Raw genomic sequence first — 100,557 nt, 5'->3', positions numbered from 1 at the left:
CGAGGGTCGCGCTTCGCTTGCCCGGCGTGACGGTCGAGGGGATGCAAGGCCGTTCCTCCCTCTCAGGACGTCGTCCCGGCCGCGCGCAAGCGCAGAGCCGGGACCCATTGGCGACCTCAGCGGGCGCGAGGCGGGCCGACGGGGCCAGCCACCCTCTCCGCCCGTCAAACCCGGACGCTACGGTGACGGACGACTTTGCGCATACCTCTCCCGGCGTCATCCCGGGCAAGGCGCAGCGCAGAACCGGGAACCACTGGCGCCCTCAGCAGGCGCGAGGCGAGCCGACGGGGCAGCCTGGCTCATGCGCTCCAGCCTCTCCCCGCGTCTTCCCGGACGAGGCCGCAGGCCGAAGATCCGGGACCGGGGAGCCCCGGCGCTCAAGGGGCGTCCGGGGAGCGCACCTCACAGGCCCTCGGCTCTCCGATCCCGCATCTGGCTCACGCTTCGTGCGGGATGACGCGGGGAGGAGTTAAGGGGCTCCCGCAACCGCTCTGGCAACCAATAGACCCCGGGTCGCGCTTCGCTTGCCCGGCGTGACGGTCGAGGGGATGCAAGGCCGTTCCTCCCTCTCAGGACGTCGTCCCGGCCGCGCGCAAGCGCAGAGCCGGGACCCATTGGCAACCTCGGCAGGCATGAGAAGGAGGCGTTGCCGGTTCTCCCTTGCGCATACCTCTCCCGGCGTCTTCCCGGACGAGGCCGAAGGCCGAAGATCCGGGACCGGGGAGCCCCGGCGGTTGTGGTGTTGTTCGGGCGTGCTGCCGACAGGCCCTCGGCTCTCCGATCCCGCATCTCCGCTGCGCTGCGTGCGGGATGACGAAGGAGGGGCTTGCGGGAAGAGGGGACGGCCGCACGCTGGCGAGATTTGCGCGCGCCGTCCAGGAGGACGAAACGCGGACCCGTGCCCGCGCTCCCCGAAAAGCCCCCTACACGCTCTTTTCCGCCTTGGCGCGGGCGAAGCGTTCCTTGAGCTGCGCCCCGCGCCCCTCCTTCACCACCTGCCGGGCGCGGCCGAGCGACAGCGCGTCGGCCGGCACGTCCTCGGTGACGACGCCGCCGGCGGCCAGATACGCCCCGTCGCCGATGCTGAGCGGGGCGACCAGCGTCGAGTTCGACCCGACAAAGGCGCCCGCGCCGATATCCGTGTGGTGCTTGAGGAATCCGTCATAGTTGCAGGTGATGGTGCCGGCGCCGATATTGGCGCCCGCCCCGACCCGCGCATCGCCGATATAGGTGAGGTGGTTGACCTTCGCCCCGGTCTCGACCCGGGCGTTCTTGATCTCGACGAAATTGCCGATATGCGCGCCGGCGCCGATCTCCGCGCCGGGCCGCAGCCGCGCGTAAGGACCGAGCGTCGCCCCGTCCGCCACCCGCGCATCCTCCAGATGCGAGAAGGCGCGGATCGTCACCCGGTCGCCGATCTCGACGCCGGGGCCGAACACCACGTTCGGCTCCACCACCACGTCGCGGCCGAGCCGCGTGTCATGGGCGAAATGCACGGTCTCCGGCGCCGTCAGCGTCGCCCCGCCCTCCATCGCGGCAAGGCGCGCCCGGCGCTGGTAGTCGGCCTCGACGCGGGCGAGCTGCGCCCGCGTGTTGATGCCCTGCACCTCCCATTCCTCGGCCCGTTCGGTGACGACCGAAAGGCCGAGCCGGTGGGCGATCTCCGCCGCGTCGGTCAGATAGAACTCGCGATTGGCGTTGTCATTGCCGATCCGGTCCAGAATCGCGGCAAGGCGCGCGCCGCGAAAGCCCATGATGCCGGAATTGCAGAAGCGCACGGCCCGTTCCGCCGCGCTGGCGTCGCGCTCCTCGCGGATCGCCAGCAGCTTGCCGCCCTCCGTCAGCAGCCGGCCGTAGCCGGTCGGGTCCTGCGCCTCGAAGCCCAGCACCACCACGTCGGCGCCCGCCTCCAGCCTTGCGCAGACCCGCTCCAGCGTCTGCGGCAAGACCAGCGGCGTGTCGCCGAACAGCACCAGCACCTGGTCCGGCGCATCGCGCCAGGCCGGCTCGGCGGCGCGCGCCGCATGGGCGGTGCCGAGCCGCTCGCCCTGCACGTGGCACTGCGCCCCCGGCGCCCGGCGGGCGACCTCGGCGACCAGTTCCGGCATGTTCGGCCCCACCACGACGGACACCCGGCCGATGCCGGCCGCATCGACCGCCTTCAGCACATGGCCGACCAGCGACAGGCCGGCGACCTGATGCATCACCTTCGGCAGGTCCGACTTCATCCTGGTGCCGAGGCCTGCGGCGAGCACGATGGCAAGGCGGGATGTGGACGGCATGGCAAACCTCTCTTTCGGGCCGGGACGGCCGGCAACCGCTGTCATCGACAGCCGGCGCGCCGGCGTCAAGACGCGCCGGCGGCAACCCCGCAACTTTGTCGCAGGAAACACGAGAACGGAGCTTGGCGAAAGCCGCTGCGGACGGATATTCAGGGGGCCACGGGGTTCTCGGAGCGGAATCGGGGCGGACAATGAGCGCGGCAACAGCGGGTGCGACGACGGAGATGGCACACGAGCCGTGGCTGAAGCATTTTCCGATCACCTTCTTCGCCGTGGTGATGGGCCTTGCCGGCCTGTCGCTGGCGACCCGCCGCATCGAGGTCGCGCTGTCCGGCGCGCCCGGCACCGCCAGCTTCGCGCTGACGCTGGTCGCTGCTGCCGCCTTCTGCGCCATCGCCGCGATCTATCTCGCCAAGGCGCTGCGCCACCCCGGCGCGGTGAAGGCGGAGTGGAATCATCCCGTGCGCATCGCCTTCTTCCCGGCGATCACCATCGGCGTGCTGCTGCTGTGCTCCGGCGTGCTGCCGCGCGCGCACGGCCTTGTCGAGATCGTCTGGCTGGCGGCGACGGCCGCCCATCTGCTGCTGATCCTCGGCGTCGTCGCCGCCTGGATCAGCCACCGCACCTTCGAACAGGCGCATCTGACGCCGGCCTGGTTCATTCCCGCCGTCGGCAACGTCCTGGTGCCGGTCGCCGGCGTCGAGCTCGGCTATCTCGAGACCTCGTGGTTCTTCTTCTCGGTCGGCATGCTGTTCTGGCTGATCTTCCTGACGCTGGTGTTCAACCGGCTGATCTTCCACAACCCGATCGCCGAGCGCCTGCTGCCGACGCTGGTCATCCTGATCGCGCCGCCCTCGGTCGGTTTCGTCTCCTGGGAGCTGCTGAACGGCGGCACGGTCGATGCGGTCGGCCGCATCCTCTATTACAGCGCGCTGATGTTCGTGCTGGTGACGCTGACCCAGGTCGGCCGCCTCTTGCGCCTGCCCTTCTCGATGGCCTGGTGGGCCTATTCCTTCCCCGTAGCCGCCTTCACCATCGCCTCGGCGCTGTTCGCGGGGTCGACCGGCGCCGCCCTGCCCCGCGCCCTCTCCTTCCTCGCCTATGGCATGCTCTGGGCGGTGATCGTCCTGCTGGTCGTCAAGACGGCCGCCGCAATCCGCCGCAACGAGATCTTCCGCCCGGAATAACAGAGCGCGGGTGAGGCTCGCGCCTCACCACAGCGTCTTGCGCGCCCGCTCCGGCCAGTCGCGGTCATAGGCCTCGCCGCCGACCGTCGCCTCGCTCAAGGCCGAAAGGATCGCCCCCGGCGTCGGCACCCCGCGTGCCGCCTCCTGCGTCTCGGCGTCCCACAGCCGCGCGCGCACGATCGCCCGGGCGCATTGGAAATAGACCGTCTCCACCTCGATCAGGATGACGCTGCGCGGCGCCTTGCCGTCGACGGCGAAGTCCTCCAGCAGGTGCGGGTCTGCGCTGATCGCCGCCCTTCCGTTGAGGCGCAGCGTCGTGCCGCTGCCGGGAATGAGGAACAGCAGCGCCACGCGCGGATCGCGGACGATGTTGCGCAGCGAATCGATCCGGTCGTTGCCGCGCCGGTCGGGCAGCGCCACGCGCTTCGGCCCGAGAATGCGCACCACCTCGCCCCGGTCGCCGCGCGGCGAGCAGTCGAGCCCCTCCGGCCCGGCGGTCGCCAGCGCCACGAAGGGCGAGGCCTTGATCAGGGCGGCATAGTCGTCGCTGATCCAGTCGATCTCCTTGACCCTGGAAGCCGCCCCCGGCGTGCCGTAGAGCGCCTCCAACTGGTCCAGCGTGGTGATCGTCGTCATGCCGCCTCTCGCTCCTCTTGCGCACCGTCCCGGCGCCCGCCCTCTCCCCGCAGCCCGGCCGCTTCGGATCCGCGATCTGGCTCGAACTATAACCGAACTCCGGCGCACGGGGACAAGTCGGCGAGCCCCGGCCGCCGCCCGCCGGGGATAAGTGCCGCCGGCACGCGCTGTTGGGCGCGCCATCTGGGCTGCTTTCGGGCCGCGACCCGCGATTTTGGGAAATTGAGACGGCCAACATCAAAATTTTGCGATTTTGAGACGGAATTTTGCAAAATCCGTCTCAAAATTTTCAAAGCCGTTCGGCCGCCTCGCTCTTCGGCTTTATCACCGGCTCCATCGCGGTCAGTTCGGCCGGATCGAGATGGCACAGGATCCGGTGTCCCTCGCCGAAATCGCGCAGCGGCGGCAGCTCGGCGTCGCAGGTGCCCGGCATCATATAGGGGCAGCGGGTGGAGAACGGGCAGCCCTTCGGCGGGTTGGTCGGCGACGGGATTTCCCCTTTGAGCACGATATGCCGCTTCTCGATCCGCGTGTCGGCGATCGGCACCGCCGCCAGCAGTGCCTCCGTATAGGGGTGGTAGGGCGGCGCGAAGATATCCTCGGTCGTGCCCTGCTCCATGATCCGGCCGAGATACATCACCACCACCCGGTCGGCGAGATAGCGCACCACCGACAGGTCGTGGCTGATGAACAGCATCGTCGTGCGGTTCTGGCGCTGGATATCCATCAACAGCTCGGTCACCGCCGCCTGCACCGACACGTCCAGCGCCGACACCGGCTCGTCGGCGATCACCACCTTCGGATTGCCGGCAAAGGCCCGCGCGATGCCCACCCGCTGCTTCTGTCCGCCGGAGAGCTGGCGCGGCTTGCGCCTGGCGAAATCGCGCGGCAGCTTCACCGTGTCGAGCAGCCGGTGGACGATCGCCTCGACCTCCTCGTCCTTGCTGGCGACCCCGAACTTGCGGATCACCCTTGCGATCTGGCTGCCGACCGAATGCGACGGGTTCAACGTGTCGAACGGGTTCTGGAACACCATCTGCAGCTTCGAGATGGTCTCGGCGTTGCGCCGCTGCACCGGCAGGCCGCCGAGCTCGACATTGCCCAGCATCACCTTGCCGTCGGTCGCATCCTCCAGTCCCATCAACACCTTGGCGAAGGTCGACTTGCCGCAGCCGCTCTCGCCGACGATGGCGACCGTCTCGGCCTCGCGCGCGGTGAAGCTCAGCTTCTCGTTGGCCTTGACCACCCGCTCGCTGCCGCCGACGACGAAGAGCCCGCCCTCCTCGATCAGGTAGTGCTTGGTCATGTCCTCGACGGAGAGCACCACATCGCCCGGCTCGACCGGCGGTTTCGCCTCGCCCTTCGGCAGGTCGCGGTTCCAGTCGATCTCCTCGAACCGCTCGCAGCGCACCCGGTGGTCGGCATCGCCCGGCACCGCATGCATCGGCAGCGGCCCGGCATCGCACACGCCGGTGCGGAAGAAGGTGCAGCGCGGGCCGAAGTTGCACCCGCGAGGCCGCTCATGCGGCAGCGGCAACTGGCCCGGAATTGCCACCAGCGGATGGGCGTTCTTGTCCGCCCCCGGCAACGGGATCGAGCCGAACAGTCCCCGCGTGTAAGGGTGGCGCATCTCGTCGAAGACGTCGTGAATGTCCCCGACCTCCACCGCCTCGCCGGAATACATCACCGTCAGCCGGTCGCAGGTCTCCAGGATCAGCCCGAGATTGTGCGAGATGTAGATCATCGAGGTGCCGAACTCCTCGGCGATCTCGTTGATCAGCTCGACGATGCCCGCCTCCACCGTCACGTCGAGCGCCGTGGTCGGCTCGTCGAGCAGCAAGAGCTTGGGGTTCGACAGCAGCGCCATGGCGATCACCACGCGCTGCTGCTGGCCGCCGGAAATCTGGTGCGGATAGGAGGCGAGGATGCGCTTCGGGTCCGGCAGGCGGACCTTGGCCAGCATCTCCTCGGCCCGCGCCAGCGCCTCCCGCTCGCTGAGTCCGTCATGGTAGATCGGCACCTCGGCGAGCTGGTCGCCGATGGTCATCGACGGGTTCAGCGAGGCCATCGGCTCCTGATAGACCATGGCGATGCGCGAGCCGCGGATCTGGCGCAGCTCCTCCTCGCTCATCTGCCGCATGTCGCGGCCCTCGAACAGGATTTCCCCGCCGACGATGGCGCCGTTGCGGCCCATGTACTGCATGATCGCCAGCGCCACGGTCGACTTGCCGCAGCCGCTCTCGCCGACGATGCCATGCGCCTCGCCCGGCATCAGCTTGAGATTGAAATCCACCACCGCCGGGATCTCGCCGGCGCGCGTGTAATAGGAGATGCAAAGGTTCCGGCATTCCAGGACGGGAACCTGCTCGGCGGCCTCGGCGCTCATCTTGTCCCCCTCCTCAGTCACGCAGGCTCATTTCCCGCAGGCCGTCGGCCAGCAGGTTGAAGCCCAGGATCAGGCTCGACACCGCCAGCGCCGGCACCAAAAGCATGTAGGAGAATTTCCACAGCATCGCCGTCCGGGCGCTCTCCCGGATCATCAGCCCCCAGTCCGGGTCCGGCGGCTGCAGGCCGAGCCCCAGGAAGGTCAGCGTGGTGATCGCCACCGTCGTGTAGCCGAGCCGCAGGCAGGCATCGACGATGATCGGCCCGCGCACGTTCGGCAGCAGCTCGAAGATCATGATGTAGAGCGGATGTTCGCCGCGCGTCTGCGCCGCGTAGACATAGTCGCGCGTCTTGATGTCGAGCGCCAATCCCCGGACGATGCGCATGATCGCCGGCGCCGAGGCGAAGGTCACCGCCACCACGATGTTGAAGCCCGAGGGGCCGAGATAGTTCAGGATGACGATGAACAGCACCATCACCGGAAACGACAGCAACACATTGGCGACAAAGGAAATAATCTCGTCCCACCAGCCGGCGAGATAGCCGGAGATCAGCCCGAACATGGCGCCGACCACATAGGCGACCATGGTCGCCGTGACGCCCCAGACCAGCACCCGCTGGCAGCCCCATATCATCCGCGACAGCATGTCCCGGCCCTTGAAGTCGGTGCCGAGCCAGAAGAACAGATCTCCCCGCTCGGTGAACGGCGTCGTGAACGGCGCGATCGGCTTGTTCGGGTCCATCAAGGGCAGGTAGGGCGCGCTCACCGCCATCAGCAGCCAGAAGAACACCAGCGTCAATCCGATCACCGCGACCCGGCTCTCGCGGAAGGCGCGCACGCCCAGCACATAGAGCAGCACGGTCGCCGGGATCGCCGGCAGCAGCACGTTCTGCGCCCCCGATCCGAGCCGGTGCCCGAACATCACATAGGCGGTCAGCGGCAGCCAAAGCAGCAGCGCCAGCGCGATGACGGGCTTGGGCCGCGACAGGCGGTCGAGGAGCGACGGGCCGGACTGGATCTCGGTCACTGCCATGGCGGGCGTCTCCGGTCCTTACGCAAAACGGATGCGCGGGTTCAGGAAGGTGTAGCCGATGTCGGAGATGATCTGCGACAGAACGGCGACGGCGACGGCAACGAGGGTGCAGGCCTGCACCACCTCGACGTCGGGAAACAGCGCGGCTTCCAGCAAGAGCTTGCCGAAGCCGTTGTATTCAAAGAAGACTTCGACCACGACGACGCCCGACAGCAGCCAGTTGAGCTGCAGCACGATCAGCGTGAACGGCGCGATCAGGGCGTTGCGCAGCGCGTGCCGCATCACCACCCGGCGGTATGGCAGGCCCTTGAGAATGGCGGTCCGGATATATTGCGAGGTCATCACCTCGGCCATCGAGGCGCGGGTCATCCGCGCCACATAGCCGAAGTCGTAGATCACCAGCGTCAGCACCGGCAGGACCAGCTCGCGGAAGCTGAAGCCGCCGATCATCGCCGATTTGACCGGCAGCCAGCCGAGGCCGAGGGCGAAGATCACCGTCAGCAGGATGGCGCTGGCGATCTCCGGGATGCTGGTCGTGAACACCGAGATGAACGAGATGCTCCGGTCCTGCAGCGATCCCTCTTTCATCCCCGCCAGAATGCCCAGGATCAGCGATAGCGGGATCATCAAGGCGAAGACGAAAAACGCCAGGATGCCGGTATTGGCAAGCCGGTCCGCCAGCAGCGGTCCGACCGGCCGGTTCTTCTCGTAGGAGAAGCCGAAATCCCCGCTCAGGATATTGCCGACCCAGTTGAGATAGCGCTGGTGGAAGGGCACGTCGAGGCCGCGCCCGGCGAGCCAGCTCTTGTAGCTTTCCTCGGTCAGGGCCGAGACGGCGAAGCCGCCAAGCTCTTGAACCGCCAGCCGTTTCTTGAACTCGGGCGTGTCGAAGATCGCGAACAGCAACAGCGAGGAGACCGCCATGATCAGAACCATCTGAACCAGGCGTCTCAGGATCAGTTTCAGCATATGGCGCCCACCGTGTCGGCCCCTCGGACATGCCGGCAACACGGCATGCGGGCCCTCCCCCTGACCTCAGCAGCGAGACCGCCGCGCCGGAGAAATCCCCGGCGCGGCGCTGCATCGTTCGTGTCAGCTCATCCAGACCTTGTTGAACTGGTGATACTGGGTCGGATGGGCCGGATAGCCGTGCACCGACTTGGACGCCATCGTGTAGACCGGCCGCCAGATCGGCAGAACCATGACCGAGGCGTCCTGCAGGATCTTCGAGGCCTTGGCGAGCAGCCCCTTGCGGGTCTCCACGTCGAGCGTCGCCTCGGCCTCGTCGAGCGCGGCATCGAACTCCGCCGAGGCGAAGCCGGACTCGTTCCACGGCACGCCCGTGCGGTAGCCGAGCGACATCACCATCGTGCCGAGCGGCCGATGCGTCCAGGCGGTGGCGCCGAACGGCGTCTTGGTCCAGATCTCCCAGTATTTGGAGGCCGGTATCACATTGATATTGAGCGTGATTCCGGCATCCTTGAGCTGGTCGCGCATCGCCTCGGCGGCCGTCTGGTGCCACGGCCCGTCGGTGTTGCCGATGTCGATGGTGATCGTGATGCCGTTGGGGTGCCCGGCCTCGGCGAGCAGCGCCTTGGCGCCCTCCACGTCGCGGGTCAGCGGCGGCAGCGCCTCATAGTCCGGATGCACCGGCGCGACATGGTAGTTCTCGCCGACATCGCCGCCTTCCGGATAGACCAGCGGCTTGATCGCGGCATTGTCGATGGCCATGGTCACGGCCTTGCGCACGCGCTCGTCATTGAACGGAGCGGCATCGACCCGCATGCGGCAGCACAGGGTCTGCGCGGTGCGCGCGGCGATGATCTCCCCGTCGAGCGCCTTGGCCAGTTCCATCTGCTCGACGCCGAAGTCGTAGATGGCATCGACGCTCTCGCCGGCAAAGGCGGTGAGCTGGTTGTCCGCGTCGAAATTGTAGTAGTGGATCTCGTCGAGAAACACCGTGCCGCCCCAATATTCGAACGGCTGGCCGCCGGCCTCGGTCACCTTCTTGAGGATGCAGCGGTCGCCGACGACGTTCTCCGCGATCGTGTAGGCGCCCGTGCCGTTGATCACGTTGTCGAGCGGCGGCTTGAAGCCGCGATGCACGATGGCGGTCGGGTAGTTGTACATATCCTCGGGGAAGGACAGCACCGGCTTGGTCAGATTGAAGCGGATCGTGTGCTCGTCGATCACCTCGATCGCCCCGTCGATCAGCCGCTTCTTGCCGTCGACCTCCTCGACCATCGCCGAGACCGACGAGAGGCCGATATTGGACGAACCGAGGTCCGGGTCGGTCCAGCGCTCGAAGTTGAACTTCACGTCCTCGGCGGTGAAGTCGTCGCCATTGTGCCACTTCACGCCCTTGCGCAGGTGGAAGGTCCAGGTCTTCAAATCCTCGGAAGCTTCCCAACGCTCGGCCAGCATCGGCCGGGTGACGTTGTCCGGGCCGGTCATCGCCAGATATTCCAGCATGTGACGGGTCTGGTTGGAGGCCTGGGTCCAGGAGAAGGTCGCCGGATCGTCGATCTTCTGCACCTGCATCGCCACCTTCAGGATGCCGCCGGCCTTGGCGTTCGGATCGTCCGCCGGGAACGGCAGGTTGGCCGCGTCCTGGGCGATTGCCGGGCTCGGCAGGCCGGCCATCGCATAGGCCGCGCCGGCGCCCACGCCCAGCAGCGCTGCGTAGCGGACGAACTCGCGCCGGCTCAGCCGGCCGCTGTCCATCTGTTCCTGCGCTTCCCTGACTTTCGGATGCATCGTGTTTGTCGTCTTGTTGGTCGACATTGCCCTGTATCCCCTCGAGACTGTTGTTGCATTTTCCGTTTTGCCTGCGCGTCGCGGGTCTTGTGCCCGCTGCGCGGCTTGCTTTCCGGCCCCACCCTTGCTGCCCGCGCAACTCGTCGCCGCGGGTGACCTCAGGACCTGACCTTGCGATCCTCCCTCCGCCCGGCCACGCCTTCGACACGGCGAAGGTGCGAACCGATGTGGTGTTCTGGTGCCGTGCCGGCCGGCAACGCGGTCAGCACGGATCGAGCAGGATCAACCTAACATGCAATCATGGTAGCTTGGCAAAGCCTTCGAATCCTTTTTTTCAGGTCCGGCCGGCTGGTGTCGGTATCCGACAAAAGCTCGTCGCATAATCGATATCGCCTTTCCCTCGCTGACGGCGCTAGGCTTCTGTCACATCGCGCGTATTGAAACGCAGACGCTTCCGAAACAACAGGCAAACTGCTTGCCGTTTTCGGAGACGGGTGGATTTTACTGAGACGGATACGAAACTGGACGTTCGCGATCGCGACAGGGAGCCCGGTTCTCATGGCCCAGATGCACGGAACTGAGGACATCGCCGCCGGTGACGAGGAAGCCGCCGGCCGCCGCCGCGGACGCAGGGGCCGCCGGGAGGTTCAGGGGCATTCCGACGCGATCGAGCAGAAGCCGTTCCGTGCCCGCCGCAACCCTTTCGCGCCCGTCCAGGCGGTCTCCGACGATCAACTTGAGGCGATCCATTCCGCCTCGCTGGATGTGCTGGAAAATATCGGCATCGATTTTATCAACAGCGAGGCCAAGGCGCTGCTGAAGGCCGCCGGCGCCGATGTTTCGGCCTCTTCCGACCGAATCAGGCTGGATCGCGGCCTGGTTCTGGAGGCGCTCGCCAGCGCACCGGCGGAATTTATCCTCCATGCGCGCAACCCTGAGCGCAATCTAAAGGTAGGCGCCGACAGCGTCATCTGGAGCGGCGTCGCCAGCGCCCCCAACTGCGCCGATGCGCAGCGCGGCCGGCGCCCCGGCAGCCAGCAGGACTATCGCGACTTCGTCCGCCTCAGCCAGGTTTTCAACGTCATCGATCTCAATGGCGGCTATCCGGTCGAGCCGGTCGACATCCACCCGTCCGTGCGCCATCTCGACTGCGTCTCCGACTTCGTGACGCTGACCGACAAGGCCTTCCACATCTATTCGCTCGGCCGCGAGCGCAATCTGGACGGCATGGAGATCGCCCGGATCGCACTTGGCATGACGGATGAAGAATTTGACAGAACCCCTTGTGTTATCTCGATTATCAACTCGTCTTCGCCGCTGCGCCTCGACACCCCGATGCTCCAGGGCATCATCGAGATGTCGCGGCGCGGGCAGCCGATCGTGCTCACCCCCTTCACCCTTGCCGGGGCGATGGCGCCGGTCACGGTCGCCGGGGCCCTGGTGCAGCAGAATGCCGAGGCGCTGGCCGGGCTCGCCTTCGCCCAGATCGTGCGGCCCGGCGCCCCGGTCGTCTATGGCGGCTTCACCTCCAATGTCGACATGAAGTCGGGTGCCCCCGCCTTCGGCACGCCGGAATACATGCAGGCGGCCCTTGTCGGCGGCCAGCTCGCCCGCCGCTACAACCTGCCCTACCGCTCCTCGGCCGTCTGCGCGGCCAACTCGCCCGACGCCCAGGCAGCCTGGGAGACGGTGTTCTCGCTCTGGGGCGCCTTGATGGGCGGCGCCAACTACGTCAAGCACGCCGCCGGCTGGCTGGAAGGCGGGCTGACCGCCGGCTTCGAGAAATTCGTCATCGACATCGACCTCTTGCAGATGATGGACGCCTTCCTGCAACCGCTCGACACCTCGCCGGAGGCGCTCGCCGTCGAGGCGATCCGCGATGTCGGGCCCGGCGGCCACTTCTTCGGCACCGCCCACACGCAAGCCCGCTACAAGACCGCGTTCTATCCGCCTATCATCTCCGACTGGCGGAACTTCGAGACCTGGCGCGACGCGGGCTCGCCGACCGCCTACGACAAGGCGCAGGTGGTCTACAAGAAGGCGCTCGCCGAATACGAGGCCCCGCCCCTCGATCCGGCGATTGCCGAGGAACTGGCGGCATTCGTCGCCCGGCGCAAGGCCGAAGGCGGCGCGCCCACCGACTTCTGACGACGGCCGGCCGGCCGTCGGTGCTCCCATCCCTCCCTTCCAGACAACGGGGACCCAGACGAATGAAATCCCAGGCTCGCGTGGTGGTGATCGGCGGCGGCGTCGTCGGCTGCAGCGTCCTTTATCACCTGACCCGGAGGGGCTGGACCGACGTGTTGCTGATCGAGCGCTCGGAGCTCACCTCCGGCTCGACCTGGCACGCGGCCGGCGGCTTCCACACGCTGAACGGCGACCCGAACGTCGCCAAGCTGCAGGCCTACACCGTCTCGCTCTACAAGGAGATCGAGGAGATTTCCGGCCAGTCCTGCGGGTTGCACCTGACCGGCGGCCTGCAGCTCGCCGACACGCGCGAGCGGCTCGACTGGCTGAAGATGGCCCATGCCCGCGGCCGCTATCTCGGCATGGAAACGGAGATCATCTCGGCGAAAGAGGCCAAGGAAGTCCTGCCGCTGATCGACGAGCGGCATTTCGTCGGCGCCATGTGGGACCCGATCGAGGGCCATCTCGACCCCTCCGGCACCACCCATGCCTATGCCAAGGCGGCGCGCAAGGCCGGCGCCGAGATCTCCCTGCGCAACCGCGTGGTGGAGCTCGCCCAGAAGCCGGACGGCACCTGGCTGGTCGTCACCGAACAGGGCACGGTGGAGGCCGAACATGTGGTCAATGCCGGCGGCCTGTGGGCGCGCGAGGTCGGCCGCATGGTCGGGCTGGAACTCCCGGTCCTTGCCATGGAGCACCACTATCTGCTGACCGAAGACATGCCGGAGATCGCCGAGATCGTCGCCTCGACCGGCAAGGAGATGGTTCATGCCATCGACTTCTCCGGCGAGATCTATACCCGCCAGGAGCGCGCCGGCATGCTGCTCGGCACCTATGAGCGCGCGGCAACGCCCTGGAGCCCGCGCCAGACGCCCTGGGACTTCGGCCAGGAACTGCTGGCGCCGAACCTGGAGCGCATTGCCCCCTCGCTGGAGATCGGTTTCGAGCACTTCCCCGCGCTCAAGCACACCGGCATCAAGCAGTTCGTCAACGGCCCCTTCACCTTCTCCCCCGACGGCAATCCGCTGGTCGGCCCGGTGCGCGGCCTCACCAATTTCTGGTGCGCCTGCGCGGTGATGGCCGGCTTCAGCCAGGGTGGCGGCGTCGGCCTTGCTCTCTCCAACTGGATGGTCGACGGCGACCCCGGCTTCGACATCTGGGGCATGGACGTTGCCCGCTTCGGTCCCTGGGCGACCCTTGCCTATACCAATGCCAAGGTGCGCGAGAACTATTCCCGCCGCTTCCGCATCCGCTATCCCAACGAGGAACTGCCCGCCGCCCGTCCGCACCAGACAACGCCGCTCTACGACCGCATGCGCGCGCAAGGCGCGGTGATGGGCGACAGTTGGGCGCTGGAAACGCCGCTCTGGTTCGCGCCCGAAGGCACGGAGGCGCGCGACATCGTTTCCTTCCGCCGGTCCAACGACTTCGAGCACGTCAAGGCCGAGTGCCAGGCGGTGCGGAGCGGCGTCGGCATCACCGAGATCGCCAATTTCGCCAAGTACGAGATCGCAGGCAGCGGTGCCGAGGCCTTCCTCGACCGGATGATGACCAACCGCATGCCGGCACTCGGCCGCATGGTGCTGACGCCGATGCTGAACGAGACCGGCAAGCTGATCGGCGACTTCACCATCGCCCGCATCGCCGACGACCGCTTCCTGATGTGGGGCTCATCCCAAGCCGAGATCTACCACATGCGCTGGTTCGAGCGGCATCTGCCGCAGGATGGCTCGGTGCGGGTGACGCCGATCAATCTCGGCTGGGTCGGCCTGTCGATCGCCGGGCCCAAGGCGCGCGACCTGCTGGCGCGGGTCACCGGCGACGACGTGTCGAACGACGCCTTCCCCTTCATGGCCAGCCGGGCGATGGACGTCGCCTCGGCCCCCTGCCATGTCAGCCGCATCAGCTATACCGGCGACCTCGGCTACGAGATCTGGATGGCGCCGCATTACGAGCGCCGGGTCTATGACGCGCTGAAGGAAGCGGGTGCCGATCTCGGCCTGCGCGACTTCGGCATGCGCGCCCTGCTCTGCCTGCGGCTGGAAAAGAACTTCGGCACCTGGTTCCGCGAGTTCCGCCCGATCTACGGGCCCTATGAGGCCGATCTCGGCCGCTTCGTCGCGCTGAACAAGGGCGAGTTCATCGGCCGCGAGGCCGCCATTCGGGAGAAGGAGAGCGGCGGCACGCTGCGCCGGGTGAGCTTCGTCGTCGAGGCGGGCGATGCCGACGTGATCGGCGACGAACCGATCTGGCATGACGGAAAGGTCGTCGGCTGGATCACCTCCGGCGGCTACGGCCATTTCGTCGACGCCTCGCTGGCGCAAGGCTACCTGCCGAAGGACCTGGCGGCGCTCGGCCCGGACGGCGCCTTCGAGATCGAGATCATCGGCGAGCGGGTCAAGGCCCGCATCATCACGCAGCCGCTGTTCGACCCGCGCGCCGAGCGGATGCGCATGTAGCCGGCGCGGCGCTCAGCTTCCGGGATTCATCTCCCGGAAGCAGGCGATCACATGGCTGGCGAAGGCGTCGCTCGCCTTGCCGGCATTGCCCGCCTCCTTGAGGATCAGGTGGTAGTCGCCGATTTCCGGCAGGCCGTGGCGCGCGTCGAGCTTCTGCAGCGGCGGCGTGATGACGCTGGTCGGAAATGGGGCAATGGCGAGATCCGCCAGAAGAGCCGCCTCCTGGCCCGCACTGTGAAAGCTCTGATAGGCGATCCGGTAGGGGTGCTCGGCCTTGTCGAGGGCGATGCGCGCGGCCTTGCGCCAGGGGCAGCCGGACACCGACAGCGCCAGCGGCAGCGGGTTGCGGCTATAGGCAACGCCCCCTTCCAGCCCGGCCCAGGCGAGCGGCTCGGTGTAGACGATCTCCCCGCCGCGGGCGAGATCGCTGTCGGGCCGGGCCGTGTAGAGGATCAGGTCGAGTTGGCCCTCCTTCAGCTTTTGCAGCAGCGGCGGACTGCCGTCGAGATGCACGTCGACATTGACCGCCGGATGCGAGCGCGCGAAGCGCGTCAGGATATTGGGCAGGAATCGCGTGCCGAAATCGGAAGGCGCGCCGAAGCGCACCTCGCCCTCGATGGAGGGCGAGCGGAACATCGCCACCGCCTCCTCGTTGAGCAGCAGGATGCGCCGCGCATACCCGAGCAGCGCCTCGCCCTCCGCAGTCATGCGGACACTGCGTCCCTCCCTTGCGAAAACCGCAGTGCCGAGCAGCGTCTCCAGCTTCTTCACCTGCATGGAGACGGCCGACGGCGTGCGCCCGATCACCTCGGAAGCCTTTGAAAAGCTTCCGGTTTCGGCGATGACAAGGAAGGTCCGATAGAGGTCCGTCTCGATCAGCGGCGTGCCTTTTCCCGGCACCAGATCCATGGTGTGGCCTCCCTGTCGTTCAGATCAATGAAATTGATCATATACATGAGTCCTTTTGGTTTGCCTGATAGCGCGAATGCCACCATATCCCCGGTCAGAGCGGTATGACAGTTCGCCCGCGTGCGAACTGCCCGGCCGCCACGGCATCGCACCTTGAGCGCATGGAGAGCGCCATGTCCTATCTGACCAAGCTTCTCGGCACGGCCTTCGGCGCCACGACGCGCGTCCATGCGCTGTCGGTCGCCGATACCGACCCGCGCACCCTTGCCGATCTCGGCATGTCGGGCGACGCGGCGAAGCAGGCCCGTTTCCAGTCGTTCCGCGCCGGCGAGCCCGGTGCCTCGAACGCTGCCCGCCTCGGACTGAACGGTCGCTGAGCACGCCTCCCCGCCGGCTTTCGACCGCATCGTCACCTGAAACGACAAACCGCCGAAGCGCAAGCTTCGGCGGTTTTCGTTTGTGCAGAAGGCGTTGGAGCCAAGCTCAGAGGCGGCGGTTGACCAGGTTCTCCAGATATTCCTGGCGGCCCGAGACCGGGCGCGGATCGATCCCCTCGCGCTCGACGCGCGCGGCGATCTCCTCCAGCGTGCGCTCGCCCTTCAGCATGGCGGTCGCCTCCGGCGCCTGCCATCCGGCATAGCGCTTGGCCACCGCGTCCGACAGGTCGCCCTTTTCCATGAGCTCGGCGGCGGCGAGAAGCCCGCGGGCGCAGGTGTCCATGCCGCCGATATGGCCATGGATCAGGTCGGCCGCATCCAGCGACTGGCGGCGGAGCTTGGCATCGAAGTTGAGGCCGCCGGTGGTGAAGCCGCCCGCCTTGAGGATGTAGTAGAGCGCCAGCGCCACTTCCGGCACGTTCATCGGGAACTGGTCGGTGTCCCAGCCGGACTGGTAGTCGTTGCGGTTCATGTCGATGGACCCGAAGATCCCGAGTGCGGAGGCGAGCGCCACCTCATGCTCGAAGGAATGGCCGGCGAGCACCGCATGGCCGACCTCGATGTTCACCTTCACCTCGTTTTCGAGGCCATAGGCCTTGAGGAAGCCGTAGACGGTGGCGACGTCGAAATCGTACTGGTGCTTGGTCGGCTCCTGCGGCTTCGGCTCGATCAGGATCGCGCCTGGAAAGCCGATCTTGTGCTTGTAGTCGACGACCATCGACAGGAAGCGGCCCATCTGATCGAGTTCGTGCCTGAGATCCGTGTTGAGCAGCGTCTCGTAGCCCTCACGCCCGCCCCACAGCACGTAGTTCTGGCCGCCGAGCTGGTGCGTCACGTCCATGCAGGCCTTCACCTGGCCGGCTGCGTAAGCGAAGACGTCCGGGTCCGGATTGGTCGCCGCGCCCGCCATGTAGCGACGATGCGAGAAGAGGTTGGCCGTGCCCCACAGGAGGCGCGTCTTCGAGCTCTCCATCTTGCGGGCGAAGACCTCGGCGATCTCCTGCAGGTTGCGGTTGCTCTCGGCGAGCGTCGCGCCCTCCGGCACCGCGTCCCGGTCATGGAAGCAGAAGAACGGCACGCCAAGCAGGTCGAACATCTCGAAGGCGACGTCGGCCTTCAGGCGCGCCATCTCCATCGTCTCGCCGAACCACGGCCGTTCGAAGGTCTGGCCGCCGAACGGGTCGCCGCCCGGCCAGCAGAAGCTGTGCCAATAGGCGACGGCAAAACGCAGATGTTCCTCCATCCGCTTGCCGAGCACGAGCCTGTCGGCGTCGTACCAACGATAAGCAAAGGGATTTTCGCTCTCCGGCCCTTCGTAGCGGATGGCGGGAATGCCGTCGAAAAACGCAGTCATCGCAGAACCTCTCTCAGTGCCGGATAGAGGGCCCGGTAGCGGGCGAGCCCCTCTTCGTGGAAGGAACGCAAGGCCCCGTCTGGGCCGATGGAAAAGGCTGTCGGCGGCGGGGCGAAGCGATCCGCACCGCAAGCGCCGGTGGCCGCCGCCCGGCCGAGCCGCGCCGCGCCAAAGGCCGCGCCGAAATCGCCGTTGCCGGGCACGTCGATTTCGATGCCCAGCACACTCGCCAGGATCTCCAGCCAGTCGCGCGAACGGGCGCCGCCACCGATGGCGGTGGCCCGCTCGACGCAGGTCCCGGCCGCCGACAGCACGTCAAGACAGTCGCGAAAGGCATAGGCAACGCCTTCCAGCACGGCGAGCGCGAGATCGGCCCGGTCGTGCGCCTGCGACAGGCCGACGAAGCTGCCGCGCGCCGAGGCGTCGTTGTGCGGTGTGCGCTCGCCGGACAGATAGGGCAGGAACAGCACCGGCTGCCCGTCCCGAGGCTGTTGCCGGCGGGTGGCTGCCTCGCGCTCGAGCGTCGCGACATCGCGGCCCGAAATCCGTGCCAGCCAGTTGAGGCTGTCGGTCGCCGACAGGATCACCCCCATCTGGTGCCAGGTGTCCGGCAGCGCATGGCAGAAGGCATGAACCGCGCCGGCGGTGTTGGGCCGGAAGCGGTCGGTCGCAACGAACAGAACGCCGGACGTGCCGAGCGACAGAAAGGCCTCGCCCGGACGCACGGCGCCGATGCCGCAGGCACTGGCGGCATTGTCACCGGCCCCGCCCGCCACCACCGGTGGCCGGGCAAAACCCCAGCGCGCGGCCAGTTCCGACAGGATAGTGCCGGTCGCATCGGTGCCCTCGGCGAGGGTCGGCATGTTGGCGCGCGAAAGGCCGGTTGCGGCAAGCAACTCGTCCGACCAGTCCCGGCGGGCGACATCAAGCCAGAGGGTGCCGGCGGCGTCCGACATGTCGGAGACGGCCGCCCCGGTCAGGCGCAGCCGGACATAGTCCTTCGGCAGCAGCACCAAGGCGGTTTTCGCAAAGATGTCGGGTTCGTGGCGCGCGACCCATTCGAGCTTCGGCGCGGTGAAGCCGGGCATGACAAGATTGCCGCCGATGCCGCGAAAATCGGCCCGCGCGTCCAGCGCCCCGCACTCGGCTTCCGAGCGCCCGTCGTTCCACAGGATCGCCGGACGCAGCACCTGGTGCGCGGCATCCAGCAGGGTCGCGCCATGCATCTGACCGGACAGGCCGAGGCCGGTAACGGCCGCCATTTCGGACGGATGGCTGCGGGCGAGTTCGTCGAGCGCTGCGACCACCGCATCCCACCAGGCATGCGGGTCCTGCTCCGACCAGCCGGGATGTGGCCGCGAGACGGTCAGAGAGCTGGACGCGGAGGCAAGGATCGCGTCCGCCTCGTCCATGAGTACCGCCTTGACCCCGGACGTGCCGATGTCGATTCCCAGATACACGTTTCCTCCCGCGCCGCGTCGTGGCGGCTGTTCATATTATTTTCGATACCAAAATATACCATGGCGCGGGGAAATAAAGAGGCTCGATGAAAACTGGCGGCGCGATTGCTCGCGCCGCCACGATATCGGGTCCTGAAAGGCCAACGATCAGGCAAGGGCCGGCGCTGCGGCACGCGCCAGAGCCCGCTGCTCCGCGAAGGCCAGAACCGCCACCGCGACCGCCTGCACGCCGAGAAAGGCGTAGCCGAGCCCCGTCGGCGAGACGAGACCGAGGAGCGGCAGGGCGACGCTCGCCGCCACCCACAGCCAGTTGCCGGCGACGACCACGAAAACGCCCGCCGCCGGGGGAGACGACGGCGCCGCGACCGCCAGCATGAAGACCGCGACCGGCAGCAGCACCAGTCCGGCATAGAACAGCAAGCCCTCGGGAAGGCCGAGCGGCGCGGCGAGCAGGCTACCCGCGGCAAGCAGCAGGCCGCCCATGACGAAGCAGGTGACGGCGTCGAGACCGAGAAGGCCGCGCAGGGACAGGCGGTCGAAGATCTGCAACATGGGAACTCTCCTTGGCTGGCAGGCCGGCCTCATGCCGGGCTGGATGCCGAGAGAGAACCATCGCCAGGTCATCAAGGCGATTACCTCACAGGTCATTGAAGCCAGAAAAAATGCCGGGCACCATGCCGGCATGATGACCATCCGCTCGACCTTTCCCGATCTGCTGCGCCAATGGCGCAGTCGCCGCCGCCTCAGCCAGCTTGCGCTTGCCGCGGAGGCCGGCCTGTCGCAACGCCACCTCAGTTTCCTCGAATGCGGCAAGGCCCAGCCGAGCCGCGAGATGGCCCTGCGGCTGGCCGACCAACTCGCCCTGCCGCCGCGCGAACGCAACGCCCTGCTGGCAGCCGCGGGATTTTCGCCGCAGACGCAGGAGCGCGCGGCGGACCATCCGGACCTTGCCGCCGCGATGGAGGTGGTCGGGCGCATCCTCGATGGCCACGCCCCTCACCCGGCCCTTGCCGTCGACCGCAACTGGAACCTGGTGCGCGCCAATGCCCCGGCGCTGGCCTTGCTCGAAGGCGTCGCACCGCACCTGCTCGTGCCCCCGGTCAATGTCTTGAGGGTCAGCCTGCACCCGGACGGCCTTGCCCCGCGCATCCGCAACTACCGCGAATGGCGCGCCCATCTGCTGGAGCGACTGGGGCAACAGGCCGACATGTCCGGCGATGCCGAGATTGCCGCGCTGGTCGAGGAACTGGGGGCCTATCCGGTGCCGACGGGCGCGAAGGCACAGCCGGTGGCGGGCCGCGACCGGCATGCAGGCATTGCCGTGCCGCTGGAATTGCTCGCCGGCGAGACGGTCCTGTCCTTTCTCAGCACGACGACGGTGTTCGGCACCGCGCTCGATATTTTCCTGTCGGAACTGGTGATCGAGAGCTTCTTCCCCGCCGACGCGGCGACGGCAGCGGCGATGACGGCGCTCAGCGCCAGCCTTGCCGACGAGGCCCCGGCCGGGTGATCAGTCGTCGGGGCCCGAGCGCATCCGCTTGATCGCCGAGCGCTGCTTCTTGGCAGCGAGCCTCCGCTCCTTGGAGGCCTTTGTCGGCCGCGTCGCCTTGCGCGGCTTGGGTCGCTCCAGCGCCTTGCGCACCAGCGCGACGAGACGCTCCAGCGCATCCTGGCGGTTCCGCTCCTGGGTGCGGAACCGGTCGGCCTGGATGAGAATCTCGCCCGCCAGCGTCAGCCGGCTGCCGGCAAGGCGGCCGAGCCGCTCCTTGACGTCCTCGGCGAGCGTCCGGTTGCCCGAAAGGTCGAACCGGAGTTGCACGGCGGTCGCGACCTTGTTGACGTTCTGCCCGCCAGGTCCCGAAGCGCGAATGAAGCTCTCCGACAGGTCGCCGGCCGGGATGCTCACTCCCGGCGCCACCTCCAGATCCATGTCCGCCACCGACGCCATCGCCGTCCTGTTCCGTTGTTCACGCTTTCGGAGGGCCGCTTGGAACGCCTCCGGTGCAATGCTATGTCGGTCGCCACGACCAGATATGAGGGGCGCCACCGTGACACCGGACCGCGACATCAAGCGACTGATCGAGATCATGACCGCCCTGCGCACGCCCGGAACCGGCTGCCCCTGGGATCTGGAGCAGGACTTCGCCACGATCGCGCCTTACACGATCGAGGAAGCCTACGAGGTCGCCGACGCGATCCAGCGCGGCGACATGGTCGACCTGCGCGAGGAGCTTGGCGACCTGCTCCTGCAGGTGGTCTATCACGCCCGCCTTTCCGAGGAACAGGGGGCTTTCGCCTTTCCCGATGTCGTCGAGGCGATCACCACCAAGATGATCCGCCGACACCCGCATGTCTTCGGCGACGACAATGCCCGCTCCGCCGGCATCGCCAAGGGCATGTGGGAGAAGATCAAGCAGCAGGAAAAGCTGGAGCGGGCCAGCGCCCGCGCCGCCGCCGGGCTGGGCGAGGAGCGCCGACGCTTCCTCGACGACGTTCCGGCGATCTTCCCTGCCCTGACCGAGGCCGAGAAGCTGCAGCGGCGCGCGGCGCGCGTCGGCTTCGATTGGGGCAGCGCGGGACCCGTTCTCGACAAGATCCGCGAGGAGACCGAGGAACTGGCGAGCGAAATTACGGCCGATGGCGAAATGCCCGACCGCGAGCGCATCGCCGGCGAGATCGGCGACCTGATCTTCGCCGTGACGAACCTCGCCCGGCATCTCGACATCGATCCGGAAGAGGCCTTGAAGCGCACCAACCGCAAGTTCCGCCGCCGCTTTGCGGCCATCGAGGACGCCGCGGAAGCAGACGGCCGCACCTTGGCCGACATGAGCCTCGACGAGATGGAAGCGGTCTGGCAGGCGGCGAAGTCGCAAGATGCGTGACGCCCGTCTAAGCGCCCCTCAGTCCGCCCCGTCCTCGTCGATCTCGGTGAAGGCACCGCGATAGCGGGTGGTGAACTCGCCCTTGCGCCGCTCTCCGACACGTACGCGAAGCGCGATGCCGTTCTCGCCCTCGATCCGCCGCAGCACGTCGGTGTTGCGATAGAGCCAGGCGAGCCCCTCGCCGTCCTCCGGCGCCAGCCGCATGTCATAGACGAGACTGTCTTCGGCAAGCCGCAGTTCCACCCGCGCCAAAAGATCCTCGACCCCCTCGCCGGTCACGGCGGAGACGGCAACGGGCCCCTCGTCGATGCGGTTGGCGGCGAGCAAGGTCTGCCGATGCTCGTCGGACAGCTTGTCGACCTTGTTCCACACCTCGATCAACCGGCTGCCTTGCGCCTGTTCCAGCCCCAGCGCGTCGAGCGTCGTGGCAACGTCGGCGGCCTGCGCCTCGGTGTCCTCATGCGAGATGTCGCGCACGTGCAGGATCAGGTCCGCCTCGGTCACCTCCTCCAGCGTCGCGCGGAAGGCGGCGATGAGATGGGTCGGCAGGTCGGAGATGAAGCCCACCGTGTCGGACAAGATCACCTCGCGCCCATGCGGCAGCGTCACGCGCCGCAGCGTCGGATCGAGCGTCGCGAACAGGAGGTCCTTGGCGAAGACATCGGCCCGGGTCAGCCGGTTGAACAGCGTCGACTTGCCGGCATTGGTGTAGCCGACCAGCGCCACCACCGGCTGCGGCACCTTCTTGCGCTTGGCCCGGTGCAGCTCGCGGGTGCGAGTGACCTGTTCGAGATCCTTTTCCAGCCGGTTGATCCGCTCCTGGATCAGCCGCCGGTCCGCTTCGATCTGGGTTTCGCCGGGGCCGCCGACAAAGCCGAGGCCGCCGCGCTGGCGCTCCAGGTGGGTCCAGGAGCGCACCAGCCGGCTTTTCTGCCACTTGAGGTGGGCAAGCTCCACCTGCAGCGTGCCCTCCGCCGTGCTGGCGCGATCGCCGAAGATCTCGAGGATCAGGCCGGTGCGGTCGAGCACCTTGCAGTAGAGCGCCTTTTCCAGGTTGCGCTGCTGGATCGGCGTCAGCGGATGGTCGACGACGACGAGTTCGATCTCCTCCGCCTTGACGATGGCGGCGAGTTCCTCGACCTTGCCGCTGCCGAACAGCGTGCCGGGCTTGGGAGTGGCAACGGTGACGATGCCGCTGGAGACGATCTCAAGGTCGATGGCGGCGGCAAGGCCGATCGCCTCCTCCAGCCGCGCCTCCGGCGTGCGCCGCAGTTGCGGGGCGCTCTCCCCGCGCAGTCGCCCGGTCAGTACGGGGACGATGACGGCAGCACGCGCACCGGCTGCCCCGCGCGGGCCCTCGAACGGGTTGTCCGGTTCCTGCGCGGGCTTGTCCTTGCGATTCGAGCGGGCTTGGTTCTTCAATCAGCCCGCCGCCTTGTCGCCAGCCTCGTCGGCCGGTTCGAACAGTTGCACTGGAGCATTCGGCATTACGGTCGAGATCGCGTGCTTGTAAACAAGTTGCGAGTGTCCGTCGCGGCGCAGAAGAACGCAGAAGTTGTCGAACCAGGTCACGACACCTTGCAATTTAACGCCGTTGATCAGGAAGATCGTCAGCGGTGTCTTCTGCTTGCGTACATGGTTGAGGAAAGTGTCCTGAAGGTTTTGAGCGCGGTCAGCCATGTTTTATTTTTTCCTGCATTCGTCTTGTCGTTTATTGGTGCGCCCAGCCGAAACAAAAACTGCCGCCATGCAGCCATGCTGCCCGCAGCATTGCGCCCGGCAGCCCCGGCGTCAAGAGCCCGGAGGAAGGCCCTTGGGCGCACCCTGGCACTCTAACGTATCCTGAGTGCCATTTCTGCTCGTTTATATGTCACGGACTGCCTCAAGTCACACCGCACTCGTTTCGGCGGTTTCGTGGAACATCCGGCGCAGGTCGCGGGTGATCTCGCCCGGATGACCATTGCCGATCGACTGATCGTCGATCCGCACCACCGGCATGACCACCGTCGTTGCGGCCGTCATGAAGGCTTCCTTGGCGCCTTTCGCCTCTTCGAGGCTGAAGGCGCGTTCCTCGAAGGTGAGGCCGTTGCGCTCGATCATGTCGAGCACCACCTGCCGGGTGATCCCCTTGAGAATGCCGCTGGTGGCCGGCCGCGTCACCAGGCAGTTGTCCTTGGTGACGATCCAGGCATTGGTCGAACCGCCTTCGGTGACCATGCCGTCGCGGTCGACGAACCAGGCCTCGCGGGCGCCCGCCTCCTTCGCCTTCTGCTTGGCCAGCACGTTGGGCAGCAGGCCGACGGTCTTGATGTCGACGCGCTCCCAGCGGTTCTCCGGCACGGAGATCACCGAAACGCCCTTTTCCGCCAGGGCAGCGGCCGCCGCCGGCTGCGACGACCGCGCCGTCACCACCAGCGCGGGCGCGACGGACACCGGCGGGAAGACATGATCGCGTCGCGAGACACCGCGCGTCACCTGCATGTAGACGAGCCCGTCACGCACCTTGTTGCGACGGACCACCTCGTGCAGCACCTGCGACAGGGCGGCGCGGCCCATCGGCATGCGGATAGACAATTCGCCGAGGGACCGCTCCAGCCGATCGAGATGGCGCCGCTCGTCGACGAGATGGCCCTGCCAGATCTCGCAGACCTCATAGACGCCATCGGCGAACTGGTAACCCCGGTCCTCGATGTGAACGGCAGCCTCCGCGTGGCGAACGTAACGCCCGTTCACATATGCGATACGGCTCATGCTTCCTCCAGTCGATTGCGGAACGCGGCGGCCCTGCCGCGTGTCAGAAGAATTCCAGGCTGACGCGGAACATCTGCTCGACCTGCCGCACCCGCTCCGCGATGGCGAACAGCACACAGCGGTCATGGGCGCGGATGATGGTCGAGCCGTCCGGCGTGATGACGGTGCCGTCCCGGAAGATCGCGCCGACCCGAATGCCGTCGGGCAGTTCGACCTCCCGCAAGGGCTTGCCGACGAGCGGCGAGGTTTCCAGGGCCTCGGCCTCGATCACCTCGGCCGCCCCGTTCTGCAGGGCATGCACGCCGCGGATACGACCGCGCCGCACATGCTGCAGGATCTTGGAGATCGTCACTTGCCTCGGATTGACGAAGGCGTCAATGCCGAGCGCATGGGCAAAGGTCGGATAGCTCGGATTGTTGAGCAGCGACAGGTTGCGCTTGCAGCCGAGCTTCTTGGCCATGACGCAGGAGAGGATATTGACCTCGTCCTCGTTGGTCAGCGCGATCAAGGTGTCCGCGTCCTGGATGTCAGCTTCCTTGAGGATCGACTGGTCGAGCGCGCTGCCATGCAGGATCACCGCGCGCTTCAACGTATCAGCGATGCTGAGGGCACGCTCGCGCGAGTTCTCGATAATCTTGACCTTGGCCGCCGACTGGCGCTGCTCCAGCATGCGCGCCACGTAATGGCCGATATTGCCGCCGCCGGCGATGACGACGCGGCTTGCCTCGGGCTCCTCGTGGCCGAAGATCGCCAGCGTCCGGCGCACCTGGTCGCGGCGCGCGACCACATAGACGAGATCGTCAACCAGCAGGGAATCGGAGCTCTTCGGAACGAACAGATGGTTGCCGCGAAAGACGCCGCTGACCACCGCCCCGAGATCGGGAAAAAGCTCGGTGAGCTGCCGCAGCGGCGTGTTCACCACCGGACAGTCCTCCCGGCAGATCACGCCGACCACCACGACCTGATCGTCGGCGAAGCGTACGGTCTCCACGGCGCCGGGCAGCGCGAGGCGCCGCAACACCATCTCACCGACCTCGATTTCCGGCGAGATGATCACATCGATGGGCATGTTGTCGCGGGAGAACAGGTCGCTCCAATGCGGCTTCAGATAGCTCTGCGCGCGCACCCGCGCCACCTTGGTCGGCACCTTGAACAGGGAATGGGCGACCTGGCAGGCGACCATGTTGACTTCGTCATAAAGCGTGACGGCAATTAGCATGTCGGCCTGGTCGGCGCCAGCCTGCGCCAGCACGTCCGGATGCGCGCCATGGCCGACGAAGCCGCGCACGTCGAGCGTGTCGCGGATCGCGTTGATCAGGCGCGGCGAGGAATCGATGACCGAGACGTCGTTCTGCTCAGCCGCGAGCTTTTCGGCAATGCCGTAACCAACCTGGCCGGCCCCGCAAATCACCACTCTCATCGGATCCAGGTCCCTTCAAGGAAGTCTGGCCAGCCGGCGACCCGTCACGTCGTCGAACCCGGCAGTTCGCGTCTGGCATTTGAGCGCGCGTCCGGCCTGCCAGCGAGACTCACATGTCAAATCCGCTCCGCTAGGACAAGCCGAGCGACTTCAGTTTCCGATGCAGGGCGGACCTTTCCATGCCCACGAATTCGGCCGTCCGCGACACGTTGCCGCCGAACCGCTTGATCTGGGCCTGAAGATAGTCCCGCTCGAACATCTCGCGCGCATCCCGCAGCGGCAGGGCCATCAGGTGCTCGCCGCCGCCATTGGTCGGCAGGCTCGGCACATCCGCGCCGATCTCGCCGGGCAGCAGGTCGGCGGTGATCACCGCCTCCGGATCGCCGCGGGTGAGGATCATCAGCCGCTCGACATTGTTGCGCAACTGCCGCACGTTGCCGGGCCAGTCATGCGCCTGCAGCACCGCCATCGCATCCTCGCCGATCTTGCGGATCGGCAGGCCGGACGCCACCGAGATCTGCTCCATGAAGAAGCGGATCAGGTCGGGAATGTCGTCGCGCCTATCCGCCAGCGGCGGCACCTGAAGCGGCACCACGCCGAGCCGGTGAAACAGGTCCTCGCGGAACCGCGCCTCGGAGATCTCGCTCTCCAGGTTGCGCGCGCTCGAGGACAGGATGCGGATGTCGACGCTCACCTTGCCGACGCCGCCGACGCGGGTGAAGGTCTGGTCGACCAGCACCCGCAGGATCTTGCCCTGGGTCTCGTAGGGCATGTCGGCGACTTCGTCGATATAGAGCGTGCCGCCGTGGGCCTCCTCCATCGCGCCGACCTTGCGGATGCGACCGTCGGTATCTTCGATGCCGAACAGTTCCTCCTCCATCCGCTCAGGGGTGATTGTCGCCGCGTTGATCACCACGAAGGGATTGCGTGCCCGCTGCGACATGGCGTGGATGGTTCGCGCGGCCAGTTCCTTGCCCGCTCCTGACGGGCCGATGATCAGCACACGGCTGTTGGTCGGCGCAACGCGCTCGATCGTGTGGCGCAGGTTGTTCATGGCACTGCTGGCGCCGAGCAGGTCCGGCGCGTCGCCGCTGCGCTGGCGCAACTGCTTGATCTCGCGCTTCAGCGAGGAAGCCTCCAGCGCCCGCTCGGTGATCAGCACCAGCCGGTCGGCCTTGAACGGCTTCTCGATATAGTCGTAGGCGCCGCGCTTGATTGCCGACACCGCCGTCTCGATATTGCCATGACCGGAGATGATCACCACCGGCAGGTCCGGGTCCTGTGCCTTGATCGCGTCCAGCAGTTCCAGCCCGTCAAGGCGGCTGCCCTGGAGCCAGATGTCCAGCACGACCATGGAGGGCCGCCGCTCCTTGATCGCAGCAAGCGCACTGTCGCTGTCGCCGGCCGTGCGTGTCTTGTAGCCCTCGTCATCGAGGATGCCGGCGATGAGGTCGCGAATATCGGCCTCATCGTCGACGATCAGGATATCATACGCCATCTGTAGCAACCGTCTCCGGGGTCACGGACGCCTCGCCTGTGTCTGACGGAAGATCCGCCGTGTTTCGGGCCATCGTCAGGCGGACCATGGCCCCTCGCCCGCCTCCGATGGAATCCTCTCGCTCCGGCGCATCGAGAAGCTCGATGCCACCGCCATGCTCTTCCATGATCTTCTTGACGATCGCGAGGCCGAGACCAGTCCCCTTCTCGCGGGTCGTCATATAAGGCTCCAGCAGCCGCTGCCGGTTCTCCACCGGCAGGCCGATGCCGTTGTCCACCACCTCGACGGTGATGCGATCGTCGCTCTGGGTGATTGTCACGTCGATGCGGCCTTTGCCGGCGGTTCCGGCCGGCAAGGCCGTCACCGATTCCGTCGCATTCTTGATGACGTTGGTCAGCGCCTGGCCGACGAGCCGCTGGTCGAACCGCGCCTTCACCGCCACTTCCGGCAGGTTGGTCCGGATCGAAATGTCGGGATTCGCCACGCTCTGCAGGAATGCGGCCTCGCGCACGGTCGTGCGCAAATCGCTCGTGCTCATGGTCGGCTTCGGCATGCGCGCAAAGGACGAGAACTCGTCGACCATGCGGCCGATGTCCCCGACCTGGCGGATGATCGTGTCGATGCACTGGTCGAAGACCGTGCGGTCGTCATCGGTGATCGTCTTGCCGTAGCGCCGACGGATGCGCTCCGCCGAGAGCTGGATCGGCGTCAGCGGGTTCTTGATCTCGTGAGCGATGCGGCGGGCGACGTCGGCCCAGGCGGAGGTGCGCTGGGCCGTCACCAGATCGGTGATGTCGTCCAGCGTCACCACGAAGCCATGTTCGCGGCGCGTCGACTGCTCGCTGGTCGCGCGCACATTGACGGTGCGTTCGCGCCCGTGCCGGTGCAGCGACACCTGGGTCTCGGTCATCCGGTCGTCGGCACGGCCCAGCACATCCTCGACGATGGAGGCGAGTTCCGGGACGGCACGGCCGAGCGGTTCGTCGAGCAGCGCGCTCTCGCTGACATCCAGCAAGGACAGCGCCGAGCGGTTGACCAGCGTGATCCGGCCGGTGTCGTCGATGCCGATGACGCCGGCGGTAACGCCGGACAACACCGCCTCGGTGAACCGGCGGCGGCGGTCGATCTGGTCGTTCGCCGCCAGCAGCGCGTCGCGCTGGCCGCGAAGCTGCGCCGTCATGTTGTTGAAGGTGGCGCCGAGATTGGCAAGGTCGCCCGCCGACTTGTCGGTTTCCACCTGGACGTAGAGATTGCCCTTCGAGACCTGATCGGCGGCGCCGATGAGCCGGCGGATCGGTGCCACCAGCATGTTGGCGAAGCCGAAGCCGATCCAGATCGAGGACAGCAGCAGCACCAGGGTGACGCCGGTATAGACCAGCGCGAAGGCAACCTGGACGCCGAAGCGGCTCTGCTCCATGCGCGTGTACTGGCTGGCGCCGTCCTCGGCGAGCCGCATGTAGTCGACCACGCGCTTGTCCATCGGGCGGGTGACATAGAGATACATGTCCTCATAGGCGGAGAGCCTCATGACGCCGCCGACGAGATTGGAAACACCCGGCGCGATCAGAACCGGCTCGCCGCCCTTGGCCTGCTCGAACGCCTCCACCGGCGGCAGCAGCACCTCGACGTCCGGACTGATCACGACGCGGGTGATCACGGTACCGTCCGGCTTCATCAGGAAGGCGCCGCCAAGCGCGCGCAGCGTCGTCTGCGTCTGGAAGAAGCTGTCGAACCGCGTCGGCTCGAAGTCGTAGACCGCCTTGGCCCGGTCGATATCGCTGGCCATGGCGATGAGATCGCCGCGCAGCACCCGGGCATGCTCCTGCAGATAGGCCTGCGCCACCGTCAGGGCGTTGTCGATGATCAGCCGCGTGCGGTCCTCGAACCAGCGGTCGAGCCCGCGATCCAGCGTGATCGTCGCGAGAATCGCAACCAGAACCGCCGGAACCGCCGCAACGACGCTGAACAGGGTGACGATGCGCCCATGCAGGCGCGCGGCCGCCCGCCCTCGCCTGCGTGCCTGCAGCAGGGCCGCGAATTCCAGGCCGATCAACAGCAGCAGGACCGCAACCAGCACGCCGTTGATCACCATCGCCGCCTGGGCGACGGGACCGTCCGGCGCAATCGGCGTCACGCCCATCAGCACGAAGAAGGTCAGCGTGATGGAGATCAGCGAAACGATGACCAGCACGAGGCCGATCCGGCGCACGCGCAATCCGCTCCGGCTCTGGTCGGAGGGGGAACCTGCTCCGCTGGATCTCTCGGCAAGCACTCGTGGCAACCGTCGCTAGAATCGGCCCAGTCGGGACCGTTGCTGGGAATGCGGCACCCTTATCACACAATGTTGCTAAATTACGACAGAGATGACCCGCCGGACCCGCCCAGCGATCGCCCTGATCGCCCTGATCGCCTCAGCGGTTGGAGCGGATCACCTGCACGTCGAGGTCCCGGATCTTCTTGCGCAGGGTGTTGCGATTGACGCCGAGCAGTTCCGCCGCCTTGATCTGGTTGCCACGGGTCGCGGCCAGGGCGGCCCCGATCAGCGGATACTCCACCTCGCGCAGGATCCGGTGATAGAGGCCGGGAGGCGGCAGCGCGTCGCCGAAGGCCTGGAAATAGGTGTTGAGGTAGCGCTCGACCGACCCCGAAAGATCGACCTGGCTGTTCTCCTCCTCCTCGACGCTGGGCACGGGCTGGCTCAGTTCCTGGTCGATCAGCGCGGCGGAGATCACATCCTGCGGATAGAGCGCCGACAGGCGGCGAACGAGATTTTCGAGTTCGCGCACGTTGCCCGGCCAGCGATAGCGGCGCAGCCGGTCGATCGCCGCCGCCTCGATCTGCTTGGCCGGCAGCCCTTCCTTTTCCGCCAGCATGAAGAAATGCCGCACCAGGTCGGGAATGTCCTCGATGCGCTCGCGCAGCGGCGGCAGCCGGATCGGCACGACGTTCAGTCGATAGTACAGGTCCTCGCGGAAAAGCCCCTGGTTGATGAGCTGACGCAGATCCTTGTTGGTGGCCGCGACGATGCGCACGTCGGTGCGGATCGGCACGCGCCCGCCCACGGTGGTGTATTCGCCCTGCTGCAGCACCCGCAGCAGCCGCGTCTGCGCCTCCATCGGCATGTCGCCGATCTCGTCGAGGAACAGCGTGCCGCCGTCCGCCTGCTCGAAGCGACCGGCCGAGCGCTGCTGCGCCCCGGTGAACGCGCCCTTCTCATGGCCGAACAGTTCCGCCTCGATCAGGTCCCGCGGGATCGCCGCCATGTTGATCGCGACGAAAGGACCGTTGCGGCGCTTGCCATAGTCGTGCAGCGCGCGAGCGACCAGTTCCTTGCCCGTTCCGGACTCGCCGTTGATCATCACCGACAGGTCGGTCTGCATCAGCCGGGCAAGCACCCGGTAGATCTCCTGCATCGCCGGCGAGCGGCCGACCAGCGGGATGTTCTCGCCCGTCTCTTCCGGCTGCTCGATCTTGACCCGGCGCGGCTCCGACAGGGCGCGGCCGACGATGCTGGTCAGTTCCTTCAGGTCGAAGGGCTTCGGCAGATATTCGTAGGCGCCCTTTTCGGAGGCCCGGATCGCCGTCATGAACGTGTTCTGCGCGCTCATCACGATGACCGGCAGGTCGGGGCGCAGCTTCTTGATGCGCGGCAGAACGTCGAAGGCGTTCTCGTCCGGCATCATCACGTCGGTGACGACGAGATCGCCGTCGCCGGAACTGACCCAGCGCCACAGGGTCGTCGCATTGGAGGTCAGCCGCACGGTGTAGCCGGCCCTCGACAGCGCCTGGTTCAGCACCGTACGGATTGCGGCATCGTCGTCGGCAACAAGGATTGTCCCGGTCGGCATGGTCAGTGTCCCAGATATCAGGTCTCGTCCTGCGTCGCATAGGCGGGCATCAGGATGCGGAAAACGGTACGGCCGGGCTGGCTGTCACACTCGATGACACCGCCATGGTCGCCGATGATCTTGGCGACCAGGGCCAGCCCCAGGCCGGAGCCGTTGGCCTTGGTCGTCACGAACGGGTCGAAGAGATGCGGCAGCAGGTCCTCAGGCACCCCGGGACCATTGTCGCGCACGCAGAATTCGAGCGGCAGGCTCACCCGCTCCCGCGAGCCGGGCACCGACAGGCGGATACCGGGCCGGTAGGCGGTGGTCAGGGTGATCTCGCCCGCCGTTTCGCCCGCGAGCGCCTCGCTGGCATTCTTCACCAGGTTGAGGAACACCTGCACAAGCTGGTCGCGATTGGCCAGAACCAGCGGCAGCGACGGGTCGTATTCGACGTTGATCGGAATGTTGCGGGCAAAGCCCGAATTGGCGAGGCGCTGTACATGGTCGAGAACCACATGAATGTTGACCGGCTCGCGCTCGACCGGCCGCTCGTCGGAGAAGACCTCCATGCGGTCGACCAGCTTCACGATCCGGTCGGTCTCGTCCATGATCAGACGGGTCAGCGGCCGGTCGTCCTCGGCGGCGGAGGCTTCCAGCAGTTGCGCCGCGCCGCGAATGCCGGACAGCGGGTTCTTGATCTCGTGGGCCAGCATCGTGGCAAGGCCGGAGACGGTGCGCGCGGCCCCGCGCGAGGTAAGCTGGCGGTCGATCTTCTCCGCCATGCCGCGCTCCTGCAGCATCAGGACGACGGCGCCGGGGCGGTCGGCGACGGGAGCGGCGATGATGTCGACGATCTTTTCGGCCCCGATCCGGGGGGACCCGATGTCGACCTTGTATTCGTTGACCGGCGCGCCGCGCTCCCTCACCTGCGAGATCAGCATCAGCAGCGGGCTGCCGAACGGCACGAAGTGGGAGACCGGATGGCGGCGCAGCACCTGCGCGCTGGCGCGGAAGAAGCTCTCCGCCGCCATGTTCGCCTCGATGATGCGCCCTTGCGGATCGACCAGGATCAGCGGATGCGGCAGGGCATCGAGGATCTGACCGTTGGTGCCGGGGACGGGACCGGCGGCAGCGTCGCGTGCGCCTCTCATGCGGCGGCCTCCAGGCTCGAGCCGGTCTGCGGCACAGCCAGGAAGCAGGTTCTCAGGCTGGCGGTCACGAAGCCGGTATCCTCCGACGTCAGGATCTTCTGGCGCAGGGCACCCGGCACTTGCGGCGCTCCGGCATCCAGATACCAGGCGATATGCTTGCGGGCGAGCCGCAGCCCCTTCAGCGGGCCGTAAAGCTCGCGCATCATCTCGATATGCTCGCAGACCAGCTCGCCGAGTTCGGCACCGCTCGGCACCGCCGCCTGTGGCAGACCGTCGAGCTCGGCCGCGATCGATCCCGGCAGCCAGGGCCGGCCATAGGCGGCGCGTCCGACCATGACCGCGTCGGCGCCGGAACGACGCATCATCTCGCGCGCGTCCTGCGCCGAGGCGCAGTCGCCATTGGCGACCAAGGGCACGGTGACGCGCTCGCGCACCGCGCGGATCGCATCCCAATCCGCCTCGCCCTTGTAGAACTGGCAGCGGGTGCGGCCGTGCACGGTGATCATAGCGACGCCTGCGGCCTCGGCGCGGGCGGCAAGCTCCGGCGCGTTCATCGACTCGTGGTCCCAGCCAAGGCGCATCTTCAACGTCACCGGCACGCTGACGGCACCGACGGTCGCCTCGACCAGCGTCAACGCATGATCGAGATCGCGCATCAACGCCGAGCCGGAATAGCCGGAGGTGACCTTCTTGGCCGGGCACCCCATGTTGATATCGATGACATCGGCGCCGGCGGCCTCTGCGATACGCGCGCCCTCCGCCATCCAGCGGGCTTCCCGACCGGCCAGTTGCACCACATGCGACGCGCCGGCGATTCCCTCGCTGCGCAGACGGGTTTCGGGATGCCCTTCGGCAAGCTGCTCGCACGCCACCATCTCGGAGACGACGAGGCCTGCGCCGAAGCGATGCGCCAGGCGCCGGAAAGCCACATCGGTCACGCCGGACATGGGAGCCAGAAAAACGCGGTTCGCGCTGTCCACCGTCCCGATCCTGATGCCGCGGCGGCCAGTGCCGCCTTCGCTCATGCTCATATGATGTGCACTTTCTGTTTTGCCTACAGAATAGACATTGTCAGTTTCACCGCAAGTGCGAAATTCGCCCGCCCGACATAAGCCTTGTGGACACGCGGGGAAACGGTCAAAACCGCCGCATCTGCATTGACCACCTGACATGCCCCGGACATGACGATGACCCCGACCGCTCCTTCCTCGCCTTGTTCCGCCGGCCGGGCAGCGATGCTGATCGTCGCCGCCGGCCGCGGGATCCGGGCGGGCGGAGGCATCCCGAAGCAATACCGGCGGATCGGCGGCACGTCCGTGCTGCGCCGCACCATCGAGGCCGCCCTTGCTTGCGACCGCCTGTCCAATATCACCGTCGTGATCGGGGAGGGTGACGACGCCCTTTATGCCGACAGCCTCAAGGGCCTCGACGACCCCAGGCTGACTGCGCCGGCACGGGGGGGCGACACGCGGCAGGCGACGGTGCTGAACGGCCTGCGCGCCCTGGCAGATCTGGCGCCGGATATTGTTCTCGTCCATGACGGCGCCCGCCCCTTCGTCTCGCGCGGGGTTATCAGTGCTTCCATCGACGCGATCGCGACCGGCAACCGGGCGGCCGTCACCGCCATCCCGGTTTCCGACACGCTCAAGCGAGCGGACCCGGCAAGCGGCGCCATCCTCGATACCATCGACCGCAACGGACTTTTTGCCGCGCAGACGCCGCAGGCCTTCCGCTATAGCGACATCCTGGCGGCCCACGAACGCGCAGCGGCCGAGGGTCTTGCGTCCTTTACCGATGACGCGGCCGTCGCCGAATGGGCGGGCCTCGCCGTCGTCCTGACGCCGGGCGAGACCGGCAACATCAAGATCACGACGGCGGAGGATTTCCGCCGTCTCGACAGGGACCCGGCCATGGAGCAGCGCATGGAGATGGAAACACGGGTCGCCACTGCCTATGACGTGCATGCGTTCGAGGCAGGCAGCGGCGTCATCCTCGGCGGCATCACCCTCCCGCACGACCGCGCGCTCAAGGGCCATTCCGACGCCGACGTGGTCCTGCACGCCCTCACCGACGCGGTGCTGGCAACCATCTGCGACGGCGATATCGGCCATCACTTTCCGCCGAGCGATCCGCAGTGGCGCGGCGCGGCATCCGATCAGTTCCTGGCCTATGCGGTGGCGCGGTTGCGCCAGCGCGGCGGCCGGATCTCGCATCTCGACGTAACCATCGTCTGCGAACGGCCGAAGATCGGACCGCATCGCGAGGCGATGCGCGCGCGCATCGCCGGCATTTGCGGCACGCCGCTTCACCGGGTATCGGTGAAGGCCACGACCTCGGAACGGCTCGGCTTTACCGGCCGCGAGGAAGGCATTGCCGCCCTGGCGACCGCGACGGTCCTTCTGCCGGCCGTCGGCGATAACCTGGATGCGGAAGGAGGCTGCCCATGACCGATCTCGCCAGCCTCGAAGCTGCCGCGGCTCAGGTGATCCGCAAGGCGAGCGACGCCGGCCTGCTGCTGGCCACGGCGGAATCCTGCACCGGCGGTCTGATCGCCGGCGCCCTAACCGAGATCGCCGGTTCGTCGGCGGCGGTCGACCGGGGCTTCGTCACCTATTCCAACGAGGCGAAAACCGACATGCTGGGCGTGCCGGCAGAACTGATCACCCGCGTCGGCGCGGTCAGCCGCGACGTCGCCGTTGCCATGGCGGAAGGCGCCCTCGCCGCCTCGCGTGCCGACGTGGCCGTCGCGGTCACCGGCATTGCCGGTCCGGGCGGCGGCTCGGCGGACAAGCCCGTCGGTCTCGTGCACATGGCGCTGGCCGCCAGGGGACTGCCGACCCACCATGAGGAACTGCGCCTCGGCGAGGCCGGCCGCAGCCAGATCCGGCTCGCCACCGTCGAGCGGGCGCTGGCGGTCCTGGCCGAGACAATCGATAGAGTTTTATCGAAACGGGCAACCGGCCGATGACCAGTCGACCAGAGTCTTTCCCCGGTTAATTGTTTTTTCTAGGGAAAACGCCCAAAGTCCCGTGCAAACAGGGACATGGTACATGCGTAAGACCTGCCTCGCCGTCGCGATCCTCGTTGCCCTGCCATGCGGGGCGCTAGCCGGCGACTATCACATGATCTCGCGGCACCACGACGGCTCCTTCCGCGCCAGCCACAAGGTCTTCACCCGCACCGCCGAGAATCTCTATCCGATCTCGCTGTGCGGGCGTCCGTATTTTGCCCGCGCCGCCACGGTTGCCTGGATGAATTACGAGGCCGAGGAAGGTCGCGACGTTGGTCTGGAATTCAACCAGGGCAAGGGCTGGTATCGGATCTGCGAGAACCCGGACCAGCAGGTCAAGCTTGCCGACATCGGCGTGACCGGTTCGAATGTCGAGGTGATGCGTGCCAGTGAGGAAGCCGTGAACCGCCGCATGCGCTTCATCTTCATTCGCCAGATGTTCTCGGGCTACGGCAATTCCGGAACGCCGACCTCTTCCTATCACGCGCGCTGACGCGGGGCCTGGAAGCGCGCCTCGCTAGAGCGATTTCCGATCAGGTGGACTCACCTGATCGATAAGAAATCGCTCCAGATTCAATACCTGGAGCATATTCTCGTCGTTCAGATCGGTTCGATCTGAACGACGAGAATATGCTCTAGCCAGCGCCATAGACGACGTCGGCTCGCGCTTCGAAGGCATCGGAAAACTTGCGGAAGGCCCGGTCGAACATCGCCGACATCAGCGCGCTCAGCGTGCGGCTCTTGAACTCGTAGGTGATGAAGAACCCCACCTCGCACTGGCCCTCACTGAGCGGCTTGAAGGTCCACTCGTTCTCCAGATGCCGGAACGGGCCATCGAGATATTCGACCAGGATGCGCTGCTCGCCCGGATTGAGCGTCACACGGCTGGTGAAGGTCTCGCGAAACAGCTTGTAGGCGACCGTCATGTCGGCAACCAGCACCTCGCGGCCGTCACCGAGGTCCTTGCGCCCCCTCACCTTCAGCTTCTCGCAAAGCGGCACGAACTCGGGATATTTCTCCACGTCGGCGACCAGCGCGAACATGTCGCTGCTGCTGTGCCCCACCTTGTGGACGGTCTGAAATGACGGCATCTCGGGCTGTCCTGAACCTGGCGATCAGGCGGAAGCGATCTGGCCCAGCCTGGCGGCGCGGGCGCGCTTCAGGTCGGCGAAATCCTCGCCCGCATGATGCGACGAACGGGTCAGCGGGCTGGCGGAAACCTTCAGGAAGCCCTTGGCATAGGCGATCTTCTCGAAGGCCTTGAACTCGTCCGGCGTCACGAAACGGGCAACCGCATGATGCTTGGAACTCGGCTGCAGGTACTGGCCGATGGTCAGGAAGTCGACATCGGCGGTGCGCAGGTCGTCCATGAGCTGCAGGACCTCGTTCCGCTCCTCGCCGAGGCCGACCATGATGCCCGACTTGGTGAACATGCCGGGGTCGATCTCCTTGACCTGCTGCAGCAGACGGATGGAGTGGAAATAGCGGGCGCCGGGGCGCACGGTCAGATACTTCGACGGCACCGTCTCCAGATTGTGGTTGAAGACGTCGGGCCGCGCGCGAACCACCGTCTCCAGGGCGCCAGGCTTGCGCAGGAAATCCGGCGTCAGCACCTCGATGGTGGTGGCGGGTGCCCGCTCCCGGATCGCCTGGATCACCTCGGCGAAGTGACCGGCGCCGCCATCGGCAAGGTCGTCGCGGTCGACCGACGTGATGACGACATGCTCAAGGCCCATGGTCGCCACGGCCTCGGCAACGCCGGTCGGCTCGTTCGGGTCGACCGGCCCCGGCATGCCCGTGCGCACATTGCAGAAGGCACAGGCGCGGGTGCAGGTGTCGCCGAGGATCATGAAGCTGGCATGCTTCTTCGACCAGCATTCGCCGATGTTCGGGCAGCCTGCTTCCTCGCAGACGGTCACCAGATTGTTGGAGCGCACCACCTGCTGCGTCTCCCGGTAGACCGGGGACGTCGGCGCCTTCACCCGGATCCAGGCGGGCTTGCGCTGGATCGGATTGTCCGGCCGGTGGGCCTTTTCCGGGTGGCGGGGCCGCTCGGCCTGCGCATTGCCCTTGGTGACCGTGTCGAGGAGTGTAACCATGGCCCCTAAGTGTCGCTGTTGGTGTGAAAGGTCAAGCGGTTCCGCGCCGGTCTGCTATTCCGTCGCAGCAGGTCTGATATAGCTCTTCAGCCGCGCCACGGCATCCTCGCCAAGCGGCTGGGATCGCCGGGTCTGCTCGTTCATCTGCACGACGACGCTGCGCGCCCGCGCAAGCACCCGCCCGTCCTGACAGACCACCTGCTCCAGTGTGAAGGAACTGCGCCCGACCGTCTCGACCGCCGTTCCGATCTCGACCACGCCGGGCCACAGGCCCTCGGCAAGAAAATCGAGCTCGAGCCGGGCGATCACGAAGGCAGCTCCCGGCTCGGCAAGGCCGCCGGCGACGCTGCTCAGAAGCTCGACCCGGCCGGTCTCGAGAAACGTCGAATAGACGGCGTTGTTGACATGCCCCTGCCGGTCCGTATCGCCGTATCGCAGCTTGTCGGTCGCCCGCAGCGGGAACGCCGCGAGAGCAGGAAGGTCGCTCCCCCGCCGCTGTCCTTGCCCGCCGAGGTCGTCAGCCACGGATCTTCCGCCAGATGAAGAGCAGCAGGATCGCGCCGACCGTCGCAAGCAGGAGCTGGTCGATGAACCCGCCAGTCACGTTGAGCTTCAGGATTTCCGCGAGCTTGCCGCCGACCAGTGCCCCGATCAGGCCGACGACGAGACTGCCGAAGAAGCCGCCGCGGCTGTTGAGCACCCGGTGCGCGACCGCGCCCGCGATCAGACCGATAACGATCCAGAGGAAGATACCCATGATGTCTCCGCCGGCTGAGCGGCCGGGTCGCCCCGGCCGCCGGAACCGCTGTGAAGGATCAGGCGATTACCCGCGCGATCAGCACCACGACAATCGCGCCGATCGCCGCGACGATGACCTGATTCACGAAGGCGTTGCCGACATTGATGTTGATGCCGGCAAGATTGAACAGGAAGCCGCCGACAAAGGCGCCGACCAGGCCCGTGATGAGATAGCGGACAAGCCCGCCGCCGCCGATCACCAGGCTGGCGAGCCAGCCGGCGATGAGACCGATGGCGCACCAGATGAGGATGTTCTTGACGTCCATGCCGAAAGTCCCCGTTTGCGTAAAGGTGCCCGAGAGCCCCGTTCAAGGGTAGACGTTTCGCGGGACAACTCAAAGCCCCGCTCGTCGACCTGCCTCAGGCGTTCAGCACCCGGCCATAGGCGTCGAGCACGCTCTCCTTCATCATTTCCGACAGGGTCGGATGCGGGAAGATCGTGTGCATCAGCTCTTCCTCGGTGGTCTCCAGGTTCATGGCGACCACGAAGCCCTGGATCAGTTCGGTCACCTCCGCGCCGACCATATGCGCCCCGATCAACTCGCCGGTCTTCTTGTCGAAGATCGTCTTGATCAATCCCTGGTCCTCGCCGAGCGCGATCGCCTTGCCGTTGGCCGCGAAGCTGTAACGGCCGACGCGGATGTCGCGGCCCAGTTCCTTGGCCTTGGCTTCGGTGAGGCCGACAGAGGCGACCTGCGGGTTGCAATAGGTGCAGCCCGGAATGCGGCCCTTCTCCATCGGATGGACGCCCGGCACGCCGGCGATCTTCTCGATGCAGATGACGCCCTCATGCTCGGCCTTGTGGGCGAGCATGGGCGGGCCCGCGACGTCGCCGATGGCGTAGAGGCCCGGCACGTTGGTCCGGCCGTAGCCGTCGATGACGATGCAGCCGCGCTCGGTCTTCACACCGAGCGCCTCGAGGCCGAGTCCCTCGATATTGCCCTGGACGCCGACGGCAGAAATCAGCCGGTCGGCGGCGATCTTCTCCACCTTGCCGTCCTTGGTCTCCACATGCGCGGTGACGGAATTCGCCCCCTTCTCGACCTTCGCCACCTTGGCCTCGGTGAGGATCTTCAGCCCGCGCTTTTCAAGCTGCTTGCGGGCGAAGGCGGAGATCTCGGCGTCTTCCACCGGCATCACCTGCGGCATCACCTCGACGACGGTCACCTCGACGCCCATCGAGCGATAGAAGGACGCGAACTCGATGCCGATGGCGCCCGATCCCATCACCACCAGCGACTTGGGCATGACGTCCGGCTTCATCGCTTCGAAATAGGTCCAGATCAGCTTGCCGTCCGGCTCGATGCCCGGCAGGGCGCGGGGACGCGCGCCGGTCGCGACGATGATGTGCTTGGCCGTGTAGGTGCCCTCGCCCTTGACGCCCTTCGGCACCGGGTTCTGCGGCTCCACCACCGGCTTCGTCGACTTGCCGACGCTGATCTCGCCGGGCTTGGTCAGCTTCGCCTCGCCCCAGATCACGTCGATCTTGTTCTTCTTCATCAGGAAGGCGACGCCGCCGTTGAGACGGGCCGAGACGCCGCGCGAGCGGGCGACCACGTCCTTGACGTCTGCGGTCATCTTGCCCTCGAGCTTCAGGCCGTAGCTCTTGGCATGGTTGGCGTGATCGAGGATCTCCGCCGACCGGAGCAGCGCCTTGGTCGGGATGCAGCCCCAGTTGAGGCAGATGCCGCCAAGATGCTCGCGCTCGACGATCGCGGTCTTGAACCCGAGCTGCGCCGCACGGATGGCCGTGACATAGCCTCCCGGACCCGAACCGATGATGATGACGTCGTAGGACGTGCCGCTCATGAAATGTCCTCCAGATCGGACGGCGGGCGCGCCGCAAGGCTGCACCCGGCGGAAACGGAATTGATGGCGAGACGGCCGGCGCCGCAATGCGGCGCCGGCCGTCGGATCACACCAGCATGCTCATCGGGTTTTCGATGAACTGCCGGAACGCAGCCATCAGTTCCGCGCCGAGGGCGCCGTCGACCGCACGGTGGTCGGTCGACAGGGTCACCGACATGACGGTGGCGATCGCCAGCGCGCCGTTCTTGACCACCGCGCGCTGTTCGCCCGCGCCGACCGCGAGAATGGTCGCGTGCGGCGGGTTGATCACGGCAGCAAAGTCCTTGATCCCGAACATGCCGAGATTGGAGACAGAGGTGGTACCGCCCTGGTATTCCTGCGGCTGCAGCTTGCGGCTGCGGGCGCGGCCGGCCAGGTCCTTCATCTCGTTGGAGATCGCGGACAGGGTCTTCTCCTCGGCCCGCCGGATGATCGGCGTGATCAGGCCGCCCTCAATGGCCACCGCAACGCCGACATCGGCGTGCTTGTGGACCAGCATGCCGCCGTCGGTCCAGCTCGCATTGGCTGCCGGCACCGCCTTCAGCGCCAGCGCATGCGCCTTGATGACCATGTCGTTGACCGAGAGCTTGTAGGCCGGCTTGCCGTCCTTGTCCTTCGGCGCCGCATCGTTGAGCTGGGCGCGAAGGGCCAGCAGCGCGTCGAGTTCGCAATCCACCGTCAGGTAGAAATGCGGCACGGTCTGCTTGGACTCCGTCAGCCGCTTGGCGATGGTCTTGCGCATGTTGTCATGTGGCACGACCTCGTAGCTGCCCTCCTCGAAGAGCTTGAGCACCTGCGCGTCCGCCATGCCGGACGGCGCGGCGGCCTTCGGCGCCGGTGCAGGTGCTGCGGCCGGTGCCGCGGCCGCCTTCGGAGCTTCGGCGGCCTTGCGGCCGGTGCCGGACTTCAACGCCTCGTCCACATCGCGCTTGACGATGCGGCCATGCGGGCCGGAGCCGGAGATCGCAGCAAGGTCGAGACCATCCTGCGCAGCAAGCCGGCGCGCGAGCGGCGAGGCAAAGATGCGCTCGCCCTTGTCGCCGGCCGGCGCCGGCGGCGCCTTGGCGGGAGCCGCCGGCTCGGCAGCCGCCGGAGCGGAGGGCTCAGCTTTCGCCGAAGCTTCCGCCTTGGCCGGAGCAGCGTCGGTCTTCGCGGCGCCGTCGAGCGAGGAGGCATCCTCCCCTTCTTCCAGCAGCAGCGCGATGACCTCGTTGACCTTCACGCCTTCGGTGCCTTCCGCGACGAGGATCTTGCCGATCTTGCCCTCGTCGACCGCTTCGACTTCCATGGTCGCCTTGTCGGTCTCGATTTCCGCGATGACATCACCGGAGGAGACGGTGTCACCCTCCTTGACCAGCCACCTGGCGAGATTGCCCTCTTCCATCGTCGGCGAGAGGGCCGGCATCAAAATCTTGATTGGCATCGTCTCTTCCCCGCCTCAGGCCGTGTAGGTGACGGCTTTGACCGCGTCGATGACTTCCTTCACCGTCGGCAGCGCCAGCTTCTCGAGATTGGCCGCATAGGGCATCGGCACATCCTTGCCGGTGACCCGCAGGATCGGCGCGTCGAGCCAGTCGAACGCCTTCTCCTGAACCTGATAGCCGATCTCCGAGGAGACCGAGCACATCGGGTAGGCTTCCTCGACCGTGACCAGGCGCCCGGTCTTCTTGACCGAGGCAATGACCGTGTCGATGTCGAGCGGACGGATCGAGCGCAGGTTGACCACCTCGGCGGAGATGCCGGCAGCCGCCAGTTCCTCGACCGCCTTCATCACATAGGTCATGCCGATACCCCAGGAGACGATGGTGACATCGCTGCCCTTGCGCTCGACCTTGGCCTTGCCGATCGGCAGGACGAAGTCCTCGACATCCGGGATCTCGAAGGTCTGGCCGTAGAGGATCTCGTTCTCGAGGAAGACGACCGGGTTCGGGTCGCGGATCGCCGCCTTGAGCAGGCCCTTGGCATCGGCCGCCGACCACGGCTGCACCACCTTGAGGCCCGGAACATGCGCATACCAGGCCGCATAGTCCTGGCTGTGCTGCGCGGCGACGCGGGCCGCCGCACCATTGGCGCCGCGGAACACGATCGGCGCGCCCATCTGACCGCCGGACATGTAGAGCGTCTTGGCGGCGGAGTTGATGATCTGGTCGATCGCCTGCATGGCGAAGTTGAAGGTCATGAACTCGACGATCGGCTTGAGGCCGGCCATCGCCGCGCCGACGCCAAGGCCGGTGAAGCCGTGCTCGGTGATCGGCGTGTCGATGACGCGCCTGGCCCCGAACTCTTCGAGCAGACCTTGCGAGATCTTGTAGGCACCCTGATATTCGGCGACTTCCTCGCCCATCAGGAAGACGTCGCCGTCGCGGCGCATCTCTTCCGCCATCGCATCGCGCAGCGCTTCGCGGACGGTGGTCTTCACCATCGGCGTGCCTTCCGGCACATCCGGGTCGCTGACGTCGTCAGGCGCCGGAGCGACGGGCGCTGCGGCAACCGGCGCCGGCTTTTCGGCTGGCGCCTCGGACGCCTGCGGCGCAGGCGCAGCCGCTGCCTTCGGCGCGGCGTCGAGGGCCGACGCGTCCTCGCCCTCGCCGAGCAGCACGGCGATCGGCGTGTTGACCTTGACGTTCTCGGTGCCCTCGGCAACGAGGATCTTGCCGAGCACGCCCTCGTCGACCGCCTCGACCTCCATGGTCGCCTTGTCGGTCTCGATCTCGGCGATGACATCGCCGGCGGCGACGCTATCGCCTTCCTTCTTCACCCACTTGGCCAGGGTGCCCTCTTCCATCGTCGGGGAGAGGGCCGGCATCAGAATCTCAATCGGCATCGTACGCTCCCGCGCTCAAAGAAGAATGTCGGTGTAGAGCTCGGAAACGTCCGGCTCCGGATCCGTCTGCGCGAATTCGGCGGACTCCGCCACGATCTCGCGCACCTCCTTGTCGATGGCCTTGAGGTCGTCCTCGCTCGCCCATCCGTTGTCCAGCAGACGCTTGCGGACCTGCTCGATCGGATCGTGCTCGGTGCGCATCTTCTGGACCTCCTCCTTCGACCGGTACTTGGCCGGGTCGGACATGGAGTGGCCGCGATAGCGATAGGTGATCATTTCCAGAATGTACGGCCCCTTGCCGGAGCGACAGTGCTCCAGCGCCTTCTCGCTGGCCGCCATGACGGCGCGCACGTCCATGCCGTCGACCTGCTCGCCGGGAATGCCGAACGAAGCGCCGCGCTGCGAGAGATCCGTCGTCGCGGAGGCGCGTTCGACGCTGGTGCCCATGCCGTACTTGTTGTTCTCGATGACATAGACCACGGGCAGCTTCCAGAGCTGCGCCATGTTGAAACTCTCGTAGACCTGGCCCTGGTTGGAGGCACCGTCGCCGAAGAAGGTCATCGCGACCGCGCCGTTCTCGCGGTAGCGGTTGGCAAAGCCAAGGCCCGTGCCGAGCGAGACCTGGGCACCGACGATGCCGTGGCCGCCATAGAACTGCTTTTCCTTGGAGAACATGTGCATGGAGCCGCCCTTCCCCTTGGAATAGCCGCCCCGGCGCCCGGTCAGCTCGGCCATGACGCCCTTCGGGTCCATGTCCATGGCGAGCATATGGCCGTGGTCGCGATAGCCGGTGATCATCTGGTCGCCGTCCTTCGACGCCATGCGCATGCCGACGACGACCGCTTCCTGGCCGATATAGAGGTGACAGAAGCCGCCGATCAGACCCATGCCATAGAGCTGGCCGGCCTTTTCCTCGAAGCGGCGAATGAGCAGCATCTGCCGATAGGCGTGCAGCTCCTGCTCTTTCGTGAAGTCAACGATCGCGGGCGACGATTTGGCCGCCCCTCCCTTCGACCGGGCAGCGCTCTTCGAGCGTACACCGGCAGCCTTGCCAGACGTTCCAGCCATATCCCTCGTCTCGGTTTTGCGTCCCTTGTGGGACGGCGTTTCCCCTTCAACAATCTAGCGGAAGGTACCCGAGGGGAAAAGTCAATGAAAGCCGGAAGATGGAGACTATTGAATTGACTTAAATATCTGAAAATAAAAGGATTTAGATTATTTAACTGAATTTCGGATAAATTTCCGATATGAACCTGAAACAGGTTACTCTGCCGAGGCGCGGCTCGGTCGCAGGATCGCCAGCTCCTGCGGATGCACCAGGTTGAGGCTGGCACGCGCGCGCTCGTCGACCATGTCCGGATCGAGGCTTTCAGGCCGCAGCAGCATCACCCGCCGCAGCAGCTCCTCCCGCTCCGCGCGCACCACGGCGAGTTCCTTTTCGAGTTCGGCATAGCGGTGCTCGATCTTGGCCTTGCCGACGAGGCCGAGTTCGCCGTTCAGAGCATGAAAGGCAAAGTAGGCGACAAGCCCGACAGCGATCGCCGGCACGGTGAAGCGCTGGCGGAGCGTGCGGCGGCGATGGCGAGTGGAATTGAACGACACGGAAGCGACCCGACTCGATACCAACAGTTCGATGGGATCACTATCGGCCAACAGCCTTAATGGATGGTTGCCGCCTGACCACAGGATCAGGCGGCGGCGCTCTCCGCTTCAGCCAGCCGCACCAGCTTGAGCAGGACCGCGGCACAGCCCTTGAGCCGCTGCTCGGCGCTGTCCCAGTCGCGCGTCAGGACAACCTTCTGGTCGGGCCGGATCTTCGCCAGAACGCCCTGCTCGGCAATGTAGGAGACCAGGCCGGCCGGATTGGCGAAGGAGCTGTTGCGGAAGGCGATGACGACGCCCTTCGGGCCGGCATCGATCTTCTCCACATTGGCGCGGCGGCACAGCCCCTTGATGAAGACGATCTTCAACAGGTGCTCCACCTCCTCCGGCAAGGAGCCGAACCGGTCGATCAGCTCGGCGCCGAACGCGTCGATCTCCTCCGGCGTGGAGAGATCCGCCAGCCGGCGATAGAGCGACAGGCGCAGCGGCAGGTCGGCGACATAGTCCTCCGGAATCAGTACCGGCGTGCCGACCTGGATCTGCGGCGACCAGGTGTCCTCCGTCTCGGCCTCATCGCCGGTGCGCAACTGCGCCACCGCCTCCTCCAGCATCTGCTGGTAGAGCTCGAAGCCGACTTCCTTGATGTGGCCCGACTGCTCCTCGCCGAGCAGGTTACCGGCGCCGCGGATGTCGAGATCGTGGCTGGCGAGCTGGAACCCGGCGCCCAGGCTGTCGAGCGACTGCAGCACCTTGAGCCGCCGGTCGGCGGTCGTCGTCAGCGTCTTGTTGGCCGGCACCGTGAACAGCGCATAGGCCCGCGTCTTGGAACGGCCGACCCGGCCGCGCAACTGATAGAGCTGGGCGAGGCCGAACATGTCGGCGCGGTGAACGATCAGCGTGTTTGCGGTCGGGATGTCGAGGCCGGACTCGACGATGGTCGTCGACAGCAGCACGTCGTATTTGCCCTCGTAGAAGGCATTCATCACGTCCTCGAGTTCGCTCGGCGCCATCTGGCCATGCGCCACCGCGATCTTCACCTCCGGCACACTCTCCTCGAGGAAGGACTTCTGCTCGGCAAGGTCCGACACGCGCGGACAGACATAGAAGCTCTGTCCGCCGCGATAGCGCTCGCGCAGCAGCGCCTCGCGCACCACGACCGGATCGAAGGGCGAAATGAAGGTCCTGACCGCCAGCCGGTCGACGGGCGGCGTCGCGATCAGCGACAATTCGCGCACGCCGGTCAGCGCAAGTTGCAGCGTGCGCGGGATCGGCGTCGCCGACAGCGTCAGCACATGCACCTCGGACTTCAGCTCCTTGAGCTTCTCCTTGTGCTTGACGCCGAAATGCTGCTCCTCGTCGATGATCAGCAGGCCGAGATCGCGGAACGTGACGCCCTTGCCGAGCAAGGCGTGGGTGCCGACGACGATATCGACAGACCCGTCCGCCAGCCCCTTCTTGGTGGCGGCAAGGTCCTTCGCCGGCACCAGCCGCGAGGCATGGGCGACATTGATCGGCAGCCCCTGGAACCGCTCGGAGAACGTCTTGAAGTGCTGGCGGGCGAGCAGCGTCGTTGGCACCACCAGGGCGACCTGGCGGCCGGTCATCGCGGCGATGAAGGCCGCCCGCAAGGCCACCTCGGTCTTGCCGAAGCCGACATCGCCGCAGACCAGCCGGTCCATCGGCCGGCCCGACGCGAGATCCTCGAAAACCGCGTCGATGGCGTTGAGCTGGTCCTCGGTCTCGTCATAGGGAAAGCGCGTCGCGAACTCGTCATAGACACCTTCCGGCGGCATGATCGGCGGCGCGGTGCGCAGGGCCCGGGCGGCCGCGGTCTTGATCAACCCGTCGGCGATCTCCAGGATCCGCCGCTTCATCCGGGCCTTGCGGGCCTGCCAGGCGCCGCCGCCCAGCTTGTCGAGCTGCGCCTCCATGTCTTCCGAGCCGTAGCGGGTCAGCAGCTCGATGTTCTCGACCGGCAGGAACAGCTTGTCGCCGCCGGCATATTGCAGCTCCAGGCAGTCATGCGGAGCGCCCGCCGCCTCGATGGTCCGCAACCCGATGAAGCGGCCGATGCCGTGGTCTACATGCACCACGAGGTCGTTTTGCGCGAGGCTTGCCGCCTCGGTCAGAACGTTGGCGCCGGAGGCCTTGCGCCGGCGCTGGCGCACCAAGCGGTCGCCGAGAATGTCCTGTTCGCAGATGACCGTGAGGCCGTCGATCTCGAAGCCCTGTTCGATGCCGAGCACGGCAAGCGCCGCCATGCCCTTCGGCAGGGCCAGCGCGTCGCGGTCCGCCGCCACCGGCGCGGCCCGGTCGAGGCCATGGTCGGCAAGCACATGCGACAGGCGTTCGCGCGAGCCCTCGCTCCAGCAGGCGATGACGATGCGGTCGCCGGCCTTGCGCCGGGCCGCCGCATGCGTCGCCAGCGCATCGAAGACATTGACGTCGCCGGCGGAGCGCTCCGCCGCGAAACTGCGTCCCTGACGGCCGCCCAGCGCCACCACCTGCTGTCCGGTACCCGGCGGCACATCGAAGGGCGACAGGCGCAGGCTCGCTCCGTCGGCAAGGGACGTCGTCCATTCCTCGCCCGTCAGATAGAGCGCGTCCGGGGCCAGCGGCTTGTAGGGAACGGCGCCGGACCCGGACGCCTTCCCCAGTGCTTCCATACGGGCTTGGTGATGCTCGGCGATCTGCTCCTGCCGTTCGCGCAGCACGTCGTCGATCGAGGCCGACAGGACGAAGGGCACGCCGGGACAATAGTCGAAGAGGGTCGCGAGCCGCTCGTGGAACAACGGCAGCCAGTGCTCCATGCCGGCGTAGCGCCGGCCCTCGCTGATCGACTGATAGAGAATGTCATCGCGGTCGGCCGCGCCGAAACGGGCGACATAGCCCTTGCGGAAGCGGGAGACGGCCTCCTCCGTCAGCACCACCTCGCTCATCGCGACGAGATCGAGATGCTTGATCTGCCGTGTCGTGCGCTGGGTTTCGGTGTCGAAGGTGCGCAGTGATTCCAGCGTGTCGCCGAAGAAGTCGAGCCGCACGGGCGCGGCCATGCCGGGGGCGAAGACATCGATGATGCCGCCGCGCACGGCATATTCGCCGGTATCCTGCACGGTGGAGGAGCGCACGAAGCCGTTGGTCTCAAGCCAGGAGATCAGTCCGCCGAGATCGACCCGGTTTCCCGGACGCGCGCTCCAGCTCTGGCTGCGGGCAAAGTCCGGCACCGGCAGCCGTTGCAGGGCGGCGTTGGCCGTGGTCAGCAGGACCGTCGGGCGCTCGAACGCCCCTCCGGCGCCGGCGAGCCGGCTGAGCGTGGTCAGGCGCCGGGCGACCAGCGCGGATGTTGGTGAGACGCGGTCGTAGGGAAGGCAATCCCAGGCCGGCAGGTCGAGCACGTCGCAGTCGGGCGCGAAATAGGCCAGCGCGTCCTGCACGCTGCGGGCATGGCTGGCATCTCGTGCTACGAAGACGCAAGAAACGCCCGCACCGGCCTCCTGAAGCAGTCTGGCCAGCACATAGGCTTCGGCGCCGTCCGGCACGCCGGTGACGACGGCATTGCCTGCCTTGAGGGAGAGTTTGTCGACCACGATTCGATTCCCGGCCCGGCCAGCCACGCCCATGCGGCTGGCGGAGAGTTTAGCTGCTCTTGCTGCGATAGGCGGCGACGGCGCGATACAGCGCGGTGTCGTGTTCCGCCGGCACCGGCTTGCTCCCGATCATCCAGGAGAACAACTCCTGATCGGAAACGTCCATCAGCACTTCCAGCGTGGCAAGGTCCGCCTCGCTCATCGTCGCGATGTGTTCCCCCACATACCCGCCAAGGAGAATGTCCATTTCCTTCATGCCGCGATGCTGGCAGCGGTAGAGTATGCGCTTGCGCCGCGCGCTGTCGTCATCGCGCGCGCTGCCCGTCGTGGCCCTGCGGTCTGACATGCGATTTCCTTTGCCTGTGCCTATTCCCGTCCGGGCGGCATCTGCCTGGCCGCGCGGGCACGGCCTTGACAGAACCCTGATCGTGCGCGGGTTATAGCGGTCCTTGCGTGAAACTCAATGCGCGGGGCTGCCACCGGTTCCAGCAACCGCGCCCGCGGCAGCATGTCAACCAGCCAGAACAATCGGTCTGCCGTCTGTCCATGCGTCCCTCGCTCCTCGATCCGCTGTTTGCCCCCGTTTCCTCCCTGCCCGGCGTCGGCTCCAGGCTGGCGATGCGGCTTGCCGGCCTGCTCGGGACGGACCCGGACCGCGAGCCCCATGTCGTCGATCTCCTGATGCACATGCCGAGCGGAGTGATCGACCGCCGGCTTCGGCCCGGTATCGCGCGCTCGCCGGAGGGCGCCATCGTCACGCTGGAGGTGCGCGTCGACCGGCACCAGGCGCCGCCCCGCGCCAGCCGTGCCCCCTATCGCGTCTTCGGTCATGACGAGACCGGAGAAATCGCCTTCGTCTTCTTCCATGCCAATGCCGGCTGGCTGGAGAAGCTGATGCCCGTCGGCGCCGACCTTGTCGTCTCGGGCCGCGTGGAGTGGTTCAATGGCCGGCCGCAGATGGTTCACCCGGACCACGTGGTGCCGGCCGAGGAGGCGGACAGCCTGCCGCTGGTCGAACCCGTCTATCCGCTGACCCAGGGCCTGTCCGGCAAGGTGCTGCAAAAGGCCATCGCCGCCGGGCTCGAACGGATACCCGATCTGCCCGACTGGCTTGATCCGGCCTACGGCAAGAGCCGAAACTGGCCCTCCTTCCGCGACGCGCTGGTCGCGCTCCACCAGCCGGACGAAACGCGGCTGGCCGAACACGGAGACGACAGTGCCGCGCTGGCAAGACTGAGCTATGACGAGTTTCTCGCCAACCAGCTCGCCCTTGCCCTGGTGCGCCGCTCATTGCGCCAAACCCGCGGCATCGCCCGGACCTTCGCCGGCACGCTGAAGGCGAAGATCCTCGCTGCCCTGCCCTATTCCCTCACGGAGGGCCAGGCGCAGGCGGTCCGGGAGATCGAGGAGGACCTCGCCTCGCCGGTCCGCATGCTGCGGCTGCTGCAGGGCGATGTCGGCGCCGGCAAGACCGTTGTCGGACTGCTCGCGGCAGCCGCTGCCATCGAGTCGGGCGCCCAGGCCGTGCTGATGGCCCCGACCGAGATCCTGGCCCGCCAGCACCATGCCTCCCTCGCCCCGCTCTGCGAGGCGGCCGGACTCCGTCTTGCCATCCTGACCGGGCGGGACGGAGCGAAGCACAAGCGCGAGACCCGTGCCGCACTCGAAGCTGGCGAGATCGACCTCCTGGTCGGCACCCATGCCCTGTTCCAGTCTGACATCGTCTTTCACAATCTCGGCCTTGCCATCGTCGACGAGCAGCACCGGTTCGGCGTTCACCAGCGCCTGATGCTCGCCTCGAAGGGCCAGGGCGTCGACATGCTGGTGATGACGGCCACGCCCATCCCACGTACGCTGGTGCTGACCTATTTCGGCGACATGGAGGTCTCCCGCCTGACGGAGAAGCCGGCGGGCCGCCAGCCGATCACCACGGTTGCCGTGCCGCTCGACCGGATCGACGATGTGGTCGGACGCCTGCGGGCCGCGCTCGGCGAGGGAAAAAAGGCGTACTGGGTCTGCCCGCTGGTTGAGGAGTCGGAGAAAACCGATCTGGCGGCTGCGGAAGAGCGCCATGCGGTCCTGACCCAGCTTCTCGGGCCCCGGGTCGCCCTGGTGCATGGACGCCAGGGCAGCGAGGAGAAGGAGGCCGCCATGCGCGCCTTCAAGGACGGCCCCGTCCAGCTTCTCGTCGCAACGACGGTGATCGAGGTCGGCGTCGACGTACCGGAGGCCTCGATCATCGTCATCGAGCATGCGGAGCGGTTCGGCCTGTCGCAACTGCATCAGTTGCGCGGGCGCGTCGGGCGCGGCAGCGAGGCCTCGACCTGCCTGCTGCTCTACAAGACCCCGATCGGCGAAACCGCCCGTGCGCGTCTATCGATCATGCGCGAGACCAATGACGGGTTCCTTATCGCCGAGGAAGACCTGCGCCTGCGCGGCGAAGGCGAGATCCTGGGAACACGCCAGTCGGGCACGCCCGGCTTCCGCATCGCCGACGCCGGGACGCAAGGAGACCTGCTGGAGACCGCGCGCGACGATGCCCGTCTGGTGCTGGAGACCGAACCCGCCCTCGACGGCAGGCGCGGCCCTGCGCTGCGCCTGCTGCTCTATCTGTTCGGCCGGGATGAGGCCGTGCGATTGCTGCGGGCCGGTTGACGGGAACGGACGAAAAAGGGCTACGCGCGGGACGCCTTCGCCTCCCCTTGCTTCCCCTTTTGGCCCTCTTCCTCCAGTCGCGCCAGCTTGTCGTATTCGGGACTGACGAGCCCGGCCGATATGACCAGCTTGGCGGCATCCTCCACCGACATGTCGAGTTCGATGATCTCGTTCTTCGGGACAAAGAGCAGGAAGCCGGATGTCGGGTTCGGCGTCGTCGGCAGGAACACCGCGGTGACGTCGTTGCCACTGCTGGCCAGGTGATGCGCCACCTCGCCGCGCGCATCCGTGGCGATGAAGACGATGGCCCACAGTCCCGGTCGTGGATAGGGGATGATGGCCGCCTTCTTGAAGCTGTTGGAGCGCTCCGCCAGCACGGTCTCGAAGATCTGCTTCAGTCCGCTATAGAGGTTGCGCACCACGGGCATGCGCCCGAGCAGGAGTTCGCCATAGGAGACGAGCGTCTTGCCGGCGATATTGGCAGTCAGGAAGCCGATCAGGACGAGCGCGAGAAACGCGACGATCAGACCCACGCCCGGCACCGGAAACGGCAGGTAGGTGTCCGGATTGTAGACGCGCGGGATCAGCGGCTTCATCCAGCCGTCGACCCACTGGATGATCGACCAGGTCAGATAGGCCGTGATCCCGAGCGGGCCGGCGATGATCAGTCCGGTCAGGAAATAGTTCCGCAACCGCGTCATCGCGCTGGGCCGCGCGATCGCCGCGATATGTTCAAGATCGTCCGGGTTCGTGTTTCCGCTCATCGTCGCGTCATATCCTGCCATCTGATGGGCCAACCGGCCTTCGGTGTGCTGCATCCGCCGCATTGCTGCGGCGCCGAACTAGCCCCCTGCCCGAACATTTGATAGTCAGCCTGTGCGAATGAGCAAGCTGCCATGGAGACAAAACGGTTTCATGGACCAGAAGGGATCTGAACCCAGGGCGGCATGGGCCGTGCGTCTGGGCTACCGTGTGCTGGGCGGGCTTCTCGTCGCCATCGGCGTGATCGGGGCGTTTCTGCCGCTGCTCCCCTCGACCATCTTCTTCATCGGTGCGACAGCCTGTTTCGCCCGCTCCTCGCCCAGCCTGGAAGCCTGGCTGCTCGAACATCCGCGCTTCGGCCCCGGCATCCGGGCCTGGCGTGACGAAAAGGCCATCCGCCCCCGCGCCAAGATCGCCGCGCTGAGCGGAATGGCGTTCGGGTATGCGGTCTTTCTGATTTCTGCCAGCCCCTCGCTGCGACTGGCCGTCGTCGTGTCAGTCGTCCTCATGGCCTGCGCGACCTATGTCGCATCCCGCCCCTCGGGGACAGAACCCGACGCCTGAATGCGGCGGAGGCGGCCTCCTCGCAGTCGCCACTCGCAGGATGCCGTTTGCTCACGGCTGGTTTACCATGGTGCGACACCGGGTCGCGGCGTGTGACGCCGGTCACGGCACCCGACCCCGGGCAGGCTCAAACTGGCCTCCTCCCGTCATCCGATCCCGCAAGGACAGGCCGGCGGTCAAACCAGTGAATGCGAGGATTTGGCAATGACCAACAGAGCATATGCCGCCAACGGCGCTGCCTGCGCCGACCCGCCCGCCGCACCAGTCCGGTTCTGGACAGCCGTTATGCTGCCCTTGCTCATGGCGCTTGCCGCCATGACCTTCCTGCTGACGCCGGCCAGTGCCCAGCCGATAGAGCTCAATCGCGACCGGCCGATCATCCTGCCGGATCGGCCCATTCTCTGCTCTCCTCCAAGAGTGATGCGCAACGGCCGCTGCGTGATGCCCGACATTCCGGTTCTTTGCGCACCGCCGCGCGTCATGCGAAACGGACGCTGCGAGATGCCGGAGCGTCCGGCGGTCTGTCTGCCGCCGCGCGTCATGCGGGAGGGCCGTTGCGTCATGCCGGCCCCGATCATCTGCCCGCCGCCGCAGGTGCGCCGCGGCGACCGCTGCGTCATGCCCGAGCTACCGGTCGTGTGCCTGCCGCCGCGCGTCATGCAGGGCGGCCGCTGCGTCATGCCGGCTCCGATCGTCTGCCCGCCGCCGCAGGTACGCCGCGGTGACCGCTGCGTCATGCCCGAACTACCGGTCGTGTGCCTGCCGCCGCGCGTCATGCAGGGCGGCCGCTGCGTCATGCCGGCTCCGATCGTCTGCCCGCCGCCGCAGGTACGTCGCGGTGACCGCTGCGTCATGCCCGAGCGCCCGATTGTGTGCCGCCCGCCGGAAGTGCGTCGCGGCGACCGCTGCGTGCTGCCGGACCGTCCTCCGGTCTGCCACCTGCCCTACATCTATTCCGCCCGCGAGCGCCGCTGCATCCTGCCGGTACCGGTGCCGCCGATCGTCACCCCGCCGGCCTGCATCGCCCCCTGGCAGTATTCGCGGGCTGCGGGCGGCTGCATCTGCCCCAGCGGCTATGTGGTCGATCGGGGCGAATGCGTGCGGCGCGACACCCAGGCCTGCACCTTCCCGTTCGTCTATTCCTCCAGCCAGAACCGCTGTGTCTGCGCGCAAGGATACCGGCCGTTCGGAGCAGGCTGTGCGCCGGAACGCCCCACGCCGACGCCGCAGGAGAACATCTCCTGGATCCAGGCCTGTCTGAATGCCGCCGGTTACGATGCCGGGCCGGTCGACGGCTTGACCGGACGGCGGACGCGGGACGCCTGGACCAGCTTCCGTCAGGACAGCGGGCTGGGCGGCGGCGAGGCGCCGTATACCGATCCGGAGACGCTCGCCAAGCTGTTTACCGCCTGCAATCCGGCGGAAGAGAGCGAAAGTGGCGCTTCCGCCTCCGATGACGGGGACGCGGCAACGGCAGACGCCGGGTCGCAGATCCCGCCGACGGACGCGGCGCCGCCGCTTGCCGGAGCTTTCACGGCGGCCCCGGCCCTGTGCGCCACCGGCCGGCTCTACAGCCTGCTGCGCGGCGAACAGGAGGAGCTGGAGCCTTGCGGCCGCAGTTGCATCCCCGCGCCGGAAGGCATGAGCGAGGAAGACCTGCTGCAGCAGCAGGAGCGCCAGGGCATCACCTGGTGCCGGTCCTGCGTCGCGGTCGGATCGCTCGGCATGCTGTGCCCGGCGCTGGTCGAGGACGCGGAGGCCGCCGAACAGGACAGCGCCAACTGAGCCGATGGCGACCAACAAAAACGCATGCGGCCGCCCGGAACTCTCCGGGCGGCCGCATCGTGTTCGATCCGTTGTCTGTCGCGGTGCGCGGGACTATTCCACCGTCACCGACTTCGCCAGGTTGCGCGGCTGGTCCACGTCCGTGCCCATGAAGACGGCCGTGTGATAGGCGAGCAGTTGCACCGGCAGCGCGAAGACGATCGGGGCGATAAACTCCGGCACATCCGGCACGACGACGGTGCGCCAGGTCGGGGCGCCGCAGGCAGCGGCCCCCTTCTCGTCGGTGATCAGCACCACCTTGCCCCCGCGCGCGGCCACTTCCTCCATGTTCGACACCGTCTTTTCGAAGACCGGGTCGAACGGCGCGATGACGATGACGGGGACATCCTCGTCGATCAGGGCGATCGGGCCGTGCTTGAGTTCGCCCGCCGGGTAGCCTTCCGCGTGGATATAGGAGATTTCCTTCAGCTTCAGCGCCCCCTCCATGGCCAGCGGAAAGCTGGTGCCACGGCCGAGATAGAGCACGTCGCGCGCCCGCGACAGCGGCTGGGCCAGCGCCTCGACCTCCGCTTCCAGCGAGAGCGCGCGGTTGACCGTGCCAGGCACCTCCGCCAGCGCCCGCACCAGAGCGGCCGCCTCCTCGGCCGACAGATGCCCGCGCTGCACGCCGGCATGGACCGCCAGCGAGGCAAGCACGGCAAGCTGACAGGTGAAGGCCTTGGTCGAGGCGACGCCGATTTCGCGACCGGCAATCGTCGGGAACACGAGATCGGCCTCCCGGGCGATGGTCGATTCCGGCACGTTGACGACGGCCGCGACCGTGATGCCCTGCGCCTTGCAGTAGCGCAGGCCCGCCAGCGTGTCGGCCGTCTCGCCGGACTGGGAGATGAACAGGGCCATGTCACCCTTGCGGATCGGCATTTCGCGGTAGCGGAACTCGGAGGCGACATCGATGTCGACTGGCAGCCGTGCATAGCGCTCGAACCAGTATTTCGCGACGAGACCCGCATAATAGGCCGTGCCGCAGGCCGAGATGATCAGCCGGTCGAGCGACGCGAAGTCGATCGACGTGCCATTGGCGAAGACCGTCTGCATCTTGGAGAGATCGAGATAGCGCGACAGGGTATGGCCGATCACTTCGGGCTGTTCATGGATCTCCTTGGCCATGAAGTGCCGGTAATTTCCCTTGTCGATGGTCAGCGAGACGGCCTGCGAGGCGATCACCGGCCGCTCGACCGGCGCGTTGGACGCATCCATGATCTCGCAGCCCGCGCGGTTGAGCACCACCCAGTCGCCCTCCTCCAGATAGGAGATGCGGTCGGTGAACGGCGACAGCGCGATGGCATCGGAGCCGAGAAACATCTCGCCCTCGCCATAGCCGACGGCGAGCGGCGAACCCCGTCTTGCGCCGATCAGCAGGTCGTCCTCACCCTCGAAGAGGAAGGCCAGCGCGAAGGCGCCCTTGAGCTTCGGCAGCGTCGCGGCCACCGCCTCGCGCGGGCTGGCGCCGCGGGCAAGCTCCCGCGAGACCATATGCGCGACGACTTCCGTGTCGGTATCGCTGGAGAGTTTCGCACCCTCCGCCTGCAACTCGCCGCGCAGCTCGAGATAGTTCTCGATGATGCCGTTGTGGACGACCGCCACGCCCGGCGCGGAGTGCGGATGCGCATTGGCCTCCGTCGCCGCGCCATGGGTCGCCCAGCGGGTGTGACCGATCCCGGCAAGGCCGGCGATCGGCGCCCGCTCCAGCTTCTCCTGAAGGTTGCGGAGCTTGCCGGGCGCCCGGCAGCGGAGCAGCCTGCCACCGTCGAGCGTTGCCACCCCGGCCGAATCGTAGCCTCGGTATTCCAGGCGCTTCAGCGCATCGACGAGCAGGCCGGCAACCGGCTGCTTCCCCAAGATCCCGACAATTCCGCACATATGTGAGTGTCTCCAAAGCTCGGCGGAGGCAGCCGACGCGCCGACGTCTCGCCTCGTGTGTGGCCACACCCTTAGCGAACGCGCCCCGTCTGCGCACAATCAAAACCTGTTTCAGTTCGTGACATGGATTTGCAAACAAAGCCGAAACGCCAATCGGCCAGTCTCGGCAAAAGTGACTAAAACCCCTTGTATCGACAGAAACTTCAAGCCTTGTTAACCATGTCGGGCGTTTTCTGGACGCAGACGAGACAAGCGCGGGATACGCGGCGTGAAACCGCTGGAATCGAGCAAGAGGAAGCAGCCGGTACGGGTTTCCGGCGACACCCGGTCCGTCGCACTTTGGGGCGGCGGGGCGATGCTGTTCGCCATCGTCGGATCGGCGTCCGTCTTCCTTGCGCCCCAGTTCCCCCTTCACAGCCGGCAGATCGACAGCGGCCCGCTTCCTCCGCCGGGAGAAGTCCGCACCACGGCGTCGGTGACCTCCCGCACGGCCGGTGGAATCGAGGTCTACCCGTCCGAAGGCGGCACCGAAGGGGCTCAGGCCCGACGCATGATGCAGGCCGAACTGGATACGCTCCGCCGCGAGGTCGCGGAATTGCGCCGCATCACCAGCGTTTTGAACGAGCGCAACAGGATGCTCGCCGAGCGCACCGTCGGCCCCGAGAATGCAAACTCCGTTCAGGCCGCGCAGGCCGCCAGCGGGTTTCAGCAGGATGTGGATGCCGCCGTCGATGCCCGTGCCGGAAGTGCGACCGCCGTCGAGACATTGCCCGCTCCGAACGTCCGCAAGGCGCCTGACAAGACCGTTCCGGCGTCGACCGCCGCTGCGCCCGACAAGGAGGTCGCCGACCTGATCGGTGCGGCCTTGCCGGACAATCTCCGTCAGCCGGTGCGGATCGTCGCACTGCCGGGAAGCGAACCGCCCGGCAGCACGGCATCGATTCCCGCGCCGGCCGGACAGGACGCCCACCCGACGCCCGCACTGCCCTCCCTCGCCGTGACGCAGGCGGCAGGCCATATCGCTCCGGGCAGCGCGGAGCGTATCCAGAGAACCGATTTCGCCGTCGATCTCGGCAGCTACGCCTCCCAGGCCGATGCCGAGGCCGCATGGTCGAAGCTGCGGAGCGCGCGCAAGGACCTGCCCGAACAACTGCAAAGCCACATTCTGGCAGCAGAGACAGGCGACGGCGTGACCCTCTATGCCGGCCCCTATCCGAATGCCGCGGATGCTGCGATGACTTGCGTCCACATCTCCGACGAAGGTATCAGGTGCCGACCCGTTCCCTTTCCTCAGGTCCGTGCCTTAGAACCGTAGGCTAGAGATCAGAGCGACTGGCCGACGCAACAGCCTTCGCCCCCAAGTCAGGCCTTATATGTTCGATCCAACCAATGTCCGGCAGCGGGCCTATGCCCTGCTTCTCGTCATGCCGCTGTTTTTCGCGTCCAACATCGTCATCGGCCGTGCCGCCGCCGCGACGGTGGAGCCGTGGACGCTCGCCTTTCTGCGGTGGCTCGTCGCCTTCCTGATCCTGCTGCCCTTCGCCCTGCCCGGCCTGAAGCAGCACCGTGACGAGATCCTGAGAAACTGGCGCCTGATCACCATCATGGGCCTGCTCGGAATGTGGTTCTGCGGCGCGGGCGTCTATTTTGCCCTCAGATACACCTCCGCGACCAATGGCACCCTGATCTACACCTCCTCTCCGGTGCTGATCCTGGTGCTGGAATGGCTGTTCCGCGGCCGCGCCATCGGCCGCCGCGAAGCCATCGGGATCGTTCTGGCGATCCTGGGTGTCGTGGCGATCGTTGTGAAGGGATCGCTTGGACAGCTCCTCGCCCTGCGCTTCAACGCCGGCGATGTGATCTTCGCGATCGCCGCCCTCAGTTGGGCGGTCTATTCTGTGCTGTTGAAGCGCAAGACCCTCGCCGCGGTGCCGACCATCTCGCTGTTCGCCGCGCTGGCCTTTGCCGGCGTCGTCACGCTCGCCCCCTTCACCCTCGTTGAAATCGTCGAAACCGGGCACTTCCCCGCGTCGCTGGATGCCTGGCTGTCGATCTTCGGGCTGGCGCTGATCGCCTCGGTCCTCGCCTTCTACTGCTTCCAGCACGGCATCGCGGTGGTCGGGCCGTCAACCGCCGGCCTGTTCATGTATCTGTTGCCGCCCTACGGGGTGATCATGGCCGTGGTATTTCTCGGCGAGGAGCTGCACGCCTATCACTTTGCCGGATTCCTGCTGATCATGTCCGGCCTGGTGATGGCGACAGCGCCGGTGTCGCTCTGGCGCAAGGCGGCGGACCTGCTCCCGCTCGGCCTCCTCAAGCTGCCCTTGCGCGCTCCGGCGCAGGGCGCCGAGTGACGGTGGACCTGCCGGGCGGCAGCGATCCGAAGTTCGGCGCCGCCCCTTTGGACCGTCAGCCGATGACGGCCAGCGCGGGAAAGGTCTCGAGCAGCCAGAAGGACAGGCGCGCCATCTGGCCGGTCATGAACGCAACGCCGGTCACGATGAGAAAGACACCCATCGCCCTCTCGACCGTGACCATGTGCCTGCGGAAACGGCTCATGAACCGCATGAACGGGCCGGCGAACAGGCCCGCGACCAGGAACGGCACGCCGATCCCCAGCGCATAGGCGCCGAGCAGGATCGCGCCCTGGGACACGGACTCCTCGCTGCCGGCGACGAAGAGGATCGCGGCAAGGATCGGTCCGACGCACGGCGTCCAGCCGAAGGCGAAGGCAAGGCCGATCACATAGGCCCCGACGAGGCCGGCCGGCTTGCGCTCCACATGCACCCGAGCCTCGCGGTAGAGCAAGCCGATCCGGAACACGCCGAGGAAATGCAGTCCCATGACGATGATGGCCGCCCCGGCAATGTAGCCGAGCACCTGGATATGCTGGGTGACCACCTGCCCGATCAAGGAGGCGCTGGCGCCGAGGGCGACAAAGACCGTCGAAAAGCCCAGGACAAAGGTAAGGGAGGCAAAGAAGACCCGGTAAGGGTCGGCCTTTTCTTCCCCCTCTCCCGTCAACTCGTCGAGGGAGACGCCGGCGAGGAACCCCAGATAGGGCGGGACCAGCGGCAGCACGCAGGGAGAAACGAAGGAGAGCAGCCCCGCGAAGAAGGCACCGATGAGTGTGACGTCCTGAAACATGAGCATTCCTGCTTGCAGGCGGAAGACCGGCCGGCCGCCTCTTGCGCCGCCGAACCTGATACCGTTCGGCTTAGCGGATACACGCTGCAGGGCAATGTGACCCCTTGCCTCAACTACGTATTCGGCTTTTGCGTGTGGTCGGCCCGTCCCGATATAGGCCCCGGAGGCGGAGAAGTCGCCTCACCTTTTGGCGAGCGGGAAGACGGAGGGTGCGAGCGGCGCAGGAGGCGGTCCGCGATGTCTTCGCTCAGGAGGGGTCGCAGCTTTCCGCAGGGCGGCGAACGAAAAACATGATGTAAATCAATCTATTCCAACGGAACGGACCACCGGGCGGGCGAGAGGTCAGTCCCGCCCCTTGCCGCCATAGATGACTTCCAGGAAATTTCGGCGCAATTGCGCCTCGTCCTGTCCGTCGCGCAGGCCCTGACGCCACTGATCGATGACGAGGCGCAGGGCCAGCGTCTCGCGGGTATGCGGCAGCCGGCTGAGATAGTCGGTGAAATAGTCGTCGAGAGCCTGGCGGTCGAGGGCCCCTTGCGCGATCAGGCCGTGGATCAGCGCCATCGTCGCAGCGATATGCCCCCTGAGGAACTCGTATTCTGCCGTTCCTGTCGTGTTGCCGCCGGAGGTGTCAGACATCTTCTCGTGCGCCCGTCCCGTCGTTGTGGGGTTCACCTGTCTCTGCCGGTAGTTGTACACAGCATTGGTGAACTGGTCGAGACACGATCCGCTCGTCAAGAACTGCGCCGTTGCAGCCCCTTCCCGCCGATCGCGCCGACCGGTTGTGATCATGACTCTATATCATGAACAGAGCGTTTTCCACTTGGCCTGACGATCAAACGATAGGCGCAGCCTCTCGGCGGGCGAAAAAACCATGATCCATCATTGCTCTGGACGAATGGAGCGGTGTCTTGGACCGATAGCCGGCGCAGCAGGCCGAGGCGACACGGTGTAGCGCGCTTCGCTCACCGACCGCAGGACACTGCGACAGCGCCGCGATCTTGATGGTGAGCCCGCAGGGGCTCGAACCCTGGACCTACTGATTAAAAGTCAGTTGCTCTACCAACTGAGCTACAGGCTCACGCGGGTTCCTGTAACAATGTGGGCGCGGCGTGACAAGAGGCGAATTGGCCGGGGGTGGAAAACCGCCCCCGGACCGATGCCCTGCCCGCGCCCGCCGGCCTCTCTTACGCGCTCTCCGTGCGTGCGCTGGGGACATCCGCGCCGGCATAGATGCCTTTGAGGCGCTCGCGGATGATCTGCATGACCACATAGAGCACCGGCACGAGGATAACGCCGAGCGAGGTGGCGAACAGCATGCCCCCAAACACGGCGAAGCCGATGGCCTGCTGGCTCGCAGCACCCGCCCCGCTCGCGGTCATCAGCGGCACGACGCCGAGCAGGAAGGCGAGCGCGGTCATCATCACCGCCCGGAAGCGCAGATGCGCCGCCTCGCGCGCCGCCGCGATGATCGACTTGCCCTTGTCCCGCTCCTCCATCGCGAACTCGACGATCAGGATCGCGTTCTTCGCCCCGAGGCCGACAAGCATGATCATGCCGATCTGCGTGTAGAGGTTGACGTCGCTGCCCGTCACCGCCACCGCCACGAAGGCGCCGAGCAGCGCCACCGTCACCGACATCAGGATCGCCAGCGGCATCGACCAGCTCTCGTACTGGGCGACGAGGAACAGATAGGCGAAGAGGATCGACAGCATCAAGACGATGACGACGATCGCGCCGGCGCCTTGCTGCTGCTGCGCGGTGCCGGTCCACTCGAAGGCATATCCGGCCGGCAAGGCCTCGGCCGCCCCCTTCTCCATTTCCGCGATCGCGTCGCCCGTCGACATTCCGACCTTGGGCGCCGCGTTGACCGAAGCGGCACGGAACATGTTGTAGCGGTTGAGAAGCTGCGGCCCGAGCACATTCTCCACATTGACGATGGAGCGCAACGGCACCATCTCTCCATCGCTGTTGCGCACATGCAGCCGGGCAATGTCGTCGGCCCGGTCGCGGAACGCCCCCTCCGCCTGGATCATCACCCGGTAGACGCGGCCGAACAGGTTGAAGTCGTTGACATAATAGCCGCCGAGAAAGGCCTGCAGCGTCTGGAACACGTCGCTGACCCGCACGCCCAGCAATTGCGCGCGCTCGCGATCGAGATCGACGAAAAGCTGCGGCACATTTGCCCGGAAGGTCGAATAGGCCTGGGCGATGGAAGGCTGCTGATTGGCCGTATAGACAAGCGAGCCGACAGCGGAGGCGAGGTCCTGAGGCGTTCCGCCGCCGGTCTGCTGAATCTTCATTTCGACGCCGGCGGTGGTGCCGAGGCCGGGGATCGGGGGGGCGTTGAAGGCGATGATGTTGGCGCCGGGGATTGTCGAGAAGGTCGCCCAGAGCTGGGCGAGGATACCGTCGGCGCTGAGCTGCGGCGTCGTGCGCTCGCCCCAGGGCGTCAGCTTGACGATGACCATGCCCGCGTTCGGCGACAGGCCGGAGTTGAGGATCGAGAAGCCGTTGACGATGATGACATGCTGGATGCCGTCCATCGCCTCCAGCATCTCCTCCATCCGGTCGGTCACCTCGCTGGTGCGCGGCAGGGCGGCGCCGTCCGGCAACTGCACGTCGACCATCAGGTAGCCCTGGTCCTCCAGCGGCAGGAAGCCCTGCGGCAGGCGGCCGCTCATCACCACGATCAGCGCGACCGCCGCGCCGATACCGGCAAGGCCGAGGAACGAGCGCGGCAGCAGGCGCGAGACGATGCCGACATAACCATCGCGAGCATGGCCGATGCCCCGTTCGAACATCGCCATGACACCGCGCGGCGGCCCGGAGCGGGCTTTCAACACCAGCCCGCACAGGGCCGGCGACAGCGTCAGGGCGTTGATCGAGGAGATGATCACCGCCACCGAGATGGTGACGGCGAACTGCGAGTAGAGCTTTCCGGTGATGCCTGGCATGAAGATCGTCGGCACGAAGACCGCCAGCAGCACCAGGGTCGTCGCGATCACCGGCGTGGTGATCTGCCCCATCGCCTTCTCGGTCGCTTCCCTGGCGGACAGCCCCTCCTCCGCCATGATGCGCTCGACGTTCTCGACCACGATGATGGCATCGTCGACGACGATGCCGATGGCCAGAACCAGGGCGAACAGGCTGATCGTGTTCAGCGACATGCCCGCCAGCAGCAGCACGGCGAAGGTGCCGATCAGCGACACGGGAATCGCGATGGTCGGAATGACCGTCGCCCGCCAGTTGCCCAGGAACACGAAGACGACCGCGATGACCAGCCCAAAGGTCATCATCAACGTCACGACCACGTCGTCGAGCGAGCGCTCGACGAACTCCGTCGTGTCGAAGGGAATGTCGTAGACAACATCCTCCGGGAAGGAGCGCGACAACTCCTCGAGCCGCGCCCGGACCCCGTCGGCCACCGCCAGCGCATTGGCGCCCGGCGCCTGATAGATCGCCAGGACGGTCGCCGGCTTGCCGTCGAAACGGCCGTTGGCGCCGTAGAACTGGGAGCCGAGCTCGACGCGCGCCACGTCGCCGACGCGCACCAGCGCCCCGTCCTCGCCGGTGCGCAGCACGATGTTGCGGAATTCCTCGGCCGTCGAAAGCCGCCCCTGCGCCCGCACCGTATACTGGAACTGCTGGCCCTCGGGCGCCGGCGGCGCGCCGATCTGCCCCGCCGCCACCTGCAGGTTCTGGTCCTGGATCGCCGCGATGAAATCGCCCGGCGTCATCGACAGGCTGGCCATCCGGTCCGGATCGAGCCAGACCCGCATGCCATAGGCGAAGTCGGTGAGCACGTCGGCCTTGCCGACGCCCTTCACCCGCGCCAGGGCGTCCTTGAGGTTGATCGATGCGTAGTTGGCGAGAAACAGCTCGTCATAGGTGCGGTTGGGCGAGAACAGCGTCACCACCAGCAGCATGTTGGTGCTGGCCTTCTGCACGGTGACGCCGCTGCGCGTTACCTCGGCCGGCAGCACGCTGGTCGCCTGGGAGACGCGGTTCTGCACGTTGACCGCGGCGATGTCCGGATCGGTCCCGACCTCGAAGACGATGTTGAGCGAATAGCTGCCATTGTCGGAACTGTTCGACGACATGTAGATCATGTTGTCGACGCCGTTCACCTCCGCCTCGATCGGCGCGGCCACCGTCTCCTCCAGCACCTGCGCGCTGGCGCCTGTGTAGCTGGCGGAAACGTTCACCACCGGCGGGGTGATGTTGGGAAACTGCTCGACCGGCAGCGACAGGTATCCCAGCGCGCCGGCGATGGTGATGACGATCGAGATGACCAGCGCGAATTTCGGCCGGTTGATGAAGATCCGCGAGAACATCGGCCTACTCCGCCGCGCCGGCGGCGAGCGCGGCGTTCACCGGCACGCCGGGCCTCACCTTCTGCAGGCCGAGCGTGATCACCCGCTCGCCTTCCTGCAGCCCGCTCGTCACGGCGAAGTCCGTCTCGACCTGCTGGCCGAGCTCGACATAGCGCTGCTCGACGGTCTCGTTGCTGCCCACCACCAGCACGAAGGCGCCGCGCTGGTCGCGCTGCACCGCCGACTGCGGAATGACGATCTCCTTCATCGCCACGGGGGCTTCGACCACCACTTCGACAAAGGTGCCGGCGACCAGCAGGCGATCGGGATTGGCGAAGCGCCCGCGCACCGAGATCGTGCCCGTCTTCGGGTCGACCACATTGTCGATGAAGACGATTTCGCCGTCCTGCTCGTAGCGCTTGCCGTTCGGCAGGATGATGTGGATGCCCGGCAGGTCGGCCTTGTCGCCGACCGCTTCCGCCGGACGCTCGCCGCGCACCGCGTCGAGATAGTCCTTCTCGCTGATCGCGAAGTTCACATACATCGGATCGGTGCGCACCAGCCGGGCGATCGGCCCGGCGCTCGGCCCCACCACATCGCCGACGCTGAAATTGGTCTTGCCGATCTGACCGGCGAAAGGCGCGGCGACATCGGTATAGCCAAGATTGAGTTCGGCCTGGGTGATCGCCGCATTGGCGGCGGCGACAACGGCGTCCGCCTGTTCCCTAGCCGCCAGCGTCGCCTGATACTTCGCCTGCGAGACATGCCCCTTGTCGAACAGGTCCTTGTCGCGCTCCAGATCGGCGGCCTTCAGGGCAGCATCCGCCTGGGCACGTGCGGCGTCCGCCTTGGCCGAGGCAAGGGTCGCCTCGTAAGGCGCGCGCTCGATGGTGAACAGGAGCTGGCCGCTCTCGACCGTCGCGCCGTCCTCGACATTCTTGGAGGCGAGGAAACCGGACACCCGGGCGATCAGGTTGACATCGTCGACCGCCTGGACGCGCCCGACGAAGCGGGCCGACTGGCGCACTTCCTTGGAAACGGCGGCGGCAACCGTGACGGAGGGCGGAGGAGCCGACTGGGAAGACGTGTCATCGGACGGATTGCAGCCGGCCAGCAACAGGGCGACCCCCGGAATCAGCCCCCGACGCAGGATGAGACGCAACTCTGGCATGAAACCCACCTCCCGCGGGGCACGGATATCGGCCCCGTTCAAACCACGTCCGTGCAACGTGCACTCATATAAAGCGCAACCTGTCGTGTGCGCTTGTGTATTGCGTGAATGAGAAGCCGCGATAACGCCGTCCGCGCTCGCCGGCCCTTGAGTGCCCCGCAACTTTTGCAAGGTTACACAGGGGCTTCAAACAAAGACAAGCGCCAATCCGAAATGATCTCCGGCAGGCATAACCAACCCTTCCGGCGCCTCGACGAAATCGAGCGAAGCCTCCCCAAGCATCCGGGCGACCCGCGCGCGGTCACGGGTCCGCAGGCCGAGCGCGGCAATCGCCGAGCCGCCCGGCGCGATCGCCGGCGCCTCGCTCCCGTAGAGCGCGGAGAAGGCTGACGGAGGCATCAGGTGCAGCCGGCCGCGCGGCGTCTCGATGGTGATGCCGAGGCTGGTCGCCCGCATCTCCCGCTGCCCCGTCAGGGCCGCGTAGAAGATGTGCTGCTCGGCCGGCTCGTCGCAGACGATCACCACCGATTCGAGCCCCGTCACCCCATTGGGGTGGGTCTGGTATTCCGCCGACCAGAAGTTCTCCGGATAGCGGTTGCGGCAGGTGAAGAATCCATGCGTCGGATCGCTGTCGTTGCGCACGAAGGTGAGGTCGAAGCCGACCTTGCGGATTTCGCCGTCCGGCAGCCTCGCCTCGCGGCCAAAGGAGAACGGCGCATAGACATGCAGGCCCGCCCGTTCGAAGTCGTGACGGTCGGCCGCAGGGTCGCGGCTTTCCATCACCAGCATCGACGCGCCTTCGCGCGCTTTCAGGAAATCGCGGTTGAACGCGCCGAAGGAGAAGGTGTTGCCCACGGCTTCGGGAATCAGCGCCGCATCGCCGATCCCCAACAGTTCGATGAAGAAGCCGTCGAGCTGGACGAGATGATTTTCCGTGCCCCAGGGATGGTGGGCGCGCGGCGTTACGCGAAAGCCCGCCCGCTCCAGGAACCGGGCGGCGGCGGCCAGATCGCGCACCGTCCAGACCACGTGATCGAAACCGCGTGCGGTCATCTTCCTCTCCCCCTGCCCCTTTGCGTCCGGCCTGTCCCGAGCGGACCGGCCGGCCCGGTCCCGATCAGACCAGGCGGCTCTGCTCGATCGCCGCGGCCACGAAGGAGGCGAAGAGCGGATGCGGCTCGAACGGCCGCGACTTCAGCTCCGGATGGTACTGCACGCCGATGAACCAGGGGTGGTCGTCGATCTCCACCGTCTCCGGCAGCAGCCCGTCCGGCGAGGTGCCGGCAAAGCGCAGGCCCGCCTGCTCCAGCCGCTCGCGATAGGCGATGTTCACCTCGTAGCGGTGGCGATGACGCTCGGAGATCATCTCCGAACCGTAGATGTCGGCGATCCGCGAGCCCTTCTGCAGCCGCGCCGGATAGGCCCCGAGGCGCATCGTGCCGCCGAGCTCGCCATCGGCGCGCCGCACCTCGATCTGGTTGCCCTTCGACCATTCGGTCATCAGGCCGACGACCGGCTCGGCCGCCTCGCCGAATTCCGTGGAATTGGCGTCAGTGATGTCGGCGAGATTGCGCGCCGCCTCGATCACCGCCATCTGCATGCCGAAGCAGATGCCGAAATACGGCACCTTGTGCAGCCGGGCGAAGCGGGCCGCGGCGATCTTGCCTTCCGCGCCGCGCTCGCCGAAGCCGCCCGGCACGAGGATGCCGTGCACGCTTTCCAGCCAGGGGGTCGGGTCTTCCTTCTCGAAGATCTCCGACTCGATCCACTCGATGTTGACGCGCACATTGTTGGCGATGCCGCCATGCACGAGCGCCTCGATCAACGACTTGTAGGCGTCCTTGAGGACCGTGTACTTGCCGATGATGGCGATGGTCACCTCGCCTTCCGGATTGGCGAGCGTCTCGGAAATGCCGGTCCAGCGGGACAGGTCGAGCGCCGGCGCACCGGTGATGCCGAAGGCGGCCAGCACCTCCTCGTCGAGCCCTTCCTTGTGATAGGCGATCGGCACGTCGTAGATCGACTTGACGTCATAGGCCGGGATGACGGCGCCCTCGCGCACGTTGCAGAACAGCGACAGCTTGCGCCGCTCGCTGTCCGGAATCTTGCGGTCGCAGCGCACCATCAGGATGTCCGGCTGGATGCCGATGGAGCGCAGCTCCTTGACCGAGTGCTGGGTCGGCTTGGTCTTCAGCTCGCCGGCCGAGGCGATGAACGGCATCAGGGTCAGGTGGATATAGACCGCATGGCCGCGCGGCAACTCGTTGCCGAGCTGGCGGATCGCCTCGAAGAACGGCAGGCCCTCGATATCGCCGACGGTGCCGCCGATCTCGCACAGCACGAAATCGTAGTCGTCATTGCCGTCGAGCACGAAGGCTTTGATCGCATCGGTGACGTGCGGGATCACCTGCACCGTGCCGCCGAGATAGTCGCCCCGGCGCTCCTTGGCGATGATGTCCTGGTAGATCCGGCCGGTGGTGATGTTGTCCATCTTGTTGGCCGGCCGGCCGGTGAAGCGTTCGTAGTGGCCGAGGTCGAGATCAGTCTCGGCACCGTCGTCGGTGACGAAGCACTCGCCGTGCTGATAGGGGCTCATCGTCCCCGGATCGACGTTGAGATAGGGGTCGAGCTTGCGCAGCCGCACCTTGTATCCGCGCGCCTGCAGAAGAGCCCCGAGAGCCGCCGAGGCCAGTCCCTTGCCAAGGGAGGAAACCACGCCGCCAGTGATGAAGATGTATCGCGCCATGGACCAATACCATATCGCCGCGGGCGCTGATTCGAACGCCCGGCACGGAGTTAACACACAAGAAAATGCCCCGCGACGCGGATCGCGGGGCAAAGGGTGAAGACGCTTGCCGCCCTGGGCTTACTGCGCCGCCGGAACCTGCGGTCCGGAGGGCGTCTCGGGCGGACGCAACTGGTCGAGAATGCCGCTGCCGGAGCCGGAGGTTCCCTCGCCGACAGGCGCGGTCTGCGTCCCGGGGACGGCATCGAGGATCGAGGCCGGACGGTCGCCGCTCTTGGCGACCAGGGCAAGGGCCAGCGACGTTGCGAAGAAGACCGCAGCCAGGATCGCCGTCGTGCGGGTCAGCACATTGGCGCTTCCGCGGCTGGACATCATGCCGCCGCCTCCGCCGCCGATACCGAGCGCGCCGCCCTCGGACCGCTGCAGGAGAACCACGAGGACGAGCGCGAGCACGACCATCAGGTGGATAACGATGATAACGGTTTCCATCGACAACCAGTCTTTAGTGTTCGGATTTGCAGCGGGTTCTACACCAATGCCGACGGGGTTTCCACCCTTGATCGATCCCGGCTGCGCTCATGGCTGCCACCTGCTGCCCGCATGGCGCGGATCAGCCGGCGGCTCGCGCGATCGCAAGGAAGTCCGAGGCCGTCAGGCTGGCGCCGCCGACCAGCGCGCCGTCGACATTGTCGACCGACAGCAGCTCGGCGGCATTGGCCGGCTTCACCGACCCGCCGTACAGCAGCCGGATCGACGCGGCCGAGGGCCCGAACCGTCCCTGCAGTTCTCTTCTCATATAGGCATGCATCTCGGCGACGTCATCCACCGTCGGCGTCAGGCCGGTGCCAATGGCCCAGACCGGCTCGTAGGCGACGACCAGCCGCGCCCCGTCCGCTCCCTCCGGCACCGAGCCGGCAAGCTGCGCGCCGACCACCTCCAGCGCCTTGCCGGCCTTGCGCTCGGCCTCCGTCTCGCCGACGCAGACGATGGCGACGAGCCCGGCGCGCCAGGCGGCCTCCGCCTTGGCCCGCACCAGGGCATCGCTCTCGCCGTGATCGGCGCGGCGCTCGGAATGGCCGACGATGACCCAGCGCGCGCCGGCATCGGCCAGCATTTCCGCCGAGAGGTCGCCGGTATGGGCGCCGCTCGCCGCCGTGTGGCAGTCCTGGCCGCCGACGCTGAGGCCGCTGTCGCCGGCCGTCGCCGCGGCCGCCGCCAGCAGCGTCGCCGGCGGGCAGATGGCGAGATCGACGGAGCCGGCAAGGCCCCCGGCCGCCGCCTCGGCCATCGACCGCAGTTCGCCGAGCGCCGTGGCTAGGCCGTTCATCTTCCAGTTTCCGGCGATCAGCGGCGTGTTCCTGTCGGTCATTTCGGCATCCTCGGCTGGCATGGCAGGCGGCGATGGGCCGCGCGCGGCGGCCCGTTCAAAGCCGGTGCTAGCAGAATTTCCGCCTCGTTCAAGACGATACGAACGAAGCCTTTGCCAGCGCCTTGCCCCTGCGGGCCCGCATCTCTATGATCCGCCCGCTCTAGCTCGGCTTTTACCCAAAGTCCGGGCCATATCCTGTTGCCCGGCAACGTCCCGGTAACGCCCCAGTAACGACGGAACCTGCAATGCTCGACACTCTGCGCGCCGGCGCAAAGTCCTGGATTTCCAAACTCCTGATCGGTCTTCTCGTGATCAGCTTCGCGATCTGGGGCATCTCGGGCGATCTCCTCAATGTCGGGGGCGATCAGGTCGCGACCGTGGGCGAGCGCAAGATCTCCATCGTCGAGTTCGACAATGCCTACCGGCGCGAGCTCGACTCGATCGGCCGCAACATCGGCCGTCCGCTGTCGACCGTCGAGGGCGCCGCCTTCGGCATTCCCGCGCAGGTTCTCGGCCGCCTCATCGCCGAGGCCGCGCTGAACGAGACCGCGAAGGACTACAATCTCGGCGTTTCCGACCAGGAGCTGGTCCGCCTGATCCAGGAGGCTCCCGCCTTCCAGGCGCCGGGCGGCGGCTTCGACCGCGCCCTGCTCGCCCGCGTGCTGCAGGCGAACGGCCTGACCGAGGACGCCTTCGTCGCCGAGCGCCGCCTGCTGGAGCAGCGCCGCCAGATCGCCGATGCGATCAGCGGCGGCCTTGCGACGCCTGCGGCCATGCTCGAGGCGTTCAACCAGCACGCCAACGAGGAGCGCAGCATCGACTATCTGGAGTTCGGCGCGGGTCAGGCCGGCGAGATCGCCGCCCCGACCGACAGCGAGCTCTCCGCCTATTTCGAGGACAATCGCGCCCGGTTCCGCGCCCCCGAATATCGCAAGGTCGCGCTTCTCGCGCTGACGCCGGAGCGCATCGCCCGCCCGGACGCGGTTGGCGAGGACGAGCTGCGCCGCGAATACCAGGCCTCCGGCGGCCGCTTCGGCGAGCCGGAGCGCCGCCGCATCCTGCAGATCCCGCTGCCCGACGCGGCCGCGGTCGAGGCGGCGCGCACCGCTCTCGCCGAAGGCCGGACCTTCGAGGACATTCTCGCCGAGCGCGGCCTGACGGAAGCGCAGGTGGAACTCGGCAACATGGCCCGCGGCGACCTGCTCGACCCGGCGATCGCGGAAGCGGCCTTCTCGCTGGCGCAAGGCGAGACCTCCGACGTCGTCGAGGGACGGTTCACCTCGGTCCTGCTCAAGGTCGCCGAGGTCACCGAGGCGCACCAGTCGCCGCTGGAGGACGTCGCCCCGCAGCTGCGCCGCGAGATCGCCCTGCGCCTTGCCGAGCGCGAGGTGCTCGACCTGCATGACGAGATCGAGGACGCCCGCGCCGGCGGCGCGACTCTGCAGGAGATCGCGGAGCGATTCTCCCTGTCTCTCGACACGCCGGCCGCCTTCGACAGCGCCGGCAAGGACGAGGCCGGCAAGGCAGTGCCGCTGCCGGACGTCAACGACCTCGTCTCCGACGTTTTTGAGAGCGATGTCGGCATCGAGGCCGACATGCTGCAGCTCGGCCGCAACGGCTTCCTGTGGTTCGAGGTGCGCGAGGTCATTCCGGCTCGCGACCGCACGCTTGAGGAAGTGCGCCAGCAGGTCGCGGACGCCTGGACGGCCCAGCAGCGCCGCGAGCGTCTCGACACGCTCGCCGCCGAGATCCTCGAAGAGGTCGAGGGCGGCAAGTCCTTGGCCGACATTGCCGAAGCGCGCGGCCTGACGGTCGCCTCCGCCTCCGGCATCAAGCGCAACGGCAACGATCTGCCGCTGCCCGCCCAGGCGGTCACCGGCGTGTTCGCCGGCCCCGTCGGCACGACGGGCACGGCCGCCGGCGACGGCGACCGGCGCGTCGTCTATCGCGTCACCGGGGCGACCGCCCCCGCCTTCTTCCGCGAGGCGAGCGAGATCGCGGCCCTGGACCAGCATCTCGCCGACGCGCTGCAGAACTCGATCGTCGGCCAGTATATCGGCGAGCGCGAGGCAAGGCTCGGCGTCCGCATCAACCAGACCAACATCAACCGGGTGATCGGCCAGGGCGGCAGCTAGCACCTCCCTATCCCGTTTGGCCGGCCCCGATTGGTCCGACCCGTTTGGCCGGACAGTTTGGCCCGACCGTTTCGCCGGACCGTTTCGCCGGATCGCTTGCAAGGACGACGCCGTGAGCAACCTCAAGACCCTGATCGCCAAGGCCGCCGACGGACACAGCCTCTCGCGCAAGGAGGCGGAGGCGGCCTTCGACATCATCATGTCGGGCGCCGCGACCCCCTCGCAGATCGGCGGCTTTCTGATGGCCCTGCGGGTGCGCGGCGAGACCGTCGACGAGATCGCCGGCGCCGTCGCGACGATGCGCGCCAAGATGACCCCGGTCGTCGCCCCCGCCGATGCGGTGGACGTGGTCGGCACCGGGGGCGACGCCTCGGGCAGCTACAACATCTCCACCTGCTCGGCCTTCGTGGTCGCCGGCTGCGGCGTCCATGTCGCCAAGCACGGCAACCGCTCGCTGTCGTCGAAGTCGGGTGCCGCCGACGTGCTCGCCGCGCTCGGCGTCAACATCGACATCACCCCCGGGCGGATCTCCCGCTGCATCCGCGAGGCCGGCCTCGGCTTCATGTTCGCGCCGAACCACCATTCGGCGATGAAGCATGTCGGCCCGGCCCGCGCGGAACTGGGCACCCGCACGATCTTCAACCTGCTCGGCCCGCTGTCCAATCCGGCCAGCGTCAAGCGGCAGATGGTCGGCGTCTTCGCCCGGCAATGGGTCGAGCCGATCGCCCATGTGCTCGCCGCCCTCGGGTCGGAAGCGGCCTGGGTGGTGCACGGTTCCGACGGTCTCGACGAGATCACCACGACCGGCCCGACCAGCGTCGCCGCGCTGGAAAACGGCGAGATCCGCCTGTTCGAGATCTCGCCGCAGGATGTCGGCCTGGCGTTCCATGATCCCGCCGAGCTGAAGGGCGGCGAAGCGCCGGAAAACGCCGTGGCCCTGCGGGCGGTGCTGGAGGGCGAAAAGTCCGCCTATCGCGACACCGTGCTGATGAATGCCGGCGCGACGCTGGTGGTCGCCGGGCGCGCCGCCTCCCTTGCCGAGGGCGTCGCGATGGCCGCGAGCTCCATCGACAGCGGCAGCGCCCGGGCGCGCCTTGCCCGCCTCGTCGACGTGTCGAACGAGGCCGGCGCCGATGACTGACATCCTGGAAAAGATCGGCGCCTACAAGCGCGAGGAGATCACTGCTGCCAAGGCCGCCGTGCCGCAGGCCGAGATCGAGCGGCGCGCCGCCGCAGCCGATGCTCCGCGCGGCTTTCTCAAGGCGCTGCGCGCCCGCAAGGCGGCCGGCGACTTCGGCCTGATTGCCGAGATCAAGAAGGCGAGCCCCTCCAAGGGCCTGATCCGTGCCGATTTCGACCCGCCGGCGCTCGCCCGCGCCTATCAGACCGGCGGGGCGGCGTGCCTTTCCGTGTTGACCGACACCCCGTCCTTCCAGGGCGCGCCGGAGTTCCTGGTCGCGGCCCGCGCCGCCACCGCGCTGCCGGCCCTGCGCAAGGATTTCCTCTACGACACCTATCAGGTGTTCGAGGCCCGCGCCTGGGGCGCCGACTGCATCCTGATCATCATGGCCGCCGTCGACGACGCGCTCGCCGCCGACCTTGAGGCCACCGCCCTCGGCCTCGGCATGGACGTGCTCATCGAGGTGCATGACGCGGCCGAGCTGGAGCGCGCGCTGCGCCTTACCTCGCCGATGATCGGTATCAACAACCGCAACCTGAAGACCTTCGAGACGCGGCTGGAAACCAGCGAGGCACTGGCCGGGATGATCCCGGACGACCGCCTCGTCGTCGGCGAATCGGGCCTCTTCACCCCGCAGGACCTTGCCCGGATGGAGCGCTGCGGCATCACCACCTTCCTGATCGGCGAGAGCCTGATGCGCCAGGACGATGTCGCCGGCGCGACCCGCGCGCTGCTGGCGCGGCCTGGCCTTGCGCAAACTGGCCTTGCGCGAACTGACCTTGCGGCGGAGTAGGCCATGGCCGACAACCCTTCTGGCGACCCTTCCGGAGACGCTTCCCCGCGCCTGACCCATCTGGACGAGAGCGGCGCGGCCAACATGGTCGACGTCTCGGCCAAGGACGTGACCTCCCGCGAGGCGCGGGCCGAAGGCCATGTGCGCATGAAGCCGGAAACGCTGGCGCTGATCCTCTCCGGCTCGGCCAAGAAGGGCGATGTCATCGCCACCGCCCGCATCGCCGGCATCATGGCCGCCAAGCGCACCCACGACCTGGTGCCGCTCTGCCATCCGCTGCTGCTGTCCAAGGTCGCCGTCGACATCGTGCCGGACGAGGCGCTGCCGGGCCTGCGCGTCACGGCGATGGCCCGCGTTTCGGGCCAGACCGGCGTCGAGATGGAGGCGCTGACCGCCTGTTCGCTCGCGTGCCTGACGATCTACGACATGGCCAAGGCCGTCGATCGCGGCATGACCATCGGCGGCATCCGCGTTGTCGCCAAGTCCGGCGGCAAGTCCGGCGACTGGACGGCAGCGAGCGAGACGCAACCAGGCTGATATGAGGCCCGGCTAGAATGGGGCATGGCTGACATGGCGCTGATCTCGGTCGACGAGGCCCTGGCGCGGTTACTCACCGGCGTCAAACCGCTCGGAGCAGAGACCGTGCCGCTCGCCAGCGCCAATGGCCGCGTGCTCGCCGCCGACCTTGCCGCGACCCGCACCCAGCCGCCCTTTCCCGCCTCCGCCATGGACGGCTATGCCGTGCGCGCGGCCGACATCGCCGCCGTTCCCGCAACGCTCAAGCTGATCGGCGAGGCCCCGGCGGGGCGCGCCTTCGCGGGCGCCATCCGCGCCGGCGAGACGGTGCGCATCTTTACCGGCGCGCCGCTTCCCGAAGGCAGCGACACGGTGCTGATCCAGGAGAACACGACTCGCGACGGCGACACTGTCACGGCGCTGGAAAGCGCGCCGCTCGGCCGTTTCGTGCGCCCCGCCGGGCTCGATTTCACCAAGGGCGAGGTGCTGCTCGCCGCCGGAACGCGGCTCGACTATCGCCGGCTTGCGCTGGCCGCCGCCATGAACCATCCCGCTCTGGAGCTGCGCCGCCGGCCGAAGGTCGCGATCCTCGCCACCGGCGACGAACTGGTCGAGCCGGGCGAGCAGCCGGGACCGGACCAGATCATCGCCTCCAACCATGCCGGCATTGCCGCGCTCGTCGAGGATTGCGGCGGCGAGGCGCTGCAGCTCGGCATCGCCGCCGACCGGCGCGAGCATATCGCCGAGAAGATCGCCGGGGCGCAGGCGGCCGGTGCCGACATTCTCGTCACCCTCGGCGGTGCCTCCGTCGGCGACCACGACCTGGTGCAGGAGGTCCTCGCCGCCGCCGGCATGGACCTCGGCTTCTGGCGCATCGCCATGCGGCCGGGCAAGCCGCTGATGGCCGGCCGGATCGAGGACATGCGCGTCCTCGGCCTGCCGGGCAATCCCGTCTCCAGCCTCGTCTGCGGCCTGCTGTTCCTGCGGCCGCTGATCGAGGCCCTGCTCGGCCGCCCGCCGCGCCGGCGCGACGCCGAGCTGCTGCCGCTGGCCGCCGATATCGGCGGCAACGACCAGCGCGAGGACTATCTGAGGGCCCGCATCCTGCGCGAGAACGACGGCACGGAGCGCGTCGCCCCGTTCGAACGGCAGGATTCCTCGATGCTGGCAACGCTCGCCCGCGCCGACGCCCTGGTGGTGCGCCCGCCCCACGCCGCCCCCGCGCCCGCCGGCACGCCGGTGCCGGTTCTGCGCCTGCCACAGGGCTGACGCGGCCGCCACCGCGCCCGAACCTGGCCCGAGCCGATCTCGCAAACCCTTGAAAAGAGGACGGTTTCCCGCGCGCCTGCGCCGCATCGAGGGTGAGGTCCGCGCCGGTCATCTCTCGCCGGACGCAGGACATCTCGACCTGGCGCGGCCTTGGCGGGCGGAATCGCTTGTGGAACAAGGCGGGAACGGTTAGACTGCGTTCATGATTTGTACATGGGCTTGAGTCGCGATGGGCGGCTCCCTTGGTGGTGCTCCATGCCCTTGCACGGCCACCAACAAGGGGGTGCGCGCGGAGATGGCGGCGGAGGCGGAAACGCTCGCGCCGACGGCATGATCCGAGGGCCCGAGCCGAAGGCGCTCGACCACACGACGCAGGACGTCATGGATTTTGGAAATTGGCGGCGCTTGCGCCGAGACGTCTGAACCGGAACGGGGGGACCCACGCGCATGTTGACGCGCAAGCAGCACGAATTGCTCCTGTTCATCCATGAGCGGCTGAAGGAGACCGGCGTTCCGCCCTCCTTCGACGAGATGAAGGACGCGCTCGACCTGCGCTCCAAGTCGGGCATCCACCGGCTGATCACGGCGCTGGAGGAGCGCGGCTTTATCCGCCGCCTGCCGAACCGCGCCAGGGCGCTGGAGATCATCAAGCTGCCCGAATCCGTCTCCCCCGGCCTTGCCTCGGCGCGCGGCCAGGGCTTCTCACCCTCCGTCATCGAGGGCTCGCGCGGCAAGCTGCCGCCGGTCGAGGCCGCCCCCGCCCAGCCGATGCCGGCCAATGACAGCGTCGAGATCCCGGTGATGGGCCGCATCGCCGCCGGCGTGCCGATCGAGGCGATCCAGACGCACAGCCACACCATCGCCATGCCGGCCGACCTGCTCGGCACTGGCGATCACTATGCGCTGGAAGTGCGCGGCGATTCGATGATCGAGGCCGGCATTCTCGACGGCGACACGGTGGTGATCCGCCGCTCCGACAGCGCCGACAGCGGCGACATCGTCGTCGCCCTGATCGACGACGAGGAGGCGACCTTGAAGCGCCTGCGCAAGAAGGGCGCCTCCGTGGCGCTGGAGGCGGCCAATCCGGCCTATGAGACCCGCATTTTCGGGCCCGGACGGGTGCGCATCCAGGGCAAGCTGGTGTCGCTGTTCCGCCGCTACTGAGGGCGGACTCAGGGCGGGCGGGCCACGGCTGAACGGGCCGAGGTTCGACGGGCCGAGGCTGGGGCCCACGTTGAGAGAGCCCTTCGGCGCCGGGTCCTTGCGCCCGGTTCGGATGAGGCATTGCCCGTTGGGTGTGAAGCCGGGGCAGTTGGGCGTGATTTCGGCGTCATTTCGGCGTCCAGGGCCGGCGAAGCCCGTAGCTCGGGCGCACCGCGACGGCCAGAGCGCCACCTGCGCTCGAGGGCGACGGCGCAGCGGACGGTGCCTGTGCGGGCGTTGATCGGGACGCGACCGGGATATCCGGCGCACCGAAAGTGAGCGCGACGGCGCCCTCCCGGGCAAGCCGTGCCCCGTCGATCACCACCCGCGCCCGGCACCCGGGCGGGGCGTTGAGCGCCGAGACGATGATATCGACCTTGCGGCAGTCCTCCTCGAAGGCGGCGCCGTCCCGCACCAGCGAGACCAGCAGCGCCGGCGGGCCCTGCGCCACGGGACCGGGCCTTCCGACCGCCTCCGTTGGCCCGTCTGCGGGTGCATGCCGTGCGCCGGGCACCTGAGCGACAGACGTCTGTGCGGCAGACGTCTGTGCGGCGGGCACCTGTGCGGCAGACGTCTGCGCGGCGGGCGACGGCTCCGGTTGCCCCTGTGCGTGCGGGGCCTGCAGCGGTGGAGCCTGCCCTGGCCGGTCCCGTTTGGGCAGACCCTGTGCGTGCGGGGTCTGTATGGGCGGAGCATGGGCGGCGGGTGGGCCCAGTCCCGGCGGACCATGCGCCCGCAGCAGGCAGGCCGTGTCGTCGCAGCGCATGTCCGCGCGCGCGATCCGCCGCTCGCGGTGATGGCGCACGCCGACCCCTTCCGCCCGCAGCCAGACCTCCGGCAGGAAGCCGCTCGTCCGTCCCGACACCCGCAGCACGCCGGCGGCATCGCGCAGGGCGAGCGTCCCGCCATTCGCCGAGACCAGCATGTCCGGCTGCCGGTGCCCCGCATAGAACAGCACGGAAGCGGCGAGCGGGACCAGCGCGGCGCGGCGATAGCCGCGCGGCGCAAGACAGGCGGTGAGCCCGGCCGCCACCACCGCCAGCGTGCCGGCGAGCGAGGGCGCGCCGATCACCCCGTCCTCCGGCGTCAGTTCCTTCACCCATTGCGCCATGCCGACGACCTGGTCGACGCCGGCCCCCATCGCCAGCAGCGGCAGGAGCTCCAGCCCGAAGGGCAGCAGCAGCAGCGACAGCGCCGCGAAGGGCATCACCACCAGCGTCACCACCGGCATCGCCAGCAGGTTGCCGAGCGGCCCCAGCGGCGCGATCCGGTGGAAGTGATAGGCGCCGATCGCCCCGGTCGCCACGCCGGCGATCAGCGAGGTCAGCAGCAGGCCCCAGATCCACCCCATCGCGCCCGCCGTCGCCCGCGGCAGCAAGCCCCGGCGCGGCAGGGCGTGCTGCTCCCGCGCCAGCCGCCGCCGGGTCAGCTCCTCATAGGCCGCGACCAGCGCGATGACGGCGGCAAAGGACATCTGGAAGCCGGGATCGAGCAGCGCCTCGGGCATGACCGCGAGGATCACGAAGACGGCGATCGCCACGTTCCTGAGGGTCAAGGCCCGCCGGGCGAAGATCCGCCCCGCCAGGACCAGCGCGATCATCAGGAACGCCCGCTGCGTCGCGATCGAGCCGCCGGAAATCGTCAGATAGAAGGCCGCCGCCAAGAGCGCGGCGATCGCCGCGACGGCCTCGATCCGGGCGCCGTGGACAAGGCGGGGCGACAGCGCCAGCGCGGCGCGCACGACAAAGAAGACGGAGCCGGCGAACAGCGCCATGTGCAGGCCGGAAATCGCCAGGATATGGGCGAGCCCGGCGGTCCTCAGCGCCTCCGTCACCGGCTCGGGGATCAGCGAGCGGTCGCCGGTGATCAGCGCGATGGCAAGCGCCGCCGCCGGCGTCTCGCCGAGCGCGGCAAGAATGCGCGCGGCAATCGCCTGGCGCAGGCCGGCGACCTCGGCCTTCGCCCGCAAGGCGAGCGGCGCCGGTCCCAGATCGATGCGGCGCGGCGCGCCGAAGGCAAAGCCGCTGGCGCCGATCCCGTCGAAGAACGCCCGGAAGGCGAAGTCGTAGCCGCCGGGCATCACCGCGGGCGCCGGCGGCGCCAGCCTTGCGCGCAGCGTCACCGCCTCGCCCACCCGCGGCAGGTCGGGCGGCGCGGCGCCGCGCAGCGACACCCGGACGCGGCGGGGCGTCGCCTCGGCCGCCAGCCGCTCGGCACTCACCACTTGCAGCACCAGCCGCACGCCCCGCCCGGTGCGCTCGACCTCCTCGACGAAACCGCTCACCGTGAGGCTGCGCGCCCGGTCGATCACCGGGGCTGCGACCAGCGCGGTGCGCGCTGTCCCCGCCAGCAGCCCCGATAGCACGAGGGCCAGCACCAAGAGCGGCAGCGCCCCCGCCCCCCGCCGCCCGGCGAGCCGCCAGCCGGCCCAGGCCAGCAGCGTCGCCGGCGCGACGACCAGCACCTGCGGCTCCGCCGGCAGGCGGAAATAGGCGGCAATGCCGAGGCTGAAGGCGAGCGCGGCAAAGGCAAGCCCCCGCCCCTGCGCCAGGCTTTCGCGGCAGGCGGCGGCAAATCTTGTCCCCGCCCCCTCTTCCTCGTGCCATCCTGCGCGAGCCGCCCGGCGACGGGCGAGCAGGGCCGCGAGCGGCGGCGGGGCAAGCGCAGGCCAGCGGCGCGGGTCTCCCCGGCCGCCGCCTCGGCTGCCCTGCCGCTCCGGCAAAGCGTCCGGCAGTGCCTCCGGGAGCCCGCCCGGCGGCACCTGCCTGTCCTCGTCGCCCTCGCGTTCCCGGGACACCCCAGCCGCCCCTCCGCCCTGGCCGCGCGCTGCCGATCTCTCGGGCATTGGTGGCGCGCCGCCGCTGTGCTACACGGTCGCCGACCGTGCCAGGACCGAAGCGTTGCATTGCAACCGACCTTCGCGCAAGACGCGAAACGGCACCGATAATTCCGAAGGCTGGCCGGACGCACCGCACCGGCTCCGCCACCGATCACGAGGCCTTGTTGAATGAACTCTCCCGTCGTCACGCGCTTTGCGCCCTCCCCGACCGGCTATCTGCATATCGGCGGCGCCCGTACGGCGCTGTTCAACTGGCTCTATGCCCGCCGCTTCGGCGGCCAGATGCTGCTGCGGATCGAGGACACCGACCGCGAGCGCAGCACCGACGCGGCGATCGCCGCGATCCTCGACGGGCTGACCTGGCTCGGTCTCGACTGGCAGGGCGAGGCGATCTCGCAGTTCGCCCGCGCCGCCCGCCACCGCGAGGCGGCCGAGAGTCTGGTCGAGAAGGGCCTCGCCTATCGCTGCTACGCAACGCCGGAAGAGCTGACGGCGATGCGCGAGGCGCAGCGCGCCAACGGCCTGCCGCCGCGCTATGACGGGCGCTGGCGCGACCGCGATCCCTCCGAGGCCCCGGCCGGCATCAAGCCGGCGATCCGCCTCAAGGCGCCGGTCGACGGCGAGACGGTGATCGAGGACAAGGTGCAGGGCCGCGTCGTCTTCCCGAACAAGGATCTCGACGACCTGGTGCTGCTGCGCTCCGACGGCACCCCGACCTATATGCTGGCCGTCGTCGTCGACGATCACGACATGGGCGTCACCCATATCATCCGCGGCGACGACCACCTGACCAATGCCGCCCGCCAGACGCTGATCTACCAGGCGCTCGGCTGGGACGTGCCGGTGATGGCGCATATCCCGCTGATCCACGGGCCGGACGGGGCCAAGCTCTCCAAGCGCCACGGCGCCCTCGGCGTCGAGGCCTATCGCGCCATGGGCTATCTGCCGGCCGCCATGCGCAACTATCTCGCCCGCCTCGGCTGGAGCCATGGCGATGCCGAGATCTTCTCGACCGACGAGATGACCGGCTGGTTCGATCTCGACGCCATCGGCAAGTCGCCCTCGCGCTTCGACTTCAAGAAGCTGGAGAACCTCAACGGCCACTACATGCGCGCCGCCGGCACGGACGAACTGCTCGCCGACTTCACCAGCTTCCTGCCACATGCGGAAAACGCGCAAGGCCTGCGCGACTGGCTGCAGGACCCGGCGCATGTCGAGATGTTCCGCGCCGCCCTGCCGGGGCTGAAGGAGCGCGCCAAGACCTTGGTCGAGCTCGCCGACAGCGCCGAATACCTGTGGGTGCAGCGCCCGCTCGCCATGGACGAGAAGGCGGCCGCGCTGCTGGAGGCGGACGAGGCGCGCAAGGTGCTCGCCGACCTGCACGCCCGCCTGTCCGCGCTCGATAGCTGGGACGCGGAGACCACCGAGGCGGCCGTGCGCGCCTATGCCGAGGAGACCGGCCTGAAGCTCGGCAAGGCGGCGCAGCCGCTGCGCGCGGCGCTGACCGGCCGCGGCACCTCGCCCGGCATCTTCGATGTGCTGGCCGTGCTCGGCCGCGAGGACTCGCTCGCCCGCATCGCCGACCAGGTGGCCGGCTGACCCGATCCGGCACGGCGCCTGCGCCGGCCGCACCCACGCGGCGGCCCGATCCCGGCCGCCGCCCGCGGTTCACATGAATCCCCCGTCACCCTGTGACGAAAGCGTTAGGGAGGCGCGCTTGCGGGGAGCGGACAAATGGGATACGCAACATTCGACCTTTCCTCCCGCCGTGCGTCCGGCACACTCCAGCCTCTCCTGGAGGCCGGTCCGGACCTTCCCGCGGCGCGCTTCATACAAGGGGGTAGCCTGAATGAGCGAGAACACTGCCAAGCTGACGATCGGTGACAGGTCCTGGGACCTGAAGGTTCGGCCCGGCTCCATCGGCCCCGACGTGGTCGACATCGCCTCTCTCTACGGACAGACCGGCTGTTTCACCTACGATCCCGGCTTCACCTCGACGGCCTCGTGCGAATCCGCCATCACCTATATCGACGGCGACGAAGGCACGCTGCTGTATCGCGGCTATCCGATCGAGCAACTGGCCGAGCACGGCGACTTCCTGGAGAGCTGCTACCTGCTGCTCTACGGCGAGCTTCCGACCAAGGCCCAGAAGGACGACTTCGTGCATCGCGTGACCTATCACACGATGATCCACGAGCAGATGAGCCGCTTCTTCACCGGCTTCCGCCGCGACGCCCACCCGATGGCGATCATGGTCGGCACCGTCGGCGCGCTCTCGGCCTTCTACCACGACTCGACCGACATCTCGGACCCGCACCAGCGCATGGTGGCCAGCCTGCGGATGATCGCCAAGATGCCGACGCTGGCGGCGATGGCCTACAAGTATCATGTCGGCCAGCCCTTCGTGTATCCGCGCAACGACCTCGACTACGCCTCGAACTTCCTGCATATGTGCTTCGCGGTGCCTTGCGAGGAATACAAGGTCAACCCGGTTCTCGCCCGTGCCATGGACCGGATCTTCATCCTCCATGCCGATCACGAGCAGAACGCCTCGACCTCGACCGTGCGTCTTGCCGGGTCTTCGGGCGCCAACCCCTTCGCCTGCATCGCGGCCGGCATCGCCTGCCTGTGGGGCCCGGCGCATGGCGGCGCCAACGAGGCGGCGCTCAACATGCTGTCGGAAATCGGCTCGGTCGACCGCATCCCGGAATACATCGCCCGCGCCAAGGACAAGAACGATCCGTTCCGTCTGATGGGCTTCGGCCACCGGGTCTACAAGAATTACGACCCGCGCGCCCGCATCATGCAGAAGACCACGCATGAAGTTCTGGCCGAGCTCGGCATCCGGGACGATCCGCTTCTCGACGTCGCCATGGAACTGGAGCGGATCGCGCTCAACGACGACTATTTCATCGAGAAGAAGCTCTATCCGAACATCGACTTCTATTCGGGCATCACCCTGCGGGCGCTCGGCTTCCCGACCACCATGTTCACCGTGCTGTTCGCGCTGGCCCGCACCGTCGGCTGGATCGCCCAGTGGAAGGAAATGGTCGAGGATCCGTCCCAGAAGATCGGCCGCCCGCGCCAGCTCTACACGGGCGCGGCGCTGCGCGACTACCTGCCGGTCTCCCAGCGCCGCTGAGCGGGATCGACAAGTCCAGGTTCGAAAGGCCGCCTCCGGGCGGCCTTTTGCGTTGGGGACGACAGGCTGAGGGATGGGGTTCGCGCGGGCGTGTCCTCGCCGCCGCTCTGGGAACGAATAGGCCCCGGCTCGCGCTTCGCTTGGCCGGGGTGACCTCGGAGGGTGCGGCGACCAGGAGAACGAAGGACCGGCGCGGGGCCGGGACGCGGCTTCTCAACGCCGGTGCGGCAAACGGGGATAGAAAGCACCATCCCTGTCGCGAGAGCGGGGACAAGTGGCCGAAAAGGGCTCCGAAAAATTGCGAGGCGAAACTCAATATTTTGCCAAGCCATTGATATATATATAAAATTATTGAGACGGATTTTGCAAAATTTCAGCGCAAAATTGCGACGGCCGTCTCAATCGCGCCAAATCCGGCCCATCGGCCACGACGCGGGGGCGGCGCCCGTCACCAGCCCGTCGCGCACCCGTCACCAGCCCCATCGCGAGCCGGTCGCGCACCCGTCATGTGCCCGTCACGCACCTGTCACGCGCGCCGGGCGGCCTCCAGAACGATGCGCGCGGCGGCGCCCGCCTGGCTCTCGTCGCCGGCAAGCCGCATGACCGTGTCGAGCCGGGCGAAGGCCTCGACCTGCCGCCGGCGGGCCGGGCTGTCGATCAGCAGCGGGGCGACCGCGCCGGCCAGCGCGCGGGGATTGGCGTCGTCGTCGAGAAACTCCGGCACGACATTGTCGCCAAGGATGATGTTGGGCAGCACCATGGAGGTGACGCTGGCGATCGGCAGCACCCGGTTGAGATCCTTGATGCGGCGGAAGAACCAGTCGAGCTTGTAGGCGATGACCATCGGCACGCCGGAAATCGCCAGCTCCAGCGACACGGTGCCGGAGGCGGCGAGCGCCGCATGGGCGCGGCGGAAGGCGGCAAGCTTCTCCGCCTCGCCGGTGACCAGCAGCGGCGGGGTCGGCCAGTCGGCGAGCTGTTCCTCGATCAGCGGCCGCAGCCGCGCCACCGCCGGCAGCACCACCTCAAGATCGGGATGCGCCTGGCGCAGGATGTCGACGGCGCCGCGAAAATCCCGCAACAGCCGCGTCACCTCGCTGCGCCGGCTGCCCGGCAGCATCAACAGCACCGGTCGCCCCTCGCCGAGCGCGGTCCTTTCGCCAAGGGCGGGCCGGAAGGCGCCCGCACGCTCGATCAAGGAATGGCCGACATAGCTGGTCGGCGGCCCACCGAGCCTTGCATGCACCGCCGGCTCGAAGGGAAGGATCGCCAGCAGATGGTCGACATAGGCGGCCATCCGCCGCGCGCGGCCCGGCCGCCAGGCCCAGACCGAGGGCGAGACATAGCCGACGATGGGAATGGCCGGCGCGCGCTTGCGCACCCGCTTGGCGACATTGTGGGTGAAATCGGGACTGTCGACGATGACCAGCGCGTCGGGGGCCTTCGCCACCACATCGTCGACGGTCTGGTAGACCCGGCGGACGATCGAGGGCAGCCGCGCCAGCACGGCGGAAAGACCCATGACGGCGATGTCCTCGATGGGAAACAGGCTGTTGAGCCCCTGCGCTTCCATCCGCTCGCCGCCGACGCCGAAGAATTCCACCGGGCCGCCGGCCCGCGCGGCGATCGCCGCCATCATCGGCGCGGCAAGCTGGTCGCCGGACTCCTCGCCCGCAACGATGCAGATCCGCAGCGGCCGCGATGCGCCCTCGCTCATGCCCGATCCTCCGAAGATCCCGTCACCTGGCCGGAAATGCCGAAGACGAACACGCCCTGGCGCGCCGCCAGCGCCAGCGCCTCGCCCCGCTCGGCGATCAGCACCCGCCCGGCCTCGACGGCGATGCCGGCAAGGCCCGCCTCCACCACCTTTTCCACGGTGCCGGGGCCGATGGTGGGAAGATCGACGCGCAGGTCCTGGCCCGGCTTGGCGCATTTCACCAGCACGCCGCCCTTGCCGCGCACCCGGCCGCGCGCCCGCAGGTCGCGGCAGCGCTCCAGCATGGCGTCGGTGCCCTCCGCCCCCTCGACGGCGATGATGCGCCCGTTGAGGCAGACGGCGGCCTGGCCGATGTCGAGACGGCCGAGCTCGGCAACAGCGGCCGCGCCAAGGCGAAGGTCGGCCAGCAGATCGCCGCGCGGCTCGGGCCCGGCCATGCAGCCCGGCGTCGCCAGAAGCTGCGGGGCGACCTCATGCGCCCCGACGACGCGGAACCCCTCGTCCTCGAACAGGCGGATGACCTTCTTCAGCAGGGAATCGTCGCCGCCGGCGAGCGAGGCGAGAATTTTCGGCAGCCGGCGCACGGTGCCGAGATCACCGAGGATCTCGCGCAGCTCCGGCCGGCGGGTGACGCTGCCGATCATCACCAGCTCGCGCACGCCCTCGCTCTGCAGATGGTTCGCCAGCTTGCCGATCTGGCCCCAGCCGAGATGCAGCGGCGCGAAATCGTCGACGGCCGGATCCGCCTCGCCGCGAATGGCGATGGCAACGACCCGTCGGCCACGCTCGCGCGCCGCGCGGATCACCTCCACCGGCAACCGCCCGCCGCCGCAGATGACGGCAACGGTCCCCTCCTCGCTCAGGCTCGGCTCTGACATGGTCCGGTCCCGTCCGGCTGGAGCTACCCTTCCAGGGCCGGCGTGCAGAAGCGGCGGTCGGTCTCGACCAGGATGAAATCGGTCACCCGGCGCACGAGGGCAACGCCCTCATAGGTGGCGGCGACGGCCTCGGCGCGCTGGCGCAGCGTGCCTTCGGAGCTCTCGAACAGGTCCTTGTAGGCATTGCGCAGGGCATGGATGTCCTCGCGGGCAAAGCCGTGCCGCTTCAGGCCGACAAGGTTGAGCCCGTTGAGCCGGGCGCGGTTGCCCATCACCATGCCGAAGGGAATGAGGTCGTTCTCAAGGCCGGCAAGCCCGCCGACAAAGGCATGGTCGCCAACGCGGGTGAACTGGATCACCGCCGCGCCGCCGCCGAAAATGACATGGTTACCGACCGTGACATGGCCGGCGATCATCACGTTGTTGGACAGGATCACCCCGTCGCCGAGGCGGGAATCGTGGCCGACATGGGAATTGGCGAGAAAGGCGCAGCGGTTGCCGATCACCGTCTCCAGTCCGCCGCCCTCGGTCCCCGGATTGAGGGTGACGCCCTCGCGGACGATGCAGTCGGTGCCGATGGTCAGGCTCGCCGTCTCGCCGCGATATTTCAGGTCCTGCGCCTGGTGGCCGACCGAGGCGAAGGGAAAGACCTGCGTCCGCGCCCCGACCGTGGTCCGCCCGGCGACCGCCACATGCGACTTCAGCACCACGCCGTCGCCGAGCACCACCTGCGGCCCGACATGGCAGAACGGCCCGATGGACACGCCCTCGCCGAGCCGGGCGCCGTCCTCGACGACCGCCGAAGGGTGGATTGCGGAGTGAGCTGCCATCATGTCCACCTCAGTGGTCGACCAGCATGGCGCTGATCTCGGCCTCGGCGACCTTGACGCCGTCGACCGTCGCAATGCCCTCGAACTTCCAGATGTTGGTGCGGTTGCGGATCTTGGTCATCCGGTAGCGAAGCTGGTCGCCCGGCAGCACCGGCTTGCGGAACTTCACCTTGTCGATGGTCATGAAATAGACCAGCTTCGGCGTGTTCGAGGGCCCGCGCGAATGCACGCAGAGCGCGCCGGCGGTCTGCGCCATGCCCTCGATGATCAGCACGCCCGGCATCACCGGCTGGTTCGGGAAATGCCCGAGGAAATGCGGCTCGTTGGCGGTCACGTTCTTGATGCCGACGGCGGAATTGTCCCCGTCCATCTCGACGATCCGGTCGACCATCAGGAAGGGATAGCGGTGGGGCAGCAGCTCCAGGATCCGCATGATATCGGCGCTTGCCAGTTCTTTTGTTTCGCCTTCGCTCATTCGTCCGTCCCCAGGCAATTCTTTCTGTCCAAAGTCTTCAGCCCTTGTCCCGCGCCGGCGCGCCGCCCCGCTCGGCAAGCCGCGCCAGCGTCATCATCTCGCGGAACCAGACCTTTACCGGCTTGGCCGGCACGCCGCCATAGCGCGCCCCGGCCGGCACATCGTCCTCGACCACGCTGACGGCGGCGATCTGCGCGCCCATGCCGATGGTGACATGGCCGCGCACGCCGGTCTGCCCGCCGATCGCCACATAGTCCTCCAGCGTCGCGCTGCCGGAAATGCCGACCTGCGAGACGATGACGCAATGGCGGCCGATCACCACGTTGTGGCCGATCTGGACCTGATTGTCGATCTTCGTTCCCTCGCCGACGATGGTGTCGCGATTGGCGCCGCGATCCACCGTGGTGTTGGCGCCGATCTCGACGTCGTTCTGGATGATGACGCGGCCGATCTGCGGCACCTTGAGGTGGCCGCCCGGCCCCATCGCGAAGCCGAAGCCGTCCTGTCCCGTGCACACGCCCGGATGCAGGATCACCCGGTCGCCGAGCAGCGTGTGCTGCAGCACCGCATTGGCGCCGATGCTGCAGTCGCGGCCGATGCGCACGCCGGCGCCGATCACCGCATTCGCCTGCACGCGGGTGCCCGAGCCGATCTCGGCCCCCGGCCCCACCACCGCGCCGGCCTCGACGGTGACGCCGTCTTCGAGCCGCGCAGAAGCGTCGATGCGCGCATGCGGCGAGACGCCGGCCCCCGTGCCGTCGAGCGCGACGGGACGCATGGCAGCGGGATAGAGGCGCGCGAGCAGCAGGCCCCAGGCCTTGTAGGGCTGGTCGGCAACCAGCGGCACGACGCCGTCCGGCACCTTGTCCGCATGTTTACGCGCGACGATGCAGGCGGCAGCCACGGTCTGCGCCAGCATCGGCAGATATTTGGGATTGTCGAAGAAGACGATGTCGCCGGCCGAGGCATCCTCAAGCGGCGCGACGCCGGACACCCACACCTCCCCGCCGCCGCGCGGCAGGTCGCCCGCCACCCATTCGGCCACTTTCGCAAGGTCCACGGGCTCGAACGGCGCAAAGAAACTGGGATCGCTCATCGTCTTTCCAATGCTTGGGTCCCACAATGAATCCGGCCGCCGAATGTCGGCGGCCGGCTTTCAACACGAGACCGTCGGCGCGATCAGAAGCGCGTGCCGCCGCCGATGCGGAAGAACTGCGTCCGGTCGCCCGTTTCCTTGATGATCGGCCAGGCGAAGTCCGCCCGGATCGGACCGAAGGGCGAGGCCCACTTGATGCCGAAACCGGCCGACACGCGCGGCGCGAAGCCGTTGGACTGAACCGTGGCTACCGGACCCGGGCCGCAGCCGGCCGCGACGCAGTCGATGATCGCCCGGTCGGCATCCCACAGGGCGCCGAAATCGGTGAACACGGCGCCCGACAGGCCGAGCTCGCGCGGCAGGCCGAGGATCGGGAACTCGGCTTCCGCGTTGGCATGGACATACCAGCGGCCGCCCAGCGAGTTGCCGGTGACGGAGTCGCGCGGGCCGATGCCCTGCATCTCGAAGCCGCGCAGCCAGGTGTCGCTGTGCTGGAACTGCTCGGACGAGCGCAGGTCCTTGCCGAGGCCGTTGAGATAGCCACCGCCGGTGCGCAGGATGCCGATCACGCCCCACTCGGGCAGGATCTCCTTGTAGGCGCGGGCATCGATGGTGGTCGACAGGTAGCGGCTGTCGCCGCCGACGCCGGCGAAGTCCTGCGCGAAGGCGACGTAGAAGCCGTCGCGCGGATCGCGCTTGCTGTCGCGGGTGTCATAGACCAGCGAGTAGCCGATCGACGAGGTCAGGTTGCGGCCGAGCGAGGACTGCAGACCGCCGGACAGCGGCGCTTTCGTCACTTGATCCCAGGTCAGGTTCTCGTCGAAGACGCGGTAGATCAGGTTCAGCCGCAGCTCGTCGTCGCGCAGCGGCAGACCGAAGGCGACAGAGCCGCCGGTGGTCTTGCTGTCATAGGCGCGATAGTCGTTCTGCTTGTAGTCGCGGCGATAGACGTCGAGCGACAGCGAGATGCGCCGGCCGAGGAAATACGGCTCGGTGAAGGCGAACTCGTAGGAACGAGTGGAGGAGCCGGCGCCGACCTTGGCGCGCACGAACTGGCCGCGGCCGAGGAAGTTGCGCTCCTGCAGCGTGATGTCGCCGATGACGCCGTCCGAGGTGGAATAGCCGACGCCGAAGCCGATCTCGCCGGTCGCCTGCTCCTCGACATCGACATTGACGACGATGCGGTCCGGCGAGCTGCCGCGCGAGGTGGAAATGCGCACGTCCTTGAAGAACTGCAGATCCTTCAGCCGGCGCTCGGCCTTGTCGAGCAGCACGCGGTTGAAGGCATCGCCCTCGGCGAGGTCGAACTCGCGGCGGATGACATATTCGCGGGTCCGATCGTTGCCGCGGATGTTGATCCGCTCGATATAGACGCGCGGCCCTTCCTCGACGAAATAGGTCAGCGAGATCTTGCGGTTCTCGTAGTCGCGGGTGGCGCGCGGACGGATCTGCGCGAAGGCGTAGCCCTGGCGCGAGACGTCGAGGGTCATGTCCTCGAGCGTCTTCTCGACCTCGAGCGAGGAATAGGTGCGCCCTTCCGAGGTGCGGATCTTGCGGCGCAGGCCGTCCGGATCGACATCGCTCAGCGTGGTCTGCAGGTCGATCTCGCCATAGGTATACTGCTCGCCCTCTTCCACCGTGAAGGTGACGTAGAAGACGTTCTCCTCGCGGTCGAGGTCGGCGACCGCCGAGATGATGCGGAAGTCCGCATAGCCATGGCGATAGTAGAACTGGCGCAGCATCTCCTGATCCGCGTCCAGACGGTCGGGATCGAAGGAGTCGGTGGTGCGCAGGAAGCTCAGCAGCCCGCTTTCGCGGGTGCGGATCACGTCGCGCAGGCGGCCGTCGCTGAACTTGCTGTTGCCGATGAAGGTGATGCGCTCGATGCCGGTGCGGTCGCCCTCGTTGATCTCGAAGACGAGGTCGACGCGGTTGTTGGAGCGGCTGATGATCTTGGGCTCGACGGTCGCGCGGTAGCGACCGGAGCGCCGATAGGCCTCCAGCACGTTCTGGACGTCGGACTGCACCTTGGCGCGGGTCAGCATCGACCGCTCCTCGGTCCGCACCACGCCGCTCAGCGTCTTGTCGTCGAGACGGCGATTGCCCTCGAAGGAGATGCGGTTGACCATCGGGTTCTCGGTCACCGTCACCACCAGCGAGCCGCCCTGCTGGTTGATCGACACGTCCTCGAACAGGCCGGTCGCGTAGAGCGTCTTCAGCGACTCGTCGATCTCCGCCGGCCCGAAGGCGCGGCCGGGCCGGATCGTCAGGTAGCTCTCGACGGTCGAGGCCTCGATACGGGTGTTGCCGCGAACGACGATCCGGTTGACCACCGCCGCGGCGGCTTCATCGACCCCGAGGCCGGCAAAGTTCCATGGCAGGATCGGGGCCACACCGCTCATCACGGCCGCCACCAGGATCGTTCTGGTCAGGTTCTGCACACGCTGCATAAGGACGCTTCGCCTTCGCTTTTCCGCCAAGCCCTTGATATGTCGCCGGAGGCGACAGGCAAGGCGGTCGAGATTCTCTATATCCGTCAGTCGTTTTACAGGCTTTTGGACCGGACGCAACCGCCCAGAGTCCGCAAATCCCGTTTCCCGCCGGATCGTTGCACCTGCGACACGCTCCCGTATCTGTCCCCGCCTAGAGGGAACTGAGATGGAGCACGTCGTTCCATGTCGCGAACACCATCAGGAACAGCACGATCGCGATGCCGATGCGGAAACCGTATTCCTGCGCCCGCTCGCTGAGCGGCTTTCCGCGCAGCGCCTCGGCCGCGTAGAACAGCAGATGGCCGCCGTCGAGCATGGGGATCGGCAGGAGATTGAGCAGGCCGATGCTGACCGACAGCACCGCCGTCAGATTGAGCAGCGCGGCGAAGCCGAGCGTCGCCACCTGCCCGGAAATCTGCGCGACGCGGATCGGCCCGCCGAGCTGGTCGGCGGATTCGCGCCCCGTGACGATGCCGGCGAGATAGCCGGCGGTGCGCGTCACCACGAACCAGGTCTCGCGGCTGCCCTCGACGACGGCCTCCACCGGGCCGAAGCGGCGCACCACCACATCCTCCTGGCTGGCGCTGCGGCTGACGCCGAGCAGGCCGATCGACTGGACATTGCCGAAACGGTCGGTGATCTCGCGCCGCTGCGGCGTCACCTCGACGGTGACCTGCTGGCCGCCGCGATCCACCAGCATGGTGAGCTGCTCGCCGGCGCTGACGCTGACGATCCGCTGCATCTCGGCGAAGGTCTGGATCGGCTGCCCGTCGATGGCCAGGACCAGGTCGCCCTCGGCAAGGCCGGCCTCCTGCGCGGCGCTGTCCGGCTGGACGGCATCGACGCGCGGCGAGATTTCCGGCCGGCCGAACAGGCCGAACAGCAGGGCGAAAATGGCGATGGCGAGAAGGAAATTGGCGATCGGACCGGCGGCGACGATGGCCGCGCGGCGCGACACCGGCTTGGTCTGGAAGGCGCCGGCGCGCTCTTCCGCGCTCATGCGGCCAAGCGCCTCCCGGTCGGGCACGCTCGCCTCGTTCTCATCGCCCGCGAACTTGACATAGCCGCCGAGCGGGATGACCGAGAGCTTCCAGCGGGTGCCGTGCCGGTCGGTGCGGCCGAACAGTTCCGGGCCGAAGCCGACCGAGAACGCCTGCACCCGCACCCCGCACCAGCGCGCCACCAGAAAGTGGCCGAGCTCGTGGAAGAACACCACCACGGTCAGCACGAACAGGAACGGCAGCGCGTAGCCCGCGAAAGACCCGAACAGCGATCCGATCAGTTCCATGTCATCTCCTTGCCGGGTCGGCAGTGTCGTCCCTGCGTATTAACAACCCGTTCCCGGCCACCATCCATGACGGCTAGCCGACCCTTGCCGCAATCGCCTCGAGCGCCCGGCCGCGGGCGATTCCGTCGATCCCAAGTACGTCGTCGACGCAGCCCGGCTCGGCCAGATCGCCGGCGGCCGCCATCCGCTCCAGCACGGTCTCGGCCGTCGCCGCGATATCGAGGAACCCGATCCCGCGATCCAGGAAGGCCCTGACGGCGATTTCGTCGGCGGCGTTGAGAGCGGCCGTCGCGGCCGTCCCCGCGACCATCGCCTCGCGGGCGATGCGCAGGGCCGGAAACCGCAGCGGATCCGGCGCCTCGAAGCTGAGCGTTGCCAATGCGGCAAGATCAAGGCGCTGCGCCGGCGTCGCCATGCGGCGCGGCCAGGCGAGACAATGGGCGATGGGCGTGCGCATGTCCGGCGCGCCGAGCTGGGCGAGCAGCGAGCCGTCGCGATACTGCACCATGCCATGCACCACGGACTGCGGATGCACCAGGACCTCGAGCTGCTCCGGCCCGAGCGGAAACAGGTGCGACGCCTCGATGATCTCGAAGCCCTTGTTCATCATCGTGGCGCTGTCGATGGAAATGCGCGCGCCCATGCTCCAGTTGGGATGGCGCAGCGCCGCCTCCGGCGTGACGCCGCGCATCGCCTCCAGCGACAGGGTGCGGAACGGCCCGCCGGAGGCGGTCAGCGTCAGCTTCTCGACCTGGTCGAGATTGCCGCGCTCCAGCACCTGGAACACGGCATTGTGCTCGGAATCGACCGGCAGGATGGTGGCGCAGGCCCCGCGCGCGACCGCCATGAACAGATCGCCGGCGCAGACCAGGCACTCCTTGTTGGCAAGGGCGATGGTGGTGCCGCGCGCCGCCGCCGCGATCGTCGGCTCCAGCCCCGCCGCCCCGACAATGGCCGCGATCACCATGTCGGCCGGCCGCGCCGCCGCCTCGCGCACCGCCTGCGGCCCGGCCGCCGCGGTGATGCCGCTGCCGGCGAGTGCGTCCTTCAGCCGCTGATAGGCGGCGGGATCGGCAACCACCGCATGCTCGGCGCCGACCGCGATGGCGGCGCGCGCCAGGTCCTCGGCCCGGTCGTTGGCGGTGAGCGCGACGACATGGAAGCGCTCGCGATTGCGGGCCACCAGATCGAGCGTCGAGCCGCCGATGGAGCCGGTCGCGCCGAGCACGGTGAGGCGCAGGGGCGGCAAACCCGCCTGCGGCCCGGCCCCGGTCGTCGCGATGCTGTCCGCGCCTGTCTTCAAGACATCAATACCCCTGCAGCGCGATCACCGCGCCGACCGGATCGGCCAGCGAGCCGGCAACCGCCGCCGCCACCAGATAGCCGAGCACCCCGGCCCCGGTCAGGCCGTCGACCCGGTCCATCACCCCGCCGTGGCCGGGAATGATATGGCCGGAATCCTTCACGCCGAAATGCCGCTTCAGGGCGGATTCCAAGAGGTCGCCGGCCTGCGAGAACACCGAAAGGATGCCGGCCGAGACGATCCACAGCGCCGCCGGCGCCCGCCCGACCAGCGCCGCCGTCACCGCCCCGACCACGAGGGCGGCAGCAAGCCCGCCAAGCGCGCCGCTCCAGGTCTTCTTCGGCGACACCCGCACCCACAGTTTCGGCCCGCCGATCCGCCGTCCGGCGAAATAGGCGGCGATATCGGTCGACCATACGACGGCGAACAGGAAGAGGATCATGATCACCCCGTCCGTGCCGAGCCGGAAGGCGATCAGCACGACGCCGGTCAGCCCGGCATAGAGAACGCCGGTCCCCATCCAGCCGATCGCAGCGATCCCCGACACCTGCCCCCAGACCCAGAGCAGCGCGGCGACCGCAAAGGCAAGGCCGACGGCAAGCGGCACCAGGCCGAGCGCCGCCGCCAGCAGCATGGCGCCGGTGCCGAGCGCTGCCAGCGCAACGGCCACGCGCCGCCGGGTGGCGCCGACGATCACCGTCCATTCCTGCAGGAGGATCGCCGAACACAGCGCCGCGCCGGCGGCAAAGGCCCAGCCGCCGAACCAGGTGACCGCCAGCACCGCCGGGGCCAGCAGCAGGGCCGAGACGACCCGCAGCTTCAATTCCGTCGGCCTGGGCCTGCCTCCCCCCGCGGCCCCCTCGCTCATCTGGCGACTTTCGCCGAGAGGCCGCCGAACCGGCGGTCGCGGGCGGAATAGGCCTCGATCGCGCGGTCGAAGGCCGCCTCGTCGAAGTCCGGCCAGTGCAGGTCGGGAAAGTAGAACTCGCTATAGGCGGACTGCCACAGCAGGAAGTTGGAGAGCCGCTGCTCGCCGCTGGTGCGGATGACGAGATCGGGATCCGGCAGATCCGCCGTGTCGAGCCGCGCGGCGATCGCCGCCTCGTCGATGGCCTGCGGCGCGATACGGCCGGCAGCGACGTCCTCGGCAAGGCCGCGCATGGCGCGCACCATCTCGTTGCGGGCGCCGTAATTGAAGGCGACGACGAGGACCATGCCGGTGTTGTCGCGGGTCAGCGCCTCGCCCTCCTCGATCAGCGACAGGATCGAGGGCTCCAGACCGCTGCGCTCGCCGATCATCCGCACCCGCACGTTCTGGCGGTGGATCTCGGCAAGGTCGCGCCGCACGAAGCGCTCCAGCAGCGACATCAGGAAGCCGACCTCGGCCGCCGGACGGCTCCAGTTCTCCGAGGAGAAGGAAAAGATCGTCAGCACCTCGACGCCGCGCGCGGCGGCGTGGCGGACGATGCGCCGCACCGCCGAAACGCCGGCCCGATGGCCCTCGGTGCGCGGCAGGCCGCGCGCCAGCGCCCAGCGACCGTTGCCGTCCATGATGACGGCGATATGCCGAGGCACCCCGCTCCGCCCCCCAGGCTCGGCCGGGGCGGCCATGTCCAGGCCCGCCGTCACCGTCATGTCATGCTCCCCGCCTCTTCGATCGGGCCGCGATCTTCGGATCAGATCTGGGAGATTTCTTGTTCCTTCTTGGCCAGCATCGAGTCGATCTCGGCGATCATCTCGTCGGTCATCTTCTGCACCTTGTCGGCGTGGACGCGGCTGTCGTCCTCGCTGATCGCGCCGTCCTTCTCCAGCTTCTTCAGCGTGTCCATGCCGTCGCGGCGCACATGGCGCACGGCGACCTTGGACTGTTCGGCGTATTTGTGGGCGATCTTGATGAGATCCTTGCGGCGCTCCTCGTTGAGCTCCGGGATCGGCAGGCGCAGCGTCGTGCCATCGACCACCGGATTGAGGCCGAGATTGGATTCGCGGATGGCGCGCTCCACGGCGCCGACCATCGACTTGTCCCAGACCTGCACGGAGATCATGCGCGGCTCCGGCACGCTCACCGTCGCCACCTGGTTGATCGGCATTTCGGAGCCGTAGGCGTTCACCGTGATCGGATCCATCATGCTGGACGAGGCGCGGCCGGTGCGAAGGCCGGCGAGATCCGTCTTCAGCACGCCAAGCGCGCCGCTCATCCGCCGCTCGAGGTCGCCAAAATCGATACCCTGGTCCGCCATCTTGTCCTCACTTATTGAAGCGGCGCCCCGGAAGGATCCTCAGGGCGCGAAACCGTCGCGTCTTATTTCCATGACGGTGGCCGCAAAGGCAAGGCCTTACAGCCGCTTTTGCAGGGACGCCGCGCCGTCCGGCGGCTCTCCTAGTCGGAGATCACCGTATAGCGGCCGGAGCCGTTCATCACCTCGACCAGGGCGCCGGGGGTGCGAATCGAGAAGACGATGACCGGAATGGCATTGTCGCGCGCCAGCGCGATGGCGGTCGCGTCCATCACCTTGAGGTCGCGGCCCAGCACCTCGCCGGGGGTGAGCGTGTCGTAGCGCTCGGCATCCGGCACTTTCTTCGGGTCGGCCGAATAGACGCCGTCGACGCTGGTGCCCTTCAGGAAGGCATCGCAGCGCATCTCCGCCGCGCGCAGGGCCGCGCCGCTGTCGGTGGTGAAGAACGGATTGCCCGTGCCGCCGGCAAAGACGATGACGTCGCCATCCTCCATGTAGCGCTCGGCGCCGCGCTGGGTGAAGGTCTCGCAGATCGAGGGCACCGGCACGGCGGACAGGACGCGCGCGGGAACGCCGAGGCGCCGCAGTGCGTCGGCCAGCGTCAGCGAGTTCATCACCGTCGCCAGCATGCCCATGTGGTCGCCGGTGACCCGGTTGCCGCCCTTGGCGGCGATGGCGACGCCGCGGAAGATGTTGCCGCCGCCGACGACGACGCCGACCTGGGCGCCGAGCGACACCGCCTCGGCGATTTCCTTCGCCACCCGGCCGACCGTCTCAGGATCGATGCCGAAGTCCTGCGAGCCCATCAGCGCCTCGCCCGAAAGCTTGACCAGCACGCGCCGCCAGCGGAGTTTTCCCGTCATTGTTCGTCTCGCCGTGATCTGGGCAGTGTGTCTTGACTGCACACGAAAACGCAAGCCGATCGGACGGACCGGCTTGCGCGCATAGAGGAAGGGCGCCGGAATGACCGGCGCCCCTTGAACTTAGCTGCCGACGGCCGCCGCGACTTCCGCGGCGAAATCGGTCTCTTCTTTCTCGATGCCCTCGCCGAGCGCATAGCGCACGAAGCCGACCAGCTTCACCGGCTTGCCCAGCTCCTTGGCGCAGGCCTCGACGGCCTGCTCGACGGTCTTGTCCGGATCGATCACGAAGGCCTGCTTCACGAGGGTGACTTCCTCGTAGAACTTGCGCAGACGGCCCTCGACCATCTTCTCGATGATGTTCTCCGGCTTGCCCGATTCGCGCGCCTGCTCGGCGAAGATCTGGCGCTCGCGCTCCACGACCTCCGGATCGAGATCCTCGACGCTCAGCGACAGCGGATTGGTCGCCGCCACATGCATCGCGATCTTGCGGCCGAAGGCGTTGAGTTCGGCGGCATCGGCCTCGGACTGAAGCGCCACCAGCACGCCGATCTTGCCGAGGCTGTCGGCGATCGCGCTGTGGACATAGGTGGCGACGACGCCGGCCGGCACCGACAGCACGGCGACGCGGCGCAGCGACATGTTCTCGCCGATGGTCGCGATGGCGTCCTTGATCGAATCGGACACGGACTTGGACGAGCCCGGGAAAGCCGCGTTGCCGAGCGCCTCGACATCGCCGCCGACCGCCAGCGCCGCCTTGGCGGTGCCGGAAACCAGCGCCTGGAACGCATCGTTGCGGGCGACGAAATCGGTCTCGGAATTCAGCTCGACGACGGCGGCCTTGCTGCCCTCGGCGGCGACGCCGACCAGGCCTTCGGCGGCAACGCGCCCGGCCTTCTTGGCGGCCTTGGCCAGGCCCTTGGTCCGCAGCCAGTCGATGGCCGCTTCCATGTCGCCGTTGGTCTCGGTGAGGGCTGCCTTGCAGTCCATCATGCCCGCGCCGGTCTTTTCGCGGAGCTCCTTCACCATCGCAGCGGAAATGCTCATAGATTGCCTCGTTGACGGGTTGTCACCCCGGCACCTGTAGCCGAGGCCATGCTTAAGAATGATGACAGATGCCGCCGAAAGGGCGGCAGCCGGCGGGACGGCCCCGCCGGGCACCGTGACGGCCGGCGGTCAATCGCCGCCGGCGCGCAACCTCTGTCAGGCCTGGGCTTCCTCGACCGCCTCGGCGGGCGCGGCGGCCTCGACAGCCTCGAGGACCGGCTCGACCGGAGCTTCCTCGGCGGCGCCGACATCAATGCCCATGCCACCCTGGGCGCGGGAGATGCCGTCGATGGCAGCGCGCGCGATCAGGTCGCAATAGAGGGTGATGGCGCGGCCGGCGTCGTCATTGCCCGGAACCGGGAAGTCGATGCCGTCCGGATCGCAGTTGCTGTCGATGATCGCGGCGACCGGAATGCCGAGGCGCTTGGCCTCCTGGATGGCAATGGCCTCGCGGTTGGTATCGATGACGAACAGGAGGTCCGGCAGGCCGCCCATATCCTTGATGCCGCCCAGGTTCCGCTCGAGCTTCTCGCGCTCGCGGTCCATGAACAGCCGCTCCTTCTTGGTCAGGCCGCTCGGGTTGCCGAGGGTCTCCTCAAGCTTGCGCAGGCGCTGGATCGACTGGGAGATGGTCTTCCAGTTGGTCAGCATGCCGCCGAGCCAGCGGGCGTTGACATGGTACTGGGCCGAGCGGCGGGCAGCGTCGGCGACCGACTCCTGCGCCTGACGCTTGGTGCCGACCAGCAGCACGCGGCCGCCGGCGGCAACCGTGTCGGACACGGTCTTCAGCGCCTGGTGCAGCAAGGGCACGGTCTGGGCGAGATCCAGGATGTGGATGTTGTTGCGCACGCCGAAAATGTAGTTCCCCATCTTGGGGTTCCAGCGGTGCTTCTGGTGGCCGAAGTGGACACCGGCTTCCAAAAGCTGGCGCATCGTGAAATCGGGCAGGGCCATGGCCTTGCAACTCCTTGATTTTCCGGTTGTACCTCCGCAGGGTGTGACAGTGCTCACGCACCGACACCGGATGGACCCCGTCCGTGACGAAAACCGACCCTGCGTGTGGAATGCGCGCCTTATACTGGCCCGCGCGCCGCAACACAAGCCCCGCCGGCCGGCCTTTTGCCTCGCCTGCGGCGGGAAGATGCGGTTGCGGGAGGCTGTTGCCCTGTTCCGGAGGCGGGTGAGTCGCGCCGGGTGGGGTCGGGAGAGGATGGGTGGGCGTGACCCTTTCTCAGGCGTCATCCCGGCCGCAGGCGAAGCCGGAGCGCCGGGATCCATTGGCAACCCCGGCAGGCAGGAGGCGGTCGGGGAGCCCCCTCCCGGCTGTGGACCGACGATGGCTCCCTCCCCTCCTCGGCGTCTTCCCGGGCAAGGCGCAGCCGCGACCCGGGACCGGCGAGCCACGACGGTCGTGGCATTTTTCCGGAGCGCACCTCATACGCCCTCGGCTCGCCGATCCCGCATCTCCGCTGCGCTTCGTGCGGGATGACGAAGGAGGGGCTTGCGTGCGGGATGACGCGGGGAGGAGTTGACGGGCTCCCGCAACCGCTCTGGCAGCCAATGGGCACCGGGTCGCGGCTGCGCCTTGCCCGGTGTGACGGCGGTGGGTGGGATGACGGCAGGGGACACTGTAGGGCCGCCCCCGAGGGTGGGGCGAGGTGGCGCCTCCCTCTCAGGAGTCAATCCCGGCCGCGCGTCAGCGCAGAGCCGGGATCCATTGGCAACCCCGGCAGGCATGAGGCGGGCGGGGAGCCCCCTCCCGGCTGTGGACCGACGATGGCTCCCTCCCCTCCTCGGCGTCTTCCCGGACGGCGCGTGAGCGCCGAGCCGGGACCGGGGAGGCACGCCGGTCGTGGTGTTGTTCGGGAGCGCCTCCGACAGGCTCTCGGCTCGCCGATCCCGCATCTCCGCTGCGCTGCGTGCGGGATGACGAAGGAGGGGCTTGCGTGCGGGATGACGCGAGGAGGAGTTGACGGATCCCGCCGCCGCTCTGGCAGCCAATAGTCCCCGACTCTCCGGCTTCGCCTGCGGCCGGGGTAACCTCGGAGGGGGGGCAAGGCCGTGCCACCCTCTCGGAGGTCGGCCCGCCCCCTGCCCGGCCGGATCACGCCAGTTGCACCTCGACGACGCCGGGAAGCGTCTTGACCGCGCCGGCCATCTGCGGCGTCAGGCGGTAGCCGCCGGGCAGCTTCACCTCGACCTCGCGGTTGCCGTCGCCGCACAGCACCACGACGCTGACCTCGCCGTCGCCGCGCTCGCCCAGATGCCGCGACAGGCGGTGAACCGCCTGCTCGCTGCGCAGGAACACGGTGAGGCTCTTCTGCACCCGCGAGGCCTCCTCCTCCAGCGGCCGCACCGACTGGATGCGCAGGCTCGGCTCGTCGTCGCGCATGTCCGCCCCGACCAGGAGCACCACCGAGGTGCCCGGCTCCAGCGCGTCGCGGAACTGGGCCAGCGCCTCGGAAAACAGCAGCGCCTCGAACTGGCCGGTGGGATCGGACAGGCGGACGATGCCCATGCGGTTGCCCGAGCGGGTCTTGCGCTCCTGGCGCGACAGCACCGTGCCGGCGAGCCGGCCGGCGGAGGCGCCCTGCTTCACCGCCTGCGAGAACTCGCTCCACATCTGCACCCGCATGCGCTCCAGCAGCGGCCGGTAGGCATCGAGCGGATGGGCGGAGAGATAGAAGCCGATGGCCGCCTGCTCGCGCTGCAACTGCTCCTCCGGCAGCCAGGCCTGCGCGTCGGGCAGATAGACCTCCTCGCCCTCCTCGCCGCCGCCGAACATGTCGTTCTGGCCGCTGGTCTTTTCCTCGTCGGTCCGCTGGGCGACGCCGATGATGCGGTCGAGGCCGGCGATCAGCCGCGCCCGGCTGGGCTCCAGCTCGTCGAAGGCCCCGGCATTGACGAGGCTTTCCAGCGTCCGCTTGTTGAGCTGGCGGGCATTCACCCGCGAGGAGAAATTGCCGAGGCTGGTGAAGGGACGCTCCTCGCGCACGGTGATGATGTGCTCCATCACGCCTTCGCCGACGCCCTTGATCGCGCCCATGGCATAGCGGATCTGCCCGCCCTCGACGGTGAAATGCACGCCGGAGCGGTTGATCGAGGGCGGCAGCACCTTGATTCCCATGCGCCTGGCCTCGACGCAGAAGTCGCTGAGCTTGTCGGTGTTGCCGAGATCGAGCGTCATCGAAGCGGCCATGAACTCGACCGGGTGGTTCGCCTTCAGCCAGGCGGTCTGATAGGAGACCAGCGCATAGGCGGCGGCATGCGACTTGTTGAAGCCGTAATTGGCGAACTTGGCGACCAGGTCGAAGATCGTGCCGGCCTGGCCCTTGTCGACGCCGCGCTCGACCGCGCCCTCGACGAAGCGGGCCCGCTGCACCTCCATCTCCGCGGCGATCTTCTTGCCCATGGCGCGGCGCAACAGGTCGGCTTCGCCGAGCGAGTAGCCAGAGAGCACCTGGGCGATCTGCATCACCTGCTCCTGGTAGACGATGATGCCGTTCGTCTCCTTGAGGATCGGCTCGAGCAGCGGATGCAGATAGTCGGGCTCCTGCTCGCCATGCTTGACCGCGTTGTAGACCGGGATGTTGTCCATCGGGCCGGGACGGTACAGCGCCACCAGCGCGATGATGTCCTCGAACCGGTCCGGCTTCATGCCGGCGATGGCCCGGCGCATGCCCTGGCTTTCCAACTGGAACACGCCGACCGTCTCGCCGGCCGCCAGCAAGCGGTAGGTCGCCGGATCGTCCATCGGCAGGCCCGCCATGTCGACGGTGATGCCCTTGTCGGCGATGAGCTTCACCGCCGTGTCGATCACCGTCAGCGTCTTGAGGCCGAGGAAGTCGAACTTCACAAGACCGGCCTGCTCGACCCACTTCATGTTGAACTGGGCGACCGGCATGTCGGAGCGCGGGTCGCGGTAGAGCGGCACGAGCTGCTCCAGCGGCCGGTCGCCGATGACGACGCCGGCGGCATGGGTCGAGGCGTGGCGGTAGAGCCCCTCCAGCTTCTGCGCCATGGCGAGCAGCCGCGCCACCGTCTCCTCCTCGCGCTGCGCCTCCTGCAGGCGCGGCTCGTCGCGGATCGCCTGCTCCAGCGTCACCGGCTGGCCGGGCACCGCCGGCACCATCTTCGACAGCCGGTCGACCTGGCCATAGGGCATCTGCAGCACGCGGCCGACATCGCGCAGCACGGCGCGGGCCTGCAGCGTGCCGAAGGTGATGATCTGCGCCACCTGCTCGCGCCCGTATTTGCGCTGCACGTAGCGGATCACCTCTTCGCGCCGGTTCTGGCAGAAGTCGATGTCGAAGTCCGGCATCGACACGCGCTCGGGGTTCAGAAACCGCTCGAACAGAAGCGCATAACGCATTGGATCAAGGTCAGTAATGGTCAACGACCACGCGACCAGCGAACCGGCGCCCGAGCCACGGCC

The 100,557-nt window shown here is 67.6% G+C and carries 80 protein-coding genes and 1 tRNA gene (1 of these 81 only partly in view); 22 read left to right on the top strand and 59 right to left on the bottom strand.

Annotation, left to right across the window (positions count from 1 at the left end; translation table 11 throughout):
• Positions 1-923: 923 nt before the first annotated feature.
• Entirely contained in the window at positions 924-2,282 is a 1,359-nt protein-coding gene (gene glmU / locus TSB10P1A_RS11380; protein ID WP_186388032.1) for a bifunctional UDP-N-acetylglucosamine diphosphorylase/glucosamine-1-phosphate N-acetyltransferase GlmU, read from the bottom strand.
• Between the two features lie 191 nt (positions 2,283-2,473).
• On the opposite strand from glmU, the gene TSB10P1A_RS11375 reads away from it, so the two are divergent.
• Entirely contained in the window at positions 2,474-3,469 is a 996-nt protein-coding gene (locus TSB10P1A_RS11375; RefSeq protein WP_208987076.1) for an SLAC1 anion channel family protein, read from the top strand.
• Positions 3,470-3,493: 24 nt separating this feature from the next.
• Here the strand turns inward: TSB10P1A_RS11375 and TSB10P1A_RS11370 are convergent, their stop codons facing one another.
• The 5 genes from TSB10P1A_RS11370 to TSB10P1A_RS11350 form a co-directional block, all read right to left on the bottom strand.
• Positions 3,494-4,105, bottom strand: coding sequence for a pyridoxamine 5'-phosphate oxidase family protein (locus tag TSB10P1A_RS11370; protein WP_186388031.1), 612 nt, complete (start codon positions 4,103-4,105; stop codon positions 3,494-3,496).
• Positions 4,106-4,394: 289 nt separating this feature from the next.
• The gene (locus TSB10P1A_RS11365; RefSeq protein WP_186388030.1) at positions 4,395-6,491 is read right to left on the bottom strand and encodes a dipeptide ABC transporter ATP-binding protein; all 2,097 of its coding nucleotides are present in this window, start codon (positions 6,489-6,491) and stop codon (positions 4,395-4,397) included.
• 13 nt (positions 6,492-6,504) lie between these two features.
• Positions 6,505-7,524 (bottom strand): ABC transporter permease, encoded by a 1,020-nt coding sequence (locus TSB10P1A_RS11360; protein WP_208985218.1) that lies wholly within the window; start codon positions 7,522-7,524, stop codon positions 6,505-6,507.
• Positions 7,525-7,542: 18 nt separating this feature from the next.
• Positions 7,543-8,493, bottom strand: coding sequence for an ABC transporter permease (locus TSB10P1A_RS11355; RefSeq protein WP_186388029.1), 951 nt, complete (start codon positions 8,491-8,493; stop codon positions 7,543-7,545).
• A gap of 123 nt (positions 8,494-8,616) precedes the next feature.
• The gene (locus tag TSB10P1A_RS11350) at positions 8,617-10,308 is read right to left on the bottom strand and encodes an ABC transporter substrate-binding protein (protein ID WP_186388028.1); all 1,692 of its coding nucleotides are present in this window, start codon (positions 10,306-10,308) and stop codon (positions 8,617-8,619) included.
• 540 nt (positions 10,309-10,848) lie between these two features.
• On the opposite strand from TSB10P1A_RS11350, the gene TSB10P1A_RS11345 reads away from it, so the two are divergent.
• On the top strand, positions 10,849-12,429 hold the full coding sequence (locus tag TSB10P1A_RS11345; RefSeq protein ID WP_186388051.1) for a trimethylamine methyltransferase family protein: 1,581 nt from the start codon (positions 10,849-10,851) through the stop codon (positions 12,427-12,429).
• Between the two features lie 62 nt (positions 12,430-12,491).
• Complete coding sequence (locus TSB10P1A_RS11340) at positions 12,492-14,927, top strand: FAD-dependent oxidoreductase (protein WP_186388027.1); 2,436 nt, start codon at positions 12,492-12,494, stop codon at positions 14,925-14,927.
• A gap of 12 nt (positions 14,928-14,939) precedes the next feature.
• Here TSB10P1A_RS11340 and TSB10P1A_RS11335 read toward each other — a convergent pair whose 3' ends face one another.
• The gene (locus tag TSB10P1A_RS11335; RefSeq protein WP_186388026.1) at positions 14,940-15,836 is read right to left on the bottom strand and encodes a LysR substrate-binding domain-containing protein; all 897 of its coding nucleotides are present in this window, start codon (positions 15,834-15,836) and stop codon (positions 14,940-14,942) included.
• Positions 15,837-16,009: 173 nt separating this feature from the next.
• Between TSB10P1A_RS11335 and TSB10P1A_RS11330 the strand changes: the two genes are divergently transcribed.
• On the top strand, positions 16,010-16,213 hold the full coding sequence (locus tag TSB10P1A_RS11330; RefSeq protein WP_186388025.1) for a hypothetical protein: 204 nt from the start codon (positions 16,010-16,012) through the stop codon (positions 16,211-16,213).
• Positions 16,214-16,319: 106 nt separating this feature from the next.
• On the opposite strand, the gene xylA is transcribed toward TSB10P1A_RS11330, so the two are convergent.
• The 3 genes from xylA to TSB10P1A_RS11315 all read right to left on the bottom strand — a co-directional run bounded on the left by xylA (position 16,320) and on the right by TSB10P1A_RS11315 (position 19,639).
• On the bottom strand, positions 16,320-17,627 hold the full coding sequence (gene xylA / locus TSB10P1A_RS11325) for a xylose isomerase (protein ID WP_186388024.1): 1,308 nt from the start codon (positions 17,625-17,627) through the stop codon (positions 16,320-16,322).
• Positions 17,624-19,087, bottom strand: coding sequence for a xylulokinase (gene xylB / locus TSB10P1A_RS11320; protein ID WP_186388023.1), 1,464 nt, complete (start codon positions 19,085-19,087; stop codon positions 17,624-17,626). Before xylB ends, xylA begins: the two co-directional genes overlap by 4 nt.
• A gap of 147 nt (positions 19,088-19,234) precedes the next feature.
• The gene (locus tag TSB10P1A_RS11315; protein WP_186388022.1) at positions 19,235-19,639 is read right to left on the bottom strand and encodes a hypothetical protein; all 405 of its coding nucleotides are present in this window, start codon (positions 19,637-19,639) and stop codon (positions 19,235-19,237) included.
• Between TSB10P1A_RS11315 and TSB10P1A_RS11310 the strand changes: the two genes are divergently transcribed.
• Positions 19,638-20,597: a helix-turn-helix domain-containing protein gene (locus TSB10P1A_RS11310; protein WP_371515093.1), complete on the top strand. Its 960-nt coding sequence runs from the start codon at positions 19,638-19,640 to the stop codon at positions 20,595-20,597. The genes TSB10P1A_RS11315 and TSB10P1A_RS11310 overlap by 2 nt on opposite strands.
• On the opposite strand, the gene arfB is transcribed toward TSB10P1A_RS11310, so the two are convergent.
• Complete coding sequence (gene arfB, locus TSB10P1A_RS11305; RefSeq protein ID WP_186388049.1) at positions 20,598-21,017, bottom strand: alternative ribosome rescue aminoacyl-tRNA hydrolase ArfB; 420 nt, start codon at positions 21,015-21,017, stop codon at positions 20,598-20,600.
• Positions 21,018-21,135: 118 nt separating this feature from the next.
• Between arfB and mazG the strand changes: the two genes are divergently transcribed.
• Positions 21,136-21,969 carry a nucleoside triphosphate pyrophosphohydrolase gene (mazG, locus tag TSB10P1A_RS11300; protein WP_186388021.1) on the top strand — a complete coding sequence of 278 codons (834 nt, stop codon included), beginning with the start codon at positions 21,136-21,138 and terminating at the stop codon, positions 21,967-21,969.
• An 18-nt stretch (positions 21,970-21,987) separates the two neighbouring features.
• Here mazG and hflX read toward each other — a convergent pair whose 3' ends face one another.
• From hflX to dusB, 9 genes are all read right to left on the bottom strand, one after another.
• Positions 21,988-23,391, bottom strand: coding sequence for a GTPase HflX (gene hflX, locus TSB10P1A_RS11295; RefSeq protein WP_186388020.1), 1,404 nt, complete (start codon positions 23,389-23,391; stop codon positions 21,988-21,990).
• Positions 23,392-23,649: an RNA chaperone Hfq gene (gene hfq / locus TSB10P1A_RS11290; RefSeq protein ID WP_186388019.1), complete on the bottom strand. Its 258-nt coding sequence runs from the start codon at positions 23,647-23,649 to the stop codon at positions 23,392-23,394. It lies immediately after the preceding gene.
• 207 nt (positions 23,650-23,856) lie between these two features.
• Positions 23,857-24,720 carry a D-amino-acid transaminase gene (locus TSB10P1A_RS11285; RefSeq protein ID WP_186388018.1) on the bottom strand — a complete coding sequence of 288 codons (864 nt, stop codon included), beginning with the start codon at positions 24,718-24,720 and terminating at the stop codon, positions 23,857-23,859.
• A 43-nt stretch (positions 24,721-24,763) separates the two neighbouring features.
• Positions 24,764-26,140 (bottom strand): Trk system potassium transporter TrkA, encoded by a 1,377-nt coding sequence (gene trkA, locus TSB10P1A_RS11280; RefSeq protein ID WP_186388017.1) that lies wholly within the window; start codon positions 26,138-26,140, stop codon positions 24,764-24,766.
• 130 nt (positions 26,141-26,270) lie between these two features.
• Positions 26,271-27,638: a sigma-54 dependent transcriptional regulator gene (locus tag TSB10P1A_RS11275; protein WP_186388016.1), complete on the bottom strand. Its 1,368-nt coding sequence runs from the start codon at positions 27,636-27,638 to the stop codon at positions 26,271-26,273.
• Entirely contained in the window at positions 27,628-29,847 is a 2,220-nt protein-coding gene (locus tag TSB10P1A_RS11270; RefSeq protein WP_244293080.1) for a PAS domain-containing sensor histidine kinase, read from the bottom strand. The genes TSB10P1A_RS11275 and TSB10P1A_RS11270 overlap by 11 nt, the downstream gene beginning before the upstream one ends.
• Positions 29,848-30,049: 202 nt before the next feature.
• Positions 30,050-31,486, bottom strand: a complete 1,437-nt coding sequence (ntrC, locus tag TSB10P1A_RS11265; RefSeq protein WP_186388015.1) for a nitrogen regulation protein NR(I) — start codon at positions 31,484-31,486, stop codon at positions 30,050-30,052.
• Between the two features lie 17 nt (positions 31,487-31,503).
• Positions 31,504-32,619 (bottom strand): nitrogen regulation protein NR(II), encoded by a 1,116-nt coding sequence (locus tag TSB10P1A_RS11260; RefSeq protein WP_186388014.1) that lies wholly within the window; start codon positions 32,617-32,619, stop codon positions 31,504-31,506.
• Positions 32,616-33,650, bottom strand: coding sequence for a tRNA dihydrouridine synthase DusB (dusB, locus tag TSB10P1A_RS11255; RefSeq protein WP_186388013.1), 1,035 nt, complete (start codon positions 33,648-33,650; stop codon positions 32,616-32,618). The genes TSB10P1A_RS11260 and dusB overlap by 4 nt, the downstream gene beginning before the upstream one ends.
• Positions 33,651-33,806: 156 nt before the next feature.
• On the opposite strand from dusB, the gene TSB10P1A_RS11250 reads away from it, so the two are divergent.
• The 3 genes from TSB10P1A_RS11250 to TSB10P1A_RS11240 all read left to right on the top strand — a co-directional run bounded on the left by TSB10P1A_RS11250 (position 33,807) and on the right by TSB10P1A_RS11240 (position 36,122).
• Positions 33,807-35,066 (top strand): bifunctional 2-C-methyl-D-erythritol 4-phosphate cytidylyltransferase/2-C-methyl-D-erythritol 2,4-cyclodiphosphate synthase, encoded by a 1,260-nt coding sequence (locus TSB10P1A_RS11250; RefSeq protein WP_244293079.1) that lies wholly within the window; start codon positions 33,807-33,809, stop codon positions 35,064-35,066.
• The gene (locus TSB10P1A_RS11245) at positions 35,063-35,587 is read left to right on the top strand and encodes a CinA family protein (RefSeq protein ID WP_186388012.1); all 525 of its coding nucleotides are present in this window, start codon (positions 35,063-35,065) and stop codon (positions 35,585-35,587) included. Before TSB10P1A_RS11250 ends, TSB10P1A_RS11245 begins: the two co-directional genes overlap by 4 nt.
• 82 nt (positions 35,588-35,669) lie before the next feature.
• Positions 35,670-36,122 (top strand): hypothetical protein, encoded by a 453-nt coding sequence (locus TSB10P1A_RS11240; protein ID WP_186388011.1) that lies wholly within the window; start codon positions 35,670-35,672, stop codon positions 36,120-36,122.
• A gap of 142 nt (positions 36,123-36,264) precedes the next feature.
• Here TSB10P1A_RS11240 and TSB10P1A_RS11235 read toward each other — a convergent pair whose 3' ends face one another.
• The 12 genes from TSB10P1A_RS11235 to TSB10P1A_RS11180 all read right to left on the bottom strand — a co-directional run bounded on the left by TSB10P1A_RS11235 (position 36,265) and on the right by TSB10P1A_RS11180 (position 48,733).
• Positions 36,265-36,720, bottom strand: a complete 456-nt coding sequence (locus TSB10P1A_RS11235) for a type II toxin-antitoxin system RatA family toxin (protein WP_186388010.1) — start codon at positions 36,718-36,720, stop codon at positions 36,265-36,267.
• 24 nt (positions 36,721-36,744) lie between these two features.
• Positions 36,745-37,728, bottom strand: coding sequence for a lipoyl synthase (gene lipA / locus TSB10P1A_RS11230; RefSeq protein ID WP_186388009.1), 984 nt, complete (start codon positions 37,726-37,728; stop codon positions 36,745-36,747).
• Between the two features lie 54 nt (positions 37,729-37,782).
• Entirely contained in the window at positions 37,783-38,253 is a 471-nt protein-coding gene (locus TSB10P1A_RS11225; protein ID WP_186388008.1) for a thioesterase family protein, read from the bottom strand.
• Positions 38,246-38,485, bottom strand: a complete 240-nt coding sequence (locus TSB10P1A_RS11220; RefSeq protein WP_186388007.1) for a GlsB/YeaQ/YmgE family stress response membrane protein — start codon at positions 38,483-38,485, stop codon at positions 38,246-38,248. The genes TSB10P1A_RS11225 and TSB10P1A_RS11220 overlap by 8 nt, the downstream gene beginning before the upstream one ends.
• A gap of 58 nt (positions 38,486-38,543) precedes the next feature.
• On the bottom strand, positions 38,544-38,792 hold the full coding sequence (locus tag TSB10P1A_RS11215; protein ID WP_186388006.1) for a GlsB/YeaQ/YmgE family stress response membrane protein: 249 nt from the start codon (positions 38,790-38,792) through the stop codon (positions 38,544-38,546).
• Positions 38,793-38,886: 94 nt separating this feature from the next.
• On the bottom strand, positions 38,887-40,335 hold the full coding sequence (lpdA, locus tag TSB10P1A_RS11210; protein ID WP_186388005.1) for a dihydrolipoyl dehydrogenase: 1,449 nt from the start codon (positions 40,333-40,335) through the stop codon (positions 38,887-38,889).
• Positions 40,336-40,441: 106 nt separating this feature from the next.
• Entirely contained in the window at positions 40,442-41,797 is a 1,356-nt protein-coding gene (locus TSB10P1A_RS11205) for a pyruvate dehydrogenase complex dihydrolipoamide acetyltransferase (RefSeq protein WP_186388004.1), read from the bottom strand.
• Positions 41,798-41,812: 15 nt separating this feature from the next.
• Positions 41,813-43,198, bottom strand: coding sequence for a pyruvate dehydrogenase complex E1 component subunit beta (locus tag TSB10P1A_RS11200; protein WP_186388003.1), 1,386 nt, complete (start codon positions 43,196-43,198; stop codon positions 41,813-41,815).
• 15 nt (positions 43,199-43,213) lie between these two features.
• Positions 43,214-44,266, bottom strand: a complete 1,053-nt coding sequence (pdhA, locus tag TSB10P1A_RS11195; protein WP_186388002.1) for a pyruvate dehydrogenase (acetyl-transferring) E1 component subunit alpha — start codon at positions 44,264-44,266, stop codon at positions 43,214-43,216.
• A gap of 195 nt (positions 44,267-44,461) precedes the next feature.
• Positions 44,462-44,800: a septum formation initiator family protein gene (locus TSB10P1A_RS11190; RefSeq protein ID WP_244293078.1), complete on the bottom strand. Its 339-nt coding sequence runs from the start codon at positions 44,798-44,800 to the stop codon at positions 44,462-44,464.
• An 86-nt stretch (positions 44,801-44,886) separates the two neighbouring features.
• Positions 44,887-48,420, bottom strand: coding sequence for a transcription-repair coupling factor (mfd, locus tag TSB10P1A_RS11185; protein WP_186388001.1), 3,534 nt, complete (start codon positions 48,418-48,420; stop codon positions 44,887-44,889).
• A gap of 16 nt (positions 48,421-48,436) precedes the next feature.
• Positions 48,437-48,733 (bottom strand): succinate dehydrogenase assembly factor 2, encoded by a 297-nt coding sequence (locus TSB10P1A_RS11180; protein WP_186388000.1) that lies wholly within the window; start codon positions 48,731-48,733, stop codon positions 48,437-48,439.
• Positions 48,734-48,933: 200 nt separating this feature from the next.
• Here TSB10P1A_RS11180 and recG point away from each other — a divergent pair, with 200 nt between their 5' ends.
• Positions 48,934-51,042 carry an ATP-dependent DNA helicase RecG gene (gene recG / locus TSB10P1A_RS11175; RefSeq protein ID WP_186387999.1) on the top strand — a complete coding sequence of 703 codons (2,109 nt, stop codon included), beginning with the start codon at positions 48,934-48,936 and terminating at the stop codon, positions 51,040-51,042.
• A 20-nt stretch (positions 51,043-51,062) separates the two neighbouring features.
• On the opposite strand, the gene TSB10P1A_RS11170 is transcribed toward recG, so the two are convergent.
• Positions 51,063-51,806, bottom strand: a complete 744-nt coding sequence (locus tag TSB10P1A_RS11170) for a DUF502 domain-containing protein (protein ID WP_371328870.1) — start codon at positions 51,804-51,806, stop codon at positions 51,063-51,065.
• Between the two features lie 118 nt (positions 51,807-51,924).
• Between TSB10P1A_RS11170 and TSB10P1A_RS11165 the strand changes: the two genes are divergently transcribed.
• Positions 51,925-52,368, top strand: coding sequence for a YbaN family protein (locus tag TSB10P1A_RS11165; RefSeq protein ID WP_371515092.1), 444 nt, complete (start codon positions 51,925-51,927; stop codon positions 52,366-52,368).
• A gap of 285 nt (positions 52,369-52,653) precedes the next feature.
• A complete protein-coding gene (locus tag TSB10P1A_RS11160; RefSeq protein ID WP_186387998.1) occupies positions 52,654-54,153 on the top strand; it encodes a peptidoglycan-binding protein in 1,500 nt (499 codons plus the stop codon).
• Between the two features lie 93 nt (positions 54,154-54,246).
• Here the strand turns inward: TSB10P1A_RS11160 and glmS are convergent, their stop codons facing one another.
• Positions 54,247-56,073: a glutamine--fructose-6-phosphate transaminase (isomerizing) gene (gene glmS, locus TSB10P1A_RS11155; RefSeq protein WP_186387997.1), complete on the bottom strand. Its 1,827-nt coding sequence runs from the start codon at positions 56,071-56,073 to the stop codon at positions 54,247-54,249.
• A 268-nt stretch (positions 56,074-56,341) separates the two neighbouring features.
• Here glmS and TSB10P1A_RS11150 point away from each other — a divergent pair, with 268 nt between their 5' ends.
• Together TSB10P1A_RS11150 and TSB10P1A_RS11145 are read left to right on the top strand one after the other, a co-directional pair.
• Positions 56,342-57,388, top strand: coding sequence for an SPOR domain-containing protein (locus tag TSB10P1A_RS11150; protein WP_186387996.1), 1,047 nt, complete (start codon positions 56,342-56,344; stop codon positions 57,386-57,388).
• A gap of 58 nt (positions 57,389-57,446) precedes the next feature.
• Entirely contained in the window at positions 57,447-58,427 is a 981-nt protein-coding gene (locus TSB10P1A_RS11145) for a DMT family transporter (RefSeq protein ID WP_186387995.1), read from the top strand.
• Between the two features lie 55 nt (positions 58,428-58,482).
• Here the strand turns inward: TSB10P1A_RS11145 and TSB10P1A_RS11140 are convergent, their stop codons facing one another.
• The 9 genes from TSB10P1A_RS11140 to tpiA all read right to left on the bottom strand — a co-directional run bounded on the left by TSB10P1A_RS11140 (position 58,483) and on the right by tpiA (position 68,822).
• Positions 58,483-59,220: a cytochrome c biogenesis CcdA family protein gene (locus TSB10P1A_RS11140; protein ID WP_186387994.1), complete on the bottom strand. Its 738-nt coding sequence runs from the start codon at positions 59,218-59,220 to the stop codon at positions 58,483-58,485.
• 342 nt (positions 59,221-59,562) lie between these two features.
• Positions 59,563-59,859 (bottom strand): hypothetical protein, encoded by a 297-nt coding sequence (locus TSB10P1A_RS11135; RefSeq protein ID WP_186387993.1) that lies wholly within the window; start codon positions 59,857-59,859, stop codon positions 59,563-59,565.
• A gap of 366 nt (positions 59,860-60,225) precedes the next feature.
• Positions 60,226-60,301, bottom strand: a tRNA-Lys gene (locus TSB10P1A_RS11130).
• A gap of 106 nt (positions 60,302-60,407) precedes the next feature.
• Entirely contained in the window at positions 60,408-63,557 is a 3,150-nt protein-coding gene (locus TSB10P1A_RS11125) for an efflux RND transporter permease subunit (RefSeq protein ID WP_186387992.1), read from the bottom strand.
• Positions 63,558-63,561: 4 nt separating this feature from the next.
• Entirely contained in the window at positions 63,562-64,707 is a 1,146-nt protein-coding gene (locus tag TSB10P1A_RS11120) for an efflux RND transporter periplasmic adaptor subunit (RefSeq protein ID WP_186387991.1), read from the bottom strand.
• 186 nt (positions 64,708-64,893) lie between these two features.
• The gene (locus TSB10P1A_RS11115; protein ID WP_186387990.1) at positions 64,894-65,760 is read right to left on the bottom strand and encodes a VOC family protein; all 867 of its coding nucleotides are present in this window, start codon (positions 65,758-65,760) and stop codon (positions 64,894-64,896) included.
• 64 nt (positions 65,761-65,824) lie between these two features.
• On the bottom strand, positions 65,825-67,453 hold the full coding sequence (locus tag TSB10P1A_RS11110; protein ID WP_186387989.1) for a CTP synthase: 1,629 nt from the start codon (positions 67,451-67,453) through the stop codon (positions 65,825-65,827).
• 120 nt (positions 67,454-67,573) lie between these two features.
• Positions 67,574-67,942, bottom strand: coding sequence for a preprotein translocase subunit SecG (gene secG / locus TSB10P1A_RS11105; RefSeq protein WP_186387988.1), 369 nt, complete (start codon positions 67,940-67,942; stop codon positions 67,574-67,576).
• A gap of 121 nt (positions 67,943-68,063) precedes the next feature.
• Positions 68,064-68,822: a triose-phosphate isomerase gene (tpiA, locus tag TSB10P1A_RS11100; RefSeq protein ID WP_186387987.1), complete on the bottom strand. Its 759-nt coding sequence runs from the start codon at positions 68,820-68,822 to the stop codon at positions 68,064-68,066.
• 245 nt (positions 68,823-69,067) lie between these two features.
• On the opposite strand from tpiA, the gene TSB10P1A_RS11095 reads away from it, so the two are divergent.
• The 6 genes from TSB10P1A_RS11095 to lexA all read left to right on the top strand — a co-directional run bounded on the left by TSB10P1A_RS11095 (position 69,068) and on the right by lexA (position 75,879).
• Entirely contained in the window at positions 69,068-70,957 is a 1,890-nt protein-coding gene (locus tag TSB10P1A_RS11095) for a peptidylprolyl isomerase (RefSeq protein ID WP_186387986.1), read from the top strand.
• A gap of 112 nt (positions 70,958-71,069) precedes the next feature.
• Complete coding sequence (trpD, locus tag TSB10P1A_RS11090; RefSeq protein ID WP_186387985.1) at positions 71,070-72,098, top strand: anthranilate phosphoribosyltransferase; 1,029 nt, start codon at positions 71,070-71,072, stop codon at positions 72,096-72,098.
• Positions 72,091-72,930 (top strand): indole-3-glycerol phosphate synthase TrpC, encoded by an 840-nt coding sequence (trpC, locus tag TSB10P1A_RS11085; protein ID WP_186387984.1) that lies wholly within the window; start codon positions 72,091-72,093, stop codon positions 72,928-72,930. Before trpD ends, trpC begins: the two co-directional genes overlap by 8 nt.
• A gap of 3 nt (positions 72,931-72,933) precedes the next feature.
• Complete coding sequence (gene moaC / locus TSB10P1A_RS11080; RefSeq protein ID WP_186387983.1) at positions 72,934-73,467, top strand: cyclic pyranopterin monophosphate synthase MoaC; 534 nt, start codon at positions 72,934-72,936, stop codon at positions 73,465-73,467.
• 33 nt (positions 73,468-73,500) lie between these two features.
• Positions 73,501-74,715 (top strand): gephyrin-like molybdotransferase Glp, encoded by a 1,215-nt coding sequence (glp, locus tag TSB10P1A_RS11075; RefSeq protein WP_186388043.1) that lies wholly within the window; start codon positions 73,501-73,503, stop codon positions 74,713-74,715.
• A gap of 447 nt (positions 74,716-75,162) precedes the next feature.
• The gene (lexA, locus tag TSB10P1A_RS11070) at positions 75,163-75,879 is read left to right on the top strand and encodes a transcriptional repressor LexA (protein WP_186387982.1); all 717 of its coding nucleotides are present in this window, start codon (positions 75,163-75,165) and stop codon (positions 75,877-75,879) included.
• A gap of 166 nt (positions 75,880-76,045) precedes the next feature.
• Here lexA and TSB10P1A_RS11065 read toward each other — a convergent pair whose 3' ends face one another.
• A complete protein-coding gene (locus TSB10P1A_RS11065) occupies positions 76,046-78,715 on the bottom strand; it encodes a ComEC/Rec2 family competence protein (RefSeq protein ID WP_186387981.1) in 2,670 nt (889 codons plus the stop codon).
• 210 nt (positions 78,716-78,925) lie between these two features.
• Here TSB10P1A_RS11065 and gltX point away from each other — a divergent pair, with 210 nt between their 5' ends.
• Together gltX and gltA are read left to right on the top strand one after the other, a co-directional pair.
• Positions 78,926-80,356 carry a glutamate--tRNA ligase gene (gltX, locus tag TSB10P1A_RS11060; protein ID WP_186387980.1) on the top strand — a complete coding sequence of 477 codons (1,431 nt, stop codon included), beginning with the start codon at positions 78,926-78,928 and terminating at the stop codon, positions 80,354-80,356.
• 250 nt (positions 80,357-80,606) lie between these two features.
• The gene (gene gltA, locus TSB10P1A_RS11055; protein WP_186387979.1) at positions 80,607-81,899 is read left to right on the top strand and encodes a citrate synthase; all 1,293 of its coding nucleotides are present in this window, start codon (positions 80,607-80,609) and stop codon (positions 81,897-81,899) included.
• A gap of 526 nt (positions 81,900-82,425) precedes the next feature.
• Here the strand turns inward: gltA and lpxB are convergent.
• The 15 genes from lpxB to dnaE all read right to left on the bottom strand — a co-directional run.
• A complete protein-coding gene (lpxB, locus tag TSB10P1A_RS11050) occupies positions 82,426-83,616 on the bottom strand; it encodes a lipid-A-disaccharide synthase (protein WP_186387978.1) in 1,191 nt (396 codons plus the stop codon).
• Complete coding sequence (locus tag TSB10P1A_RS11045; RefSeq protein ID WP_186387977.1) at positions 83,613-84,494, bottom strand: LpxI family protein; 882 nt, start codon at positions 84,492-84,494, stop codon at positions 83,613-83,615. Before TSB10P1A_RS11045 ends, lpxB begins: the two co-directional genes overlap by 4 nt.
• A 23-nt stretch (positions 84,495-84,517) precedes the next feature.
• Positions 84,518-85,327: an acyl-ACP--UDP-N-acetylglucosamine O-acyltransferase gene (gene lpxA, locus TSB10P1A_RS11040; RefSeq protein ID WP_186387976.1), complete on the bottom strand. Its 810-nt coding sequence runs from the start codon at positions 85,325-85,327 to the stop codon at positions 84,518-84,520.
• Positions 85,328-85,334: 7 nt separating this feature from the next.
• Positions 85,335-85,799: a 3-hydroxyacyl-ACP dehydratase FabZ gene (gene fabZ / locus TSB10P1A_RS11035; protein WP_186387975.1), complete on the bottom strand. Its 465-nt coding sequence runs from the start codon at positions 85,797-85,799 to the stop codon at positions 85,335-85,337.
• Positions 85,800-85,836: 37 nt separating this feature from the next.
• Positions 85,837-86,895: a UDP-3-O-(3-hydroxymyristoyl)glucosamine N-acyltransferase gene (gene lpxD, locus TSB10P1A_RS11030; RefSeq protein ID WP_186387974.1), complete on the bottom strand. Its 1,059-nt coding sequence runs from the start codon at positions 86,893-86,895 to the stop codon at positions 85,837-85,839.
• 83 nt (positions 86,896-86,978) lie between these two features.
• Positions 86,979-89,345, bottom strand: coding sequence for an outer membrane protein assembly factor BamA (gene bamA, locus TSB10P1A_RS11025; protein WP_186387973.1), 2,367 nt, complete (start codon positions 89,343-89,345; stop codon positions 86,979-86,981).
• A 193-nt stretch (positions 89,346-89,538) separates the two neighbouring features.
• On the bottom strand, positions 89,539-90,675 hold the full coding sequence (rseP, locus tag TSB10P1A_RS11020; RefSeq protein ID WP_186387972.1) for an RIP metalloprotease RseP: 1,137 nt from the start codon (positions 90,673-90,675) through the stop codon (positions 89,539-89,541).
• 73 nt (positions 90,676-90,748) lie between these two features.
• Positions 90,749-91,957 carry a 1-deoxy-D-xylulose-5-phosphate reductoisomerase gene (gene dxr, locus TSB10P1A_RS11015; protein WP_208987080.1) on the bottom strand — a complete coding sequence of 403 codons (1,209 nt, stop codon included), beginning with the start codon at positions 91,955-91,957 and terminating at the stop codon, positions 90,749-90,751.
• A 25-nt stretch (positions 91,958-91,982) separates the two neighbouring features.
• Positions 91,983-92,846: a phosphatidate cytidylyltransferase gene (locus tag TSB10P1A_RS11010; protein WP_186387971.1), complete on the bottom strand. Its 864-nt coding sequence runs from the start codon at positions 92,844-92,846 to the stop codon at positions 91,983-91,985.
• The gene (locus TSB10P1A_RS11005) at positions 92,843-93,613 is read right to left on the bottom strand and encodes an isoprenyl transferase (RefSeq protein ID WP_186387970.1); all 771 of its coding nucleotides are present in this window, start codon (positions 93,611-93,613) and stop codon (positions 92,843-92,845) included. The genes TSB10P1A_RS11010 and TSB10P1A_RS11005 overlap by 4 nt, the downstream gene beginning before the upstream one ends.
• A gap of 41 nt (positions 93,614-93,654) precedes the next feature.
• Entirely contained in the window at positions 93,655-94,218 is a 564-nt protein-coding gene (frr, locus tag TSB10P1A_RS11000; RefSeq protein ID WP_186387969.1) for a ribosome recycling factor, read from the bottom strand.
• Positions 94,219-94,358: 140 nt separating this feature from the next.
• The gene (gene pyrH / locus TSB10P1A_RS10995) at positions 94,359-95,078 is read right to left on the bottom strand and encodes a UMP kinase (protein WP_186387968.1); all 720 of its coding nucleotides are present in this window, start codon (positions 95,076-95,078) and stop codon (positions 94,359-94,361) included.
• 120 nt (positions 95,079-95,198) lie between these two features.
• Entirely contained in the window at positions 95,199-96,122 is a 924-nt protein-coding gene (gene tsf, locus TSB10P1A_RS10990; RefSeq protein ID WP_186387967.1) for a translation elongation factor Ts, read from the bottom strand.
• 156 nt (positions 96,123-96,278) lie between these two features.
• Positions 96,279-97,076, bottom strand: coding sequence for a 30S ribosomal protein S2 (gene rpsB, locus TSB10P1A_RS10985; protein ID WP_186387966.1), 798 nt, complete (start codon positions 97,074-97,076; stop codon positions 96,279-96,281).
• Positions 97,077-98,226: 1,150 nt separating this feature from the next.
• Positions 98,227-100,557, bottom strand: the 3' portion of a protein-coding gene (gene dnaE, locus TSB10P1A_RS10980; protein ID WP_186387965.1) for a DNA polymerase III subunit alpha. It continues 1,110 nt past the right edge of the window; the window shows 2,331 of its 3,441 coding nt (coding positions 1,111-3,441); its start codon lies beyond the right edge, outside the window; the stop codon is at positions 98,227-98,229.

This window comes from Stappia sp. TSB10P1A, assembly GCF_900185725.1.
Lineage (GTDB): Bacteria > Pseudomonadota > Alphaproteobacteria > Rhizobiales > Stappiaceae > Stappia.
The sequence above is the reverse complement of the archived record's forward strand: the minus strand, read 5'-3'. Positions and strand labels throughout refer to the sequence as shown.

Coding starts and splice junctions, on each gene's coding strand:
- TSB10P1A_RS11345 (WP_186388051.1), top strand. CDS start 10,849: ATGCACGGAACTGAGGACATCGCCGCCGGTGACGAGGAAGCCGCCGGC.
- bamA (WP_186387973.1), bottom strand. CDS start 89,345: ATGCAGCGTGTGCAGAACCTGACCAGAACGATCCTGGTGGCGGCCGTG.
- TSB10P1A_RS11010 (WP_186387971.1), bottom strand. CDS start 92,846: ATGAGCGAGGGGGCCGCGGGGGGAGGCAGGCCCAGGCCGACGGAATTG.
- rseP (WP_186387972.1), bottom strand. CDS start 90,675: ATGGAACTGATCGGATCGCTGTTCGGGTCTTTCGCGGGCTACGCGCTG.
- TSB10P1A_RS11220 (WP_186388007.1), bottom strand. CDS start 38,485: ATGGGTATCTTCCTCTGGATCGTTATCGGTCTGATCGCGGGCGCGGTC.
- TSB10P1A_RS11135 (WP_186387993.1), bottom strand. CDS start 59,859: ATGTCTGACACCTCCGGCGGCAACACGACAGGAACGGCAGAATACGAG.
- rpsB (WP_186387966.1), bottom strand. CDS start 97,076: ATGGCCCTGCCCGATTTCACGATGCGCCAGCTTTTGGAAGCCGGTGTC.
- tsf (WP_186387967.1), bottom strand. CDS start 96,122: ATGAGCATTTCCGCTGCGATGGTGAAGGAGCTCCGCGAAAAGACCGGC.
- TSB10P1A_RS11240 (WP_186388011.1), top strand. CDS start 35,670: ATGCGTAAGACCTGCCTCGCCGTCGCGATCCTCGTTGCCCTGCCATGC.
- TSB10P1A_RS11260 (WP_186388014.1), bottom strand. CDS start 32,619: ATGAGAGGCGCACGCGACGCTGCCGCCGGTCCCGTCCCCGGCACCAAC.
- TSB10P1A_RS11165 (WP_371515092.1), top strand. CDS start 51,925: ATGAGCAAGCTGCCATGGAGACAAAACGGTTTCATGGACCAGAAGGGA.
- secG (WP_186387988.1), bottom strand. CDS start 67,942: ATGGAAACCGTTATCATCGTTATCCACCTGATGGTCGTGCTCGCGCTC.
- TSB10P1A_RS11250 (WP_244293079.1), top strand. CDS start 33,807: ATGACCCCGACCGCTCCTTCCTCGCCTTGTTCCGCCGGCCGGGCAGCG.
- moaC (WP_186387983.1), top strand. CDS start 72,934: ATGGCCGACAACCCTTCTGGCGACCCTTCCGGAGACGCTTCCCCGCGC.
- TSB10P1A_RS11365 (WP_186388030.1), bottom strand. CDS start 6,491: ATGAGCGCCGAGGCCGCCGAGCAGGTTCCCGTCCTGGAATGCCGGAAC.
- TSB10P1A_RS11005 (WP_186387970.1), bottom strand. CDS start 93,613: ATGACGGTGACGGCGGGCCTGGACATGGCCGCCCCGGCCGAGCCTGGG.
- arfB (WP_186388049.1), bottom strand. CDS start 21,017: ATGGATCTGGAGGTGGCGCCGGGAGTGAGCATCCCGGCCGGCGACCTG.
- lpxB (WP_186387978.1), bottom strand. CDS start 83,616: ATGAGCGAGGGCGCATCGCGGCCGCTGCGGATCTGCATCGTTGCGGGC.
- TSB10P1A_RS11350 (WP_186388028.1), bottom strand. CDS start 10,308: ATGTCGACCAACAAGACGACAAACACGATGCATCCGAAAGTCAGGGAA.
- TSB10P1A_RS11360 (WP_208985218.1), bottom strand. CDS start 7,524: ATGGCAGTGACCGAGATCCAGTCCGGCCCGTCGCTCCTCGACCGCCTG.
- TSB10P1A_RS11245 (WP_186388012.1), top strand. CDS start 35,063: ATGACCGATCTCGCCAGCCTCGAAGCTGCCGCGGCTCAGGTGATCCGC.
- TSB10P1A_RS11375 (WP_208987076.1), top strand. CDS start 2,474: ATGAGCGCGGCAACAGCGGGTGCGACGACGGAGATGGCACACGAGCCG.
- dusB (WP_186388013.1), bottom strand. CDS start 33,650: ATGAGCATGAGCGAAGGCGGCACTGGCCGCCGCGGCATCAGGATCGGG.
- trpC (WP_186387984.1), top strand. CDS start 72,091: ATGACTGACATCCTGGAAAAGATCGGCGCCTACAAGCGCGAGGAGATC.
- TSB10P1A_RS11120 (WP_186387991.1), bottom strand. CDS start 64,707: ATGCCAGAGTTGCGTCTCATCCTGCGTCGGGGGCTGATTCCGGGGGTC.
- gltX (WP_186387980.1), top strand. CDS start 78,926: ATGAACTCTCCCGTCGTCACGCGCTTTGCGCCCTCCCCGACCGGCTAT.
- TSB10P1A_RS11145 (WP_186387995.1), top strand. CDS start 57,447: ATGTTCGATCCAACCAATGTCCGGCAGCGGGCCTATGCCCTGCTTCTC.
- TSB10P1A_RS11160 (WP_186387998.1), top strand. CDS start 52,654: ATGCTGCCCTTGCTCATGGCGCTTGCCGCCATGACCTTCCTGCTGACG.
- lpxD (WP_186387974.1), bottom strand. CDS start 86,895: ATGAGCGATCCCAGTTTCTTTGCGCCGTTCGAGCCCGTGGACCTTGCG.
- TSB10P1A_RS11205 (WP_186388004.1), bottom strand. CDS start 41,797: ATGCCAATCAAGATTTTGATGCCGGCCCTCTCGCCGACGATGGAAGAG.
- frr (WP_186387969.1), bottom strand. CDS start 94,218: ATGGCGGACCAGGGTATCGATTTTGGCGACCTCGAGCGGCGGATGAGC.
- TSB10P1A_RS11115 (WP_186387990.1), bottom strand. CDS start 65,760: ATGACCGCACGCGGTTTCGATCACGTGGTCTGGACGGTGCGCGATCTG.
- TSB10P1A_RS11235 (WP_186388010.1), bottom strand. CDS start 36,720: ATGCCGTCATTTCAGACCGTCCACAAGGTGGGGCACAGCAGCAGCGAC.
- TSB10P1A_RS11170 (WP_371328870.1), bottom strand. CDS start 51,806: ATGAGCGGAAACACGAACCCGGACGATCTTGAACATATCGCGGCGATC.
- lpdA (WP_186388005.1), bottom strand. CDS start 40,335: ATGAGCGGCACGTCCTACGACGTCATCATCATCGGTTCGGGTCCGGGA.
- TSB10P1A_RS11140 (WP_186387994.1), bottom strand. CDS start 59,220: ATGTTTCAGGACGTCACACTCATCGGTGCCTTCTTCGCGGGGCTGCTC.
- TSB10P1A_RS11315 (WP_186388022.1), bottom strand. CDS start 19,639: ATGTTGCAGATCTTCGACCGCCTGTCCCTGCGCGGCCTTCTCGGTCTC.
- hfq (WP_186388019.1), bottom strand. CDS start 23,649: ATGGCTGACCGCGCTCAAAACCTTCAGGACACTTTCCTCAACCATGTA.
- TSB10P1A_RS11215 (WP_186388006.1), bottom strand. CDS start 38,792: ATGGACGTCAAGAACATCCTCATCTGGTGCGCCATCGGTCTCATCGCC.
- recG (WP_186387999.1), top strand. CDS start 48,934: ATGCGTCCCTCGCTCCTCGATCCGCTGTTTGCCCCCGTTTCCTCCCTG.
- glmU (WP_186388032.1), bottom strand. CDS start 2,282: ATGCCGTCCACATCCCGCCTTGCCATCGTGCTCGCCGCAGGCCTCGGC.
- xylA (WP_186388024.1), bottom strand. CDS start 17,627: ATGACTGCGTTTTTCGACGGCATTCCCGCCATCCGCTACGAAGGGCCG.
- ntrC (WP_186388015.1), bottom strand. CDS start 31,486: ATGCCGACCGGGACAATCCTTGTTGCCGACGACGATGCCGCAATCCGT.
- mfd (WP_186388001.1), bottom strand. CDS start 48,420: ATGGGCGTGGCTGGCCGGGCCGGGAATCGAATCGTGGTCGACAAACTC.
- lpxA (WP_186387976.1), bottom strand. CDS start 85,327: ATGATGGCAGCTCACTCCGCAATCCACCCTTCGGCGGTCGTCGAGGAC.
- TSB10P1A_RS11110 (WP_186387989.1), bottom strand. CDS start 67,453: ATGGCGCGATACATCTTCATCACTGGCGGCGTGGTTTCCTCCCTTGGC.
- TSB10P1A_RS11310 (WP_371515093.1), top strand. CDS start 19,638: ATGGGAACTCTCCTTGGCTGGCAGGCCGGCCTCATGCCGGGCTGGATG.
- lipA (WP_186388009.1), bottom strand. CDS start 37,728: ATGGTTACACTCCTCGACACGGTCACCAAGGGCAATGCGCAGGCCGAG.
- fabZ (WP_186387975.1), bottom strand. CDS start 85,799: ATGAGCGAAGGCGAAACAAAAGAACTGGCAAGCGCCGATATCATGCGG.
- tpiA (WP_186387987.1), bottom strand. CDS start 68,822: ATGACCGACAGGAACACGCCGCTGATCGCCGGAAACTGGAAGATGAAC.
- pyrH (WP_186387968.1), bottom strand. CDS start 95,078: ATGACGGGAAAACTCCGCTGGCGGCGCGTGCTGGTCAAGCTTTCGGGC.
- TSB10P1A_RS11340 (WP_186388027.1), top strand. CDS start 12,492: ATGAAATCCCAGGCTCGCGTGGTGGTGATCGGCGGCGGCGTCGTCGGC.
- TSB10P1A_RS11335 (WP_186388026.1), bottom strand. CDS start 15,836: ATGGATCTGGTGCCGGGAAAAGGCACGCCGCTGATCGAGACGGACCTC.
- TSB10P1A_RS11370 (WP_186388031.1), bottom strand. CDS start 4,105: ATGACGACGATCACCACGCTGGACCAGTTGGAGGCGCTCTACGGCACG.
- TSB10P1A_RS11200 (WP_186388003.1), bottom strand. CDS start 43,198: ATGCCGATTGAGATTCTGATGCCGGCCCTCTCCCCGACGATGGAAGAG.
- TSB10P1A_RS11275 (WP_186388016.1), bottom strand. CDS start 27,638: ATGGCGTATGATATCCTGATCGTCGACGATGAGGCCGATATTCGCGAC.
- TSB10P1A_RS11355 (WP_186388029.1), bottom strand. CDS start 8,493: ATGCTGAAACTGATCCTGAGACGCCTGGTTCAGATGGTTCTGATCATG.
- lexA (WP_186387982.1), top strand. CDS start 75,163: ATGTTGACGCGCAAGCAGCACGAATTGCTCCTGTTCATCCATGAGCGG.
- gltA (WP_186387979.1), top strand. CDS start 80,607: ATGAGCGAGAACACTGCCAAGCTGACGATCGGTGACAGGTCCTGGGAC.
- TSB10P1A_RS11125 (WP_186387992.1), bottom strand. CDS start 63,557: ATGTTCTCGCGGATCTTCATCAACCGGCCGAAATTCGCGCTGGTCATC.
- TSB10P1A_RS11330 (WP_186388025.1), top strand. CDS start 16,010: ATGTCCTATCTGACCAAGCTTCTCGGCACGGCCTTCGGCGCCACGACG.
- pdhA (WP_186388002.1), bottom strand. CDS start 44,266: ATGGCTGGAACGTCTGGCAAGGCTGCCGGTGTACGCTCGAAGAGCGCT.
- TSB10P1A_RS11045 (WP_186387977.1), bottom strand. CDS start 84,494: ATGTCAGAGCCGAGCCTGAGCGAGGAGGGGACCGTTGCCGTCATCTGC.
- glp (WP_186388043.1), top strand. CDS start 73,501: ATGGCGCTGATCTCGGTCGACGAGGCCCTGGCGCGGTTACTCACCGGC.
- trkA (WP_186388017.1), bottom strand. CDS start 26,140: ATGAGAGTGGTGATTTGCGGGGCCGGCCAGGTTGGTTACGGCATTGCC.
- TSB10P1A_RS11285 (WP_186388018.1), bottom strand. CDS start 24,720: ATGAGCCGTATCGCATATGTGAACGGGCGTTACGTTCGCCACGCGGAG.
- TSB10P1A_RS11180 (WP_186388000.1), bottom strand. CDS start 48,733: ATGTCAGACCGCAGGGCCACGACGGGCAGCGCGCGCGATGACGACAGC.
- glmS (WP_186387997.1), bottom strand. CDS start 56,073: ATGTGCGGAATTGTCGGGATCTTGGGGAAGCAGCCGGTTGCCGGCCTG.
- TSB10P1A_RS11095 (WP_186387986.1), top strand. CDS start 69,068: ATGCTCGACACTCTGCGCGCCGGCGCAAAGTCCTGGATTTCCAAACTC.